The sequence below is a fragment of the Streptomyces sp. NPDC031379 genome, from assembly GCF_055569615.1.
The window spans coordinates 55,430-169,004 of record NZ_JBVIIT010000013.1; the positions used below are offsets into that span (position 1 = coordinate 55,430).

Annotated in this window: 102 protein-coding genes and 1 tRNA gene (2 of these 103 cut by a window edge); 43 read left to right on the forward strand and 60 right to left on the reverse strand. The window is 71.8% G+C overall.

Annotated elements, in window-relative coordinates:
- Positions 1–2,418, reverse strand: partial view of a DNA polymerase I gene (gene polA / locus ACZ5CW_RS20025; RefSeq protein ID WP_468603071.1) — the 5' portion only. It extends 309 nt beyond the left edge of the window; 2,418 of the gene's 2,727 nt are visible here — the first part of the coding sequence; it begins with the start codon at positions 2,416–2,418; its stop codon lies off the left edge, out of view.
- Positions 2,419–2,666: 248 nt separating this feature from the next.
- Here polA and ACZ5CW_RS20030 point away from each other — a divergent pair, with 248 nt between their 5' ends.
- The 9 genes from ACZ5CW_RS20030 to ACZ5CW_RS20070 all read left to right on the forward strand — a co-directional run bounded on the left by ACZ5CW_RS20030 (position 2,667) and on the right by ACZ5CW_RS20070 (position 12,831).
- Positions 2,667–5,018, forward strand: a complete 2,352-nt coding sequence (locus tag ACZ5CW_RS20030; protein WP_468603073.1) for an FdhF/YdeP family oxidoreductase — start codon at positions 2,667–2,669, stop codon at positions 5,016–5,018.
- Positions 5,019–5,067: 49 nt separating this feature from the next.
- Positions 5,068–5,559 carry a hotdog fold thioesterase gene (locus ACZ5CW_RS20035; RefSeq protein WP_468603075.1) on the forward strand — a complete coding sequence of 164 codons (492 nt, stop codon included), beginning with the start codon at positions 5,068–5,070 and terminating at the stop codon, positions 5,557–5,559.
- Between the two features lie 121 nt (positions 5,560–5,680).
- On the forward strand, positions 5,681–6,139 hold the full coding sequence (locus ACZ5CW_RS20040; RefSeq protein WP_468603077.1) for a tumor necrosis factor receptor family protein: 459 nt from the start codon (positions 5,681–5,683) through the stop codon (positions 6,137–6,139).
- Positions 6,136–6,771 carry a Tat pathway signal sequence domain protein gene (locus ACZ5CW_RS20045; protein ID WP_468603079.1) on the forward strand — a complete coding sequence of 212 codons (636 nt, stop codon included), beginning with the start codon at positions 6,136–6,138 and terminating at the stop codon, positions 6,769–6,771. Before ACZ5CW_RS20040 ends, ACZ5CW_RS20045 begins: the two co-directional genes overlap by 4 nt.
- A 303-nt stretch (positions 6,772–7,074) precedes the next feature.
- A complete protein-coding gene (locus tag ACZ5CW_RS20050) occupies positions 7,075–8,310 on the forward strand; it encodes a branched-chain amino acid ABC transporter substrate-binding protein (protein WP_468603081.1) in 1,236 nt (411 codons plus the stop codon).
- Between the two features lie 111 nt (positions 8,311–8,421).
- The gene (locus tag ACZ5CW_RS20055; RefSeq protein WP_468603083.1) at positions 8,422–9,354 is read left to right on the forward strand and encodes a branched-chain amino acid ABC transporter permease; all 933 of its coding nucleotides are present in this window, start codon (positions 8,422–8,424) and stop codon (positions 9,352–9,354) included.
- Positions 9,355–9,359: 5 nt separating this feature from the next.
- Complete coding sequence (locus ACZ5CW_RS20060) at positions 9,360–11,183, forward strand: branched-chain amino acid ABC transporter permease (RefSeq protein ID WP_468603085.1); 1,824 nt, start codon at positions 9,360–9,362, stop codon at positions 11,181–11,183.
- A gap of 5 nt (positions 11,184–11,188) precedes the next feature.
- A complete protein-coding gene (locus ACZ5CW_RS20065; protein ID WP_468603087.1) occupies positions 11,189–12,118 on the forward strand; it encodes an ABC transporter ATP-binding protein in 930 nt (309 codons plus the stop codon).
- Positions 12,115–12,831: an ABC transporter ATP-binding protein gene (locus tag ACZ5CW_RS20070; protein ID WP_468603089.1), complete on the forward strand. Its 717-nt coding sequence runs from the start codon at positions 12,115–12,117 to the stop codon at positions 12,829–12,831. The genes ACZ5CW_RS20065 and ACZ5CW_RS20070 overlap by 4 nt, the downstream gene beginning before the upstream one ends.
- A gap of 108 nt (positions 12,832–12,939) precedes the next feature.
- Here the strand turns inward: ACZ5CW_RS20070 and ACZ5CW_RS20075 are convergent, their stop codons facing one another.
- On the reverse strand, positions 12,940–13,596 hold the full coding sequence (locus ACZ5CW_RS20075; RefSeq protein WP_468603091.1) for an ANTAR domain-containing response regulator: 657 nt from the start codon (positions 13,594–13,596) through the stop codon (positions 12,940–12,942).
- A gap of 100 nt (positions 13,597–13,696) precedes the next feature.
- Between ACZ5CW_RS20075 and ACZ5CW_RS20080 the strand changes: the two genes are divergently transcribed.
- Both ACZ5CW_RS20080 and ACZ5CW_RS20085 read left to right on the forward strand, forming a co-directional pair.
- Positions 13,697–13,771 (forward strand) — tRNA-Leu (locus ACZ5CW_RS20080).
- Between the two features lie 105 nt (positions 13,772–13,876).
- Complete coding sequence (locus ACZ5CW_RS20085; RefSeq protein WP_468603093.1) at positions 13,877–14,635, forward strand: helix-turn-helix domain-containing protein; 759 nt, start codon at positions 13,877–13,879, stop codon at positions 14,633–14,635.
- 31 nt (positions 14,636–14,666) lie between these two features.
- On the opposite strand, the gene pyk is transcribed toward ACZ5CW_RS20085, so the two are convergent.
- Positions 14,667–16,103: a pyruvate kinase gene (gene pyk, locus ACZ5CW_RS20090; RefSeq protein ID WP_468603095.1), complete on the reverse strand. Its 1,437-nt coding sequence runs from the start codon at positions 16,101–16,103 to the stop codon at positions 14,667–14,669.
- A gap of 227 nt (positions 16,104–16,330) precedes the next feature.
- On the opposite strand from pyk, the gene ACZ5CW_RS20095 reads away from it, so the two are divergent.
- On the forward strand, positions 16,331–18,136 hold the full coding sequence (locus tag ACZ5CW_RS20095; protein ID WP_468603097.1) for a bifunctional metallophosphatase/5'-nucleotidase: 1,806 nt from the start codon (positions 16,331–16,333) through the stop codon (positions 18,134–18,136).
- Positions 18,137–18,221: 85 nt separating this feature from the next.
- Here the strand turns inward: ACZ5CW_RS20095 and ACZ5CW_RS20100 are convergent, their stop codons facing one another.
- On the reverse strand, positions 18,222–19,634 hold the full coding sequence (locus ACZ5CW_RS20100) for a lysine N(6)-hydroxylase/L-ornithine N(5)-oxygenase family protein (RefSeq protein ID WP_468603099.1): 1,413 nt from the start codon (positions 19,632–19,634) through the stop codon (positions 18,222–18,224).
- On the reverse strand, positions 19,631–20,992 hold the full coding sequence (locus tag ACZ5CW_RS20105) for a pyridoxal phosphate-dependent decarboxylase family protein (RefSeq protein ID WP_468603101.1): 1,362 nt from the start codon (positions 20,990–20,992) through the stop codon (positions 19,631–19,633). Before ACZ5CW_RS20105 ends, ACZ5CW_RS20100 begins: the two co-directional genes overlap by 4 nt.
- Positions 20,993–21,180: 188 nt before the next feature.
- On the opposite strand from ACZ5CW_RS20105, the gene ACZ5CW_RS20110 reads away from it, so the two are divergent.
- A complete protein-coding gene (locus ACZ5CW_RS20110; RefSeq protein ID WP_468603103.1) occupies positions 21,181–21,729 on the forward strand; it encodes a GNAT family N-acetyltransferase in 549 nt (182 codons plus the stop codon).
- 588 nt (positions 21,730–22,317) lie between these two features.
- Here ACZ5CW_RS20110 and pepN read toward each other — a convergent pair.
- The 3 genes from pepN to ACZ5CW_RS20125 form a co-directional block, all read right to left on the reverse strand.
- Positions 22,318–24,846: an aminopeptidase N gene (gene pepN, locus ACZ5CW_RS20115; protein WP_468603105.1), complete on the reverse strand. Its 2,529-nt coding sequence runs from the start codon at positions 24,844–24,846 to the stop codon at positions 22,318–22,320.
- A 101-nt stretch (positions 24,847–24,947) separates the two neighbouring features.
- On the reverse strand, positions 24,948–25,280 hold the full coding sequence (locus ACZ5CW_RS20120) for a chorismate mutase (RefSeq protein ID WP_468603107.1): 333 nt from the start codon (positions 25,278–25,280) through the stop codon (positions 24,948–24,950).
- A 33-nt stretch (positions 25,281–25,313) separates the two neighbouring features.
- The gene (locus ACZ5CW_RS20125; RefSeq protein WP_468603109.1) at positions 25,314–26,204 is read right to left on the reverse strand and encodes a helix-turn-helix domain-containing protein; all 891 of its coding nucleotides are present in this window, start codon (positions 26,202–26,204) and stop codon (positions 25,314–25,316) included.
- A gap of 187 nt (positions 26,205–26,391) precedes the next feature.
- Here ACZ5CW_RS20125 and ACZ5CW_RS20130 point away from each other — a divergent pair, with 187 nt between their 5' ends.
- Together ACZ5CW_RS20130 and ACZ5CW_RS20135 are read left to right on the forward strand one after the other, a co-directional pair.
- The gene (locus ACZ5CW_RS20130; protein ID WP_468603111.1) at positions 26,392–28,155 is read left to right on the forward strand and encodes a glycoside hydrolase family 35 protein; all 1,764 of its coding nucleotides are present in this window, start codon (positions 26,392–26,394) and stop codon (positions 28,153–28,155) included.
- Positions 28,156–28,221: 66 nt separating this feature from the next.
- On the forward strand, positions 28,222–29,103 hold the full coding sequence (locus ACZ5CW_RS20135) for a hypothetical protein (protein ID WP_468603403.1): 882 nt from the start codon (positions 28,222–28,224) through the stop codon (positions 29,101–29,103).
- A 115-nt stretch (positions 29,104–29,218) separates the two neighbouring features.
- On the opposite strand, the gene ACZ5CW_RS20140 is transcribed toward ACZ5CW_RS20135, so the two are convergent.
- The gene (locus tag ACZ5CW_RS20140) at positions 29,219–30,658 is read right to left on the reverse strand and encodes an MFS transporter (protein ID WP_468603113.1); all 1,440 of its coding nucleotides are present in this window, start codon (positions 30,656–30,658) and stop codon (positions 29,219–29,221) included.
- A 116-nt stretch (positions 30,659–30,774) separates the two neighbouring features.
- Between ACZ5CW_RS20140 and ACZ5CW_RS20145 the strand changes: the two genes are divergently transcribed.
- On the forward strand, positions 30,775–31,257 hold the full coding sequence (locus tag ACZ5CW_RS20145) for a MarR family winged helix-turn-helix transcriptional regulator (protein ID WP_468603115.1): 483 nt from the start codon (positions 30,775–30,777) through the stop codon (positions 31,255–31,257).
- A 93-nt stretch (positions 31,258–31,350) separates the two neighbouring features.
- Here the strand turns inward: ACZ5CW_RS20145 and ACZ5CW_RS20150 are convergent, their stop codons facing one another.
- The 3 genes from ACZ5CW_RS20150 to ACZ5CW_RS20160 form a co-directional block, all read right to left on the reverse strand.
- Positions 31,351–31,554: a hypothetical protein gene (locus ACZ5CW_RS20150; protein ID WP_468603117.1), complete on the reverse strand. Its 204-nt coding sequence runs from the start codon at positions 31,552–31,554 to the stop codon at positions 31,351–31,353.
- A gap of 174 nt (positions 31,555–31,728) precedes the next feature.
- Positions 31,729–32,643, reverse strand: a complete 915-nt coding sequence (locus ACZ5CW_RS20155; protein ID WP_468603119.1) for an SDR family oxidoreductase — start codon at positions 32,641–32,643, stop codon at positions 31,729–31,731.
- A 1-nt stretch (position 32,644) separates the two neighbouring features.
- Positions 32,645–33,445 (reverse strand): SDR family oxidoreductase, encoded by an 801-nt coding sequence (locus tag ACZ5CW_RS20160; RefSeq protein WP_468603121.1) that lies wholly within the window; start codon positions 33,443–33,445, stop codon positions 32,645–32,647.
- Between the two features lie 100 nt (positions 33,446–33,545).
- Here ACZ5CW_RS20160 and ACZ5CW_RS20165 point away from each other — a divergent pair, with 100 nt between their 5' ends.
- The 4 genes from ACZ5CW_RS20165 to ACZ5CW_RS20180 are packed head-to-tail and all read left to right on the forward strand — an operon-like array spanning position 33,546 to position 36,936.
- The gene (locus tag ACZ5CW_RS20165; RefSeq protein ID WP_468603123.1) at positions 33,546–34,289 is read left to right on the forward strand and encodes an enoyl-CoA hydratase family protein; all 744 of its coding nucleotides are present in this window, start codon (positions 33,546–33,548) and stop codon (positions 34,287–34,289) included.
- Positions 34,290–35,141: a CoA transferase subunit A gene (locus ACZ5CW_RS20170; protein ID WP_468603125.1), complete on the forward strand. Its 852-nt coding sequence runs from the start codon at positions 34,290–34,292 to the stop codon at positions 35,139–35,141.
- On the forward strand, positions 35,138–35,878 hold the full coding sequence (locus ACZ5CW_RS20175; RefSeq protein WP_468603127.1) for a CoA-transferase subunit beta: 741 nt from the start codon (positions 35,138–35,140) through the stop codon (positions 35,876–35,878). The genes ACZ5CW_RS20170 and ACZ5CW_RS20175 overlap by 4 nt, the downstream gene beginning before the upstream one ends.
- Positions 35,878–36,936, forward strand: a complete 1,059-nt coding sequence (locus tag ACZ5CW_RS20180) for an NAD(P)H-dependent flavin oxidoreductase (RefSeq protein WP_468603128.1) — start codon at positions 35,878–35,880, stop codon at positions 36,934–36,936. Before ACZ5CW_RS20175 ends, ACZ5CW_RS20180 begins: the two co-directional genes overlap by 1 nt.
- Here ACZ5CW_RS20180 and ACZ5CW_RS20185 read toward each other — a convergent pair.
- Genes ACZ5CW_RS20185 through ACZ5CW_RS20195 form a run of 3 tightly spaced genes read right to left on the reverse strand, consistent with a single transcriptional unit; the run spans position 36,920 to position 39,527 of the window.
- A complete protein-coding gene (locus ACZ5CW_RS20185; RefSeq protein WP_468603130.1) occupies positions 36,920–38,077 on the reverse strand; it encodes an acetyl-CoA C-acetyltransferase in 1,158 nt (385 codons plus the stop codon). The two genes, ACZ5CW_RS20180 and ACZ5CW_RS20185, sit on opposite strands and share 17 nt — an antisense overlap.
- A gap of 26 nt (positions 38,078–38,103) precedes the next feature.
- Positions 38,104–38,715 (reverse strand): TetR/AcrR family transcriptional regulator, encoded by a 612-nt coding sequence (locus ACZ5CW_RS20190; protein ID WP_468603132.1) that lies wholly within the window; start codon positions 38,713–38,715, stop codon positions 38,104–38,106.
- 26 nt (positions 38,716–38,741) lie between these two features.
- Positions 38,742–39,527 carry an SDR family oxidoreductase gene (locus ACZ5CW_RS20195; RefSeq protein ID WP_468603134.1) on the reverse strand — a complete coding sequence of 262 codons (786 nt, stop codon included), beginning with the start codon at positions 39,525–39,527 and terminating at the stop codon, positions 38,742–38,744.
- Between the two features lie 53 nt (positions 39,528–39,580).
- On the opposite strand from ACZ5CW_RS20195, the gene ACZ5CW_RS20200 reads away from it, so the two are divergent.
- Both ACZ5CW_RS20200 and ACZ5CW_RS20205 read left to right on the forward strand, forming a co-directional pair.
- The gene (locus tag ACZ5CW_RS20200) at positions 39,581–40,720 is read left to right on the forward strand and encodes an acyl-CoA dehydrogenase family protein (protein ID WP_468603405.1); all 1,140 of its coding nucleotides are present in this window, start codon (positions 39,581–39,583) and stop codon (positions 40,718–40,720) included.
- Complete coding sequence (locus ACZ5CW_RS20205; protein ID WP_468603136.1) at positions 40,720–41,784, forward strand: acyl-CoA dehydrogenase family protein; 1,065 nt, start codon at positions 40,720–40,722, stop codon at positions 41,782–41,784. The genes ACZ5CW_RS20200 and ACZ5CW_RS20205 overlap by 1 nt, the downstream gene beginning before the upstream one ends.
- Here ACZ5CW_RS20205 and ACZ5CW_RS20210 read toward each other — a convergent pair.
- Positions 41,771–42,496 (reverse strand): VWA domain-containing protein, encoded by a 726-nt coding sequence (locus ACZ5CW_RS20210; RefSeq protein WP_468603138.1) that lies wholly within the window; start codon positions 42,494–42,496, stop codon positions 41,771–41,773. The genes ACZ5CW_RS20205 and ACZ5CW_RS20210 overlap by 14 nt on opposite strands.
- 321 nt (positions 42,497–42,817) lie before the next feature.
- On the opposite strand from ACZ5CW_RS20210, the gene ACZ5CW_RS20215 reads away from it, so the two are divergent.
- Positions 42,818–43,690, forward strand: coding sequence for a chitosanase (locus ACZ5CW_RS20215; protein ID WP_468603140.1), 873 nt, complete (start codon positions 42,818–42,820; stop codon positions 43,688–43,690).
- 120 nt (positions 43,691–43,810) lie between these two features.
- Here the strand turns inward: ACZ5CW_RS20215 and ACZ5CW_RS20220 are convergent, their stop codons facing one another.
- The 3 genes from ACZ5CW_RS20220 to ACZ5CW_RS20230 all read right to left on the reverse strand — a co-directional run bounded on the left by ACZ5CW_RS20220 (position 43,811) and on the right by ACZ5CW_RS20230 (position 51,012).
- Positions 43,811–45,274, reverse strand: coding sequence for a glutamate synthase subunit beta (locus tag ACZ5CW_RS20220; RefSeq protein ID WP_468603142.1), 1,464 nt, complete (start codon positions 45,272–45,274; stop codon positions 43,811–43,813).
- Positions 45,267–49,874 (reverse strand): glutamate synthase large subunit, encoded by a 4,608-nt coding sequence (gene gltB / locus ACZ5CW_RS20225; RefSeq protein ID WP_468603144.1) that lies wholly within the window; start codon positions 49,872–49,874, stop codon positions 45,267–45,269. The genes ACZ5CW_RS20220 and gltB overlap by 8 nt, the downstream gene beginning before the upstream one ends.
- A gap of 406 nt (positions 49,875–50,280) precedes the next feature.
- A complete protein-coding gene (locus tag ACZ5CW_RS20230) occupies positions 50,281–51,012 on the reverse strand; it encodes a VIT1/CCC1 transporter family protein (RefSeq protein WP_468603146.1) in 732 nt (243 codons plus the stop codon).
- A gap of 262 nt (positions 51,013–51,274) precedes the next feature.
- On the opposite strand from ACZ5CW_RS20230, the gene ACZ5CW_RS20235 reads away from it, so the two are divergent.
- Genes ACZ5CW_RS20235 through ACZ5CW_RS20265 form a run of 7 tightly spaced genes read left to right on the forward strand, consistent with a single transcriptional unit; the run spans position 51,275 to position 59,179 of the window.
- Positions 51,275–52,573: an ADP-ribosylglycohydrolase family protein gene (locus tag ACZ5CW_RS20235; protein WP_468603148.1), complete on the forward strand. Its 1,299-nt coding sequence runs from the start codon at positions 51,275–51,277 to the stop codon at positions 52,571–52,573.
- The gene (locus ACZ5CW_RS20240; RefSeq protein ID WP_468603150.1) at positions 52,570–53,700 is read left to right on the forward strand and encodes an ADP-ribosylglycohydrolase family protein; all 1,131 of its coding nucleotides are present in this window, start codon (positions 52,570–52,572) and stop codon (positions 53,698–53,700) included. The genes ACZ5CW_RS20235 and ACZ5CW_RS20240 overlap by 4 nt, the downstream gene beginning before the upstream one ends.
- Before the next feature lie 8 nt (positions 53,701–53,708).
- Complete coding sequence (locus ACZ5CW_RS20245) at positions 53,709–54,929, forward strand: ADP-ribosylglycohydrolase family protein (RefSeq protein ID WP_468603152.1); 1,221 nt, start codon at positions 53,709–53,711, stop codon at positions 54,927–54,929.
- Positions 54,917–56,278, forward strand: coding sequence for an ADP-ribosylglycohydrolase family protein (locus ACZ5CW_RS20250; RefSeq protein ID WP_468603154.1), 1,362 nt, complete (start codon positions 54,917–54,919; stop codon positions 56,276–56,278). The genes ACZ5CW_RS20245 and ACZ5CW_RS20250 overlap by 13 nt, the downstream gene beginning before the upstream one ends.
- Positions 56,275–57,168: a ribokinase gene (gene rbsK, locus ACZ5CW_RS20255; RefSeq protein ID WP_468603156.1), complete on the forward strand. Its 894-nt coding sequence runs from the start codon at positions 56,275–56,277 to the stop codon at positions 57,166–57,168. The genes ACZ5CW_RS20250 and rbsK overlap by 4 nt, the downstream gene beginning before the upstream one ends.
- Complete coding sequence (locus ACZ5CW_RS20260; RefSeq protein WP_468603158.1) at positions 57,165–58,370, forward strand: CaiB/BaiF CoA transferase family protein; 1,206 nt, start codon at positions 57,165–57,167, stop codon at positions 58,368–58,370. The genes rbsK and ACZ5CW_RS20260 overlap by 4 nt, the downstream gene beginning before the upstream one ends.
- The gene (locus ACZ5CW_RS20265) at positions 58,367–59,179 is read left to right on the forward strand and encodes an HpcH/HpaI aldolase/citrate lyase family protein (RefSeq protein WP_468603160.1); all 813 of its coding nucleotides are present in this window, start codon (positions 58,367–58,369) and stop codon (positions 59,177–59,179) included. Before ACZ5CW_RS20260 ends, ACZ5CW_RS20265 begins: the two co-directional genes overlap by 4 nt.
- A gap of 58 nt (positions 59,180–59,237) precedes the next feature.
- Here the strand turns inward: ACZ5CW_RS20265 and lgt are convergent, their stop codons facing one another.
- The 11 genes from lgt to hisI form a co-directional block, all read right to left on the reverse strand.
- Positions 59,238–60,230 (reverse strand): prolipoprotein diacylglyceryl transferase, encoded by a 993-nt coding sequence (gene lgt, locus ACZ5CW_RS20270; RefSeq protein ID WP_468603162.1) that lies wholly within the window; start codon positions 60,228–60,230, stop codon positions 59,238–59,240.
- Positions 60,231–60,312: 82 nt separating this feature from the next.
- Complete coding sequence (locus ACZ5CW_RS20275; protein WP_468603164.1) at positions 60,313–61,089, reverse strand: DsbA family protein; 777 nt, start codon at positions 61,087–61,089, stop codon at positions 60,313–60,315.
- Positions 61,090–61,196: 107 nt separating this feature from the next.
- The gene (gene trpA / locus ACZ5CW_RS20280; RefSeq protein WP_468603166.1) at positions 61,197–62,015 is read right to left on the reverse strand and encodes a tryptophan synthase subunit alpha; all 819 of its coding nucleotides are present in this window, start codon (positions 62,013–62,015) and stop codon (positions 61,197–61,199) included.
- Complete coding sequence (trpB, locus tag ACZ5CW_RS20285; RefSeq protein ID WP_468603168.1) at positions 62,012–63,295, reverse strand: tryptophan synthase subunit beta; 1,284 nt, start codon at positions 63,293–63,295, stop codon at positions 62,012–62,014. The genes trpA and trpB overlap by 4 nt, the downstream gene beginning before the upstream one ends.
- A 60-nt stretch (positions 63,296–63,355) precedes the next feature.
- On the reverse strand, positions 63,356–63,580 hold the full coding sequence (gene trpM / locus ACZ5CW_RS20290) for a tryptophan biosynthesis modulator TrpM (protein WP_468603170.1): 225 nt from the start codon (positions 63,578–63,580) through the stop codon (positions 63,356–63,358).
- A 22-nt stretch (positions 63,581–63,602) separates the two neighbouring features.
- Entirely contained in the window at positions 63,603–64,412 is an 810-nt protein-coding gene (gene trpC / locus ACZ5CW_RS20295; protein WP_468603172.1) for an indole-3-glycerol phosphate synthase TrpC, read from the reverse strand.
- Between the two features lie 134 nt (positions 64,413–64,546).
- On the reverse strand, positions 64,547–64,999 hold the full coding sequence (locus ACZ5CW_RS20300) for a DUF2752 domain-containing protein (RefSeq protein ID WP_468603174.1): 453 nt from the start codon (positions 64,997–64,999) through the stop codon (positions 64,547–64,549).
- Between the two features lie 125 nt (positions 65,000–65,124).
- Positions 65,125–65,382, reverse strand: a complete 258-nt coding sequence (locus tag ACZ5CW_RS20305; protein ID WP_468603176.1) for an HGxxPAAW family protein — start codon at positions 65,380–65,382, stop codon at positions 65,125–65,127.
- Between the two features lie 177 nt (positions 65,383–65,559).
- Positions 65,560–66,198, reverse strand: coding sequence for a TIGR02234 family membrane protein (locus ACZ5CW_RS20310; protein WP_468603178.1), 639 nt, complete (start codon positions 66,196–66,198; stop codon positions 65,560–65,562).
- Between the two features lie 52 nt (positions 66,199–66,250).
- A complete protein-coding gene (locus tag ACZ5CW_RS20315; protein WP_468603180.1) occupies positions 66,251–67,729 on the reverse strand; it encodes an anthranilate synthase component I in 1,479 nt (492 codons plus the stop codon).
- A gap of 11 nt (positions 67,730–67,740) precedes the next feature.
- Complete coding sequence (gene hisI / locus ACZ5CW_RS20320) at positions 67,741–68,142, reverse strand: phosphoribosyl-AMP cyclohydrolase (RefSeq protein ID WP_468603182.1); 402 nt, start codon at positions 68,140–68,142, stop codon at positions 67,741–67,743.
- Between the two features lie 138 nt (positions 68,143–68,280).
- Here hisI and ACZ5CW_RS20325 point away from each other — a divergent pair, with 138 nt between their 5' ends.
- Positions 68,281–68,916, forward strand: coding sequence for a TIGR03085 family metal-binding protein (locus ACZ5CW_RS20325; protein ID WP_468603184.1), 636 nt, complete (start codon positions 68,281–68,283; stop codon positions 68,914–68,916).
- A gap of 12 nt (positions 68,917–68,928) precedes the next feature.
- Entirely contained in the window at positions 68,929–69,324 is a 396-nt protein-coding gene (locus ACZ5CW_RS20330; protein ID WP_468603186.1) for a VOC family protein, read from the forward strand.
- A 7-nt stretch (positions 69,325–69,331) separates the two neighbouring features.
- On the opposite strand, the gene ACZ5CW_RS20335 is transcribed toward ACZ5CW_RS20330, so the two are convergent.
- The 10 genes from ACZ5CW_RS20335 to hisD form a co-directional block, all read right to left on the reverse strand.
- Positions 69,332–70,573, reverse strand: a complete 1,242-nt coding sequence (locus ACZ5CW_RS20335) for an MFS transporter (protein WP_468603188.1) — start codon at positions 70,571–70,573, stop codon at positions 69,332–69,334.
- Between the two features lie 29 nt (positions 70,574–70,602).
- Complete coding sequence (locus ACZ5CW_RS20340) at positions 70,603–71,190, reverse strand: ArsR/SmtB family transcription factor (protein ID WP_468603190.1); 588 nt, start codon at positions 71,188–71,190, stop codon at positions 70,603–70,605.
- 119 nt (positions 71,191–71,309) lie between these two features.
- Positions 71,310–72,065 carry an imidazole glycerol phosphate synthase subunit HisF gene (gene hisF / locus ACZ5CW_RS20345; RefSeq protein WP_468603192.1) on the reverse strand — a complete coding sequence of 252 codons (756 nt, stop codon included), beginning with the start codon at positions 72,063–72,065 and terminating at the stop codon, positions 71,310–71,312.
- Entirely contained in the window at positions 72,062–72,457 is a 396-nt protein-coding gene (locus tag ACZ5CW_RS20350) for a RidA family protein (RefSeq protein WP_468603194.1), read from the reverse strand. Before ACZ5CW_RS20350 ends, hisF begins: the two co-directional genes overlap by 4 nt.
- Entirely contained in the window at positions 72,454–73,179 is a 726-nt protein-coding gene (gene priA, locus ACZ5CW_RS20355; protein WP_468603196.1) for a bifunctional 1-(5-phosphoribosyl)-5-((5-phosphoribosylamino)methylideneamino)imidazole-4-carboxamide isomerase/phosphoribosylanthranilate isomerase PriA, read from the reverse strand. The genes ACZ5CW_RS20350 and priA overlap by 4 nt, the downstream gene beginning before the upstream one ends.
- A 3-nt stretch (positions 73,180–73,182) precedes the next feature.
- Positions 73,183–73,827 carry an imidazole glycerol phosphate synthase subunit HisH gene (hisH, locus tag ACZ5CW_RS20360; RefSeq protein ID WP_468603198.1) on the reverse strand — a complete coding sequence of 215 codons (645 nt, stop codon included), beginning with the start codon at positions 73,825–73,827 and terminating at the stop codon, positions 73,183–73,185.
- Entirely contained in the window at positions 73,818–73,982 is a 165-nt protein-coding gene (locus ACZ5CW_RS20365) for a hypothetical protein (RefSeq protein ID WP_468603200.1), read from the reverse strand. Before ACZ5CW_RS20365 ends, hisH begins: the two co-directional genes overlap by 10 nt.
- A 3-nt stretch (positions 73,983–73,985) precedes the next feature.
- On the reverse strand, positions 73,986–74,588 hold the full coding sequence (gene hisB, locus ACZ5CW_RS20370; protein WP_468603202.1) for an imidazoleglycerol-phosphate dehydratase HisB: 603 nt from the start codon (positions 74,586–74,588) through the stop codon (positions 73,986–73,988).
- Positions 74,585–75,697, reverse strand: a complete 1,113-nt coding sequence (locus ACZ5CW_RS20375; protein WP_468603204.1) for a histidinol-phosphate transaminase — start codon at positions 75,695–75,697, stop codon at positions 74,585–74,587. The genes hisB and ACZ5CW_RS20375 overlap by 4 nt, the downstream gene beginning before the upstream one ends.
- Complete coding sequence (hisD, locus tag ACZ5CW_RS20380) at positions 75,694–77,019, reverse strand: histidinol dehydrogenase (RefSeq protein WP_468603206.1); 1,326 nt, start codon at positions 77,017–77,019, stop codon at positions 75,694–75,696. The genes ACZ5CW_RS20375 and hisD overlap by 4 nt, the downstream gene beginning before the upstream one ends.
- Before the next feature lie 169 nt (positions 77,020–77,188).
- Here hisD and ACZ5CW_RS20385 point away from each other — a divergent pair, with 169 nt between their 5' ends.
- The 4 genes from ACZ5CW_RS20385 to ybaK all read left to right on the forward strand — a co-directional run bounded on the left by ACZ5CW_RS20385 (position 77,189) and on the right by ybaK (position 81,310).
- Positions 77,189–78,766: an oxidoreductase gene (locus ACZ5CW_RS20385; RefSeq protein ID WP_468603208.1), complete on the forward strand. Its 1,578-nt coding sequence runs from the start codon at positions 77,189–77,191 to the stop codon at positions 78,764–78,766.
- 201 nt (positions 78,767–78,967) lie between these two features.
- Positions 78,968–80,020, forward strand: a complete 1,053-nt coding sequence (locus tag ACZ5CW_RS20390) for a hypothetical protein (protein ID WP_468603210.1) — start codon at positions 78,968–78,970, stop codon at positions 80,018–80,020.
- A gap of 11 nt (positions 80,021–80,031) precedes the next feature.
- On the forward strand, positions 80,032–80,772 hold the full coding sequence (locus ACZ5CW_RS20395) for an LON peptidase substrate-binding domain-containing protein (RefSeq protein ID WP_468603212.1): 741 nt from the start codon (positions 80,032–80,034) through the stop codon (positions 80,770–80,772).
- A 34-nt stretch (positions 80,773–80,806) separates the two neighbouring features.
- Positions 80,807–81,310, forward strand: coding sequence for a Cys-tRNA(Pro) deacylase (gene ybaK / locus ACZ5CW_RS20400; protein WP_468603214.1), 504 nt, complete (start codon positions 80,807–80,809; stop codon positions 81,308–81,310).
- 106 nt (positions 81,311–81,416) lie between these two features.
- On the opposite strand, the gene ACZ5CW_RS20405 is transcribed toward ybaK, so the two are convergent.
- From ACZ5CW_RS20405 to ACZ5CW_RS20420, 4 genes are all read right to left on the reverse strand, one after another.
- Positions 81,417–82,055: an AAA family ATPase gene (locus tag ACZ5CW_RS20405; RefSeq protein WP_468603216.1), complete on the reverse strand. Its 639-nt coding sequence runs from the start codon at positions 82,053–82,055 to the stop codon at positions 81,417–81,419.
- A gap of 34 nt (positions 82,056–82,089) precedes the next feature.
- Positions 82,090–82,911: an ABC transporter permease gene (locus ACZ5CW_RS20410; RefSeq protein ID WP_468603218.1), complete on the reverse strand. Its 822-nt coding sequence runs from the start codon at positions 82,909–82,911 to the stop codon at positions 82,090–82,092.
- A 64-nt stretch (positions 82,912–82,975) separates the two neighbouring features.
- Positions 82,976–83,989: an ABC transporter ATP-binding protein gene (locus ACZ5CW_RS20415; protein ID WP_468603220.1), complete on the reverse strand. Its 1,014-nt coding sequence runs from the start codon at positions 83,987–83,989 to the stop codon at positions 82,976–82,978.
- A 94-nt stretch (positions 83,990–84,083) separates the two neighbouring features.
- Positions 84,084–85,304, reverse strand: coding sequence for an NYN domain-containing protein (locus ACZ5CW_RS20420; protein WP_468603222.1), 1,221 nt, complete (start codon positions 85,302–85,304; stop codon positions 84,084–84,086).
- Between the two features lie 225 nt (positions 85,305–85,529).
- On the opposite strand from ACZ5CW_RS20420, the gene ACZ5CW_RS20425 reads away from it, so the two are divergent.
- Positions 85,530–85,709 (forward strand): hypothetical protein, encoded by a 180-nt coding sequence (locus ACZ5CW_RS20425; protein WP_468603223.1) that lies wholly within the window; start codon positions 85,530–85,532, stop codon positions 85,707–85,709.
- A gap of 72 nt (positions 85,710–85,781) precedes the next feature.
- On the opposite strand, the gene dnaE is transcribed toward ACZ5CW_RS20425, so the two are convergent.
- Positions 85,782–89,321, reverse strand: a complete 3,540-nt coding sequence (gene dnaE / locus ACZ5CW_RS20430) for a DNA polymerase III subunit alpha (protein WP_468603225.1) — start codon at positions 89,319–89,321, stop codon at positions 85,782–85,784.
- 248 nt (positions 89,322–89,569) lie between these two features.
- On the opposite strand from dnaE, the gene ACZ5CW_RS20435 reads away from it, so the two are divergent.
- The 4 genes from ACZ5CW_RS20435 (at position 89,570) to ACZ5CW_RS20450 (ending at position 94,335) form a co-directional block, all read left to right on the forward strand.
- Complete coding sequence (locus tag ACZ5CW_RS20435) at positions 89,570–90,910, forward strand: DUF2252 domain-containing protein (RefSeq protein ID WP_468603227.1); 1,341 nt, start codon at positions 89,570–89,572, stop codon at positions 90,908–90,910.
- 68 nt (positions 90,911–90,978) lie between these two features.
- Positions 90,979–91,665, forward strand: coding sequence for a hypothetical protein (locus tag ACZ5CW_RS20440; protein WP_468603229.1), 687 nt, complete (start codon positions 90,979–90,981; stop codon positions 91,663–91,665).
- 81 nt (positions 91,666–91,746) lie between these two features.
- Complete coding sequence (locus tag ACZ5CW_RS20445; protein WP_468603231.1) at positions 91,747–92,562, forward strand: thioredoxin domain-containing protein; 816 nt, start codon at positions 91,747–91,749, stop codon at positions 92,560–92,562.
- 102 nt (positions 92,563–92,664) lie between these two features.
- Positions 92,665–94,335, forward strand: coding sequence for an alkaline phosphatase D family protein (locus ACZ5CW_RS20450; protein ID WP_468603233.1), 1,671 nt, complete (start codon positions 92,665–92,667; stop codon positions 94,333–94,335).
- 7 nt (positions 94,336–94,342) lie between these two features.
- Here the strand turns inward: ACZ5CW_RS20450 and ACZ5CW_RS20455 are convergent, their stop codons facing one another.
- Entirely contained in the window at positions 94,343–94,912 is a 570-nt protein-coding gene (locus tag ACZ5CW_RS20455; protein WP_468603235.1) for a dienelactone hydrolase family protein, read from the reverse strand.
- Positions 94,913–95,017: 105 nt separating this feature from the next.
- On the opposite strand from ACZ5CW_RS20455, the gene ACZ5CW_RS20460 reads away from it, so the two are divergent.
- A complete protein-coding gene (locus tag ACZ5CW_RS20460) occupies positions 95,018–96,124 on the forward strand; it encodes a mechanosensitive ion channel family protein (RefSeq protein ID WP_468603237.1) in 1,107 nt (368 codons plus the stop codon).
- A gap of 27 nt (positions 96,125–96,151) precedes the next feature.
- Here the strand turns inward: ACZ5CW_RS20460 and ACZ5CW_RS20465 are convergent, their stop codons facing one another.
- From ACZ5CW_RS20465 to ACZ5CW_RS20485, 5 genes are all read right to left on the reverse strand, one after another.
- Positions 96,152–97,738, reverse strand: coding sequence for a Na+/H+ antiporter (locus tag ACZ5CW_RS20465; RefSeq protein ID WP_468603239.1), 1,587 nt, complete (start codon positions 97,736–97,738; stop codon positions 96,152–96,154).
- A 74-nt stretch (positions 97,739–97,812) separates the two neighbouring features.
- Positions 97,813–98,280, reverse strand: coding sequence for a GNAT family N-acetyltransferase (locus ACZ5CW_RS20470; RefSeq protein WP_468603241.1), 468 nt, complete (start codon positions 98,278–98,280; stop codon positions 97,813–97,815).
- Entirely contained in the window at positions 98,277–99,221 is a 945-nt protein-coding gene (locus ACZ5CW_RS20475) for an RluA family pseudouridine synthase (RefSeq protein ID WP_468603243.1), read from the reverse strand. Before ACZ5CW_RS20475 ends, ACZ5CW_RS20470 begins: the two co-directional genes overlap by 4 nt.
- 72 nt (positions 99,222–99,293) lie before the next feature.
- A complete protein-coding gene (gene lspA / locus ACZ5CW_RS20480; protein WP_468603245.1) occupies positions 99,294–99,932 on the reverse strand; it encodes a signal peptidase II in 639 nt (212 codons plus the stop codon).
- Positions 99,933–99,999: 67 nt separating this feature from the next.
- Positions 100,000–101,406: a TraR/DksA family transcriptional regulator gene (locus ACZ5CW_RS20485; protein WP_468603247.1), complete on the reverse strand. Its 1,407-nt coding sequence runs from the start codon at positions 101,404–101,406 to the stop codon at positions 100,000–100,002.
- Positions 101,407–102,011: 605 nt separating this feature from the next.
- Between ACZ5CW_RS20485 and ileS the strand changes: the two genes are divergently transcribed.
- Positions 102,012–105,155, forward strand: a complete 3,144-nt coding sequence (ileS, locus tag ACZ5CW_RS20490; RefSeq protein WP_468603249.1) for an isoleucine--tRNA ligase — start codon at positions 102,012–102,014, stop codon at positions 105,153–105,155.
- Positions 105,156–105,392: 237 nt separating this feature from the next.
- On the opposite strand, the gene ACZ5CW_RS20495 is transcribed toward ileS, so the two are convergent.
- The 9 genes from ACZ5CW_RS20495 to ftsW form a co-directional block, all read right to left on the reverse strand.
- The gene (locus ACZ5CW_RS20495) at positions 105,393–106,547 is read right to left on the reverse strand and encodes a DivIVA domain-containing protein (protein WP_468603251.1); all 1,155 of its coding nucleotides are present in this window, start codon (positions 106,545–106,547) and stop codon (positions 105,393–105,395) included.
- 52 nt (positions 106,548–106,599) lie between these two features.
- Complete coding sequence (locus ACZ5CW_RS20500; RefSeq protein WP_353600731.1) at positions 106,600–106,887, reverse strand: YggT family protein; 288 nt, start codon at positions 106,885–106,887, stop codon at positions 106,600–106,602.
- 60 nt (positions 106,888–106,947) lie between these two features.
- Positions 106,948–107,589, reverse strand: coding sequence for a cell division protein SepF (locus ACZ5CW_RS20505; RefSeq protein WP_468603253.1), 642 nt, complete (start codon positions 107,587–107,589; stop codon positions 106,948–106,950).
- 128 nt (positions 107,590–107,717) lie between these two features.
- Positions 107,718–108,437: a YggS family pyridoxal phosphate-dependent enzyme gene (locus ACZ5CW_RS20510; RefSeq protein ID WP_468603255.1), complete on the reverse strand. Its 720-nt coding sequence runs from the start codon at positions 108,435–108,437 to the stop codon at positions 107,718–107,720.
- 6 nt (positions 108,438–108,443) lie between these two features.
- A complete protein-coding gene (gene pgeF, locus ACZ5CW_RS20515; RefSeq protein WP_468603257.1) occupies positions 108,444–109,172 on the reverse strand; it encodes a peptidoglycan editing factor PgeF in 729 nt (242 codons plus the stop codon).
- Positions 109,169–110,377, reverse strand: a complete 1,209-nt coding sequence (gene ftsZ, locus ACZ5CW_RS20520; RefSeq protein ID WP_468603259.1) for a cell division protein FtsZ — start codon at positions 110,375–110,377, stop codon at positions 109,169–109,171. The genes pgeF and ftsZ overlap by 4 nt, the downstream gene beginning before the upstream one ends.
- A gap of 279 nt (positions 110,378–110,656) precedes the next feature.
- Positions 110,657–111,451 (reverse strand): cell division protein FtsQ/DivIB, encoded by a 795-nt coding sequence (locus ACZ5CW_RS20525; RefSeq protein WP_468603261.1) that lies wholly within the window; start codon positions 111,449–111,451, stop codon positions 110,657–110,659.
- Positions 111,452–111,477: 26 nt separating this feature from the next.
- On the reverse strand, positions 111,478–112,566 hold the full coding sequence (murG, locus tag ACZ5CW_RS20530) for an undecaprenyldiphospho-muramoylpentapeptide beta-N-acetylglucosaminyltransferase (protein ID WP_468603263.1): 1,089 nt from the start codon (positions 112,564–112,566) through the stop codon (positions 111,478–111,480).
- A gap of 6 nt (positions 112,567–112,572) precedes the next feature.
- On the reverse strand, positions 112,573–113,575 hold the 3' portion of the coding sequence (gene ftsW, locus ACZ5CW_RS20535) for a putative lipid II flippase FtsW (protein ID WP_468603265.1). Its footprint extends 359 nt past the window's final position; 1,003 of the gene's 1,362 nt are visible here — the last part of the coding sequence; the start codon falls outside the window, past its right edge; the stop codon is at positions 112,573–112,575.

Genomic DNA, 113,575 nt, shown 5'->3' on the forward strand with positions numbered 1-113,575 from the left:
GTCGGGGAGGTAGCGGCGGCGCCCGAAGAGCGTCGCCGTGTAGCCCGTCGCCCGCGCCTCGTCGACCGCTCGGCGCAGGTAGTCCCGGACACCGCCGAAGCGCTCGAAGTACGCGTCCATCAGGGCGCGGGCCTCCGCCGCCTCGATGTTCAGCTGCTGGGACAGGCCGAACGCCGACAGTCCGTACGCCAGGCCGTACGACATCGCCTTGATCTTGCGGCGCATCTCCGCGTCCACCGCCGAGGGGTCGACGGAGAACACCTGCGCGGCGGCGGTGGTGTGCAGGTCCTCGCCCGAGGTGAACGCCTGGATCAGGCCCTCGTCCTCGGAGAGGTGGGCCATCACGCGCAGCTCGATCTGGCTGTAGTCCGCGGTCATCAGGGACTCGAAGCCCTCGCCGACGACGAAGCCGCGGCGGATCGCCCGGCCCTCGTCCGTGCGGACCGGGATGTTCTGCAGGTTCGGGTCCGTGGAGGAGAGGCGGCCGGTCGCGGCCACCGTCTGGTTGAAGGTGGTGTGGATCCGGCCGTCGCCCGCGATGGTCTTGATCAGGCCCTCGACGGTGACGCGCAGCTTCGCCTGCTCACGGTGCCGGAGCATGATCACCGGCAGTTCGTTGTCGGTCTGGGTGGCGAGCCAGGCCAGGGCGTCGGCGTCGGTGGTGTAGCCGGTCTTGGTCTTCTTGGTCTTGGGCAGCGCCAGCTCGCCGAAGAGGACCTCCTGGAGCTGCTTGGGCGAGCCCAGGTTGAACTCACGGCCCGCGGCCGCGTGCGCCTCCTTCACGGCCTGCTGCACGGCGCCCGCGAACATCTGCTCCATCGCCTCCAGGTGCGCGCGGTCGGCGGCGATGCCGTGGCGCTCCATGCGGGCGAGCAGGGCGGAGGTGGGCAGCTCCATGTCCTGGAGCAGGTCGGCCGCGCCGACCTCCTGCAGGCGGCCCTCGAAGGCCTCGCCCAGGTCCAGGACGGCACGGGCCTGGACCATCAGGGACTCGGCCTCGGCGCCGTCGTCCGCGCCGAAGGCCAGCTGGCCGTCGGCCGCGGCGGCGGGGGCCAGCTCGCGGTGCAGGTACTCCAGGGACAGGGCGTCCAGGTCGAAGGAGCGGCGGCCCGGCTTGACCAGGTAGGCGGCGAGCGCGGTGTCCATGCGCACGCCCTCGACGCTCCAGCCGTGCTCGGCGAAGACGCGCATGGCGCCCTTGGCGTTGTGGAACACCTTGGGGCGGGCGGCGTCGGCCAGCCAGGCCGTGAACGCGTTCTCGTCGGCCTCGTCCAGCTCGGCCGGATCGAACCAGGCGGCCGCGCCCCCGGCCGCGGCGAGGGCCACCTCGGCGACCGAGCCGGCGCCCAGCGCCCAGGTGTCGACGGTGGCGACGCCCAGGGTGTCCGTGCCGTGCTCGGCCAGCCAGGGGGCCAGCTCGCCGGTGCCGAGGACCGTGCCGTCCAGTTCCACGCCCTCGGTAGCGATCGGAGTGGCCTCGGCCTCCTCACCGCCGGGGTCGACGGCGTAGAGGCGCTCGCGCAGGGACGGGTTGCGGATCTCCAGGGTGTCCAGGATCATCGCGACGGCCTTGCGGTCGTACGGGGCCCGCTCCAGGTCGGTGACCGTCCTCGGCAGCTCGACCTCGCGCTCCAGCTCGGTGAGGACGCGGTTGAGCTTGACCGACTCCAGGTGGTCGCGGAGGTTCTGCCCGGCCTTGCCCTTGACCTCCTCGACGCGGTCGACCAGCTCCGCGAACGAGCCGAACTGGTTGATCCACTTCGCGGCGGTCTTCTCGCCGACACCGGGGATGCCGGGGAGGTTGTCGGACGGGTCGCCGCGCAGGGCGGCGAAGTCCGGGTACTGCGCGGGCGTCAATCCGTACTTCTCGAAGACCTTCTCCGGGGTGAACCGGGTCAGCTCCGAGACGCCCTTCGTCGGGTAGAGCACGGTGGTGTTATCGGTGACCAGCTGGAAGGAGTCGCGGTCGCCGGTGACGATCAGCACCTCGAAGCCCTCGGCCTCGGCCTGGGTGGCGAGCGTGGCGATGACGTCGTCCGCCTCGAAGCCGTCCACGGCGAAGCGCGGCGCGTGCATCGCGTCGAGCAGCTCGCCGATCAGCTCGACCTGGCCCTTGAACTCGTCCGGGGTCTTGGAGCGGTTCGCCTTGTACTCCGTGAACCGCTCGGAGCGCCAGGTCTTGCGGGACACGTCGAAGGCCACCGCGAAGTGCGTGGGGGCCTCGTCACGCAGGGTGTTGGCCAGCATCGACGCGAAGCCGTAGATCGCGTTCGTCGGCTGCCCGGTCGCGGTCGTGAAGTTCTCCGCGGGCAGCGCGAAGAACGCGCGGTAGGCCAGTGAGTGCCCGTCCATGAGCATCAGCCGGGGACGGGTGCCGCCGGGGGTCTTGTCGGTCTGCTTCGATGCTGTCTCTGCCACGCCCCCGATCCTGCCACGCCGCACTGACAGTCCGGGCGGGGCGGCTCCCCCCGGGCCGCCGAGGGTCGCCGCTCGGTCACTCGATGTGTCGGCGGTCGCCGAGCGGTGGGGCGCGCGGACAGGGCGGCCGGGAAGGGGGACCGGCCGGGGAAGGGAGACCGGCCGGGGAAGGGCGGCGGCGTCGCTGTCGGTGGCCCGTGGGAGGATCGTCGGCATACTTCTCACACGCAGTCGAAGGAGAGCGTGCGATGGCGACGAAGCCGCCCAAGGGTGATCCGGTCCAGGACGCACCGCAGGTCGCGGAGCCGAAGCACGCGGCCGCGGGACTGCCGGCCATCGGGCACACGCTGCGTATCGCCCAGCAGCAGATGGGTGTGAAGCGCACCGCGCTGACCCTGCTGCGGGTCAACCAGAAGGACGGCTTCGACTGCCCGGGCTGCGCCTGGCCCGAGCCGGAGCACCGGCACACGGCGGAGTTCTGCGAGAACGGCGCGAAGGCGGTGGCCGAGGAGGCCACGCTGCGCCGGGTCACGCCCGAGTTCTTCGCCGCGCACTCCGTCGCGGACCTGGCCACCAGGAGCGGCTACTGGCTGGGCCAGCAGGGGCGGCTCACGCACCCCATGTACCTCCCCGAGGGAGGAGAGCACTACGAGCCGGTCGGCTGGGAGCGCGCCTTCGACATCATCGCCGAGGAGATCGCCGCCCTCGGCTCCCCCGACGAGGCCGTCTTCTACACCTCGGGCCGTACCAGCAACGAGGCGGCGTTCCTGTACCAGTTGTTCGCGCGCGAGCTGGGCACGAACAATCTGCCGGACTGCTCGAACATGTGCCACGAGTCGTCGGGCTCGGCGCTGTCCGAGACCATCGGCATCGGGAAGGGCAGCGTCCTGCTGGAGGACCTGTACCGGGCCGACCTGATCATCGTCGCCGGGCAGAACCCGGGGACGAACCACCCGCGCATGCTGTCCGCGCTGGAGAAGGCCAAGGCGAACGGCGCGCGGATCATCAGCGTCAACCCGCTGCCGGAGGCGGGCCTGGAGCGCTTCAAGAACCCGCAGACGCCGCAGGGTCTCCTCAAGGGCTCCTCCCTCACCGACCTGTTCCTGCAGATCCGCATCGGCGGTGACCAGGCGCTCTTCCGGCTCCTCAACAGGCTGATCCTGGAGACGGACGGCGCGGTCGACGAGGACTTCGTGCGCGAACACACCCATGGCTTCGAGGAGTTCGCCACGGCCGCGCGTGCCGCCGACTGGGACGAGACGCTGCCGGCGACCGGCCTCTCCCAGGAGGAGATCGAGAAAGCCCTGCGGATGGTGCTCGCCTCGGAGCGGACCATCGTCTGCTGGGCCATGGGCCTCACCCAGCACAAACACTCGGTGCCGACCATCCGCGAAGTGGTCAACTTCCTTCTGCTGCGCGGCAACATCGGCCGTCCGGGCGCGGGCGTCTGCCCGGTGCGCGGCCATTCCAACGTGCAGGGCGACCGCACGATGGGCATCTTCGAGCGGCCCGCGCCGGCCTTCCTGGACGCGCTGCAGGAGGAGTTCGGGTTCGCGCCACCGCGCGAGCACGGCTTCGACGTCGTGCGGGCCATCCGCGCGCTGCGCGACGGCGAGGCGAAGGTGTTCTTCGCGATGGGCGGCAACTTCGTCTCCGCCTCCCCCGACACCGCGGTGACGGAGGCGGCGATGCGGCGCGCGCGGCTGACCGTGCACGTGTCGACCAAGCTCAACCGCTCCCACGTCGTCACGGGCGCGCGTGCGCTGATCCTGCCCACGCTGGGGCGCACGGAACGCGATCTGCAGAGCAGCGGCGAGCAGTTCGTGACGGTCGAGGACTCGATGGGCATGGTGCACGCCTCGCGTGGGCGGCTCGCTCCGGCGAGCCGCCGGCTGAAGTCCGAGCCGGCCATCGTCTGCGGCCTGGCGCGCCGGGTGCTCGGCGGGAACAGCGTCGTGCCGTGGGAGGAGTTCGAGAAGGACTACGCGACGATCCGTGACCGCATCGCACGCGTGATCCCCGGTTTCGAGGACTTCAACGCGCGCGTGGCCCGGCCCGGCGGCTTCGCGCTGCCGCACGCCCCGCGCGACGAGCGCCGCTTCCCGACCAGCACAGGCAAGGCGAACTTCACGTCGGCACCGGTGGAGTTCCCCGACCTGCCCGAGGGCCGGCTGCTGCTGCAGACGCTGCGCTCGCACGACCAGTACAACACCACGATCTACGGGCTCGACGACCGGTACCGGGGCATCACGGGCGGGCGCCGGGTGGTGCTGGTCAACCCCGAGGACGCGCGCGGGCTCGGGGTCGCCGAGGGGTCGTACGTGGACCTGGTGAGCGAGTGGAAGGACGGGACGGAGCGGCGCGCGCCCGGTTTCCGGGTGGTGCTGTATCCGACGGCCCGGGGCTGCGCGGCGGCGTACTACCCCGAGACGAACGTCCTCGTCCCGCTGGACGCCACCGCCGACACCAGCAACACCCCGGCCAGCAAGTCCGTCGTCGTACGCCTCGAGAACCACCCGGAGAACCGCACGGAGGACCGCGTGGAGGGCCAGGCCCCGAACCGGGCGGAGAGCCGTCTGGAACAATCGGCGACCGACTGAGCGTTTGCTCAGCCGAGAAGACAGGCGTACGACGAACGGAGCCGGGCCGATGGGCGAGCAGCAGCGAGTGAAGTTCCCGCAGGAGATCATCGACGAGTACGCGGCGCTCGGCGTCGACCTGCCCGCCCTGTTCTCGGCCGGCCACCTCGGCACGCGGATGGGCGTGCAGATCCTCGAGGCCTCACCGGAGAAGGTCGTGGGCACCATGCCGGTGGAGGGCAACACCCAGCCGTACGGCCTGCTGCACGGCGGCGCGTCCGCGGTGCTGGCGGAGACCCTCGGCTCGGTCGGCTCCATGCTGCACGGCGGCAGCTCGAAGATCGCGGTCGGCGTGGACCTGAACTGCACCCACCACCGCGGGGTCCGCTCGGGCCTGGTGACCGGCGTGGCCTCGCCCGTGCACCGGGGCCGGTCGACGGCGACGTACGAGATCGTGATCAGCGACGAGGAGGGCCGCCGGGTGTGCACCGCCCGGCTGACCTGCCTGCTGCGGGACGTGCGGCCGGGCGACGAGGCGCACGCTCGCCCCGCGGGCGGCTGAGCGGCTCGGGCCGGCCCGTGGGGCGACGGCAGGGCGACGGCACGCCACGGCAGCCGAACGGCGCCCGAGCGGTGCCCGCCGGGCCGTTGCCCCTCGCCGCTCCTCCCCTTAGCTTCGGCACATGGGACGGCGAGGAGGCCCCCGGCCGGGGGTGAGGTTCCTGGTGCTCGGGCTGGCGCTCCCGGCCCTGCTGTGCGCGACAGCCTGTGACCGGCACGGCGGCTCCCCGCGCGCCACGCCCTCACCCGCCCCCGCCTCCGCCTCCGGGACGTCGGCCCCCACCCCGCCGGCCTTCCCTCGCTCGGCCTCCGCACCGCCGGCCTCCGACGCGGATCTGTGCACCGCGCTCGTCGCCCACTGGTCGCGCGAGGCGCTCGACAGCGGCGCGTACGGCGATTACCAGTCGATGGGCCTGTCCAATGGGCAATACGAGATCCTCAGGGACGTCGTGGCCGCGGCGCGGGCCGTGAAGCGACGCCAAGGGGGCCGTGCCGCAGAGAAGTTGATCGACCGTCAGGCCCGCAGGGCGTGTACCGAGCGCTACCGTCACGGCGCGCCGAGCGGAGGCCCTTGGCAATGAGCGGCATCGGCCCCCTGGAACCCGGCGAAGGCACCCACGCCCGGGACGACCGCGACGCGCAGACGGCTCGTCCGGTCGGCGCGAGGCGCGCCGCGGCGGCCGGACGGTACGCCCGCCACCGGCGGATCACCCTCACCCTCGCCGCACTGGCCGGCCTTGTCGCGGCCGGCGGCTACGCCTGTGCCACCCGGCCGCACCAGCCGCCGCGGCACGCCACTCCCCAGCCGACACAAGTCCCGTACCCCGCACAGGTGGTGGAGGTGTCCTACCTCGAGGGCCGGACCACGCCGGCGGACGCCCCGCCGCGCAGCTTCAGCTTCGCCGTGCTGCTGAGCGTGGAGTCGGGACCGCCGGTCGCCGTGACCGGAGTGTCCCAGCCGTACGCGGGGCTGTCGCTGACGACGGATCCTCCGGCGCCCTTCCGGACAAAGGCAGGTTCGGCCCGCAAGATCACGATAACCATGCACGTGACGGAATGCGGAAAAGTTCCTATGGACGCCGGACTCCCTTTCCTGGATGTAACTCTGCGTAATACCCGCGCAATACAGAATCACAGTTTCATCCTCGGCTCACGCTACGCACAGCACCTCTCCCAGGCCCTGAAAGTCGCCTGCAGCAACAGAGGTGCGTAATCACCAAAACCCTCGAGACGCCTGAACGGATCGTGGTGGGTCCTGCGGATTCTCACTATGCGGACAGGGCGAAACGGCTGGAATTCCGCCGTTCCCCCCACGGCGTACCGCTCTGCATTACCTCGTGTCATAACAAGAGCGTCACAGCCTGGGTCTACCTCTCCTCCACGTTCCCCACACCCGCTTAGAGTCACGGCCAGTCACCGCGCCGCCGGATTCTCACAACGGCCCGACGCTCTTCGGACAGGCGCGCGACTCGACCGTTTCCATGGGGAGGCGGTCGTCCAGGGGAAAGGACTGATCGTGCGTCAACGTTCGCTCATCGCCATCACCGCCGCGCTGGCAGCGGGAGCACTCACCCTCACGGCCTGCGGCTCGCGCGACAGCGGCGACAAGGGCTCGGACTCCGACAACGGCGGCACCACTGTCGTCATCGGCGTCGACGCTCCGCTGACCGGCGACCTGTCCGCGCTCGGCCTGGGCATCAGGAACTCGGTGGACCTCGCGGCCAAGCAGGCCAACAAGAAGAACTACGTCAAGGGCGTCACCTTCAAGATCGAGGCCCTCGACGACCAGGCGCAGCCCTCCTCGGGCCAGGCGAACGCCACCAAGTTCGTCGGCAACGACGACGTCCTCGGCGTCGTCGGCCCGCTCAACTCCTCCGTCGCGCAGTCGATGCAGAAGGTCTTCGACGACGCCAAGCTGGTCGAGGTCTCGCCGGCCAACACCAACCCGGCGCTGACCCAGGGCGACAACTGGCAGAAGTCGAAGACGCGGGCGTACAAGTCGTACTTCCGTACCGCGACCACGGACGCCATCCAGGGCCCGTTCGCCGCCCAGTACGTCTTCAACAAGGCCAAGAAGACCAAGGCCTTCATCATCGACGACAAGAAGACCTACGGCGCCGGCCTCGCCGCGACCTTCTCCGACGAGTTCAAGAAGCTCGGCGGCAAGATCGTCGGCACCGAGCACATCAACCCCGACACCAAGGACTTCTCCGCGGTCGCCACCAAGGTGAAGAACTCCGGTGCCCAGGTGGTCTACTACGGCGGCGAGTACCCGCAGGCCGGCCCCCTGAGCAAGCAGATCAAGGCCGCCGGCGCCAAGATCCCGCTGGTCGGCGGCGACGGCATCTACGCCGACGACTTCATCAAGCTGGCCGGCGCCTCGGGCGCCGGTGACCTCGCCACCTCGGTCGGCGCGCCGGTCGAGACGCTGCCCTCCGCCAAGGAGTTCGTCGCCAACTACAAGGAGGCGGGCTACAAGGAGGCGTACGCGGCGTACGGCGGTTACTCCTACGACTCCGCCTGGTCGATCATCGAGGCCGTCAAGAAGGTCGTCGACGACAACGGCGGCAAGCTGCCGGACGACGCCCGCGAGAAGGTCACCGCCGCCATGCAGAACGTCTCCTTCGACGGTGTGACCGGCAAGGTCTCCTTCGACGAGTACGGTGACGCGACCAACAAGCAGCTCACCGTCTACTCCGTGACGGGCACGGCCTGGAAGGCCGTGGAGTCCGGCACCTACAACGGCAGCTGACCCACCCCCCGCACCAACCGAGCCGCGCGGGGCGCTGTTCCACTGGCGCCCCGCGCGGACTCGCATCCGGTCACATCCGTCGAACTTTCCGAACGTCTCGGAGGACATGCGGTGAACGAACTGCCGCAGCAGCTGGTCAACGGCCTGCTACTAGGATCCATGTACGGGCTGGTCGCCATCGGCTACACAATGGTCTACGGCATTGTCCAGCTCATCAACTTCGCCCACGGCGAGATATTCATGACCGGTGCGTTCGGCGCGCTCACGGTCTACGCGTACGTACTTCCCGACGGCACCTCGATGTGGGTGGCCCTGCCGCTGATGCTCATCGGCGCCATCCTGGTGGCCGTCACCGTCGCCGTCGGAGCGGAACGGTTCGCCTACCGTCCCCTGCGCACCGCCCCCCGCCTCGCGCCCCTCATCACCGCCATCGGCCTCTCCCTGGCCCTGCAGCAGGCGGTGTGGGCCTGGTACCCGGGCGCCAAGTCCGCCCGCACCTTCCCGAGCATCCCGGGCGGCCCCTTCGAGATCGGCAACGTCACGATCCAGACCGGTGACGTCTTCCTGGTCGCCGCGGCCCCCCTCAGCATGGCGGTCCTCGCCTACTTCGTGATGCGCACCCGCACCGGGCGCGGCATGCAGGCCACCGCCCAGGACCCGGACACCGCCAAGCTGATGGGCGTCAACACCGACCGCATCATCGTGATCGCGTTCGCCCTCGGCGCCACCTTCGCCGCCGTCGGATCGGTGGCCTACGGCCTGAAGTACGGTCAGATCGACTTCCGCATGGGCTTCATCCTCGGCCTGAAGGCGTTCACCGCGGCCGTCCTCGGCGGCATCGGCAACATCTACGGCGCCATGCTCGGCGGTCTCGTCCTCGGTGTCGCCGAGGCACTGTCCACCGCCTACATCGCGGACATCCCCGGCATGGACAAGTTCGGCAGCCAGTCCTGGGCAGACGTCTGGGCGTTCGTACTCCTCATCCTCGTGCTGCTGTTCAGGCCACAGGGCCTGCTCGGTGAGCGCGTGGCGGACAGGGCGTGACACAGATGACCACACAGACCACCGCAGCAGAGACCCCGAGCACGCCCGAGGCCGCCCGGACCGGCCTGATCGGCCTGCCCGCGCCGCTCGGACGGGCCCTCGCCACCGGTGGCGGCGCCCTGACGATCGTCTCCACCTTCCTCGCCTGGACCTGGACCGCGGACTTCCCCGGTGACCTGACGGTCTACGGCTACCCCGGCGGCCTTCAGGTCCTCGTCCTGATCGGCGGCATCCTCACCACGCTCTTCGGCCTCGCCTCCTACGGCGTCAAAGGCCTCGGGTGGCTCACCCCCGGCAGCGCCGACAGCGCCCTGAAGACCGCCGCGCTCGGCACCTTCGCCACCGCCTGGTACACCGTCATCGCCATCAGCGCCAAGCTGGGCGGCGTGGTGAACCTGGAGCCCGGCGGATTCGTGGTCGCCGTCGCCACCCTGGCCGCCCTGGCCGGCGCGCTCGCCCTGCCGTTCGAGCGTCCGCAGCCCGAACTCACCGACCCGGACGACACCGGCTGGGAGAAGTTCCGCCACCAGAGCCGGCAGAACTGGAACACCGTCAAGGCGGCCTTCGCCTCCGAGGCACCGGCGCCGGGACGCAAACTGCCCGCCTTCGCCGAGATCCTCGTCATCGTGGCGGCGATGGCCGTAGGCCTGATCGTCTTCACGTACGGCATCGGCACCGAGTACGACCAGCTGTTCATCGGCTTCCTCCTCACCGCGGGCTTCGGCTTCGCCGCACTCGCCAAGGCCGGGCTCGTGGCCCGGGTCTCGGCGATCACCGCACGCCACCGCAACATCACGATGGCCGGCGCGTTCGTCGCCGCGGCCGCCTTCCCGCTCACCCAGTCCAACGACCAGTACGCGACGATCGGCGTCTACATCCTGATCTTCGCCACCGTCGCACTCGGCCTGAACATCGTCGTCGGCCTCGCCGGCCTCCTCGACCTCGGTTACGTCGCCTTCCTCGGTGTCGGCGCCTACACCGCGGCCCTGGTCTCCGGCTCCCCGTCCTCGCCGCTGCACGTGCAGTGGCCGTTCTGGGCCTCGGCGCTGCTCGGCGCGGCCGTCGCCATGGTCTTCGGCGTCCTCATCGGCGCCCCGACCCTGCGACTGCGCGGCGACTACCTCGCGATCGTGACCCTCGGCTTCGGTGAGATCTTCCGCATCACCGTCCTCAACATGGACGGCACCTCCGGCCCGGACGTCACCAACGGCTCCAACGGCATCTCCTCGATCCCGAACCTGGACATCCTCGGCTTCGACTTCGGCCAGGAGCACCAGCTTCTCGGCGCCACCGTGGGCCGGTTCGCGAACTACTTCCTGCTGATGCTGATCGTCACGCTCATCGTGGTCGTGGTCTTCCGGCGCAGCAGCGACTCCCGCATCGGCCGCGCCTGGATCGCCATCCGCGAGGACGAGACCGCCGCGCTCGCCATGGGCATCAACGGCTTCCGCGTCAAGCTCATCGCCTTCGCCCTCGGCGCCTGCCTGGCCGGCCTCGCCGGCTCCGTCCAGGCCCACGTCACCTACACCGTCACCCCGGAGCAGTACCAGTTCGCCCACGTCGTACCGCCCAACTCGGCCTTCCTGCTGGCCGCGGTGGTCCTCGGCGGCATGGGCACCATCGCCGGTCCGCTGGTCGGCGCCGCGCTGCTGTACCTGATCCCGGCCAAGCTCCAGTTCCTGGGCGACTACCAGCTCTTCGCCTTCGGCGTCGCGCTCGTACTGCTGATGCGCTTCCGTCCGGAGGGCCTCATCCCCAACCGGCGCCGGCAGCTCGAGTTCCACGAGGAGACCGAAGCGCCCGCCGTCCTCAGCAAGGCAGGGGCCTGACCACGATGACTACCGACACCACCACCAAGGACGCCGCCCCCGGCGCCTCCGCCCCCGGCCAGGTCGTGCTCGACGCCCGCGGCGTCACCATGCGCTTCGGCGGACTGACGGCCGTGCGGAACGTCGACCTCACCGTCAACAGCGGGGAGATCGTCGGCCTGATCGGCCCCAACGGCGCCGGCAAGACGACCTTCTTCAACTGCCTGACCGGCCTGTACGTCCCCACCGAGGGCGAGGTCCGCTACAAGGACACCGTCCTGCCGCCGAAGTCCTTCAAGGTCACCGCGGCCGGCATCGCCCGCACCTTCCAGAACATCCGGCTGTTCGCCAACATGACGGTCCTGGAGAACGTGCTCGTCGGCCGGCACACCCGCACCAAGGAGGGCCTGTGGTCGGCGCTGCTGCGCGGCCCGGGCTTCCACCGCGCCGAGAAGGCCTCCCGGGACCGGGCCATGGAACTGCTGCGGTTCGTGGGCCTGGACAACAAGTCCGAGCACCTCGCCCGCAACCTCCCCTACGGCGAGCAGCGCAAGCTGGAGATCGCCCGCGCCCTGGCCAGCGAGCCCGGACTGCTGCTGCTCGACGAGCCGACCGCCGGCATGAACCCGCAGGAGACCCGGGCCACCGAGGAACTGGTCTTCGCCATCCGGGACATGGGCATCGCCGTCCTCGTCATCGAGCACGACATGCGCTTCATCTTCAACCTGTGCGACCGGGTGGCCGTGCTCGTACAGGGCGAGAAGCTGATCGAAGGCGACAGCGCGACCGTCCAGGGCGATGAGCGTGTGGTCGCGGCCTACCTCGGCGAACCCTTCGAGAACGCGCCCGGCGACGAGGAGGTGGCCGAAGTGGAGGCCGCCGAGGCACACGCCGGGACCGAGGCACACGCCGACACCACGACGGACGCCGCGCCCGGCAAGGAGAACGACCGATGACCGCACTGCTCGAAGTCGAGGACCTGCGGGTCGCCTACGGCAAGATCGAGGCCGTCAAGGGCATCTCCTTCAAGGTCGAGGCCGGTCAGGTGGTCACGCTCATCGGCACCAACGGCGCCGGCAAGACCACCACCCTGCGCACGCTCTCCGGCCTGCTGAAGCCGGTCGGCGGACAGATCAAGTTCAACGGCAAGTCGCTGAAGAAGGTCCCGGCGCACCAGGTGGTCTCGCTGGGTCTCGCCCACTCCCCCGAGGGGCGGCACATCTTCCCGCGCATGACCATCGAGGACAACCTGCGCCTCGGCGCGTTCCTGCGCAACGACAAGCCGGGCATCGAGAAGGACATCCAGCGCGCCTACGACCTCTTCCCCATCCTCGGGGAGCGCAGGAAGCAGGCCGCGGGCACCCTCTCGGGCGGTGAGCAGCAGATGCTGGCGATGGGCAGGGCACTGATGTCCCAGCCCAAGCTGCTGATGCTGGACGAGCCGTCGATGGGTCTGTCGCCGATCATGATGCAGAAGATCATGGCGACGATCGCCGAGCTGAAGTCCCAGGGCACCACGATCCTGCTGGTCGAGCAGAACGCCCAGGCGGCGCTCTCGCTGGCCGACCAGGGCCATGTCATGGAGGTCGGCAACATCGTCCTGTCGGGGACGGGACAGGACCTGCTGCACGACGAATCGGTGCGCAAGGCCTACCTCGGCGAGGACTAGGCGCTCCACCGGTTCGGCCGGTTCGTCGCCGCGGGACGTCGGCGGCCGGCCACGCGGTTCCCCGCGCCCCTCACGGGTGCGGGGAACTCGTCGGTGACACGGCGGGCGTCAGCCCTTCTTCGCGGACTTCTTCTCCTCGTTGTCCGCGATGACCGCCTCGGCGACCTGCTGCATCGACAGGCGGCGGTCCATGGAGGTCTTCTGGATCCAGCGGAAGGCGGCCGGCTCGGTGAGGCCGTACTCGGTCTGCAGGATGGACTTCGCCCGGTCGACCAGCTTGCGGGTCTCCAGCCGCTGGGTGAGGTCGGCGACCTCCTGCTCCAGCTGCTTCAGCTCGGTGAAGCGGGAGACGGCCATCTCGATGGCCGGGACGACGTCGCTCTTGCTGAACGGCTTCACCAGGTAGGCCATGGCGCCCGCGTCCCGGGCCCGCTCGACGAGGTCGCGCTGCGAGAAGGCGGTGAGCATCAGGACCGGCGCGATGGACTCCTCGGCGATCTTCTCGGCCGCGGAGATGCCGTCGAGCTTGGGCATCTTCACGTCCAGGATGACCAGGTCCGGCCTGTGCTCGCGGGCCAGCTCGACGGCCTGCTCACCGTCCCCGGCCTCGCCGACGACGGTGTACCCCTCCTCCTCCAGCATCTCTTTCAGGTCGAGCCGGATCAGGGCCTCGTCCTCGGCGATGACGACACGGGTCGTCAGCGGAGGCACGTGCGACTTGTCGTCGTCGGGCGCGTCTACGGGCTGGGGCGACTCGGCGGTCACGGGGGCTCCTCGTTCAGGGCAGGGGTACTGCTGACAAGAGCCTACCTAGCTACGATAAGGTGGACGCGCGGAGGGTCGGGGGAAACCTTGGATTCTGCGAGCCCCGGTAGCCCAATTGGCAGCAGGCAACGGATTCAAAACCCGTACAGTGTCGGTTCGAGTCCGACCCGGGGCACTTTTCCTGGGATTTCAAGGTCGCTATGCGCAAGCAGAGGATCACGTTCGCGTGGTTCTCCGCTTTTTCTGCACCCAGCGGGAGTCGGCGGCTCACAGTGGTCACATGTACGACATCGGCACACGTGAGCGAGCCCTCGCGCTGGTGGCCCAGGGTCGCAGTCTCCATTCCGTGAGCAAGGAGACGGGCATATCCCGGGCCGCGATCCGCTCCTGGCAGCATCGCCTGGAGCCGCTGCCTCACACGCGGGCGCCCGCCCCCGGGCCGCCCGCCGACGACCGCGCGTACGCCTACCTGCTCGGCCTCTACCTCGGCGACGGCTGCCTCAGCCCTCATCCGCGCGGCACCGGGTACTTCCTCAGGATCGCGTGCGCCGACGCCTGGCCCGGCCTGATGCAACAGTGCGGCGAGGCCATCACGAAGGTGCGCCCCGGCATCGGCGTCTACGTCCTGCGGAAGCAGGGCTGCTCGATGGTGACCAGCTACTGGCGGCACTGGCCGCGGCTCTTCCCCCAGCACGGCCCCGGCAAGAAGCACGAGCGGGACATCGTCCTCGAGCCCTGGCAGCAAGCCGTCGTCGATGCCCATCCCTGGGAGTTCGTCCGCGGTCTGATCCACTCCGACGGGTGCCGCGTCACCAACTGGACGGCGCGTGTGGTCGCCGGTGAGCGGAAGCGGTACGAGTACCCGCGCTACTTCTTCACCAACAAGTCGGACGACATCCGGGGCCTGTACACCGGCACCCTCGACAAGCTCGGCGTCGAGTGGACGCACTGTACGCGTGACGGCGCCCCGTACAACGTCTCCGTCGCCAAGAGGGCCTCCGTGGCTCTCCTCGACGCCCACGTCGGCCCCAAGCACTGAGAAGGGTGCGCCCGAGAGGGGCCCCGTGGCGTTACTTCGGGCTGTCGTCCTCGCCGATGTGGTGGACGCGGACCATGTTGGTCGAGCCGGAGACCCCGGGCGGGGAGCCGGCGGTGATCACCACGATGTCACCCTTGCGGCAGCGGCCGTACTTCAGCAGCAGCTCGTCCACCTGGTCGACCATGGCGTCCGTGGAGTCCACGTGCGGGCCGAGGAAGGTCTCGGCACCCCAGGTGAGGCTGAGCTGGGAGCGGGTGGCCGGCTCGGGGGTGAAGGCGAGCAGCGGGATCGGTGAGCGGTAGCGGGAGAGCCGGCGGGCCGTGTCTCCCGACTGGGTGAAGGCCACCAGGAACTTCGCGCCGAGGAAGTCGCCCATCTCGGCGGCGGCCCGGGCGACCGCGCCGCCCTGGGTGCGCGGCTTGTTCCGCTCGGTCAGCGGCGGCAGACCCCCCGCCAGCATGTCCTCCTCGGCCGCCGCGACGATCTTCGCCATGGTGCGCACGGTCTCGATCGGGTACTTGCCGACGCTGGTCTCGCCGGAGAGCATCACCGCGTCCGCGCCGTCGAGGACGGCGTTGGCGACGTCGGAGGCCTCGGCACGGGTCGGGCGGGAGTTGTCGATCATCGAGTCCAGCATCTGGGTGGCGACGATGACCGGCTTGGCGTTGCGTTTGGCGAGCTTGACGGCGCGCTTCTGGACGATCGGGACCTGTTCCAGGGGCATCTCCACGCCCAGGTCGCCGCGCGCGACCATGACGCCGTCGAAGGCGGCGACGATGTCGTCGATGCTCTGGACCGCCTGCGGCTTCTCGACCTTGGCGATCACCGGGAGGCGGCGGCCCTCGTCGTCCATGATGCGGTGGACGTCCTGGATGTCCCTGCCGCTGCGGACGAAGGAGAGGGCGATGACGTCGAAGCCGGTGCGCAGTGCCCAGCGCAGGTCGTCCTCGTCCTTCTTGGAGAGGGCGGGGACGGAGACGGCGACGCCGGGGAGGTTCAGGCCCTTGTGGTCGGAGATCACGCCGCCCTCGACCACCCGGGTGCGGACCCGGGGGCCGTCGACGGCGGTGACCTCCAGGCACACCTTGCCGTCGTCCACGAGGACGCGTTCGCCGGGGGCGACGTCGGCGGCGAGACCGGCGTAGGTGGTGCCGCACCGGTGGCGGTCTCCTTCGACGCCCTCTTCCACGGTGATGGTGAAGGTGTCGCCGCGTTCAAGGAGTACCGGTCCTTCGGCGAAGCGGCCGAGCCTGATCTTCGGGCCTTGAAGGTCGGCGAGGATTCCGACACTGCGGCCGGTTTCGTCGGCCGCCTTACGCACGCGCTGATAACGCTCCTCGTGTTCGGCGTGAGTGCCGTGGCTGAGGTTGAAGCGGGCGACGTCCATTCCGGCCTCGACCAGTGCCTTGATCTGGTCGTACGAGTCGGTGGCGGGCCCCAATGTACAGACGATCTTCGCTCGGCGCATGAGTCGAGCCTATGCCTTACCCGCGGGTAGACAATCGGCGCTGTATGACTACTCAACACACTCTGGGTAAAGGGTTTTTGACAACTGTTGAATTGTGCGGCGACCCGCTCCTATGAGCGATTTCCCGGCACGGTCACCAGATCGCAACCTTCCGGACCTGTTGCAGTAGGTCATGCTCAGGTCAGAATCTACGCGCGTCGTTGACCATGCGCCAAGGAGACCGAGAGATGCCGCTGAACCGCCGGAAGTTCCTGAAGAAGTCCGCCGCCACCGGGGCGGGAGTGGCGATCGCCGGTGCGGCGACGACTCCGGCGGCCGAGGCGGCGGAGCAGAAGAAGCCCGGACACCCCGTGAAGCGGTACTCCCTGACGGTCATGGGCACCACCGACCTGCACGGCCACGTCTTCAACTGGGACTACTTCAAGGACGCGGAGTACGCCGACAAGGCCGGCAACGCGATGGGCCTCGCCCGGATCTCCACCCTGGTCGACCAGGTGCGCGAGGAGAAGGGCCACTGCAACACGCTGCTGCTGGACGCCGGTGACACCATCCAGGGCACCCCGCTGACCTACTACTACGCCAAGGTCGACCCGATCACCGCCAAGGGCGGCCCGGTGCACCCGATGGCGCAGGCGATGAACGCGATCGGGTACGACGCGGCGGCGCTCGGCAACCACGAGTTCAACTACGGAATCGAGACCCTGCGCCGGTTCGAGGACCAGCTGGACTTCCCGCTGCTCGGCGCCAACGCGGTCGACGCCAAGACGCTCAAGCCGGCCTTCCCGCCCTACTTCGTCAAGACGTTTCACGTGCCGGGCGCCAAGCCGGTCAAGGTCGCCGTCCTCGGTCTGACCAACCCGGGCATCGCCATCTGGGACAAGGCCTACGTGCAGGGCAAGCTGAAGTTCGAGGGCCTGGAGGAGCAGGCCGCGAAGTGGGTGCCGAAGCTGAAGGCGCTGGGCGCGGACGTGGTCGTGGTCTCCGCCCACTCGGGCACGTCGGGCACGTCGTCGTACGGCGACCAGGTGCCGTACGTGGAGAACGCGGCCGCCAACGTGGCCAAGCAGGTGCCGGGCATCGACGCGATCCTGGTCGGCCACGCGCACCTGGAGATCCCGGAGCTGAAGGTCGTCAACGAGCAGACCGGCAGGACCGTCGTCCTGTCCGAACCGCTGTGCTACGCCGAGCGGCTCACCCTCTTCGACATCGAGCTGGTGTTCAGCAAGGGCAGGTGGGAGGTCGAGTCGGTCTCCGCCTCGCTGCGCAACTCCAACTCCGTCGCCGACGACCCGAAGATCACCAAGCTGCTCGAGGACGAGCACAAGAAGGTCGTCGCGTACGTCAACCAGGTCGTGGGCCGGGCGACCGAGACGCTGACCACGGTCGACGCCCGCTACAAGGACGCCCCGATCATCGACCTGATCACCAAGGTCCAGGAGGACGTGGTCAAGGCGGCGCTCGCGGGCACCGAGTACGCCTCGCTGCCGGTGATCGCGCAGGCCTCGCCGTTCTCCCGGACCTCCGAGATCCCGGCCGGCGACGTGACCATCCGGGATCTGTCGAGCCTGTACGTGTACGACAACACGCTGGTCGCGAAGCTGATGACGGGCGCCCAGGTGCGCGCCTACCTGGAGTACTCGGCGGAGTACTACGTCCAGACCGCCGCCGACGCCGCCGTCGACGTCGAGAAGCTGACCAACGCCGGCGGCCGCCCGGACTACAACTACGACTACGTCTCGGGCCTGTCGTACGACATCGACATCGCGCAGCCGGCCGGGTCGCGGATCAAGAACCTGACCTTCGGCGGGGCCGCGCTGGACGACACCCGGCAGTTCGTGCTCGCGGTGAACAACTACCGGGCCAACGGCGGCGGTGCCTTCCCGCATGTCGCCACGGCCAAGGAGCTGTGGTCGGAGTCGACGGAGATCCGCACCAGGATCGCGGAGTGGGTCACCGCGAAGGGCGTCCTGGACCCGAAGGACTTCGCGTCCGTGGACTGGAAGCTCACGCGGAACGGCACGCCGGTCTTCTAGAGGTTCTGCAGGGTCACGTCGACGGCGTCGGCGCTCGGGCGAGCGCCGGCGCCGTCGGCATGCCCGCTCGTTCCGGCCGGACCCCTCACCTGCCGTCGACGAGCGGGATCAGCCGCTTCGCCTGCCGGGCCTGCGGCATCCGGCGCTGGGCCTCTTCGAGTCCGAAGGTGGTGAAGGCCGTTCGGGCCGGCAGCGGATACGGTTCCTTGCCGGTGAGCGTGTTGAGGATGGTGGCGCTGCGCCAGGCGGCGAGGCCGAGGTCGGGAGCGCCGACGCCGTGGGTGTGCAGTTCGGCGTTCTGGACGTACACCGCGCCGGTGACCGAGGGGTCGAGGACGAGCCGGAACTCCTCGTCGATGCGGGGGCGTTCGCTGCTGTCACGGCGCAGATAGGGGTCGAGTCCGGCGAGGATGCGGCCGAGGGGGCGTTCGCGGTAGCCGGTGGCGAGGACGACCGCGTCGGTGGTGAGCCGGGAGCGGCTGCCCTGCTGGAGGTGCTCCAGATGGAGTTCGACCTTGGTCGTGGCGATCCGGCCGGCCGTGCGGACCCGGACGCCGGGGGTGAGGACGGCGTCGGGCCAGCCGCCGTGCAGGGCGCGCCGGTACAGCTCGTCGTGGATGGCGCCGAGCGTCCCGGTGTCGATGCCCTTGTGCAGCTGCCATTGGGCGGCGACCAGCCGGTCACGGACCGGTTCGGCGAGGGCGTGGAAGTAGCGGGTGTAGTCGGGCGTGAAGTGCTCCAGGCCGAGCTTGGAGTACTCCATCGGCGCGAACGCCTCGGTACGGCCGATCCAGTGCAGTTTCTCGGCGCCGACGGGGCGGTGGCGCAGCAGGTCGAGGAAGATCTCGGCGCCGGACTGTCCGGAGCCGACGACGGTGACGTGCTCGGCGGCGAGGACGGTGTCGCGGTGGTCGAGGTAGTCGGCGGCGTGGACGACGGGCACCGCCGGCGTGTCCACCAGGGGCTTGAGGGGGTCGGGCACATACGGGACGGTCCCCACCCCGAGGACGATGTTGCGGGTGTAGGTGCGGCCCAGGGCCGCCGCCTCGCCGTCGGGGTCGAGCTGCGTGAAGTCGACCTCGAACACGTCCCGTTCGGGGTTCCAGCGGACGGCGTCGACCTGGTGGCGGAAGCGCAGCCCGGACAGGCTCTGCGCGACCCAGCGGCAGTAGGCGTCGTACTCGGCGCGGTGGATGTGGAAGCGCTCGGCGAAGTAGAAGGGGAAGAGCCGGTCGCGGGCCTTGAGGTAGTTCAGGAAGGTCCAGGGGCTGGCGGGGTCGGCGAGGGTCACCAGGTCGGCGAGGAAGGGCACTTGGACGGTGGCGCCGTCGATGAGCAGGCCGGGGTGCCAGTCGAAGCCGGGGCGCTGCTCGTAGAAGACGGCGTCGAGTTCGGCGAGCGGGTGGGCGAGGGCGGCGAGCGAGAGGTTGCACGGTCCGATGCCGATGCCGACCAGGTCGCGTGGGGAGGTGGGCTCGTGGCGTGGGGGGATGGTCATCTGGGGGTGGTTCCTTCTACGAGTTTCAGAAGCTGGGCCAGTTCGTCGGGCCGGCTGTGAGGGTTGAGGAGGGTGGCCTTGAGCCAGAGGCGGCCGTCGAGCCGGGCGCGGCCGAGGACGGCCCGGCCCTCGTGGAGCAGCCTGCGGCGGACGGCGGCCACGGCGTCGTCGTCGGCCTCGGCGGGCCGGAACAGGACCGTGCTGATGACCGGCCGGTCGTACAGCTCGAAGCCCGGGTGCTCCTGGACGAGCGCGGCGAACTCGCGGGCGCGGGCGCACACCTGGTCGACCAGGGCGCCGAGCCCGGCGCGTCCGAGGGTCTTCAGTGTGGCCGCGATCTTGAGGATGTCGGGGCGGCGGGTGGTGCGCAGGGAACGGCCGAGCAGATCGGGGAGGCCGGCCTCGGTGTCGTCTTCGGCGTTCAGGTAGTCGGCGCGGTGGTGGAGTGCGGCGAGTTCACGGGGCCGGGCGACGGCGAGGAGGCCTGCGGCGGCCTGCTGCCAGCCGAGTTTGTGCAGGTCGAGGGTGACGGTGTGGGCGGTTTCGAGCCCGGCGAGCTTGTCGCGGTGCCGGTCGCTGAAGAGGAGGCCTCCGCCGTAGGCGGCGTCGATGTGCAGGCGGGCGCCGTGTGCGGTGCACAGCCCGGCGATCTCGGGCAGCGGGTCGATGAGGCCGGCGTCGGTGGTGCCGGCGGTGGCGGCGACCAGCAGCGGGCCGGACAGCGTGGTGAGGGCCTCATGCAGGGCGGCCGGGTCGAGGGTGCCGCGCGGCGCCGGGACGACGACCGGGTCGGGCAGGCCGAGCAGCCAGGCGGCGCGCGGCAGGGAGTGGTGGGCGTTGGCACCGCAGACCAGCTGGATGTCGCCGTCGTGCGCCTCGCGGGCGAGCAGCAGGGCGAGCTGGTTGGACTCGGTGCCGCCGGTGGTGACGAGCGCGTCGGCGAGACCGGCCGCGTGGGCGAGGGCACGGGTGACCGCGGCTTCCAGGGCGGAGGCGGCCGGGGCCTGGTCCCAGGAGTCCAGGGAGGGGTTGAGGGCGCTCGCGGCCAGGTCGGCGGCGACGGCTACGGCGAGCGGCGGGCCGTGCAGGTGGCCCGCGCACAGCGGGTCGGCGGGGTCGGCGGCGCCCTCGGCGAGGATGTGCACGAGGGTCCGCAGGGCGTCGGGGTCGCCGTCGTCCGGCAGGACGTCCCCGACGGCGTCTGCGACCCGTGCGGCGACCGCCTCCGGCCCGCCGGCGGGCAGCGGGCCGCCGCGCGCCCGGCCACCGGCCGCGAGCGCGTCGAGGACGGTGCCGAGGAGGGGCCGCAGGGCGTCGGGGCCGTCGGGACCTGAGGCGAGGGGCGGCGGCGTGCTCATGGCTTTCCTCCGGGGCGCGAGGACGGTGTTCGGAGGTTTCCGCGCGGACGTTTCCGTCCGGGGTCTTCCAGCTTGTACGGGAGGAGGGCCGCGCGTCCCGAAAGGCTGACGATCAGTACCCGAAAGTGGGTACTGCCGTGCGAGGAAAACGTGTTGGGGAGGTGGCCGCGCGCGCTACCGTCGGTCGGATGGTTGACGCGTGGATGATCGATGTGCCCGGTGAGCGGGTGCTGGTGCGCGACCTCGGTCCGGCGGACGAGGGGCCGCTGCTCACGCTGTTCGAGGAGTGCGAGGACTGGTTCGTGGCGGCGACGGGGCTGCCGTCGGGGCCGGGTGACGTGCAGAGCCTGTTCTACGCGTTGCCGGAGGGTGCGGACCCGGACGACAAGGTGCTGCTGGTGCTGGAGCGGGACGGGGTGGTGGCGGGTGTGGTGGACGCCGTGCGCGACCATCCGGAGCCCGGGGCGGTGGCGGTGGGGCTGTTCCTGCTGGCGCCCTGGGCGCGCGGGCGGGGCCTCGGCCGGGCCCTGGCCACCTCTCTGCTGGCCCGTGCCGAGGGCGCCTCGGTGGTGACGGCCACGGTCCCGCCCGGCTGGCCCCCCGGCGAACGCTTCCTGCGCCGGCTCGGTTTCGCTCTGGACACCGAAGCACCGCCCCGACCCGCCGGCACCGACCGACGACCGGGCCCACGCGAGGAATCCCTACGCCGGGCGACCCTGCGCCCCGCCACAACCTAGCCGCGCCACCTGCGGCCACTACCGGCCCACCGAAGACCGGCCCGGTCGACGGCCAGGACTGAGGCCTGCCGGAGGCCGGTTCGGGCGGCGGCCAGGGCTGAGGCCCGCCGAAGACCGGTCCGGGCAGCGGCCAAGGCGGAGGCCCGCGGATGGCCGGTTCGGGCGGCGGGAGATGCCACAGCCCGCCAGGGGACGGACCCGGCCGGCAGCACCGGCACATCCCCGGACCGGGCAGCGGCCAGGACGCGCGCCCGGCGAAAGCCGGCCCGGGTGGCGGTCGAAACCCCGCCGAAGCCGGCCAGGCGCCACGCGGTACCGCAGCCCGCCAGGCGAACGACCAGCCGGCACCGCCGGACACCGGCCCGGGGCGTCGGGCGGTGACGGCCCGCCGCAGGACGGACCTGTCGACAGCACCGGCACACCGAAGGACGACCCAGGCGGCGGCCAGGACTCGCGCCCGGCGAAAGCCGGCCCGGGCTGCGGTCAGGACTCGCGCCCGCCGGAGGCCGGGCGGCTGGGGGCTCGAGTCGGCCGTGGGCGGACGGCCCCGGGCCGCCGCCGGTCCGTGCCTCTGGCGCCGGGGTCGGTCTATGCCTCTTGGGTGGCCTTCTCCTTGCTGCTCTCTCCCTGCTGCTCCTGTTCGCCCCGCACGCGGAGGGCGCGGGCGAGGTCGTCGAGGCGGTCGGCGAGGGTGCGGCGCAGGGCCGGGGTGAGGTCGGCGTCGCGCAGGCAGGCCTCGCCGAGGCGCAGGTTCTCGGTGTCCACGGCGTGCGCCGGGAAGGCCCAGCGGCCGGCGGCGACGGCGATGGCGGGGCCGCGGCGGGCGGCGACGGTGACGGCGTCCTCGTAGAAGCGCGACACGTACTCCCGTACCAGTTCGGCCTGTTCGGGCTGCCAGAAGCCCTGCGCGGTGGCCGTGAAGAGGTAGTTGGACAGGTCGTCGCCGGCGAACATCGCCGCCCAGGCGGCCCGCTTGGCCTCCGGTTCGGGCAGGGCGGCACGGCAGCGGGCGGCGCCCTCCTGGCCGGTGGCGCTCGGGTCGCGCTCCAGCTCGGCGGCGATGGCGGCCTCGTCGGTGGCGCCGAGCACGGCGAGCCGGCCGAGGATGCGCCAGCGCAGTTCGGGGTCGAGTTCCGGCCCGCCGGGGACCGTGCCGTCGGCGAGCCAGGCGGCGATGGTGTCCGGGTGGGCGGCCACGCCGATCAGGTGGCGTACGGCGATCAGGCGCAGGCCGGGATGGTCGCCGTCCTCGGTGCGCCGCAGCAGGTCGCGGCAGAGGGAGGTCAGCGTGGCCAGGGCGGCCGGGCGGTCCTCGGCCTTCAGGTACTGGTCGGCGATCTGCCCGGAGGCGAAGGCGAGGACGCCCTGGACGACGGCCAGGTCGGTCTCGCGCGGCAGGTGGGCGCGGGCCGTCTCCAGGTAGGCGGCGGGCGGGAGTTCGCCGTCGCGCACGGCGTCCCTGAGGGCGTTCCAGACGACCGCGCGGGTGAGCGGGTCGGGCAGGCCGGACAGGCCGGTGCGCAGCGCCTCGAAGGAGCCGTCGTCGAAGCGGACCTTGGCGTAGGTGAGGTCGCCGTCGTTGAGCAGGAGCAGCGCGGGCCGCTTGCCGATGGGCTGCGGGGCGGTCTGCGGGACGTCGAGGTCGAGGCGCTCGCGCAGCACGAGCCGGCCCTCGTCGGCGAGGTCGTGGTCGTACAGGCCGGCGGTGAGGCGGTGCGGGCGGCTGCCCGCGCGGTCGACGGTCAGCGTGCGGGTGCCGTCGGCGGAGGCGATCACGGGCGTGAGCGTGTCGACGCCGATGGTGCGCAGCCAGTTGTCGGCCCAGGCGTGCACGTCGCGGTCGGTGGCCGAGGCGAGTGAGTCGATGAAGTCGGCGAGGGTGGCGTTGCCGAACTTGTGCCGGGCGAAGTGGGTGTTGATGCCGGCGAGGAAGTCCTTCTCGCCGAGCCAGGCGGCCAGCTGGCGCAGCGCGGAGGCGCCCTTGGCGTAGGAGATGCCGTCGAAGTTGAGCAGCGCGGAGGCGGTGTCCTCGACGGCCTCGGGGGCGACGGGGTGGGTGGTGGGCCGCTGGTCGGCGTCGTAGCCCCAGGCCTTGCGGGTGACGCCGAACTCGGTCCAGGGGTCGGTGAACCGGGTGGCCTCGGCGGTGGTCTGGTAGCCCATGTACTCGGCGAAGGACTCGTTCAGCCAGATGTCGTCCCACCACTTGAGGGTGACGAGGTCGCCGAACCACATGTGGGCCATCTCGTGCGCGATGACCATGGCGCGGGTCTGCCGCTCGGTTTCGGTGACGGCGGAGCGGTAGACGAAGTCGTCGCGGAAGGTGACCAGGCCCGGGTTCTCCATGGCGCCCGCGTTGAACTCGGGGACGAACGCCTGGTCGTAGGAGTCGAAGGGGTACGGCTCCTCGAACTTCTCGTGGTAGCGGTCGAAGCACGCGCGCGTGACGTCGAGGATCTCGTCGGCGTCGGCGTCGAGGTACGGCGCGAGGGAGCGGCGGCAGTGGATGCCGAAGGGCAGTCCGCGGTGCTCGGTGCGCACCGTGTGCCAGGGGCCCGCGGCGACGGCGGCGAGGTAGGTGGAGATCAGGGGGGTGGGCGCGGCCTGCCAGACGCCGTCGCCGCGCCGCTCGGTGATGCCGTTGGCGAGGACGGTCCAGCCCTCGGGTGCCTTCACGGAGATCTGGAAGACGGCCTTGAGGTCGGGCTGGTCGAAGGCGGCGAAGACCCGCTGGACGTCGTCCATGAACAGCTGCGTGTAGACGTACGTCTCGCCGTCGCTGGGGTCGGTGAAGCGGTGCATGCCCTCGCCGGTGCGGGAGTAGCGCATGACCGTGTCGATGTGGAGTTCGTGCTCGCCCGCGGTGAGGTTCTTCAGCGGCAGCCGGTCCCCGTGCAGCGTCTTCGGGTCCAGGGGCTGCCCGTCGAGCGTGACCCCGCGCAGCTCGGCGGGCTTCAGCTCGACGAACGTGTCCCCGTCGGACCGAGCGGTGAACCGGATCGCGGTGCGGGAGCCGAAGGTCTCCTCACCGGTGGTGAGGTCCAGTTCGACCGTGTAGCGGTGGACATCGAGGAACTGTGCTCGGAGCTGCGCCTCATCGCGCGTGAGTACGGACATGCAGGCCATGCTGCCTGATGGGACCGGCAGCGCACAGGGGCGGACCGGTACACGGCTTATGTCCGGTCCGCGCCCCCCGCCCCCGCGGGGGCGTCCGTGGCTCAGCGCCCGTTGGTGTCCTCGGCGATGCGCTCGTGGTGGCGGATGACCTCGGCGATGATGAAGTTCAGGAACTTCTCGGCGAACGCCGGGTCGAGCTTGGCGTTCTCGGCGAGGCTGCGCAGCCGCTCGATCTGGCGGGCCTCTCGCGCAGGGTCGGCGGGCGGCAGCTGGTGCACGGCCTTGAGCCTGCCGACCTGCTGGGTGGCCTTGAAACGCTCGGCGAGCATGTGGACGACGGCCGCGTCGATGTTGTCGATGCTGTCGCGCAGCCGCTCCAGTTCCTGGCGGATCTCGGGGTCCACGTCACCGCTACCGGTGTTGCTGGTGGTCATGGGCGTCCACCCTATGCGGTCGGCGAGCCCCGCCTACGGGGTGTCCGGAGAGTGGATCATCGGTGGATCGCCGGGGTCGGGGACACGGTCGCTCCAGCCGCCGGGGACGCTGCGGCCCTGCTGGGCGCGGAAGCGGACGGGGGCGAGGCCCACGCGGCGGGTGAAGAGCCGGGAGAAGTAGGCGGGGTCGTCGTAGCCGACGCGACGGGCCACGGCCGCGACGGGCAGGTCGGTGGCGGCGAGGAGTTCCTTGGCGCGGCCGAGGCGGATGCCGAGGAGGTAGTCCTTGGGACTGCATCCGGCGGCCCGGCGGACCGCGCCGCGCAGCTCCGCGGTGGTCATCCCGTGCCGGGCGGCGTGGTCGGCGACGCTCATCCGGGTGCAGGCGTCCCGGGCGAGGGCCTCGAGCACCTGGTCGCCGTCGGGGGCGAGGTCGGCGCGGGCGCGGCGCAGGGCGACGAGGAGTTCGTGCACGGCGGCGCCGGTCTCCACCTCCAGCAGGGGGTTGCCGCGGCGGGCGGCGCGGGCGATACGGGCGACGACCGCGCGCGGGGCGGAGGCGTCGGAGAGCGGGACGACGGGCCGCTCCGGTTCGATGTAGCCGAGGTCGGTGTACGTGGGGGTGGCGGGCCCGGCGAAGTCGACGAAGCCCTCGTCCCAGCCGGTGTCCGGATCGGGCGCGTAGTGGTGGAGCACGCCGGGGGTGAGCCACAGCAGGGCGGGTGCGGTGACGGTCGTGCGGCGGCCGTCGGCGCCCCGGTACCAGCCGCCGCCGGAGCTGATCACGACGGCCACGTGGTGGTCGAGGGTGCGCGGGCCGACCGTGGGGAGCGCGCCGTGCTGGAGGCCGACGCCGAGGCAGACCAGACCGAGGCGGTGGTGGGCGGGGCCGGGGCTGAAGAACCGCATCCAGGTCTGGTACATCGGTGCTCCTCCCGGCGTCGGCGGTGGCGGATTTTTGTCCAAGCAGCGCCGATCTTCGTCCATGGCGCGGGGGCGCCGCCAGGGGTGAGGCTGGTGCGCATGAGCGAGGTCGGGGCCGGGGGCGGACGCATGAGCGAGGTCCGGGCCGGGGGCGGACGCGTGGGCGAGGTCGGGGTGGGGCGGGCGCATGAGTGAGTTCACGGTGGGGGAATCGGAGTTCCTGCTGGACGGGCGGCCGGTACGGCTGCTGTCCGGGGCGCTGCACTACTTCCGGGTGCACGAGGCGCAGTGGCGGCACCGGCTGGCGATGCTGCGGGCGATGGGCCTGAACTGCGTGGAGACGTACGTGCCCTGGAATCTGCACCAGCCGGGGCCGGGGCGCTGCCGGGACGTGCAGGCGGTCGGCCGGTTCCTGGACGCGGTCCGCGAGGCGGGCCTGTGGGCGATCGTGCGGCCGGGTCCCTACATCTGTGCCGAGTGGGAGAACGGCGGGCTGCCGGCGTGGCTGACGGGTGAGCTGGGCCCCCGCGCACGTACCCGTGACGAACGCTATCTGTTCCATGTGCGGAACTGGTTCCGCGCTCTGCTGCCCGAGATCGTGCCCCGGCAGATCGGCCGCGGCGGTCCGGTCCTCATGGTGCAGGTCGAGAACGAGTACGGCAGCTACGGCAGCGACACCGGCTATCTGGCGGAGCTGGCCGGCCTGCTGCGGGCCGAGGGGGTCTCGGTCCCGCTGTTCACCTCGGACGGCCCCGAGGACCACATGCTGACCGGCGGCTCGCTGCCGGGTGTGCTCGCCACGGTGAACTTCGGCTCCCACGCGCGCGTGGCCTTCGAGACCCTGCGCCGCCACCGCCCCGGGGGTCCGCTGATGTGCATGGAGTTCTGGTGCGGCTGGTTCGACCACTGGGCCGGCGAGCACGTCGTACGGGACCCCGGCGAGGCCGCCGAGGCGCTGCGGGAGATCCTGGAGTGCGGGGCGTCGGTGAACCTCTACATGGCGCACGGCGGCACGAGCTTCGCGGGCTGGGCGGGCGCCAACCGGGGCGGCGGCGAGCTGCACGAGGGCACGCTGGAGCCGGACGTGACGTCGTACGACTACGACGCGCCGGTGGACGAGTACGGCCGCCCGACGGAGAAGTTCTGGCGCTTCCGCGAGGTGCTGGCCCAGTACCGCACCGGCTCCGGCCCGCTGCCCGGACTGCCGCCGCGGCCTGCCCTCCTGCGTGCTCCGGCCGAGGCCGCGCTCACCGGATGGGCGCCCTTGGGCGACGTGCTGGAGGCACTGGGCGGCGCGGAGACCGTGACCCCGGTGCCGCCGGCCTTCGAGGATCTCGGGATCACCCGGGGCCTCGTGCGCTACGTGGTGGACGTGCCGGGACCGCGGCAGCCGTACCCGCTGAGCGTGCGCGGGCTGCGGGACCTCGCGACGGTGTACGTGGACGGCGTGCGGGCCGGCGTGCTGACCGAGGAGGAGCCGGGGCTGAAGGAGCCCGTCGCGGGCCCCGCGCGCGTGGAGCTGTGGGTGGAGTCCCTGGGGAGGGTGAACTACGGGCCCCGATCGGGCGAGGCGAAGGGTGTCACGGGCGGCATCCTGCACGAGCGGCAGTACCTGCACGGGGTACGCGCGCGTGGGCTGGATCTGGACGCGTTCGCCGACGGTGTCGGGCCGGTGCCCTTCCGTGCGCTGCCCGGGGAGGGCGCTGCGGGGCTGTACCGGGGCACGCTCACCGTCCGCGGGGCCGGGGACGCCCGGCTGGAGCTGCCCGGCCGGACGCGCGGCTTCGCCTGGATCAACGGCTTCGGCCTGGGCCGCTACTGGTCGGTCGGCCCCCAGCGGTCCCTGTACGTCCCCGGGCCGGTGTTGCGGGACGGCGAGAACGAGCTGTGGCTGCTGGAGCTGCAGGGGGCCGACGCGGCCCTGCCGGCGCCCCGCCTGCTGCCCGTGTGACCGGCCGTCCGCCCGCGTACCCCGCCTACAGTGGAGGGGGGTTCCGGCGTCATTGGGGGTGTGGACGTGGCGAACGGCGGGCCGGTCGAGCACGGTTACCCGCATCTGGAGACGGTGCGGGCCGCCGTCACGGCGCTCTACAAGAGGCTGTCCTACGACACCGTCCAGACGTTCTCGGCCAGCGTGGCCCCCGCCGACGTGGCGTTCTGCGACACGGACGACCTGCATCTGCGCGCGCAGCGCGTGGCCCGCGAGATCGTGCGGCACTACCGGTTGCCGGACGCGCGCCTGATCGTCTGCTTCCGGGAGATGACGCACGCGGCGAACGTCGAACTGACGGCGGGTCCCGAGTACTTCGTGGAACTGAACGACCGCTTCCGCACCCATCGCCGGGACATCGGCGCGGCGCTGGCCCATGAGGTCGCCCACGTGTATCTGCACCGCTTGGACCTCGTCTTCCCCACCACGGCGGAGAACGAGATCCTCACGGACACGGTGGCGGCCTATCTGGGCGCGGGCTGGCTGCTGCTGGACGCGTTCCGTGAGGACGCGGTCTCCTCCCAGAAGCTCGGCTACCTCACCCCGGAGGAGTTCGGCTACGTCCTGGCCAAGCGGGCGCTGCTCTTCCACGAGGACCCCTCCGTGTGGTTCACCAGCCCGCAGGCCTACACCGCCTACGCCAAGGGCATGGCGCGGGCCCGCCGGGACGAGCAGCAGCCGCCGCTGACCGGGGCCGGCTGGGCGGGGCGCCGCCGGTACGCCCACGACCGCCGGAACACCTCCGGCGTCCAGCCGACAGCCCCGTACGCCTTCGCCCCCGACCCCACCGGTCACCTCCGCGTCTCCTTCCCCTGCCCGACCTGCCACCAGCGGATCAGGGTGCCGGTACGGGGGCGCGTCCGCGCACGTTGCGGACTGTGCCGGACGGTCCTGGAGTGCGACACGTAGCCCCGGCCTCACGGCACCTCGCCGGGGCCGCGCCGCCGGACCCCAGGGGGCCGGTACGACCCCGGTGGGCCGGTAGGACCCCGGTGGCCCGGTACGACCCCGGTGGGCCGGCAGGTCAGCCGAGGTGGTCAGACACCGCCCGCCGAGGAAGCGCCGCACAGAGCACCGCGCACACCACGAACGACCCCACCACCCACGGCATCGCATCGGCCAGCGCCCCGCTCAGGCCCTTCCCGACGGCCCCGAAGAACACCGTGCCGACCACCGCCGCCCCCAGCGCTCCCCCGAACTGCTGGGCCGTGGAGAAGATCCCGGACGCGCCGCCCGCCGACTCCCCCGGTACGGCCGACAGCACCACGTTCACCAGCGGCACCACCAGGAACCCGAGTCCCGCCCCGGCGATCAGCAGCCCCGGCACCATCGGCCACGCCCCCGTGTGTACCGCGGGCGCACCGTCGACCACGGCCCACACCCAGCCGAAGCCGCCCGCCATCATCAGCGCTCCGGTACCGAGCACCAGCCGCCCGTACCTGACGGCGAGCCCGTCCGCGGCGGGCGCGGTGAGGAAGCCGCCGGCCGAGAACGCCACCGTGACCAGCCCGGCCTGCATCGGCGTGTACCCCTCGCCGCCCTGCAGCCAGATCGCGAAGACCAGGAAGAAGCCCTGCATACCGACGGAGAACAACAGCTGGACCAGCACACCCACCGAGAACGCCGGCAGCCGGAAGGCGCGCGCCGGCAGCAGCGGTACCGTTCCGGGCCGGTGCCGCCGGGCCTCGTACACCCCGAGGCCGACCACGGCCACCGCGCCCGCCGCGAGACACGCCCAGCCCCATACCGGCCAGCCGTTCTGCCGTCCCTGCACCAGCGGCAGGACGATGGCGACCAGTCCGCCGGCCAGGACCAGGCTGCCCAGCACGTCGGGGCGGCCCGCCGACCTCTCCCGCGTGGCCGGCACCAGCAGCAGTCCGCCCACGAACGTCGCGACCGCGACCGGCACGTTCACGAGGAAGACCGAACGCCAGCCCCAGCCGAACAGATCGGCGTCGGTCAGCACTCCGCCGAGCAGGAGCCCGATCGCGGAGGCGAACCCGGCGACGGCGCCGTACATCCCGAAGGCGGCCCCGCGCTCCTTGCCCTGGAAGAGGGTGCGGAAGGAGCCGATCACCTGCGGCACCAGCACCGCCGCCAGGATGCCCTGGACCGCGCGGGCGGCTGTCAGCTGCCCCGGGGACTGCGCGATGCCGCACGCCAGACTGGCCAGCCCGAAGCCGGCGGTGCCGGCGAGGAAGAGGGGGCGGCGGCCGATGCGGTCGCCGAGGTGGCCGGAGACGATCAGCGCGGCGGCGAAGCCGAGCAGGTAGGCGGAGACGACCCACTGCAGGTCGCTCGTCGAGGCGTGCAGGTCGCGGCTGATGGACGGGACCGCCACATTGACGATGGTGCTGTCCAGGAGATCCATCAGCGCCGCGATCATCATCACGACGGCGGCGGCCCAGCGGCGCGGATGGGGTTCCGCGAGGGTGGGCGGGCTCGCGGGGGCGGTCGTGGTCATGGGGGTCTCCCTCAGCTCGAATTTATTTCGTTCGACCTAACGAAAGACTTGCATCCCCACGCCGCCGGACGCAAGTCGTTAGTTCGAGCGAACGAAATATTTGTTAGCCTGGGCTCATGACCAAGGGAGACGAGAAGCGGGACGAAGCGGCGCGCGCCGAGGTCCTCGGGCAGCTCATGGAGGTGGGGCGGGCCCACAGCGCCGTGACGGTGATGTTCCACTCGGCCGTGGCCGCCCAGCAGGGGCTGAACGCGACGGAGGAGAAGACCCTCGACTACCTCCAGCGCAAGGGTCCGCTCACCGCCAAGGACCTCGCCGAGCTGACCGGGCTCGCCCCCGCCTCCGTCACCGGCCTGCTCGACCGGCTGGAGACCAAGGGCTTCGCCCGCAGGGTCAAGCACCCGACGGACAAGCGCCGGGTGGTGGTCGAGCTGAACGAGGACAAGCTCGCCGAACTGGCCGGGTTCTTCGAGGACTGGGCGCGGGACATCGTCGAGGCGTGCGAGGAGTTCAGCACGGAGGAGCTGCGGACCGTGATCCGGTTCCTGTCGGTGATGAGCGAGCGCCAGCACGCGGCAGCGGCCCGCCTCACCGGCTGACCTCCCGCTCCCGGGCGCTCACCCCCGGGAGGGGGAAGCCCGCGGCGGGCCGCGCGGTCCAGGCGTACCGACGCCCGGCCCTGCGGCCCGTTCCTAGCCGAGCAGGTGGCTGATGCCGCCGTGGCCATCCGTTCCGTTCCAGAGCACGGCCGCCAGCCAGAAGGGGAACCAGCCCACTCGCTCCGGCAGGAAGAGGCAGGCGATGGGCCAGACGACGGGGAGGGCGGCGAACAGCAGACAGCAGCACCAGCCGCTCCTGCGGCCGACGGCGGACCGCCGTGTCGAACTCGTGGGCACCCGGCGAAGGTAAGCGGCGCCCACGGCTCGCGCATGAGTACCCGTACCTACGAGGTTCTCGGCGGTCGGCCGACCCGCTGCCCGCCGACCCCCGGCCGGCAGATCCGCTGATCGGCCGGCGAGTGCCGGGTGCCGACTCCGGACGGCCAACTGACCGGCTGACCGGCCGTGCGGCTAGGCCCCGTAGACCGCCCCCGGCGGCTCCGCGGCGGCCAGCAGTCCGCGTGCCGCCTCCCCCGCCTCGGCCGGTGTCCAACGCGCTCCCCTGTCGGTGGTGGGGCCGGGCCGCCAGCCCTCCATGACGGTGATCCGTCCGCCCTCCGCCTCGAAGACCCGGCCGGTCACGCCCGCGCCGGCGGCCGAGCCGAGCCAGACCACCAGCGGGGAGACGTTCTCGGGTGCCATCGCGTCGAAGCCGGCGTCCGGTGCCGCCATGGTCTCGGCGAAGGCGCGTTCCGTCATGCGGGTGCGGGCGGCGGGGGCCACGGCGTTGACCTGGACGCCGTAGCGGGCCAGTTCGGCCGCCGCGACCAGGGTGAGACCGACGATCCCGGCCTTGGCCGCGCTGTAGTTGACCTGCCCGACCGAGCCCAGCAGACCGGCCCCGCTGCTGGTGTGGACGACCCGGGCAGCCGGGGTGCGCCCCGCCTTGCTCTCGGCACGCCAGTGCGCGGCGGCGTGCTTCAGGGGCAGGAAATGGCCCTTGAGATGGACCCGGATCACGGCGTCCCAGTCGTCCTCGTCGAGGTTGACCAGCATCCGGTCGCGCAGGAACCCGGCGTTGCTGACGAGGGTGTCGAGCCGGCCGTACGTCTCCACGGCGGTCCGGATCAGCGCGGCGGCACCCGCACCGGTGGCGATGTCACCGCCGTGTGCGACCGCCTCACCGCCCGCGGCACGGATCTCGGCGACGACGGCGTCCGCCGGGTTCTCCGCGTTCTCCGCGCCCGGTGCCCCGTCCAATCCGACACCGAGATCGTTGACCACGACCCGCGCTCCCTCGGCCGCGAAGGCGAGGGCGTGGGCGCGGCCGAGCCCGCGGCCGGCTCCGGTGACGACGACGACCCGGCCGTCGCAGATTCCGCTCATCTCAGTTCTCCTCAGGGACGGTGGAGGCGCCCGGCGACGTGCCGCCGGCGGTCGCGGCGTCCAGGAACGCCGGCCGCTCCCCGCCCCCGTGCACCCGCAGGCTCGCCCCGCTGATGTAGCCGGCCGCGTCGGAGGCGAGGAAGACGGCGGCGGCGCCGACGTCGGCGGGGGCGGCCAGCCGGCCGAGCGGAACGGTGCGGGCGACGGCGGCGAGTCCGTGGGGGCCGCCGTAGTGCAGGTGGGCCAGTTCGGTGCGGACCATGCCGACCACGAGCGTGTTGACGCGGATGTGCGGCGCCCACTCCACGGCCATGGAGGCGGCCAGGTTCTCGAGGCCCGCCTTGGCCGCGCCGTAGGCGGCCGAACCGGGCGAGGGACGGCCGCCGCTGACGCTGCCGACCATCACGATGGAGCCGCGGCTGCGCCGCAGGTGCTCGTACGCGGCGAGGGACGCGGTCAGCGGGGTGATCAGGTTCAGCTCGACGACCTTCGCATGCCGTTCGGCATCCGCGTCGGCCAGCAGCCGGTGCGGCGTGCCGCCGGCGTTGTTGACGAGCACGTCGAGGCGGGGCAGCGCGCCGAAGAAGGCGCGGACGGCGGGCGGGTCACGCAGGTCGAGCGGGGTGAACTCGACGCCCTTCAGCGGTTGTTCGGGAGGCCTGCGGGCGCAGGCCAGGACCCGCGCGCCGGCCGCGGCGAAGGCCCGCGCGATCCCGGCGCCGACCCCCCGGGTGCCGCCGGTGACGACGACGGTCCGGCCGTGCGGCGAGTTGTCCACAGGGTGCGCGGCCGAGTTGTCCACAGGCTCTCCCGCTCGTCTTCGCCGACTGCTAGCTTCGAAGCCTCACACCTAACAAATGTTTGGTGGAAAGGCGTTGAGTGCGAAGGTAGCTGATGCGTCCATGGGTGTCTCCACCTCGTCCCCGGAAAAGGGGATTTCGCTCGTCACGGTCGACTTCCCGCCGGTGAACGCGCTGCCGGTGGCCGGATGGTTCGCGCTGGCCGGGGCCGTGCGCGCGGCGGGCCGGGACCCGGAGGTCCGGTGCGTGGTGCTGGCCGCGGAGGGGCGCGGGTTCAACGCGGGCGTGGACATCAAGGAGATACAGGCGGACGGGCAGCGCGCCCTGATCGGCGCCAACCAGGGCTGTGCCGAGGCGTTCGCCGCGGTCTACGAGTGCGAGACGCCCGTCGTCGCGGCGGTGCAGGGCTTCTGCCTGGGCGGCGGGATAGGCCTGGCGGGCAACGCGGACGCGGTGGTGGCGAGCGAGGACGCCACCTTCGGACTGCCCGAGCTGGACCGGGGCGCGCTGGGAGCCGCCACCCATCTGGCGCGGCTGGTCCCGCAGCACCTGATGCGGGCGCTGTACTACACGGGGCGCACGGCGAACGCGGCCGAGCTGCACCGGCACGGCTCGGTCTGGCGCGTGGTGCCGCGTGCGGGTCTGCGGAGGGCGGCGCTGGAGCTGGCCCGGGAGATCGCCGCCAAGGACGGCCGGCTGCTGCGCATGGCCAAGGCCGCCATCAACGGGATCGATCCGGTCGACGTGCGCCGCAGCTACCGCTTCGAGCAGGGCTTCACGTTCGAGGCCAATCTCAGCGGGCTGGCCGACCGGGTCCGCGACACGTTCGGGAGGGAGGGCGCGTAGGTGGGCGACAAGACGATGACCGCCGAGGAGGTGGTCGCGCGGCTGGAGAGCGGCATGACGCTCGGCATCGGCGGCTGGGGGTCCCGCCGCAAGCCGATGGCCCTGGTCCGGGCGCTGCTGCGATCCGGGATCGGGGATCTCACGGTCGTCTCGTACGGCGGCCCCGATGTCGGCATGCTGGCCGCGGCCGGCCGGATCCGCAAGCTGGTCACGGCCTTCGTCACGCTCGACTCGATCCCGCTGGAGCCGCACTACCGGGCGGCGCGCGAGCGCGGCGGCCTGGAGCTGACGGAGGTCGACGAGGGCATGTTCCTGTGGGGTCTGCAGGCGGCGGCGCACCGGCTGCCCTTCCTGCCGGTGCGTGCGGGAGTGGGCTCGGACGTCATGCGGGTCAACCCGGACCTCAGGACGGTGACGTCGCCGTACGCGGACGGGGAGACGTTCGTGGCCATGCCGGCCCTGCGGATGGACGCGGCCCTGGTGCACGTCAACCGTGCCGACCGGCTGGGCAACGGCCAGTGCCTGGGCCCCGACCCGTACTTCGACGACCTGTTCTGCGAGGCGGCGGACGCGGCCTACGTGTCCTGCGAACGGATCGTGGACACGGCGGAGTTGACCAAGGAGGCGGTCCCGCGGTCGCTGCTCCTCAAGCGGCTCGCCGTGACCGGTGTGGTGGAGGCACCGGGCGGCGCGCACTTCACGTCCTGCGCGCCGGACCACGGCAGGGACGAGGAGTTCCAGCGGTACTACGCGTCCACGCCGTGGCCCGAGTTCGCCGGGCGGTTTCTCGGCCGGGACGAGGGCGCGTACCGGGCGGCGGTGCGGGAGTGGCGGAAGGAGCAGGGGCGATGAATGTCACCCGGGCCGAGTACTGCGTCGTCGCGTGCGCCGAGGCCTGGCGGGGTGCCGGGGAGATCCTGGCGAGCCCGATGGGCCTGGTCCCCTCGCTGGGGGCGCGGCTGGCCCGGCTCACCTTCGCGCCGGACCTGCTGCTGACCGACGGCGAGGCACTGCTGGTCCGCCCGGACGGGACACCCGAGGGCTGGCTGCCGTACCGGCAGCATCTGGCGCTGGTGGCGGGTGGGCGCCGGCACGTGATGATGGGCGCGAGCCAGATCGACCGGTTCGGCAACCAGAACATCTCCTGCGTCGGCGACTGGGCGCATCCCCGCCGGCAGCTGCTCGGGGTGCGCGGGGCACCGCTCAACACGCTGAACAATCCGACGAGTTACTGGATCCCCCGGCACTCGCGGCGGGTGTTCGTGGAGCGGGTGGACCTGGTGTGCGGGGTGGGGTACGACCGCGCGGCGGGACTCGGCGGCACGGCCCGCTTCCATCGCCTCGTCCGGGTCGTCTCCGACCTCGGCGTGTTCGACTTCGCGACGCCGGACCGGTCGATGCGGCTGGCCTCGCTGCATCCGGGGGTGAGCGTGGAGCAGGTGCGGGAGGCGACGGGATTCGCGCTCGCGGTGCCGGACGCGGTGCCGTACACCCGGGAGCCCGAGGCGGCGGAGCTGCGGCTGATCCGTGAGGTGCTGGACCCGGGCGGGGCACGCGCGCGTGAGGTGCCGGAGGGGGTGAGGGGCTGATGGAGACCGCGCTCACCCGGCTGGTCGGGGTCCGCCATCCGATCGTGCAGACGGGGATGGGCTGGGTGGCCGGACCGCGGCTGGTCTCGGCGGCGGCGAACGCGGGCGCCCTCGGCATCCTGGCCTCCGCGACGATGACGCCGGACCAGCTGCGCGAGGCGATACGGGAGGTCCGGTCCCGGACGGACGCGCCGTTCGGGGTGAACCTCCGGGCCGATGCGGGTGATGCGGGCGAGCGGGTGCGGATCATGCTGGAGGAGGGCGTCCGGGTGGCCTCCTTCGCCCTGGCCCCCTCGCGCGAGCTGATCACCCGGCTCAAGGAGGCGGGTGTGGTGGTCGTCCCGTCCGTGGGGGCGCGGCGGCACGCCGAGAAGGTGGCGGCGTGGGGTGCGGACGCGGTGATCGTGCAGGGCGGCGAGGGCGGCGGGCACACCGGCGAGGTGGCGACGTCCGTGCTGCTGCCGCAGGTGGTGGACGCGGTGCGGATACCGGTGGTGGCGGCGGGCGGCTTCTTCGACGGGCGTGGCCTGGTGGCGGCACTGGCGTACGGGGCGGCCGGGGTGGCGATGGGGACGCGGTTCCTGCTCACCTCCGACTCGACGGTGCCGGACGCGGTGCGGGCCAGGTATCTGGCGGCGACGGTCCGGGACGTCACGGTGACCCGGGCGGTGGACGGGCTGCCGCACCGGATGCTGCGCACGGAGCTGGTGGACGCGCTGGAGCGGTCGGGCCGCGTACGGGCGTTCGCCCGCGCGGTCCGGGAGGCGGCGGGTTTCCGGCGGCTGTCGGGGCTCACCTGGCGGCAGCTGGTCCGTGACGGGCTGGCGCTCAGGCACGGCAGGGAGCTGTCCTGGAGCCAGGTGCTGCTGGCCGCGAACACACCGATGCTGCTGAAGTCGGCGATGGTGGACGGCCGTACGGACCTCGGGGTGATGGCGGCCGGGCAGGTCGCCGGTGTGATCGACGACCTGCCGTCGTGCGCGGAGCTGGTGGGGCGGATCGTGACGGAGGCGGAGGAGGTGCTGGAGACGCTGAGCGGGCTCAGAGCCGTTCGATGATCGTCACGTTGGCCTGGCCGCCGCCCTCGCACATCGTCTGCAGGCCATAGCGGCCGCCGGTGCGCTCCAGTTCGTGCAGCAGGGTCGTCATCAGGCGGACGCCGGTGGCGCCGAGCGGGTGGCCGAGGGCGATCGCTCCGCCGTTGACGTTGACCTTGTCGGGGTCGGCGCCGGTCTCCTTGAGCCAGGCGAGGACGACCGGCGCGAAGGCCTCGTTGATCTCCACCAGGTCGATGGCGTCGATGGTCAGGCCGGTCCGGCGCAGCGCGTGTGCGGTGGCCGGGATGGGGGCGGAGAGCATGCGGATGGGGTCCTCGCCGCGTACGGAGAGGTGGTGGACGCGGGCGCGGGGGCGCAGCCCGTGGTCCCGTACCGCCCGCTCCGAGGCGAGCAGCAGGGCGGCGGCCCCGTCGGAGACCTGGGAGGAGCAGGCGGCGGTGACGGTGCCGCCGTCGAGGACGGGCCTGAGCGCGGCCATCTTCTCCAGGGAGGTGTCCCGGCGCGGGCCCTCGTCCACGGTGACCTCGCCGTAGGGGACGGTCTCGCGCTCGAAGCGGCCCGTGTCGATCGCCCAGATCGCCCGCCGGTGCGAGCGCAGGGCGAACTCCTCCTGGTCCTCCCGGCCGATGCCCCACCGGGCGGCGATCATCTCGGCGCCGGCGAACTGGTTGACGGGCTGGTCGCCGTAGCGGGCGCGCCAGCCGGTGCTGCCGTGGAAGGGGCCGTCGGTCAGGCCGAGGGGGGCGGCGGCCTGCCGGGAGGCGAAGGCGATGGGGATCTGCGACATGTTCTGGACCCCGCCCGCGACCACCAGGTCCTGGGTGCCGGAGAGCACGGCCTGCGCGGCGAAGTGCACGGCCTGCTGGGAGGAGCCGCACTGCCGGTCGACGGTGACGCCCGGCACCTCCTCGGGGAGTCCGGCGGCCAGCCAGCAGGTGCGGGCGATGTCCCCGGCCTGCGGCCCCACCGCGTCCAGACAGCCGAAGACGACGTCCTCGACGGCGGCGGGGTCGATTCCGGTCCGCCGCACCAGCGCGGTGAGCACATGCGCGCCCAGGTCGGCCGGGTGGACGGCGCCGAGCCCTCCTCCGCGCCGCCCGACGGGCGTACGGACCGCTTCGACTATGTAGGCCTCGGCCATGGCGACTCCCTCGGCTGGAACGGGTGTTATGCGCGTACGGCGATCCCGTCCAGCACCATCGACAGGTACTGGCGGGCGATCTCCTCCGGGCTGTGCTGTCCGCCGGGCCGGTACCAGGAGGCGGCGACCCACACGGTGTCCCGCACGAACCGGTAGGTGAGCCGCACGTCCAGGTCGGCGCGGAAGACCCGCTCGGCCACGCCGCGTTCCAGCGTGGACAGCCATGCCTTCTCGAACCGGCGCTGTGACTCGGCGAGGAAGGCGAACCGGTCCTGGTCGACGAGCTGTCTGCTCTCCTTCTGGTAGATCGCGACGGCGGCGCGGTGCCGGTCGATCTCCCGGAAGGACTCGGTGACCAGGGCCTGCAGCGTCTCGCGGGGGCCGAGTCCGGAGGCGAGGACGGTGTCGTAGCCGTCCCACAGCTCGTCGAGGAAGGTGCGCAGGATCTCCTCGAGCATCGACTCCTTGGAGTCGAAGTGGTAGTAGAGGCTGCCCGCGAGCATCCCGGCGTGATCGGCGATCTTGCGGACGGTGGTGGCGTTGTAGCCGTGCTCGGCGAAGACCTCGGCAGCGGTGCTGAGGAGTTCGCCGCGCCGGGCCGCCGCCGCGGTCACCTGGGGCTTCTTCTTGGTCGGCACGCACCCATTGTGGTCTGCCCCGGCCGTCAGGGATGCCGGCTGCTGACGGCGACGACCTCGCCGGTCATGTAGGAGGAGTAGCCGGAGGCGAGGAACACGATCACGTTGGCCACCTCCCAGGGCTCCGCGTACCGCCCGAAGGCCTCCCGCGCGGTGAGTTCCTCGAGCAGTTCGGCGGAGGTGACCTTCACCAAGTGCGGGTGCATGGCGAGGCTGGGGGCGACCGCGTTGACCCGCACGCCGTACGCGGCGGCCTCGATCGCCGCGCACCGGGTCAGTGCCATCACCCCGGCCTTGGCGGCGGCGTAGTGCGCCTGGCCTGCCTGGGCGCGCCAGCCGACGACGGATGCGTTGTTGACGATCACCCCGCCGCCGGTCTCGCGCAGGGCGCGCAGGGCCGCGCGCGTGCACCGGAAGGTGCCGTTCAGGGTGACGTCCAGGACGCGGGTCCACTGCTCGTCGGTCATGTCGACGAGATCCGACGTGCCGCCGAGGCCCGCGTTGTTGACGACGACGTCGAGCCGTCCGTGCTCGGCCACGGCCGCGTCGAACAGCGCCCGGACCTGCGCTTCGTCGGTGACGTCGCACGGCACGGCGGCCACCGCGCCCGGGAACTCGCGGCCCAGTTCGGCCGCGTGCTCCTTCAGCCGGCGCGGGTGGGCATCGCTGACGATCACGCGCGCGCCCTCCTCCAGGAACCGGCGCGCGGTCGCCCCGCCGATACCGGCACCGGCCGCGGCGGTGATGACGGCGGTACGTCCCCGCAGCAGTCCGTGCCCGGGTACGTAGGCCGGGCTCTCGACTCCTGTCATGGGGCCACGCTAACCTACCAAACACTTGTTAGGGAAGGACGGTGACAGCGACCGTGGACCTGACCCACTGCGAGGCCGACGAGGAGTTCCGCGCCGAGGCCCGGGCCTGGCTCGAGGCGCACGTGCCGCGCACCCCGCTGCCGTCCCTGGAGACGGCGGAGGGCTTCGCGGCACACCGCGCCTGGGAGGCCGAACTGGCCGCGGACCGCTGGTCGGTGGTGTCGTGGCCGGAGCGGTACGGCGGCCGGGACGCGGGGCTGCTGCGGTGGCTGGTGTTCGAGGAGGAGTACTGGGCGGCGGGCGCGCCGGGCCGGGTCGGCCAGAACGGCGTCAGCCTGCTCGCACCGACGCTCTTCGACCACGGCACGGAGGAGCAACGCGCGCGCGTGCTGCCGCCGATGGCCTCCGGCGAGGTGGTCTGGGCGCAGGCCTGGTCGGAGCCGGAGGCGGGTTCGGACCTGGCCTCGCTCACCTCCAGGGCGGTACGGACGGGCGGCGGCTGGCGGGTGAGCGGGCAGAAGACGTGGTCCTCGCGGGCGGCCTTCGCGGACCGGGCCTTCGGGCTGTTCCGCAGCGACCCGGCGGCGGGAAAGCCCCATCAGGGGCTGACCTACCTGATGTTCGATCTGCGCGCACCCGGCGTCACCGTCCGCCCGATCGCCCGCCTCGACGGCAGACCCGCCTTCGCGGAGCTGTTCCTGGACGAGGTGTTCGTGCCGGACGAGGACGTGATCGGCGAGCCCGGGCAGGGCTGGCGGATCGCGATGGCCACGGCGGGCAACGAACGCGGGCTCACCCTGCGCTCCCCGGGCCGCTTCCTCGCCTCCGCGGACCGGCTGCTGGGCCTGTGGCGGGCCGAGGGCTGTCCGGCGCACGAGCGGGAGAGGGTGGCCGAGGCGCTGATCGGCGCGCGCGCCTACCAGCTCTTCACCTACGCGGCCGCCTCCCGTTTCCTCGACGGTGCCCGGCTCGGCCCGGAGTCCAGCATGAACAAGGTCTTCTGGTCCGAGCTGGACCTCGCGCTGCACGAGACGGCGCTGGATCTGCTGGGAGCGGAGGGCGAGGCGGCGGACTCCGCCTGGTCCGAGGGGTATGTCTTCGCGCTCGCCGGCCCGATCTACGCGGGGACGAACGAGATCCAGCGCGACATCATCGCCGAGCGGCTGCTCGGCCTGCCGAAGGGACGCCGCTGATGCGCTTCCTCCCCGACGCCGGGCAGCGCGCGTTCGCCGACTCGCTGCACGCGATGCTGAGCGCGGCGCGGACCCCGTCGGTGGCACGGGACTGGAGTCGCGGTGACCTCACGAGCGGCCGTGCGTTGTGGTGCCGTCTCGCGGAGGCAGGGGTGTTCGAGCTCGCGGTCCCGGAGAAGTACGGCGGGGTGGGGCGGCACCCGGTGGAACTCGCCCTGGCGTGCGTGGAGCTGGGCCGGCACGCGGTGCCCGGTCCGGTCGCCGAGACGGTGGGCGCGGCGGTCCTGCTCGCCGCGCTGGACGATCCGGCTCCCGCCGAACGGCTCCTGCCCCGCCTGGTCTCCGGCGAGTCGCCCGCGACCCTGTCCCTGGACACGCCGTACATCCTGGACGCGGACGCGGCCGGCACACGGCTGACCGTGCGGGGCGGCCCCGACGGCGCGCGGCACTCCGCCGGCGGCAGCCGGCGACCCGTCGGCGGCGGCTCCGCGCAGGGCGGTGGCGGGCCCGCCGAACTGCTCCTCGCTCCTGCGCCCTCCGCCCCGGGGAGCCCCTGTCTCGACCCGGCACGCCGGCTCTTTCCCACCGCGACCGCCGGAGAACTCCTCGCCGCCGGTGCGCAGGTGGCCACCGCCGCCGGTCAGGCCCTCGACTGGGCCCGCCTGGCCACCGCCGCCCAGGCCCTCGGCATCGGCTTCGCCCTGCTCGACCAAACGGTCGGCCACGTCCGCCGGCGCACCCAGTTCGGCGTCCCCATCGGCTCCTTCCAGGCGGTCAAGCACCGCCTGGCCGACGCGAAGACCGCGCTCGAGTTCGCCCGCCCCCTGCTCTTCGGCGCGGCCCTGTCGATGCGCCCGGCGGACGTGGCCGCCGCCAAGCTCACGTGCTGCGAGGCGGCCCGCACCACCGCCCGCACGGCGCTGCAGCTGCACGGCGCGATCGGGTACACGGCGGAGTGCGACCTGTCCCTGTGGCTGACCAAGGCCCGCGCGCTGCGCACGGCGTGGGGCACGCCCGAGGAATGCCGGGACCTGGTCCTCACCGAGGCCCTCAGCCCCGGCTGATGAGGCCCGCGGCGCGTGCGGCCGTCAGCCAGCTGGGGAACTCGCCGACGAGACGGTCGTACAGCTCGTCGTCGGTGACCCGCCGCGGGTCCTGGCCGGCGTGGAAGAAGCCGGCGTTGTCCACGATCCGCTTGCCGGGCACCGCCAGCTCGTCCAGTCGGCGCAGGAACTCGAACTGCCGGCTGCCCGGGTCGCCGAAGCCGACGAACTGCCAGAACAGCGGGAGTCTCGCCGCCTTGCACAGGTAGCGTTCGGCGGCGAGCTTGTTGATCGGGCCGCCGTCGGTCTGGAAGACGACCAGGGCGGGGTCGGTGGCGCCGCTGTCGAGGTAGTGGTCGATGACGGCGTCCATCGCCAGGTGGTAGCTGGTCCTGCCCATGTGCCCGAGTCCGGCGGCGATCCGCCCGATGCGGCCCTCGTGTCCGTCGAGGGCGATGTCGGTGACCGCGTCGACGTCGGTGGAGAAGAACACCACCGGCACCCGTCCGTCGTCGTCCAGGTGGGCCGACAGGCCAAGTACCCGGTCGGCGAGGGCCTGCACGCTGCCGTCGGCGTAGTACGGCTTCATCGAGCCGGAGTAGTCGACCACGAGGTAGACGGCGGCCCGCAGCCCGTCCAGGCCGTGCTTGCGCAGGGACACCCCGGCCGAGCGGTAGGCGCCGGCGAGCGCGGGCGCGGTCTCCTCCACCTTGCGCAGACTGATCGCCGCCATGGTCCCCCCTCGGCCTTCCGGGGGCCGAGCCTACGTGATCACGGGCCCCGGGGGTCGCCGCTGTCACCATGGTTGGATATTTTGTTCGCCGCCGCCCCCACCGGCTCATCCCGTCCCATTTCTTCCTTCCGAGGAGCCGGCCGTGGCCGCCGAGTCCGTCGTGACCCCCTGCTTCCGCCATCCACAGGTGGAGCCCTACGTCCGCTGCACCCGCCCTGTCTGCCCGTCCTGCACGCCGGGCCGGGTCCGCGGGGCCCTGCCGGCTGCGCCGCCGGTCCTCGCCTGGGCCGAGGTCTCGGGTCTCCGGGAAGGCGCGGTCGCATGAGAAAGGCCGGAATCCTGCTGTTCGCGGCCGTGCCGGTGCTGGTCACGGCCGTGGTGTACGCCGTCGGTCCCGGCCAGTCCGGTTCCTCGGACGAGGGCAAGGACGTCTCGGCGAGCCAGGGGACGCGGGACGCGGACGAGGAGGTCATCGCCGACGCCCCGCCGGGGCTGGCCGCGCCCGCGAAGAAGGAACTGGCGCAACGGCTCGTGGCGAGCGCCGAGAACTCCACGCTGGACTGGCGGTCCGCGTACGGCTACATCGAGGACATCGGCGACGGGCAGGGCTACACCGCCGGCATCATCGGTTTCTGCACCGGCACCCATGACCTGCGCACCCTGGTCGAGCGCTACACCAAGGCCCACCCGGGCAACGGTCTGGCGAGGTATCTGCCCGCGCTGCGCAAGGTCGACGGCACGGACTCCCACGAGGGCCTGGACCCGGGGTTCACCGCGGCCTGGAAGGCGGAGGCGAAGGTCCCGGCGTTCCGCGCGGCGCAGGACGAGGAGCGCGACCGCGTCTACTTCGACCCGGCCGTCCGGCTCGCCAAGCTGGACGGACTGGGCACGCTGGGCCAGTTCGTGTACTACGACGCGATGGTCTTCCACGGCCCCGGCACCGGCCCCAACAGCTTCTACGGCCTGCGCGAACGCGCCATGAAGGAGGCCGACACCCCCTCCGACGGCGGCAGCGAGAAGAGCTACCTCGACATCTTCCTGGACATCCGCCGCAAGGCCATGAAGGCCAAGAAGGCCGGCCTGGACACGTCTCGCATCGACACGGCCCAGCGCCGGTTCCTCTACGACGGCAATCTGGACCTGCACACGCCGCTGGAGTGGCGGGTGTACGGGGAGACGTACAAGGTGCCGTAGCCGCGGGGGGTGGCGTGCGGACATGCAACGACGCCTGCCCAGGCGTCCGGTCGGGGACAGATGGGCAGGCGCCGTCTGGTGTTCCGTACGCCTTTGTACGGGACGTGTGTGGGTGAGCCGTCAGACCGCCAGGGAGCGGTCGGTCGGGCGGATCGGGGCCGGCAGGTCGCTGGCCCCGGTCAGGTGGCGGTCGACTCCGCGGGCCGCCGAGCGGCCCTCGGCGATCGCCCAGACGATGAGGGACTGCCCGCGGCCGGCGTCACCGGCGACGAACACACCCGGCACGTTGGTCTGGAAGTCGGCGTCGCGGGCGATGTTACCGCGCTCGTCGAGGTCCAGGCCGAACTGCTCCACCAGGCCGTTCTCCCGGTCGGTGCCGGTGAAGCCCATGGCCAGGGTGACCAGCTGGGCCGGGATCTTGCGCTCGGTGCCCGGCTTCTGGGTGAGCTTGCCGTCGACGAACTCGACCTCGGCCAGGTGCAGCCACTGGACGTTGCCGTCCTCGTCGCCCTCGAAGTGGGTGGTGGAGGCGGAGTAGATCCGCTCGCCGCCCTCCTCGTGGGCCGAGGTGACCTTGTAGAGGATCGGGAAGGTCGGCCAGGGCTGGCCGATCGCGTGCCGCTCCTCGTTCGGGCGGGGCATGATCTCCAGCTGGGTGACGGAGGCCGCGCCCTGACGGTGGGCGGTGCCCACGCAGTCCGCGCCGGTGTCACCGCCGCCGATGACGACGACGTGCTTGCCCTCGGCCGAGATCGGGGTGGTGACGTAGTCACCCTCCTGGACCTTGTTGGCGAGCGGCAGGTACTCCATCGCCTGGTAGATGCCCTGGAGTTCGCGGCCGGGGACCGGCAGGTCACGGGCGGTCGTGGCGCCGACGGCCAGGACGACGGCGTCGTACCGCTTCTTCAGGTCCGTCGCCTTCAGGTCGCGGCCGACCTCGACGCCGGTCCGGAAGCGGGTGCCCTCCGCGCGCATCTGCTCGATACGGCGGTTGATGTGCCGCTTCTCCATCTTGAACTCGGGGATGCCGTACCGGAGGAGGCCTCCGACGCGGTCCGCGCGCTCGTAGACGGCGACCGTGTGGCCGGCCCGGGTCAGCTGCTGGGCGGCGGCGAGGCCCGCCGGGCCCGAGCCGACGACCGCGACCGTCTTGCCGGACAGGCGCTCGGGGGCCTGCGGGGCGACGTCCCCGGTCTCCCACGCCTTGTCGATGATCGAGACCTCGACGTTCTTGATGGTGACCGGCTGCTGGTTGATGCCGAGCACGCACGCCGACTCGCAGGGGGCCGGGCAGAGGCGACCGGTGAACTCCGGGAAGTTGTTGGTCGCGTGCAGGCGCTCCTGGGCGGCGGCCCAGTCCTCGCGGTAGGCGTAGTCGTTCCACTCGGGGATCAGGTTCCCCAGCGGACAGCCGTTGTGGCAGAACGGGATGCCGCAGTCCATGCACCGGCTGGCCTGCTTGCTGATGATCGGCAGCAGGGAGCCGGGGACGTAGACCTCGTTCCAGTCCTTGACGCGCTCACCGACGGGACGGGACTTGGCGACCTCGCGGCCGTGGTTCAGGAAGCCCTTCGGGTCAGCCATTGATCGCCGCCTCCATCATCTTCTCGGTGATCTCGGTCTCGGAGAGACCGGCTCGCTCGGCGGCGTCCTTGGCGGCGAGCACTGCCTTGTACGTGCTGGGGATGATCTTGCTGAACCGCTGCACGGTCGCGTCCCAGTCGGCGAGCAGCTTCCCGGCGACCGTCGAGCCGGTCTCCTCGGCGTGGCGGCGCACCACGTCGTGCAGCCACTGCTTGTCCGTGTCGTCCAGCGCCTCGACCGACTCGACGTTGCCGACGTTGACGTTGTCGCGGTCGAGGTCGATGACGTAGGCGACACCGCCGGACATGCCCGCCGCGAAGTTGCGGCCGGTCGGGCCGAGGACGACCGCGTGACCGCCGGTCATGTACTCGCAGCCGTGGTCGCCCACGCCCTCGGATACGACCAGCGCGCCGGAGTTGCGGACACAGAACCGCTCACCGGTGCGGCCGCGCAGGAACAGCTCGCCGCCGGTGGCGCCGTAGCCGATGGTGTTGCCCGCGATGGTCGAGTACTCGGCGAGGTGGTCGGCCGCGCGGTCCGGGCGGACGACGATCCGGCCGCCGGACAGGCCCTTGCCGACGTAGTCGTTGGCGTCGCCCTCCAGGCGGAGCGTGACACCGCGCGGCAGGAACGCGCCGAAGGACTGGCCGGCGGAACCCGTGAAGGTGATGTCGATGGTGTCGTCGGGCAGGCCCGCGCCACCGAACTTCTTCGTCACCTCGTGGCCGAGCATGGTGCCGACCGTGCGGTTGATGTTGCGGATGGCGACCTGGGCGCGCACCGGCTGCGCCTCGGTCGCGTCGTTCCCGGCGAGGGCGTCGGCGGCGAGCTTGATCAGCTCGTTGTCCAGCGCCTTCTCCAGGCCGTGGTCCTGCTCGACGAGCTGGTGGCGGACCGCGCCCTCGGGCAGCGACGGCACGTGGAACAGCGGCTCCAGGTCCAGGCCCTGGGCCTTCCAGTGGTCGACCGCGCGCTCGACGTCCAGCACCTCGGCGTGGCCGACGGCCTCCTCGATGGACCGGAAGCCCAGCTCGGCGAGGATCTCGCGGACCTCCTCGGCGATGAACCGGAAGAAGTTCACCACGTACTCGGCCTTGCCGGCGAAGCGGTCGCGCAGGATCGGGTTCTGGGTGGCGATGCCGACCGGGCAGGTGTCCAGGTGGCAGACGCGCATCATGATGCAGCCGGAGACGACGAGCGGCGCGGTCGCGAAACCGAACTCCTCGGCGCCGAGCAGCGCGGCGATGACCACGTCACGGCCGGTCTTCAGCTGGCCGTCCGTCTGGACCACGATCCGGTCGCGCAGGCCGTTGAGCAGCAGGGTCTGCTGGGTCTCGGCGAGGCCCAGCTCCCAGGGGCCGCCCGCGTGCTTCAGCGAGGTCAGCGGGGAGGCACCCGTACCGCCGTCGTGGCCGGAGATGAGGACGACGTCCGCGTGTGCCTTGGACACACCGGCCGCGACCGTGCCGACGCCGACCTCGGAGACCAGCTTGACGTGAATCCGCGCCTGCGGGTTCGCGTTCTTCAGGTCGTGGATCAGCTGGGCCAGGTCCTCGATGGAGTAGATGTCGTGGTGCGGCGGCGGGGAGATGAGGCCGACACCCGGCGTCGAGTGACGCGTCTTGGCGACCCACGGGTAGACCTTGTGGCCGGGCAGCTGGCCGCCCTCGCCGGGCTTGGCGCCCTGGGCCATCTTGATCTGGATGTCGTCCGCGTTGACCAGGTACTCGGAGGTCACGCCGAAGCGGCCGGAGGCGACCTGCTTGATGGCGGACCGGCGGGCCGGGTCGTACAGGCGGTCCGGGTCCTCGCCGCCCTCGCCGGTGTTGGACTTGCCGCCCAGCTGGTTCATGGCGATGGCGAGGGTCTCGTGCGCCTCCTTGGAGATGGAGCCGTACGACATGGCGCCGGTGGAGAAGCGCTTGACGATCTCGCTCGCCGGCTCGACCTCGTCGATGGAGATCGGCTGACGCCCGCCGTCACCGGACTTGAAGCCGAACAGGCCGCGCAGCGTCATCAGGCGCTCGGACTGCTCGTTCACCCGGTCGGTGTACTTCTTGAAGATGTCGTAGCGGCCGGTGCGCGTGGAGTGCTGGAGGCGGAAGACCGTGTCCGGGTCGAACAGGTGCGGCTCGCCCTCGCGGCGCCACTGGTACTCGCCGCCGATCTCCAGCGCGCGGTGCGCGGGAGCGATGCCGGAGGCCGGGTAGGCCTTGGCGTGGCGGGCGGCGACCTCCCCGGCGATGACGTCGATGCCGACGCCGCCGATCTTGGTGGCGGTGCCGTTGAAGTACTTCTCCACGAAGGCCTCGTCCAGGCCGACGGCCTCGAAGACCTGGGCGCCGCGGTAGGAGGCGACGGTGGAGATGCCCATCTTGGACATGACCTTCAGCACGCCCTTGCCGAGGGCGTAGATCAGGTTGCGGATGGCCTGCTCGGGCTCGAGGCCGCTCAGGAAGGTGCCCGCGCGCAGCAGGTCCTCGACGGACTCCATCGCCAGGTACGGGTTGACGGCGGCGGCGCCGAAGCCGATGAGCAGGGCGACGTGGTGGACCTCGCGGACGTCGCCGGCCTCGACCAGCAGGCCCACGTGGGTGCGCTGCTTGGTGCGGATGAGGTGGTGGTGGACGGCCGCGGTGAGCAGCAGCGACGGGATCGGCGCGTGCTCGGCGTCGGAGTGCCGGTCCGACAGGACGATCAGGCGGGCGCCGTTCTCGATGGCCGCGTCGGCCTCGGCGCAGATCTCCTCGATGCGCGCGGCGAGCGAGTCGCCACCGCCGGAGACCCGGTACAGACCCGACAGGGTCGCGGCCTTGAAGCCGGGCATGTCGCCGTCGGCGTTGATGTGGATGAGCTTGGCCAGCTCGTCGTTGTCGATGACCGGGAAGGGCAGCACGACGGACCGGCAGGAGGCGGCGGTCGGGTCGAGCAGGTTGCCCTGCGGGCCCAGCGACGAGCGCAGGGAGGTGACCAGCTCTTCGCGGATCGCGTCCAGCGGCGGGTTGGTGACCTGCGCGAACAGCTGGGTGAAGTAGTCGAAGAGCAGCCGCGGGCGCTCGGACAGGGCGGCGATCGGCGAGTCCGTGCCCATGGAGCCGATCGGCTCGGCAGCGGTGCGGGCCATCGGCGCGAGGATGACGCGCAGCTCCTCCTCGGTGTACCCGAAGGTCTGCTGGCGGCGGGTGACCGAGGCGTGGGTGTGGACGATGTGCTCGCGCTCGGGCAGGTCGCCCAGCTCGATCTCACCGGCCTCCAGCCACTCCGCGTACGGCTTCTCGCCGGCGAGGGACGCCTTGATCTCGTCGTCCTCGATGATGCGGTGCTCGGCGGTGTCCACGAGGAACATGCGGCCGGGCTGCAGGCGGCCCTTGCGGACGACCTTGGCCGGGTCGATGTCGAGGACGCCGACCTCGGAGCCGAGGACGACGAGGCCGTCGTCGGTGACCCAGTAGCGGCCGGGGCGCAGACCGTTGCGGTCGAGGACGGCGCCGACCTGGGTGCCGTCGGTGAAGGTGACGCAGGCCGGGCCGTCCCAGGGCTCCATCATCGTGGAGTGGAACTGGTAGAAGGCGCGCCGGGCCGGGTCCATGGAGTCGTGGTTCTCCCACGCCTCCGGGATCATCATCAGCACGGAGTGCGGCAGCGAACGGCCACCGAGGTGGAGCAGCTCCAGCACCTCGTCGAAGGACGCCGAGTCGGAGGCGTCCGGCGTACACACCGGGAAGAGCCGCTCGATCGCCTTCTCGTCCGAGCCGAACAGGTCGGAGACCAGCTGGGACTCGCGGGCGCGCATCCAGTTGCGGTTGCCCTTGACGGTGTTGATCTCACCGTTGTGCGCGACGAAGCGGTACGGGTGCGCGAGCGGCCACGACGGGAAGGTGTTCGTGGAGAAGCGCGAGTGGACGAGCGCGACGGCCGAGCCGAAGCGGCGGTCGGACAGGTCCGGGAAGAAGGGCTCCAGCTGGCCGGTGGTCAGCATGCCCTTGTAGACGATGGTGCGGGCGGACAGGGACGGGAAGTAGACCCCGGCCTCCCGCTCGGCGCGCTTGCGCAGCACGAACGCCTTGCGGTCCAGCGCGATGCCCTCGCTGGCGCCGTCGGCGACGAAGATCTGACGGAAGACCGGCATGGTCGACCGGGCGGTGGCGCCGAGCAGCTCCGGCGCGACCGGAACCTCGCGCCAGCCGAGGACGGTGAGGCCCTCCTCGCCGGCGATGGTCCCGATCCGCGCGACGGCGTCCTCGGTCCCCTCCTCAGGCAGGAAGGCGATACCGACGGCGTAGGAGCCGGCGGCGGGGAGGTCGAATCCGGCCACCTCTCGGAAGAAGGCATCCGGCACCTGGGAGAGGATGCCCGCACCGTCGCCCGAGTCGGGCTCGGAGCCGGTGGCACCGCGGTGCTCCAGGTTGCGCAGCACGGTGAGTGCCTGCTCAACCAGCGTGTGGGACGCCTCGCCGGTCAGGGTGGCGACGAAACCGACACCACAGGCGTCGTGTTCGTTGCGGGGGTCGTACATACCCTGCGCAGCAGGGCGAGCATCCATGAACGACCAGTTCTGGCCATTCGCGGAATGCTGGGACGGCTGGCGCGGCGTACGCATCGGCTCTCCCGTCGTCGTCATGTGGCATGTGGCAAGTGCCGAGGGACGACGTTGGCCCTCTGCGTGGAGTGCAAAATTTCGTGCAGGTTACATGATGGAGCGGTTCTCGGGAACCGGATACTCCGTTCCAACATGCGGACACCACGGGGTCCGTGGCGGGGGTGCCGCACGGGGCGGCCCGGTGCCGCGCGAGGCGGCCGACGTATGAGGGGGACCGTCGCGGACGAGATCGGTCGGATCTTCGTCCGTCGGCCCGAAGGGGGCAGGGGGAGCGTCGTCGGCCCACCCAGCGGGGTGCGACAGGCGTCATTGCCCGCAGCGCTTACGGCTCATGCCCCGTGGTCACGCACTCGAAACCAGCGGGTAACGGCTACTTATGCGGCCCATCGCATAAGTAGCGGTCCAGCTATCCTACGGCCGTTCCGAACAGAGTGCCCAGGGCGTACGTCACACCGGCCGCCGCGCCGCCGAGCGCGAGCTGCCGCAGGCCGCTGTACCACCAGGTCCGCGCCGTCACCCTGGCCACGACGGCACCGCAGCCGAAGAGCCCGGCGAGGGCGAGCAGCACGGCGGGCCACAGCACGGTCGCGCCCAGCAGGTACGGCAGCACCGGCAGCAGGGCGCCGAGCGCGAACGAGCCGAAGGACGAGACGGCGGCGACCAGCGGCGAGGGCAGGTCACCGGGGTCGATGCCCAGCTCCTCCCGTGCGTGTATCTCCAGGGCCTGCTCGGGGTCCTTCGACAGCTGACGGGCGACCTGCCGGGCCAGCTCGGGCTCGACGCCACGCGCCACGTAGAGCGCCGCCAGCTCGTCCTCCTCGTCCTGCGGGTGCTTGCGCAGCTCACGGCGCTCGACGTCGAGTTCGGCCTCGACCAGCTCGCGCTGGGAGGCGACGGAGGTGTACTCGCCGGCCGCCATCGAGAAGGCGCCGGCGGCGAGGCCGGCGAGCCCGGTGATGACGATCGTCTGCTGGCCCACGGAGCCACCGGCCACGCCGGTCATCAGGGCGAGGTTGGAGACCAGGCCGTCCATCGCGCCGAAGACGGCCGGGCGCAGCCAGCCGCCGTTGACGTCGCGGTGCGTGTGGTTGTCGCGGTGCGCCTCGTGCAGCGCGGCCTCGGTGTCGATGATGGCCATGCGGGCCCCCCGGATAGCTTAGCCAAAGCTAACTTTGGACGAGTTCTACTTTTTGATAACCCCGAACCTACGCCGATAATTTCCCTTCCGCCAGCAAGGAAAGGCTGGGCTAACCTGCAGCTTTCGCCGCAATTGCTCATCCGTGATGATCTTTGCTCAGATGCCGAGTGGGTGACTCCGGACCCCCGGAGGCTCACCGGGGCGCCTCCCGTGGCACACATCCGCAAAGGGTCCCCGTGGTCCTGCCGAAGGAGGCCACCCCATGGCATCGACCCCCCGCACTCCCGGCGCCCCGGCGCCCGGGGACGCCCCCGGACTCCGCGAACGGGCACGCGGCGCGTTGCTCGGCCTGGCGGTCGGGGACGCGCTGGGGGCGCCGGCGGAGAACCTCAGGCCGTCCGAGATCCGCGCGCGCTGGGGCCGGATCACGGGGTACGTCGCCGAGAGGCCGTCCGGCACGGACGACACCGAGTACGCGATCTTCTCGGGTCTCCTCCTGGCCCGGCACGGATCGGCGCTGGCCCCGGCCCATGTGGAGGCGGCCTGGCACGAGTGGATCGCGGACCGGGCCGAGGGCCCCTTCCGGGGGGCGGGCTTCAGCGAACGCGGCACCCTGGAGAACCTCCGGCGGGGGCTGGCCGCGCCCATCTCGGCACAGCACCGCCACGCCTGGAGCGACGGGCTGGCGATGCGCGCGGCGCCCTTCGGGGTCTTCGCCGCCGGGCGCCCGGGGGAGGCGGCCAGGCTGGTGGCGATCGACGGCTCGATCAGTCACGAGGGCGAGGGCATCTACGGCGGCCAGGCGGTCGCGGCGGGTGTGGCGGCGGCGATGGCGGGAGCGCCGGTACCGGTGGTGGTCGCCTCCGCCCTCGCGGTCGTCCCGGAGGACTCCTGGACGGCCCGCTCCCTGCGCCGCGCGGTGGCGGTGGCGCACCGCGGTGAACGCGCGGTGCGCTCCGCGGTCGTCATCGGGGGTTATCCCTGGACCGACCTGGCCCCCGAGGCGGTCGCCCTCGCCTTCGGCGCGTACGCGGCGGCCGACGGCGACTTCCGGGAGGCGGTCCTGACGGCCGTCAACATGGGCCGCGACGCGGATACGACGGCGGCGGTGGCGGGCGCGCTGTCCGGTGCGGCGCAGGGCCTCAGCGCGATCCCGCCGGCCTGGGCCGCCGCCATCGGCCCGGCGCGCGGCCACTGTCTGCCGTCCATGGCGGGCCACCACGTCCTGGACGTGGCGGAACTACTGGTGCCGGGCGAGGGCGGCAAATGGGGAGCGGACGTGATCCTCCCGGAACTCCTGCCGGAGCCGCTGCGGGGGCTCCTGACGGCCGACGGCGGCCTGCCACCGGCCACCGGCCACGAGGCCGCCCGGGAACTGCCGCCGGCCCCCGAACGGGACCTCGCACCGGCGGCCGCGCACGCACTCCGGCCGGCCGCGGCCGACACCTCATCGCTCTCCTCGCCGGCCGAGCCGGTCCCGTCCCTGCCGGCCGCCTCGCCGTGCGGCGGGCGGAGTCCGCTGGTGGGTGCCGGGCAGCAGGACGGCGAGGGCCGGCCATGACGTCGGCTCCGACACCCCGCCGCATCGAGGGACTCCTCCTCGGGCTCGCCGCAGGAGACGCGGCCGGCTGGCCCGCCGCCCGGCACCGCGCCGCCCGTATGCCCGAGTGGACCCGCCGCCTGACCCGGGAACTGGACACGTTCGCGGAGCAGAACGCCACCACCACCCTCCCGGTGCCGATCGCCCTCAACCAACCCCCCGAGCCCCTCCGCCTGGGCCCTTCCGACGACGCCGAGTGGGCGGTCTTCGCCGCCGAGGCGGTCCTGCGCGCCGGCGACGACGGCGTACTCGGCGACCTCAGCCGGGAACGCCGTATGCGCGCCGCGATCGACCTCACCTGGACCGCCGTGGCCTCCGAGGTCGCCGCGGCGGCGGAACGCGCCCCGGAGATCGAGTCCGCGGTCCTCCCCCTGCGCGCCCGCATCTCCGTCCGCGCCGGCCTCGGCAACCTCGCCACCGGCCTGCGCCCACCCGCCACCGGCCACGACAACCCGCACTACTTCGACGACGCCGCCTGCGTCCGCGCCTGCGTCCTCGCCGTCGCCCACCCGGGCGACCCCCGACGCGCCGCCGATCTCGCCGAGTTCGACGCCCGCTACACCCAGGACGGCGACGGCGTGCACGGCGCCCGCGCGATGGCGGCGGCCCTCGCGCTGGCCCTCGCCGGCGCGGACACCGGCACCTGTGTGACCGCCGCGGTCGCCGAACTCCCCCCGGACACGGAGATCGGCCGCAACACCCGTCACGCGCTCGCCCTGACCGAGGACAGCGAGTCCGCGTTCGCCCTCGTCCCGCTGCTCGAACACCAGATCGTCGACCACGTCTACAGCTACGGCATCGCCGCCGCCGAGACCGTCCCCGTCGCCCTCGCCCTGGCCATCGCCGCCCGCGGCCGGATCGCCGAAGCCGTACCCGCCGCCGCCTGCCTGTCCCGGGTCGCGGACTCCGCCCCCGCCCTCGCGGGCGCGCTGACCGGCACCCTCGGCGGCGGCGCGGCCGTCCCGCAGACCTGGCGGGACGCCTGCCGCACCCTGTCCGGCTGCGCCCTGCCCCGCCTCACCGGCACCGACCTGGTGGAACTCGCCGGACTCCTGGAAGCCGCACAACCGGCCCACCCAGGAGGATGATTCGGGGCATGACGCCCGAAGCGCCGACAGAACCCAAACACCCCAAAGAGCCCACACCACAGGAAAGCGGCGGCCCACCCGGGCAGACGCTCGCCGACCGCATCACGGGCGCCCTCCTCGGAGCCGCCGTCGGCGACGCGCTCGGCGGCCCGGTCGAGGGCTACTCCCCCGACCAGATCGCCGAGCGCCACGGCGGCCGCGTCCACGGCATCGTCGGCCCCTGGCACGGCGACGCCTGGCGCACCGCCCGCCCCATCGCCCCGTACCACAAGGGCGACGGCCACGTCACCGACGACACCTTGATGACGCACGCGCTGATCCGGGTCTACGACCGCGTCCGCGACCACCTCGACGCGTACGCGATCGCCGACCACCTGGTCCCCGACCTGATGGCCACCCCCCGCTGGATCCCGGAACTGGAGAGCGAGACGCTGCCGCTGCACCGCGTCTTCCTCGCCGAGAAGTGGCTGGTGGCCCGGCTCGCCTACGGCCACGTCGACCCCCGGGAGGCGGGCGTCGGCAACATCGTCAACTGCGGCGCGGCGATGTACATGGCCCCCGTCGGCCTGGTCAACGCCGCCCATCCGGCCGCCGCCTACGCCGAGGCACTGGACGTCGCCGGTGCGCACCAGTCGTCGTACGGCCGGGAGGCGGCCGGTGTCTTCGCCGCGGCCGTGGCCGCCGCCACCGCGCCGGGCGCGACCCCGGACTCGGTCGTGACCGCCTGCCTGTCCCTGGCGCGGGACGGCACCCGCACGGCGATCGAGAAGGTCTGCGAAGTCGCCGCGCGGCACCGGGACTTCGAGTCGGCGCTCGGTCCGCTGCGCGCGGCGGTGGCCCCCTACGACACCGTCGGCCCGGACTACCGCGCCCCCTCCCTCGCCGCCCGCCGTCCCTCCCGTCTCCACTCCGTCGAGGAACTCCCCGTCGCCCTGGGCATGTTGCTGGTCTCCGGTGGCGACTACCGGCACGCCGTCCTCGGCTCGGTCAACTACGGCCGCGACTGCGACTCGATCGCCACGATGGCCGGTGCCCTCGCGGGCGCCCTCGGCTCACCCGTCCCCGAGGACTGGTCCAAGACGGTAGCGGAGGCGAGCCGTCTGGACCTGTGGGAGCCGGCCCGCACGCTCACCGTGGTCACCCGCGAGATCTTCGCCCGGGACGTACGCCGCCGGCGCGCACACGAGCGGGCGTTCGCGGCACTCGGAGGCCCGGCATGCTCCGACTGACCTGGGTCCAGCCCGAGGACCTGCTCGGCCATGAACTCCGCCAGGCCCGCCTGGACGGCCGGGAGCCCAAGGCGGTCGAGGCGAGATGGCGAGCGGCGGGCGGCCCGGACGCCCCGGAGCGAGCGGGAGCCTCCCCCCACCGCGCATCGCGCTACCTGCGCCTCCTGGCCGAGGACCTGCTGGACGAACTGGCCGACCTGCCCAGCAGATTCTCCGAGGACGAGCCGACGGACCTGGTCCGGATCAGGGCCGCGTGCCCGAAGTGGCCCACCGTACGGCTCTCCGCTCGCCCCGCCCCGGCCGCCCTGGAAGCCGCCTGGCTGGGCCGGGCCATCGGCTGCCTGCTCGGCAAGCCGGTCGAGAAACTCCCCCTCGACGGCATCCGCGCCCTGGCCCGGGCCACCGGCAACTGGCCGCTCACCACCTACTTCACCGCCAGGGGCGTGCCGCAGGACCTCCTCGGCCAGTACCCCTGGAACCGCCGCTCGGCCCCGACCTCCCTGGCCGAGAACATCGACGGCATGCCCGAGGACGACGACCTCAACTACCCCCTGCTCAACCTCCTTCTCCTCCAGCGCCACGGAAGGTCCTTCACCACCACGGACGTGGCCCGGCTCTGGCTGGACGAACTCCCGCCCGGCCGCACCTTCACCGCCGAACGCGTCGCCTACCGCAACCTCCTCAGCGGCATCGAGCCGCCCCGCACGGCCCGCCACCGCAACCCGTTCCGCGAGTGGATCGGCGCCCTGATCCGCGCCGACGTGCACGGCTGGACCAACCCGGGCGACCCGGCCGCCGCCGCCGAACAGGCGCACCGCGACGCGGTCCTCACCCACACGGCCAACGGCGTCTACGCGGCGATGTTCACCGCCGCCGTCATCGCCACCGCCGCCACGGGCAGCCACGACGTCCACGCCTGCCTCCGCGCCGGCCGCACGGTGATCCCGCCCCGTTCCCGCCTGGCGCGGGCGATCGACCACGCCGTCCGGCTGGCCGGGGCGAGGGAGCACTTCGACGAGGTCGTGGACGAACTCCACGCCGCCTACGCCCCCGCCCACCACTGGGTCCACGCCCTGCCCAACACCGCCCTGATCGCCGCCGCCCTCACCCACGCGGACGGCGACTTCACCGGCTCCGTCTGCCGTGCGGTGTCGGGCGGCTGGGACACCGACTCCAACGGCGCCACGGCCGGCAGCATCGCCGGTCTCCTCGCGGGCGCGCCCACCGCGCTGCCCGACCGCTGGCGGGCCCCGCTGAAGAACCGGCTCGCCACCACCGTCGCCGACTTCGACGGCACCGGCTTCGACTCCCTCGCCCACCTCACCCACCTGGAGACGACCCGCTCATGACCCACATCGTCGTCCTCGGCAGCACGAACATGGACCTCGTCACCTACGTCACCAAGGCCCCGCAGCGCGGCGAGACCGTGGCGGGGCGGGAGTTCCGTACGATCCCCGGCGGCAAGGGCGCCAACCAGGCGATCGCCGCGGCGCGCGCCGGCGCCACCGTCTCCATGATCGGCGCGGTCGGCAACGACTCCTTCGGCCTGCGCCTGCGCGACACCCTCGAACACTCCGGTGTGGACACCGACTCCCTGCGCACGGTCGAGGGCCCTTCCGGCACCGCGCACATCGTGGTGGACGACGAGGGCGGCAACTCCATCGTCGTCGTCCCCGGCGCGAACGGCACCGTCGACCACCTCTCCCCCGGCGACGAGGGCGTGATCGCCTCCGCCGACGCCCTGCTGCTCCAGCTGGAGACCCCGCTGGCCGCGGTCGTCGCGGGCGCCGAGGCGGCCCGCCGGCACGGGGTGCGTACGGTCCTCACCCCGTCCCCGGCCCAGCCGCTGCCGTCCGAACTCCTCGCCGCCACCGATCTGCTGGTGCCCAACGAGTACGAGGCGGTCACTCTCACCGGCCGAACCGACCCGCGGGAGGCGGCCGCCGCCCTGCTGGAGCTGGTCCCGGAGGTCGCCGTCACCCTGGGCGCGACCGGCAGCCTGTATCTGGCCCGGGGCACCGAGCCACTCGTGGTGCCCGCGCCCCGGGTGACCGCCGTCGACTCCACGGCCGCGGGCGACACCTTCGTCGGCGCGCTCGCGGTGGCCCTCGCCGAGGAGAAACCGGTACGGGAGGCCCTGTCCTGGGCGGCCGCCGCGGCGGCGATCTCCGTGCAGCGGGCCGGGGCGTCGGCGTCGATGCCGTACCGCCCGGAGATCGACGCGCAGTGCAGCGCATGAGCACGACGACACACGCGCCCCCGGCCCTGGACGGTCTGCGGGTGCTGGACCTCGCGACGCTGTTCGCCGGCCCGCTGGCCGCCACTGTGCTCGGCGACTTCGGCGCCGAGGTGATCAAGGTGGAGCATCCCCGCCGGCCCGACCCCTCCCGCGGACACGGCCCGGCCAAGCACGGCGTCGGCCTGTGGTGGAAGGTGCTCGGCCGCAACAAGCGGACCCTCACCCTCGACCTGTCCACGCCCGGCGGCCGCGCCACCCTCCTGCGGCTCGCCGCCGGCGCCGACGTGGTGATCGAGAACTTCCGCCCCGGCACCCTGGAGAGGTGGGGCCTCGGCTGGGAGGAACTGTCGGCGGCCAACCCGCGGCTGATCCTCACCCGGGTCACCGCCTTCGGCCAGTTCGGTCCCTACGCGCACCGCCCCGGCTTCGGCACCCTCGCCGAGGCGATGAGCGGCTTCGCCGCGATCACCGGGGAGCCGGACGCGCCCCCGACGCTCCCGCCCTTCGGGCTCGCGGACTCGATCGCGGGCCTGGCGACCGCGTGCGGCGTGCTGACGGCGCTGGCCGCGCGGGAACGCACCGGCGCGGGGCAGGTGGTCGACATGGCGATCATCGAGCCGATCCTGTCGGTCCTCGGCCCGCAGCCCACGTGGTACGACCAGCTCGGCTACGTCCAGGAACGCACCGGCAACCGGTCCGCGAACAACGCCCCACGCAACACCTACCGCACCGCCGACGGCGCCTGGGTCGCCGTCTCCACCTCCGCGCAGTCGGTCGCCGAGCGGGTGATGCGCCTGGTGGGCCGCCCGGAGCTGATCGAGGAGCCGTGGTTCGCCACGGGCGCGGACCGCGCCGCCCACGCCGACCTGCTCGACGAGGCGGTCGGCTCCTGGATCGCCACCCGCACCCGCACGGAAGTGCTGGCGGCCTTCGAGAAGGCGGAGGCGGCGGTGGCCCCGGTGCAGGACGTCCGGGACGTCCTGGCGGACCCGCAGTACCAGGCCCTGGACACGGTCACCACCGTCACCGACCCCGAGCTGGGCCCCCTGCGGATGCAGAACGTCCTCTTCCGCCTCTCCACGACGCCCGGCGCGATCCGCTGGGCCGGCCGCCCGCACGGTGCCGACACGGACGCCGTGCTCACCGAGCTGGGCCTCGACCCGGCCGAGATCGCCGCCCTGCGCGCGGAGGGCGCCCTGTGACCCGGACCCCGCTCACCTGGCTCTACGTCCCCGGTGACCGCCCGCACGTGGTGGCCAAGGCGCTGGCCGCGGGCGCCGACGTGGTCGTGATCGACCTGGAGGACGCGGTCGCCCCGGACCGCAAGGAGTACGCCCGCGCGGCCACGGCCGACCTCCTGCGGGCACCCCAGCCGGTCCCGGTGCACGTCCGCGTCAACGCCCTGGACGGCCCCTGGGCGGCCGCGGACCTCACGGCACTGGCCACGCTGCCGGGCCTGTCCGGGCTGCGGCTGCCGAAGGTGACGTCCGCGGACCAGATCAGACAGGTCGCCGTGGCCACCCCTCTGCCCCTGTACGCCCTGCTGGAGTCCGCCCTCGGGATCGAGCACGCCTTCGCGATCGCCGGCGCCCACCCGGCCCTGCGCGGCATCTCCCTCGGCGAGGCCGACCTCCGGGCCGACCTGGGCGTACGGGCCGACGCGGGCCTGGACTGGCCCCGCTCCCGGGTGGTCGTCGCCGCCCGCGCGGCGGGGCTCCCCCCGCCGCCCCAGTCCGTGCATCCCGACATCCGCGACCTGGACGGCCTCGCCGCGTCCAGCGCCCACGGACGCGCGCTCGGCTTCCTGGGCCGCGCGGCGATCCATCCACGGCAGCTTCCGGTCATCGAGCGGGCCTACCTCCCCACCCCGGCGGAGATGGAACAGGCCGAGACGATCATCAAGGCAGCGGCCGCGGACCAGGGCGCCCAGGCCCTCCCCGACGGCCGCTTCATCGACGCGGCGGTGGTGGCCATGGCCCAGCGGACGCTGTCCCTGGCACGAAGGGGCTGAACACACCGGAGGGCGCCCCGGAACCCCGGGCGCCCTCCGGTGGCGAAACCACCAGCCGTCAGCTCTTCTTCGGCACCGACTCGGCCTCGTCCTCGTCCTCGTCCTCGGCCTTCGCCTCCGCGGCACCCGGCTCGGCCTTCTCCTCCGCCTCGGCGACGGCTTCCGTACCGCCGGCCGAACCGTCGGAGTCACCCTCGGACACACCGTCGGCCGAACCGTCGGACACGCCGTCGGAGACGCCCGGCTCGACCACGGCCTCCCGTCCCGGCCGCTTCTTCGCCGACACCACGATGTACGCCACCGCCAGCAGGAACACGATCAGCGCGGTCCAGACGTTGAGGCGGACGCCCAGGATGTGGTGGGCGTCGTCCACACGCAGGTATTCGATCCAGCCTCGGCCCACGCAGTACGTGGCGACGTACAGGGCGAACGCCCGGCCATGGCCCAGCGTGAAGCGGCGGTCGGCCCAGATGACGAGAAGGCCGACGCCGACGCACCACAGGGACTCGTACAGGAAGGTCGGGTGGTAGTAGCCCGGCACCCGGCCGCCGTCGGCGGAGGTGATGTGCAGTGCCCACGGAACATGCGTCTCGCGGCCGTACAGCTCCTGGTTGAACCAGTTGCCCCAGCGGCCGATGGCCTGCGCGAACGCGATGCCCGGCGCCACGGCGTCGGCGTACGCGGGCATCGGGATGCCCCGGCGCCGCGCGCCGATCCATGCGCCCAGCGCACCGAGCGCGATCGCGCCCCAGATGCCCAGGCCGCCCTGCCATACCTTGAAGGCGTCCACCCAGTCACGGCCCTCGCTGAAGTACAGCTCGTAGTCCGTGATCACGTGGTAGAGCCGGCCGCCGACCAGGCCGAACGGCACGGCCCAGACAGCGATGTCGGCGACCGTGCCGGACCGTCCGCCGCGGGCGATCCAGCGCTTGTTGCCGAGCCAGACGGCGACGAAGACGCCGATGATGATGCAGAAGGCGTAGCCGCGCAGCGGGATGGGGCCGAGATGCAGCACCCCGTGCGACGGGCTGGGAATGTAGGCAAGTTCCATGGCAGGTCCGACGCTACCGTGCCGGGCCGTGGGGACGGCAAGCAGCCCGGCTACGGGTCCATAACAGGGGGGTGAAAAACGCTTACCCCTTGTTGGCCGCCTCCACCATCTGCTTGAGCTTGGCGGGGGTCATCGTCTGGTCCTGGTAGATGTTCTTGCCGTCGAGCAGGACCGTGGGCGTGCCGGTGAAGCCGCCGGTGCGGAAGGCCTGGTTGGCCTTGTTCACCCAGCTGTTGTGGGTGCCGTCCTTCACACACTTGCGGAAGGCGGGCGTGTCCAGGCCCTTCACCTTGCCGGCCAGCTCGATCAGCTTGTCGTCGTCGCCGAAGGCGTCGTCGGTCTCCTTGGGCTGGTTCGCGTACAGCACGTCGTGGTAGTCGCGGAACTTTCCGGCGTCCTGGGCGCAGGCCGCGGCGTTGGCCGCGCGCAGGGAGCCGCTGCCGCCGAGATTGCCGTCGATCAGCCGGACGAGGTGGTACTCGATTCTGAGCTTGCCCGCGTCGGCCAGCTCGTGGAGCGTCGGCCGGTACGCCGCCTCGAAGGCCTGGCAGGCCGGGCAGCGGAAATCCTCCCAGACGGTGAGCGTCGACCTGGCTCCGTCCTTGCCGACCGGGATCGCGAGGCTGTCCTTGCCCTGCGCGCCCGAGGGCGCCACGACCGGGCCCGCCTTGCTGCTCTCCTTGTCCTTGCCGGCGTTCGCGGCGACCACGCCGATCACCGCCGCGAGGCCGAGGACGCAGACGACGCTCGCGCCCACGATCAGCGTGCGCCGCCGCTTCTCGGCGGCCTTCTGCTTCTCGCGCTCGACCGCCAGCCGCTCCCGGGCCGTGCGCTTTCCGTCACGGTTCTTCTCGCTCACACCCCCAGAACGAACCGGGGAGGCGCAGCGCGCCTCCCCGGCCTGAGGTCCACTCGTTCGAGTGACCGAATCCTCCGTTGTGAACGGATCAGGATGATTACCTGCGGTTATGCCTGACCGCGCACGCCCTTGGCCAGCTCGCCGGCCAGCTCACGGACCGCCTCGATGCCCGAGGCGTGGTCCGGGGCGTCCAGCATCCGCTTGACGAACGCCGAGCCGACGATGACGCCGTCGGCGAAGCCGGCGACCTCGGCGGCCTGGGTCGCGTCGGAGACGCCGAGCCCGACGCAGACGGGCAGTTCGGTGCCGGTGGCGCGGGTGCGCTCGACCAGATCCTGGGCCTGCGCGCCGACGGACTCGCGGGTGCCGGTGACGCCCATGAGCGAGGCGGCGTAGACGAAGCCGCTGCCTGCCGCGGTGATCTCGGCGAGCCGCTCGTCCTTGCTGCTCGGCGCCACGACGAAGACCGTCGCGAGGCCGTGCTTCTCGGCGTGCTCGCGCCACAGGGCCGACTCCTGGACCGGGAGGTCGGGCAGGATGCAGCCCGCGCCGCCCGCCTCGGCCAGCTCGGCGGTGAAGCGCTCGACGCCGTAGCGGTCGATGGGGTTCCAGTACGTCATGACGAGCACCGGCTTCCCGGTGGCCGCGTGGGCCTCCCGGACCGTGCGCATGACGTCCGCGATCTTCACTCCGCCCCGCAGGGCGATGTCGTCGGCGGTCTGGATGACGGGGCCGTCGAGGACGGGGTCGCTGTGCGGCAGGCCCACCTCCACGACGTCCGCCCCGCCGTCGAAGACGGCCTTGATCGCCTCGATGCCGCCGTCCACGGTCGGGAAGCCGGCCGGGAGGTAGGCGATGAGCGCGGAGCGCCCTTCGGCCTTCGCGCCGGCGAGGGTGTCGCTCAGCAGCTGGATGGTGCCGCTCACTTGGCGTCCCCCTCGATCTCGGCGGTGTCGGCTTCGTTGGCGGCCACCTCGGCGTCGGTGTCGTAGAGGCCGAAGTAGCGGGCGGCGGTGTCCATGTCCTTGTCGCCGCGGCCGGACAGGTTGACGAGGATCAGGCCGTCCTTGCCCAGCTCCTTGCCGACCTCCAGGGCGCCGGCGAGGGCGTGGGCGCTCTCGATGGCCGGGATGATGCCCTCGGTGCGGGACAGCAGGCGCAGGGCCTGCATGGCCGCGTCGTCGGTGACCGCGCGGTACTCGCCGCGGCCGGAGTCCTTCAGGTAGGAGTGCTCGGGGCCGATGCCCGGGTAGTCCAGACCGGCCGAGATCGAGTACGGCTCGGTGATCTGGCCCTCCTCGTCCTGCAGGACGTAGGACCGGGAGCCGTGCAGGATGCCGGGCTCGCCCGCGGTCAGGGTGGCCGCGTGCTCCCCCGTCTCGATGCCGTGCCCGGCGGGCTCGCAGCCGATGAGGCGGACGCCCTCGTCGGGGATGAACGCGTGGAAGAGACCGATGGCGTTGGAGCCGCCGCCGACGCAGGCGACGGCCGCGTCGGGGAGGCGGCCGGCGCGCTCCAGCAGCTGGCGGCGGGCCTCGACGCCGATGACCCGGTGGAAGTCGCGCACCATGGCAGGGAAGGGGTGGGGTCCGGCCACGGTGCCGAACAGGTAGTGGGTGCGGTCGACGTTGGCGACCCAGTCGCGGAACGCCTCGTTGATGGCGTCCTTCAGGGTGCGGCTGCCGGACTTCACGGCGACGACCTCGGCGCCGAGCATGCGCATGCGGGCCACGTTGAGGGCCTGGCGCTGGGTGTCGATCTCGCCCATGTAGATGGTGCAGTCGAGGCCGAAGAGCGCGCAGGCGGTGGCGGTCGCCACGCCGTGCTGGCCGGCGCCGGTCTCGGCGATGACCCGCGTCTTGCCCATCCGCTTGGTGAGCAGGGCCTGGCCGAGCACGTTGTTGATCTTGTGGGAGCCGGTGTGGTTGAGGTCCTCGCGCTTGAGGAACACCCGGGCGCCACCGGCGTGTTCGGCGAACCGGGGCACCTCGGTGAGCGCACTCGGCCGGCCGGTGTAGTGGACGAGCAGGTCGTCGAGTTCGCGGGCGAACTCGGGGTCGGCCTTCGCCTTGTCGTACTCGACGGCCACCTCGTCCACGGCGGCGACGAGGGCCTCCGGGATGAACTTGCCGCCGAACGCGCCGAAGTAACCCTCGGCGCTGGGCACCTGGCCGCTGGGGTCAGGGATGAAGAACTCGCTGGGCATGCGGATACCTCACGGTGAATGCGGTGAAGAGAACACTGATCGCCGTGGGGGCGGGGTTTGTCAGCCGGCCTCAGGGTGCCTGTGGCTCGTCGCGCAGTTCCCCGCGCCCCTGGGGGTCGGCCGCTGCCATCGCATGCCGTTCACCTGCCCCGGTTCGTCACCGATGACGTACCGCACCCGTCGGCCGTGCACCCTGCGGGCGGGCGCGCGGCAGCCACGGGGGCGGCAGCCGCGCGCGAGGCGGGCGTACCGGTCCGTGGCCGTCGGCGGAAGGGTCGGAGTCATCGGAGCGAACCCTATCGGGAGATCAGCCGCGCCCGTGCCGCAGTGCGGGGTGCTCGCCCGCGGCGACCAGGTCAGAGACGGCGGCCTTCGGGTCGCGCCCGGTGACGAGCGACTCGCCGACCAGCACCGCGTCGGCACCGGCGTTGGCGTAGGCGATCAGGTCGTGCGGTCCGCGCACCCCGGACTCGGCCACCTTGACGACGCTGTCCGGGATCTCCGGGGCGATCCGCTCGAACGTGCCGCGGTCGACCTCCAGCGTCTTCAGGTTGCGCGCGTTGACGCCGATGATCTTGGCGCCCGCGTCCACGGCCCGCTCGATCTCGTCCTCGTCGTGCACCTCGACGAGCGGGGTGAGGCCGATGGAGACGGCCCGCTCGATCAGCGACTCCAGGGCCGGCTGGTCGAGGGCGGCCACGATCAGCAGCGCGAGGTCGGCGCCGTACGCGCGCGCCTCCCACAGCTGGTACGACGTGACGATGAAGTCCTTGCGCAGGACCGGGATGTCCACGCGCGCGCGGACGGCCTCCAGGTCGGCCAGCGAGCCGCCGAAGCGGCGCTGTTCGGTGAGCACGGAGATGACGGCCGCGCCGCCCGCCTCGTAGTCCGCGGCGAGCCCCGCCGGGTCGGCGATCGCGGCCAGCGCGCCCTTGGAGGGGCTGGAGCGCTTGACCTCGCAGATCACCTTGACGCCGTCGCCCTTGAGCGCGGCCACCCCGTCCTTGGCGGCCGGGGCCTTGGCCGCGCGCTCCTTGAGCTCGTCGAGGCTGACGCGTGCCTGCCGCTCCGCGAGGTCGGCACGGACTCCGTCGATGATCTCGTCGAGCACACTCACGCGAGCGGCCCCCTTCCTGGCGGTGGTTCCTCAGGTTTTGCGAACCTGCAGTCACTGCGATGGTATCCGCAGGAGGGCCCGGGCCTCGCATCCGGTGGACGGCGGTCCCACCACCTGGACATTTCGCCGGCCCGTCACGGACGCAGCCAGCTGCCGGAGGGAAGGTTGCGGACCACCGTGAAGACCAGCAGCAGCGCGCCGATCGTCCACAGCTGGGCCGGTCCGAGGCCGGTCCGCGCCGGCCTGCCCCGCACCGTGCGGATCACCCAGACGGTCCACAGCACCGCGAAGGCCAGACAGGCGGCCACGCCCGCCGCGTTGTCCCGCAGGGCGGTGAGGAGGTCGCCGTGGACGAAGGCGTGCGCGCTGCGCAGTCCGCCGCAGCCGGGGCAGTACAGGCCGGTGAGCCGGTACAGGGGGCAGACGGGGTAGTGGCCGGGTTCGTTCGGGTCGACGGTGCCGACGTAGGCGAAGGCTGCGGCGGCCGCCGTCAGCAGCGCGGCCGGGACGGCCAGCCGCCGCCACACGGGGGCGGGCGGGGCGGCGTGCGGAAGCGGGGACGGGGCCGTACGGCTGTCGGCGTTCACGCGGGCATTCTGCCCCGCCGGGCCGGTACGCGCGCGTGCGGAGCGGCCGGCCGGGCCCGGGCATACGACGAGGGGCGGCCCGCACCCTCCGGGTGCCGGGCCGCCCCTCGCGGGAAGCCTGGGGCTCAGCTCTCGGCGGCGGCCGGCTCGCGGGTCGCGACGGGGGCCTGCTGCGGGAGGGCGCGCTCCTGCTTCGGCTGGCCGAGGCCCATGCCGCGCATGATGACGCCGACGACGCCACCGAGGACCACGATCGCCATGCCGGCCCAGAAGCCGACCGGCTGGGCCATCACCATGAAGGCGCCCGCGACGCAGAAACCGATGAAGGCGATGGTGACGCCGGTCCAGGCGGCCGGGGTGTGACCGTGGCTGCTGCCCGCCATGACTTGCTCCTCGTTTGCTGTGTACGTGTCGTACTACGTGTCCGTACGGTTCCGAGCCCGCCCGTCACTGTCCGAGCCGGACGCTCGTCCACCATTGTCCCGTACGCGTGCGGGTGCCGGACGCGGGGGTGGAGTCTGTTTCACCACATCGCCCGGGCGGCCCGCTCGGCACTTCGCTCAGGCGCCTGTCGGGTCCTCGCCCCGGTCCAGGGCCTTCCAGATCTCCTCGGGGCGCTCCGGGTCGGCCGGGCGGGCCGTGCGGCGGGGGCGGTCGGTGCCGCGCTCGTAGCGTCCGGACATGGCGGGCCACAGGCTGCCGTAGCGCAGGGCGAGCAGGCCGGCGACCAGGATCAGGGCGCCGCCGACGGCGGCGACGTAGGGCCAGCCTGTGTGGGTGAGCGCGCCGACCGTGGCGGAGGTGTCGCCGCTGGCCTGGGCCGCCTTCTCGTCCAGCGCGGAGCTGTCGGAGGCGGCCACGACAGAGGCGGCGACGATGCCGGCCCCGGAGAGCGCGAGCAGGCCGGCGACCAGGAGGCGGCCGGCCCTGCGGACGGCGAAGACGGCGACGAGCGCGGCGAGGCCCACTATGGCGAGGGCCGCGGGGACGCCGGTGACGTCGCTGCCCTTCACGGTCAGCGGGAACGCGCCGCCGGCCACCGTCGCGGTGCCCTCCGCCCAGCGCTGCCGGGTCGCGAGCAGCGCCACGGCCGCGCCGAGGGCACCGCACAGGAGGGCCACGGCGAGGCTCCGCCGGCCGGACCGGACGGGTGCGGCGGCTTCGGAACGGGGGTGAGGTGCAGCAGTCACGTACTCCACTATCGCCTGAACCCCGGGCGAACCGTCACCCGGGGTTCGTATGAGAAGCGCCCTACTTGCCCAGCCGGTTGGCGGTGTGCACCGCGCGCAGGACCGCCGCGGCCTTGTTGCGGCACTCCTGGTCCTCCGCCACCGGGTCGGAGTCGGCGACGATGCCGGCTCCGGCCTGCACGTACGCCGTGCCGTCCCGCAGCAGGGCGGTGCGGATGGCGATCGCGGTGTCGGAGTCGCCGGCGAAGTCCAGGTAGCCGACGCAGCCGCCGTACAGCCCGCGCCGCGACGGCTCCAGTTCGTCGATGATCTGCATGGCGCGCGGCTTCGGGGCGCCGGAGAGGGTGCCGGCCGGGAAGCACGCGGTGAGCACGTCGAAGGCCGTGCGGCCCGCGGCCACCTTTCCGGTGACGGTGGAGACGATGTGCATGACGTGCGAATAGCGCTCGATGGACATGAAATCGACCACCTCGACCGAACCGGGCTCGCAGACCCGGCCGAGGTCGTTGCGGCCGAGGTCCACCAGCATCAGGTGCTCGGCGCGCTCCTTGGGGTCGGCGAGCAGTTCGTCGGCGAGGGCCTGGTCCTCCTGCGGGGTGGCCCCGCGGTGCCGGGTGCCGGCGATGGGGTGGACCATCGCGCGCCCGTCCTCGACCTTCACCAGGGCCTCGGGGGACGAGCCGACCACGTCGAAGCCGTCGAAGCGGAAGAGGTACATGTACGGCGAGGGGTTGGTCGCCCTGAGGACCCGGTAGACGTCCAGGGCGGTCGCCGTGCACGGGGTCTCGAAGCGCTGGGAGGGCACGACCTGGAAGGCCTCGCCCGCGCGGATGCGCTCCTTGACGTCCTCGACGGCCGCCTGGAAGTCCGGGCCGCCCCACAGCGCGGTGTACTCGGGCAGTTCGGAGGGCGGCAGGGCGGCCGGGGGCTGGGCCACGGCGCGCGTGAGGTCGGCCTCCATGGCGTCCAGGCGGGCCACGGCGTCGGCGTGGGCCTCGTCCACGCCGGTGTCGAGGTCGTTGTGGTTGATCGCGTTGGCGATCAGCAGGACCGAGCCCTCCCAGTGGTCCATGACCGCGAGGTCGCTGGTGAGGAGCATGGTCAGCTCGGGCAGCCGGAGGTCGTCGCGCTCGCCGGGGCCGATCTTCTCCAGGCGGCGGACGATGTCGTAGCCGAGGTAGCCGACCATGCCGCCGGTGAAGGGCGGCAGGCCCTCCTGGTGCGGGGTGTGCAGGGCCTGGATCGTGGCGCGCAGGGCCTGGAGCGGGTCGCCGTCGGTGGGGACGCCGACGGGCGGGGAGCCGAGCCAGTGGGCCTGTCCGTCCCGCGTGGTCAGCGTGGCGGCGCTGCGGACGCCCACGAAGGAGTACCGGGACCAGGAGCGGCCGTTCTCCGCGGACTCCAGCAGGAAGGTGCCGGGGCGCTCGGCGGCGAGCTTGCGGTAGAGCGCGACCGGGGTGTCGCCGTCGGCGAGGAGCTTGCGCGTGACCGGAATGACACGCCGGTCGGTGGCCAGCTTGCGGAAGGTCTCGAGGTCCATGGCGGCAGACCTTACTGACCGGAGGCCGGTACGCCGGAATCGGCGTCCTCGAGGAGGACGTCCTCGTCGAAGCAGGTGCGCGCGCCGGTGTGGCAGGCGGCGTCCACCTGGTCGACCTTGACCAGCACGGTGTCGGCGTCGCAGTCCAGGGCGACCGACTTCACCCACTGGAAGTGGCCGGAGGTGTCGCCCTTGACCCAGTACTCCTGGCGGCTGCGCGACCAGTAGGTGCAGCGGCCGGTGGTCAGGGTCCGGTGCAGCGCCTCGTCGTCCATCCAGCCGAGCATGAGCACCTCACCGGTGTCGTACTGCTGGGCGATGGCGGGGAGGAGGCCGTCCGTGCTGCGCTTGAGGCGCGCGGCGATCTCCGGGTCGAGGCTGCTGGGCCGGGGGGTGCCGGTCGTACTGGTCATGGGTGCCATTGTGCCGCGCCGCGCGGACGCCGCCGGGGCCCTGTCCATGGAGTGGTCACAGCGGCGCGAGGCGTCTCATCGGGGGTGGCGGCCGGGTGGCGGGTGGGCGGACCGATCACGGGGTCGTAGGCTGACAGCATGTCGACCTTCGCCAAGCGTGAACGGCTCCTGCTCGCCGATCTCTTGGACACCGTCGGTCCGGACGCCGAGACCCTCTGCGAGGGCTGGCGGACTCGGGACCTGGCCGCGCACGTGATCGTGCGCGAGCGCCGCCCGGACGCGGCGGGGGGCACGCTGATCAAGCAGCTCGCGCCGCGCCTCGAGAAGGTGATGGCCGAGTACACCGCGAAGCCGTACGAGGAGCTGATCCAGCTGATCCGTACCGGCCCGCCGCGCTTCTCGCCCTTCCAGCTCAAGCAGGTCGACGAGGCGGCCAACATCGTCGAGTTCTACGTGCACACCGAGGACGTCCGCCGGGCCCAGCCGGACTGGAGTCCGCGCGAGCTGGACTCGGTCTTCCAGGACGCGCTGTGGTCCCGGCTGGAGCGCACCGCGCGGCTGATGGGCCGGGGCGTGCCGACGGGGCTGGTGCTGCGCCGCCCGGACGGTCAGACGGCGGTGGCGCGCCGGGGTGCTCCGGTGGTCACGGTGACCGGTGAGCCGTCGGAGCTGCTGATGTTCGTCTTCGGCCGGCAGAACGCGGCCGAGGTGGAGCTGGAGGGGGACGCGGAGGCGATCGACAGGCTGCACGAGTCCCGGCAGCTGGGCATCTGAGAGGGCGCGCCCATGATCAAGGTGGCGATGACCGGCGTGTACGTGGACGACGTGGCGAGGGCGCATGCCTTCTACACGGAGGTCCTCGGTTTCGAGACGCGGACCCATATGGACCTCGGGGACGGCACGCTGTTCGTCACGGTCGGGGCCCAGGGGGCCCAGCCGGATCTCCAGTTGCTGCTGGAGCCCGGGCAGGGCCCCGTCGCGGAGCCGTACCGCAGGGCGCTGTTCGAGGAGGGCCTGCCGTGCATCGTCTTCTCCGTCGAGGACCTGCGGGCGGAGTACGAGCGGCTGAGCGGCCTCGGTGTCCGGTTCACGCACGAGCCGCAGGAACAGGGACCGGTGCTCGCGGCGGTGTTCGACGACACGGTCGGCAATCTGGTGCAGCTGGTTCAGCCGAAGGAGTGAGGCGCGGTCAGCCGGGGAGTTCGGCGCGCCGCAGTGCCGGCACGGCGAGGACGACGATTCCGCCCAGACCGCAGACGACCGCGCTGACCACGTACATCGGGCCGAGTCCCCACGCCCCGATCGCGCCGGCCGCGAACGGCATGCTGAGCGGGGCGAGGCCGAGGCTGACCAGGCCGGCGACGGCGGTGACCCGGCCGAGGTAGGCGGGGTCGGACCGGGTCTGCAGCAGGGCACCGCACAGGGCGCCGCTGAGGCCGGCGAACAGACCGACCAGCAGGGCCACCCCGACGGCGGCGGCGAGCGCGGGGGCGAAGGCGAGGGAGCCGATGGCCACGGAGCCCGCGACGCACGCGCACCCGGTGGCCAGCCCCGCGCGCGGCACCCGGCCGCGCACGGTCAGCAGCAGGGAGGCGGCGCCCGCGCCGACTCCGAATCCGGCGAGCACCCAGCCCACTCCGGAGGCGCCCCAGCCGCGCCGGTCGGCGAGCAGGGTCAGGCCCACGTTCAGCGGGCCGACGAAGCCGAGGTCGCCGAGGGCGATGGCCAGCATGAGCGGGGCGAGGACGCGGTGGCGGCGGATGTACCGCAGGCCTTCCAGGAGATCTCGCCAGGCGGTGGTCGCGCCGGTGCCGGTGTCGTCCTTCGGCAGGTCCCGTACGCGTACGGAGACCAGCAGCGGCACGGAGACGGCGATGAGCAGCCCCGCGAGGGCGAAGGCGGCGCTCGCGCCGCCGACCGCCACGCCGAGGCCGCCGAGCGGGGCGCCGACCACGGTGGAGAAGCGGATGGCGAGGCCGCGCAGGCCCTGGACGCGGGCGAGCTGAGCCTTGTCGGTGAGCCGGGCCGGGAGGGCGCCCACGGCGGGCATGAAGACCGCGTCGACCGTGCCGAAGACCATCGCCAGCAGGGCGAGGGGCCACAGTCCGGGGCTGGCGAGGAAGAGCAGGGCGGCCACGGCGAGGACGGCGGCGCAGCGGACGGCGTCGCTGCCGATGACGACTCTGCGCGGACCCAGCCGGTCGGCGATCACTCCCCCGCCGAGCATCAGCAGGGCCCGGGGCAGCGCGCTGGCGGACATCACGAGACCGGCCTGGGCCGGTGTACCGGCCTGGACGGCGGCCCAGGACAGGGCGAGGTAGTAGACGCCGTCGCCGAGCATGGAGGAGGTGTAGGCGGCGAGCCAGCGCAGGACGTTCGGGTCGCGGTGGGCGGGGCGTTCCGGGGTGTGCTGCGCAACGGGGGGTGTCACGGACACGGTGGTCACGGCGGTGTGGCCTTTCAGACGCGGAACGGGAATCCGTACATGTACAGCGCGACGTGCTCGCGCCCTTCGGTGTCGCCGGCGGCCTCGGCGTCCCGGCCCTGCACGTCGTACGTGCGCAGGAGGGCTTCCATCTCGCTCTTCAGCGCGGTGAGTTCGGCCGGGGTCAGCCGCATCCAGGACTCGTTGTCCAGGGACGCGGCGTTCCACTCGGCGCTCCAGGCGGGGCGCTCGTCCAGGTAGCGGCGGTAGCGGTCGGCCCGCTGGTCGTGGAAGAGACGGCTGGCCGCCAGATGGGCCGCGGCCTTGCCCGGTTCGCCGCGGAAGTCCGCGTCCCGGATGCTCACGCCGTCCGACGCGGGCTGCCACCACCGCTCCCGCCCGTCCGCGGTCTGCGGTGCGGCCTCCTCGACCAGTCCGTGCTCGGCGAGCTTGCGCAGGTGGTAGCTGACCAGGGACACGGCCTCGTCCACGTGCTCGGCGAGCCGGGAGGCGGTGGCCGTCCCCTCGACGGACAGCAGCCGGTACAGCTCCGCCCGCAAGGGGTGCGCGAGGGCCTTCAGCGTCCCGACGTCGGTGATCCGCCGGTTCTCCTTGTCTGCCATGCCCGCCAGACTAGATGCGAAAGAAAAATTGCACAACGGATTTTGCGCAACTTTCCTTTCGCATATGGTCACGAAAAAAGCCCCGGCCGTCTCCCGACGGCCGGGGCTCCTCCCGACGTCTACCTGACGGGGTGACCCGCCTCGCGCAGCGTCTGCTTCACCTCGCCGATCCGCAGGTCGCCGAAGTGGAACACCGACGCGGCCAGCACCGCGTCCGCGCCCGCCTCGACGGCCGGCGGGAAGTCGGCCAGCCTGCCCGCACCGCCCGAGGCGATCACCGGGACCGTGACGTGCTTGCGGACCGCGGCGATCATCTCCAGGTCGTAGCCGTCCTTCGTGCCGTCCGCGTCCATGGAGTTGAGCAGGATCTCCCCCGCGCCCAGCTCGGCGGCCCGGTGCGCCCACTCGACGGCGTCGATGCCGGTGCCCCGGCGGCCGCCGTGGGTGGTCACCTCGAAGGAGCCCGACTCGGTCCGGCGCGCGTCCACCGAGAGGACCAGCACCTGCCGGCCGAAGCGCTCGGCGATCTCGCGGATCAGGTCGGGACGGGCGATGGCCGCGGTGTTCACGCCCACCTTGTCGGCGCCCGCCCGCAGCAGCTTGTCCACGTCCTCGGCGGTACGGACACCGCCGCCGACCGTCAGCGGGATGAACACCTGCTCGGCGGTGCGGCGCACCACGTCGTACGTCGTCTCGCGGTTGCCCGACGAGGCGGTGATGTCCAGGAACGTCAGCTCGTCGGCGCCCTCGGCGTCGTACACCTTGGCCATCTCGACGGGGTCGCCCGCGTCGCGCAGGTTCTGGAAGTTGACGCCCTTGACGACCCGGCCGTTGTCCACGTCCAGGCAGGGGATGACTCGTACGGCCAAGGTCATGCGGATACTCCTCGGAACGCCTCCACCTCGACCTCGACGACGAGGCTGGGGTCTACGAAACCGGAGACGATGATCATGGAAGCGGCGGGCCGGACGGTGTCGAACAGCTCCTTGTGAGCACGGCCGACCTCGTCCACGTCCCGGGCATGCGTGAGGTACATGCGCGTACGCACGACGTCGTCCCGGCCGAGCCCCACCTGCTCCAGCGCCGCCAGCGCGACGTTGAAGGCGTTGAGCGCCTGCTCGTGCGGGCCGCCCCCGGCGATCTGCCCGTCCACGATGGACGTGCAGCCGGAGACCAGCACCAGTCCGTTCGGCAGCTCCACCGCGCGGGAGTAGCCGAACTGCTCCTCCCAGGGCGCGCCGGTCGTCACACGTCGTACGTCGCTCACCGGGCTACCGCCTCCAGAGCCTCTTCCAGCGTGAACGCCTTCGCGTACAGGGCCTTTCCGACGATGGAGCCCTCCACACCGAGGGGCACCAGCTCGGCGATGGCGCGCAGGTCGTCCAGGGACGACACGCCGCCCGAGGCCACGACCGGGCGGTCGGTGGCGGCGCACACATTGCGGAGCAGCTCCAGGTTGGGGCCCTGAAGCGTGCCGTCCTTGGCGATGTCGGTCACGACGTACCGCGCGCAGCCCTCCTTGTCGAGGCGCTCCAGCGTCTCGTAGAGGTCGCCGCCGTCACGGGTCCAGCCGCGGCCGCGCAGGGTGGTGCCGCGCACGTCCAGACCCACCGCGATCTTGTCGCCGTGCTCGGCGATGACCTGGGCGACCCACTCGGGGGTCTCCAGGGCGGCGGTGCCCAGGTTCACCCGGGTGCAGCCGGTGGCGAGGGCGGCGGCGAGGGTGTCGTCGTCACGGATGCCGCCGGACAGCTCCACCTTGATGTCCATCGCCCTGGTGACCTCGGCGATCAGGTCCCGGTTGTCACCCGTGCCGAACGCGGCGTCCAGATCGACCAGGTGCAGCCACTCGGCGCCGGAGCGCTGCCAGGCGAGGGCGGCCTCCAGCGGGGAGCCGTAGGAGGTCTCGGTCCCGGACTCGCCGTGCACCAGGCGTACGGCCTGACCGTCGCGGACGTCGACGGCGGGGAGGAGTTCGAGCTTGGCCATGGTCTACAGGGTTCCGATCCAGTTGGTGAGGAGCTGGGCGCCGGCGTCGCCGGACTTCTCGGGGTGGAACTGGGTGGCCCACAGGGCGCCGTTCTCCACGGCGGCCACGAAGGGCTTGCCGTGCGTCGACCAGGTGACCTTGGGAGCCTCGATCAGCGGGTTGTGCGTCTCCAGGGCCCAGTCCTGGACCGCGTAGGAGTGCACGAAGTAGAAGCGGGCGTCCGCGTCCAGGCCCGCGAACAGCTGCGAGCCGGCCGGCGCGTCGACGGTGTTCCAGCCCATGTGCGGCACGACGTCGGCCTCGAGCGGCTCGACCGTGCCGGGCCACTCGTCCAGGCCCTCGGCCTCCACGCCGTGCTCGATGCCGCGCGCGAAGAGGATCTGCATGCCGACGCAGATGCCCATGACGGGGCGCCCGCCGGACAGGCGGCGGTCGACGACCCAGTCGCCGCGGGCGGCGCGCAGGCCCCGCATACAGGCGGCGAAGGCGCCTACGCCCGGTACGAGCAGGCCGTCGGCGTTCATCGCCCTGTCGAAGTCACGGGTGATCTCGACATCGGCGCCCACGCGCGCGAGGGCGCGCTCGGCGGACCGGACGTTGCCGAAGCCGTAGTCGAAGACCACGACCTTCTTGGTGCTCAATTCCACACCTCCAGCCGCAGGACGCCCGCGACCAGGCACATGCCCGCGCCGATCGAGAGCAGCACGATGAGGCTCGCGGGCATCTTCTGCTTCACGAAGGAGACGATGCCGCCTGCCAGGAAGAGGCCGACGACGATCAGGAGGGTCGACAGACCGTTCATGGGTTACAGCGCGCCCTTCGTGGAGGGGAGGATGCCGGCCGCGCGCGGGTCGCGCTCGGAGGCGTAGCGGAGCGCCCGGGCCAGCGCCTTGAACTGGCACTCCACGATGTGGTGCGCGTTGCGCCCGTACGGCACGTGCACGTGCAGCGCGATCTGCGCCTGGGCGACGAAGGACTCCAGGATGTGCCGGGTCATCGTCGTGTCGTACTCGCCGATCATCGGCGCCATGTTCTCGGGCTCGGTGTGCACGAGGTACGGGCGGCCGGAGAGGTCGACGGTCACCTGGGCGAGGGACTCGTCCAGGGGAACCGTGCAGTTGCCGAAGCGGTAGATCCCCACCTTGTCGCCGAGGGCCTGCTTGAAGGCGGCGCCGAGCGCGAGGGCGGTGTCCTCGATGGTGTGGTGGGAGTCGATGTGCAGGTCGCCGTCGGTCTTGACGGTCAGGTCGAACAGACCGTGCCGGCCGAGCTGGTCGAGCATGTGGTCGTAGAAGCCGACGCCGGTGGCGATGTCGGTCCTCCCGGTGCCGTCGAGGTCTATCTCGACCAGGACCGAGGTCTCCTTGGTGGTGCGCTCGATTCGTCCGACGCGGACATCGCGAGTCATGCCTCAAGCTCCTTCTTCAAGTCCCGTACCGCGTCGAGGAACGCGTCGTTCTCTTCGGGGGTTCCGGCGGACACCCGCAGCCACCCCGGTACGCCGTTGTCCCGGACCAGGACGCCCCGGTCGAGGATCTTCCGCCAGGCGTCGTGGGCGTTCGCGAACCGGCCGAACTGCACGAAGTTCGCGTCGGACTCGGTGACGTCGTAGCCGATCGCCCGTAGCTCGGCGACCAGCCGGTCCCGCTCCGCCTTCAACTGCTCGACGTACTTCAGCAGCGTGTCGGTGTGCTCCAGGGCGGCCAGCGCGGTCGCCTGGGTGATCGCCGAGAGGTGGTACGGCAGCCGTACGAGCTGGACGGCGTCCACGACCGCGGGGTCCGCGGCGAGATAGCCGAGGCGCAGCCCCGCCGCGCCGAACGCCTTCGACATGGTGCGGGAGACCACCAGATGCGGGCGGCCCGCCAGCAGCGGCAGCAGCGAGTCGCCGTGGCTGAACTCGATGTAGGCCTCGTCCACGATCACCATGGACGGCTTGGCCGCCTGGGCCGCCTCGTACAGCGCGAGGACCGTCTCGGGCGGGACCGCGTTGCCGGTGGGGTTGTTGGGGGTGGTGATGAAGACCACGTCCGGGCGGTGCTCGGCGATGGCCCGCTCCGCGGCGGCGAGGTCGATCGTGAAGTCCTCGTTCCGCGGGCCCGAGATCCAGCCCGTGCCCGTCCCGCGCGCGATGAGCGCGTGCATCGAGTACGACGGCTCGAAGCCGATCGCGGTGCGGCCCGGCCCGCCGAAGGTCTGTAGCAGCTGCTGGATGACCTCGTTGGACCCGTTGGCCGCCCACACGTTCTCGATGGCGAGGGGGTACTTGCCGGTCTTCGTCAGATACGCGGCCAGCTCGGTGCGCAGCTGCACCGCGTCCCGGTCGGGGTAGCGGTTCAGGTCGCGGGCGGCCTCCCGCACCCGCTCCGCGATCCGCTCGACCAGCGGCTCGGGCAGCGGGTAGGGGTTCTCGTTGGTGTTCAGCCGTACGGGGACGTCCAACTGGGGCGCGCCGTAGGGGGACTTGCCACGCAGTTCGTCCCGTACGGGAAGATCGTCGATCCTCACGTCGCTCACTTGCTCTCGGGTACCTTCCAGCCGAACCTCGCCTTGATCGCCGCGCCGTGCGCCGGCAGGTCCTCCGCCTCCGCCAGCGTGACCACGTGGTGCGCGACCTCGGCCAGCGCGTCCTGCGTGTAGTCGACGATGTGGATGCCGCGCAGGAAGGACTGCACGGACAGGCCCGAGGAGTGGCAGGCGCAGCCACCGGTGGGCAGGACGTGGTTGGACCCGGCCGCGTAGTCGCCGAGCGAGACGGGGGCCCAGGGGCCGATGAAGATCGCGCCCGCGTTCTTCACCCGGTCGGCGACCTGAGCCGCATCGGCGGTCTGGATCTCCAGGTGCTCGGCGCCGTACGCGTCGACCACCCTGAGGCCCTCCTCGACGCCGTCCACGAGGACGATCGCGGACTGCTTGCCCCGCAGCGCGGGCACGATCCGGTCCTCGACGTGCCTGGTCGCGGCGACCTGCGGCTCCAGCTCCTTCTCGACCGCTTCCGCCAGCTCGAGGGAGTCGGTGACGAGGACGGCCGCGGCGAGCGGGTCGTGCTCGGCCTGGCTGATCAGGTCGGAGGCGACGTGCACCGGGTCGGCGGTCTCGTCCGCGAGGATCGCGATCTCGGTCGGACCGGCCTCGGCGTCGATGCCGATCTTGCCGGTGAAGTAGCGCTTGGCGGCGGCGACCCAGATGTTGCCCGGGCCGGTGACCATGTTCGCGGGCGGGCAGGACTCGGTGCCGTACGCGAACATCGCGACGGCGGTGGCCCCGCCGGCCGCGTAGACCTCGTCGACGCCCAGCAGGGCGCAGGCGGCGAGGATCGTCGGGTGCGGCAGGCCGCCGAACCCGGCCTGCGCCGGCGAGGCGAGCGCGATCGACTCGACGCCCGCCTCCTGGGCCGGTACGACGTTCATGACCACGGACGACGGGTAGACGGACCGCCCGCCCGGCGCGTACAGACCGACGCGCTCGACCGGCACCCACTTCTCGGTCACGGAGCCGCCGGGGACCACCTGGGTGGTGTGCGTCGTGCGGCGCTGCGCGCGGTGGACCAGGCGGGCGCGGCGGATGGACTCCTCCAGGGCGGCGCGCACGGCCGGGTCGAGGCCGTCGAGGGCGTCGGTGAGCGCCCGGGCCGGGACACGGACGGATTCCAGCCGTACTCCGTCGAACTTCTCGGCGAAGTCGATCAGCGCCGCGTCGCCCCGATGATGCACGGCCTCGCAGATCGGGCGCACCTTCTCCAGGGCGGCCTGAACGTCGAAGTCGGCTCGGGGCAGCAGGTCGCGCAGGGCGGGACCCTCGGGAAGGGCGTCGCCGCGCAGATCGATTCGGGAAATCACAGTCCCAATTCTCTCAGACCGGCGTCGGGAGCCGGTCGCGCGTATCAATGGCTGATACAGAACCTGGCCGGAACCCGGAAGATCGCGTTCACCTCTAGTGTTCCGGCAGTCACTCAGCGGGCATGAACGGCTGTACGAACGCTGAACGATGGAGAGAGAAGGAACAGCGGTGACCGAGGGGGCCGGCCTCCGCGCCGGGGACCTGCCAGAAGACCTGACCGCCGCGGAGGCGGGCATGTGGCAGGCCTTCCGCAACGGCAGCGTGTACGACCTGAGCAGCGGGGACGCCGCCGTGGACGATCCGCACGGCGGCCATCCGTGGGGGCCGGAGCGGACCGTACGGGCGCGCATCGTCTGCTGGCTGCTGCTGGACGGGCCGCCCGCGCTCGCGGGCCGGGTGTCCGCCCTGAAGCTCGTCGGCGTACGGATCAGCGACACGCTGGACCTGGCGGGCGGCACGGTCACGCCCTACGTGGAGCTGCAGGGCTGCCGCTTCGACGCCGAGGTGCGGCTGCCGGAGGCCCGGTTCACCACCGTGCGCCTGGTCGACTGCTCGGTACCGCGCCTGGAGGCGGCCCGGGTGCACACCGAGGGCGACCTGCATCTGCCGCGCTGCCGCTTCCAGAACGGGGTCCGGCTGACCGACGCGCACATCGGCACCGATCTGCTGCTCAACCAGGCGATCGTCTACCGCGACCGCAGCGGCCGGTCGATCGCGGCGGACGGCATGACCGTCGGCCAGGACCTGCAGGCGGAGATGCTGGAGTCGCACGGCGAGCTGAGCCTGCGCGGCGCCCAGGTCGGCGTCTCGCTCAGCCTGCGCGGCGCGCGACTGGCCAACCCGTACTCCCGCCTCGCCCTGAACGCGCCGCAGCTGACGGTCGAGCGCACCCTGTACCTGACCCCGGCCGGCGTGGGCAGCCCGCTGCTGAGCGGCACGACACCCGCGCGCGGGACACGGATCCAGCGCTTCGAGTGCCGGGGCGGGGTGCGCCTGGACGACGGGCGGTTCGGGGACGCCGTCGACCTGGAGCGGGCCCGGTTCGTCTTCACCGACGACCAGGAGCTGTCGCTGCGCCGGGCGCAGACACCCGAACTGCGCTTCCTCGGGGACAAACCGCAGCGGGGCAAGGTGGTGCTGTCCGGCGCGCGGATCGTCAATCTCGTGGACCGTGCGGGCAGCTGGCCGGACGCCGGCAACCTGCACATGGCCGGGTTCACCTACGAGAACCTGGTGCCGCAGGGCCCGTTCCCGCTGACCCGGCGCCTGGACTGGGTGGCGGCCGCCACCGCCGAGTACGCCCCGGAGCCGTACGAACGGCTGGCCTCGGTACTGCGTGCGGCCGGGGAGGACGAGGACGCGCGCGAGGTGCTGCTCGCCAAGCAGCGGCGGCGGCGCGAGACGCTCCCGCTGGCCGGGAAGTTCTGGGGCTACGTCCAGGACTGGACGGTCGCCTACGGCTATCGTCCGGGCCGGGCCGCGGTGTGGATGGCGGTGCTGTGGGCGGCGGGCACGCTCGCGTTCGCGCACGCGGACCATCCGCCGGTGAACCACGAGGGCCATCCGTCCTGGAGCCCGGCGCTGTTCACCCTGGACCTGCTGCTGCCGGTGATCGACCTCGGCCAGGCCGGCCAGTGGCGGATGCGCGGCGGCTGGCAGTGGCTGGTGGCGGTGATGATCCTGCTCGGCTGGATCCTGGCGACGACGGTGGCGGCGGGGGCGACACGGTTGCTCCGCCGCGGCTGACCGCCGGCGGCCGAGGAGGTCCCGTGCGCCGGGAATGTCCTGTGCGCCGAAAAGTTCCCGTGCACCGAAAATTTCACAATTCGCCGACAGGTTCACCACAATGGTTGAACAGTCACCTTTTACCGTTCCTTGACCATCCGCCATACAACCTTCCGTAACTTGCCCCATCCCTCTGGCGCGCCCCCGACCTGCGGACTTTCAATGGTCGACACCATGGCTCTGCTGCCCTCGTTCATCCGCCCCACCTGGATGACCAAACGCTCCGCGGGCCCGTCCGGCCGGTCACCGGCCGGCGACGAGGCCGTGCTCGACGCGCCCGACGACCGTCTCTCGCCCGCGCTGGTGGCGGCGGGCCGGGGCGAGTACACCGGCGCGGCCGAGCTGCTGGCCGCCACCCGCGCCGCGGCCGAGTGGGAGAACCACGACCGGTACGTCAGGCGCCTCGCCGGCTTCGCCCGCTCGCGCCCCGAGTGGTACGAGGAGTGGCGCACGGCCGCCCCCGACGACCCCGACGCCCTGATCCTGGGCGCCCAGCTGGCGGTGGACCGCGTCTGGCCCTCCCCGGCCCGCGCCGAGCTGCTGCGCGAGGCGAGCCCGCTCATCACGGCCGCCGCCCGTGCCGACGACCGCGACCCGGTGCCCTGGCGGATCGCGCTCGACCACGCGCGCGGCTCCCGGGCCGGGCACCGGTACTTCGAGGAGCTGTGGGAGGCGGCGGTCCGGCGCGCCCCGCACCACTACGGCTGCCATGCGGCCGCCCTGCGCTACCTCGCCGCGCTCTGGCACGGTGCGCACCACGAGTGCTTCGACTTCGCCGACCGGGCCGCGCAGGACGCCCCGGCCGACTCGCTCGTGCAGGCACTGCCGGCCCGGGCCGCCTTCGGCTACCTGACCGACGGCTGCGGCCCCGAGGTGCCGCGCGCCCGGCTGGACGCGGCGGCCGACCGCGCGATCGCCCTGTCCGCCCGGTTCCCGGCGGCCGACCCGTGGCCCGCCGAGGTCCGCAACAAGCTCCTGTACGTCCTCATGCGGCTGGACCGCCGGGAGGACGCGCGGGGTCAGCTGCGCCTGATCGGCCCGTACGCCACGTCCTTCCCCTGGGACCGTTTCTCGGACGACCCGCTCGGCCACTTCCTGCGCCTGCGTGAACACCTTCTGACTGCCGGTCCCCGGACCGTCCCGGCCGGGCTGATACCGGTGCCCCAGGACCCTCTCGGCGAGCACCGCGGACACGTCCGCGCCGGTGACCACTAGGCTGGGGCGCCGTGACCACCGTCCGTCTCCCGCTCTTTCCGCTGAACTCGGTGCTGTTCCCGGGGCTCGTGCTGCCGTTGAACGTCTTCGAGGAGCGTTATCGCGCCATGATGCGCGACCTGCTCAAGACCCCCGAGGAGGAACCACGCCGGTTCGCCGTCGTGGCCATCCGCGACGGCCACGAGGTGGCGCCCAGCTCCCCGGGCATGCCGGATCCCACGGCACAACCCGACCGGGGCCCGGCCGCCGGCTTCGGCCCCGACCCCCTGAAGGCCTTCCACGGGGTGGGCTGTGTGGCGGACGCGGCGACCGTCCGGGAACGGGCCGACGGCACGTTCGAGGTCCTGGCCACGGGCACGACCCGGGTCCGCCTGCTGTCGGTCGACGCCTCCGGCCCCTTCCTGACGGCGGAGCTGGAGGAGCTGACCGAAGAGCCCGGCGACGAGGCCGGCGCGCTGGCAGAGGGAGTCCTGCGGTCCTTCCGCCAGTACCAGAAGCGCCTGGCGGGCGCCCGCGAGCGCTCGCTGTCCACCGGTGCCGACCTGCCGGACGACCCGAGCGTGGTGTCGTACCTGGTGGCCGCGGCGATGGTGCACGACACGCCCACCAAGCAGCGGCTGCTCCAGGCTCCGGACACCGCGTCCCGGCTGCGGGACGAACTGAAACTCCTTCGCTCCGAGACCGCCATCATCCGTAATCTGCCGTCGTTGCCCGCGTTCGAGCTGACGCGGACGCCGACGAGCCAGAACTGAGGAACACCGGGAAGACCGAGGCCGAGACACTCCGATGGCGAAGAAGTCCAAGAAGCAGCAGCACTCCGGTGGTACGCCGGCGACGGTGGCCCTGACGGCGGCGGGCGTGGACTTCACCGTCCACGCCTACGACCACGACCCCTCCCACCCCTCCTACGGCGAGGAGGCGGCGCAGGCGATGGGCGTCTCCCCCGACCGCGTCTTCAAGACCCTGGTCGCCGACGTGGACGGCGCCCTGGTCGTCGGTGTGGTCCCGGTGGCCGGTTCCCTGGACCTGAAGGCCCTCGCGGCGGCGGTGGGCGGCAAGCGGGCGACCATGGCCGACCCGACCCTCGCCGAGCGCACGACCGGCTACGTCCGCGGCGGCATCTCCCCCCTCGGCCAGCGCAAGAAACTCCCGACGGTCCTCGACGACTCGGCGGGGGCCCACCCCACGATCTGCGTCTCGGCGGGACGCCGGGGCCTGGAGGTCGAACTGGCACCCGACGACCTGGCGAAGCTGACCCAGGCGGTACTGGCGCCCATCGGCCGAGGCTGACGGGATCGCCGTCGCGGTCGCCTGCCGGCCCCGGCCGAGACGGGCGGGCAGGCGGGCAGGCCGCCAGGCCGGCAGGAGAACGGGATCAGGGGGCGGAGCCCCGGGGTCAGGCCTGCGGGTACAGCGGCTCGGGATCCCGCGGCCCGAACAGCGCGGTCAGCCCGAGATGCACCAGCAACGCCCCGAGCGGCCAGGCCAGCAACGCCCCCTTCGCCCCCAGCTCCAGCGGCCCCGAGAACGTCACGCCCTTGCCCACGGCCTTCGCATGCGCGAGCACGTCGGACTCCGGGCCGAGCCACACCCCCAGCCGCCAGGCCAGCAACGACCCGAGCAGCCCGCCGAGGCCGAGGGCGACGACCAGCGGTACGCCCCCACGCCGCCGCAGCAGGAACACCACGACCGCACTGATCAGCCCGAAGCCCAGTCCCAGCAGCGTGAACGTTCCGTCCACCCCGGCCGCCTGCTCCCCCTCGGAGTCCTTCACATAGACGACCCAGCTCTTGTCGAGCTGGTCACCGACCAGCTGCACGTGCGGCGCCAGCCACCACCACAGCAGCCCCAGCAGCACCCCGCCGAGCGCCACCGCCACCGTGATCACGGCGGCCTCCCGCACTTCGGTCTTCATCCCAGGGCCGTCCTGTTCGTACGATCCCGCGCCCGGCGCCCCGGCAAGCGGCGGAGCCTGCCAGACCTGGTGCGCGGAGTTGTCGTGCGGCGGCGGAGGCGGAGTCAGCGGTGCGGTCACCTGAATATCGTGCCAGGTCCCGCTGTGCGCCGCGTCACCGGACGGCGGCCCTGCGGTACGCCCAGGTCGCCACGGCCAGCGAGACCACTCCGACACCCGCGCACACCCCCAGGTCGACAAGGACGACGGCCCAGTCCGGGTGTGCCCCGAAGGTCCGGGCGTATGCCTCCACGGCGTAGGTCGAGGGCAGCAGATCACGGGCCAGCCGTACGATCTCCGGCATCCGGTCGGCCGGCAGCACACCCAGCAGCAGCGCCGCGGACATGCCCAGCTGCCCGAGCAGCGTGGCCAGTTCGGGCCGGGGCGCGAGCAGCCCGCAGGCGGCACCGAGCCCGGCCAGCGCGGCCCCGGCGAGCGGGATCACCGCCACCAGGATCCACAGGTTGGACAGCGGCAGCCCGAACAGCGCACAGCCGAAGACGGCCGTCACCAGGGTCCCCGGCACCGTGAAGGAGGCGTACGCCGCCGCCGCGCCCAGCACCACCGCGGCCGGCGGCACCGGCAGGGTGGCGTAGTGGTCGAGCCCGCCGCTGGCCCGCAGCTGCCCGAAGTACTGGGACAGCAGGTTCAGTGCCACGTACGCGACGACCAGCACGGACGAGCCGGCCACCACGTACTGGGCCTCGCTGCCGCTGTCGACGACGCCCCGCATCATCACGGCGATGCCGACGGACTGGAAGGTCGCCACGAACAGCAGCGGGATGCGGGCCACCCGGGCCCGGGACAGCTGCGCCCGGTAGACGGCCACCAGGGAGGGCCACAGCCGCGCGGGCGGACCCAGCTCGGCCGCGCCCGGTGCCGCCTCCGGCACGGCCCGGGCGCCGCCCGGCAGAACCTCGGCGGGTACGACACTCACGACGAACTGCTCCTCTTCCCTGCGGCAGCCGCGCACATCCATACGCATCCCGCGGCCCGTGCGCTCATGCCTTCACCAGCCCCTGCCGGGCCGCGCCGCCCAGCGCCAGATAGACGTCCTCCAGACTGGGCGTGGCGAGCGTGAAGTCGTCCAGGGCGGCGAAAGCGGCCCCGCCGGTCACCGTGGCGACGACGGCGCGGGCCTCCTCGGGCGCCAGCCGCAGCGTCCAGCGCCGGCCGGATTCCACGGCCCGCTCCCGCAGGGCGGCGACCTCGGGCACCTCCAGCGGCGCCCGCTCCCGCCACACCAGCTCCACCCGCACCTCGTCGGCGACCTGTTCCTTGAGTCCCGCCGGGGTGTCGCAGGCGATGACCCGGCCCCGGTCGAGCACCGCGACCCGGTCGAGCACGGTCTCGGCCTCGATGACGTTGTGGGTGACCAGCAGCACGGTCGTACCGTGCTCGGCGCGCCGCCGGTCCACGGCGGCCCAGACCGCGCGCCGGGCCACCGGGTCCATACCGGTGGTCGGCTCGTCCAGCACGAGCAGCGGCCGCTGCCCGACGAGGGAGGCGGCGAGACAGGCGAGCCGCCGCTGTCCGCCGGACAGCTTCTTCAGCGCCCGCCCGGCGATCGGGGTGAGTCCCAGTTCGTCCAGGACCGCGTCCCGCTCGGCCCGCGCCCGCCGTACGTCCAGGCCGCGCAGGCGCCCGGTGGTCTCGGCGGCGAGGGAGACGGTCAGCTCGTCCAGGGCGGAGGACTCCTGCCCCAGGTAGGCGAGGATCCGCGCGGCCCGCTCGGGGTGCTTCACGATGTCGTGGCCGAGGATCTCGACGCGACCGGTGTCCGGCCGCAGCAGCCCGGTCAGCTGCCGCACGAGGGTGGACTTGCCGGCGCCGTTCGGACCGAGCAGTCCGAAGACCTCGCCGCGCCGCACGTCCAGCTCGATCCCGTCGGTGGCCCGCACCTCGGGCGTGCCGGGCGTCCCGCGCCGCCCTTTGACGGCCGGGTAGGTCTTGCTGAGCCCACGCACGCGCACGACCTCGTCATGCCGAGGTGCCTGTCCCGCGCGCGTATTCACAAGGGACGAGAGTACGGGGTCGGGGGCCTTTACTCGCCTTTGGGTCCACTTCTGTACGCGACCGGCGGCAATCCCGCCGGTCGCGTACGCCCGCTCACTCCCCCGTGCCCGCGTGTTCGGCGGCGGCCGGGACGTCGACCTCCCGCCAGAACCCCGCCCGGATGGCGTAACGGTCGTGCTCGTCGATCTGGTCGTCCTTGTGGGCCAGCAGCCCGAACCGGGCCGCGTAGCGCAGCAGCTCCCCGTCGATGCGGTGCGGGATGCGCGGGTACATCTGCGACAGCTTCTGCAGCTGGCCCTGGTCGCCGAGGCGGGACATCCAGCGGCGGGCGAACACCTGACCCACTTCGTACGGGTCGCCGCCGACCGTGGTGATGTCCTCCTCGCGGTCGGCCCATCTCTGTTCGGCCGTGGTGAGCTGGGCCAGCGTCGGCATGGAGGCGATCTCGGGCGGCTCGGCGACCGCGCCCGGCCGGTCCACCCAGCCCTTGTCGGAGGACCAGCGCAGGGTCGCCGTCGTGGGGTTCTGGGCGGGCTGGACGCCCGGTGCGCGCAGCGCGGCGAGATCCTTGGGGGTGGGGACGCCCTTGGGGGTGGGGACGCGCTCCTGGGCGCCGTTCTCGGCCGCGGTGCCGCCCGGGGCGTGCGCGCCCTGTTCGGCGGGGCGTTCGGCCGCCGTGGCGAGCGCGGACTCGGGCAGCGGCGCGGACAGGATCGCGGCGATCTCGGGGCGGGGCACGGGCGGCGGCGCGCAGACGCCGGTCAGCTCCTTGGCCCGGACGGCCTGGGTGATCCAGGCGCGGTCCAGTACCCGCCGCTCGTCGGCCTCGGCGACCAGGTCCTCGGACTGGTTGTAGTCGCCGTCGGCGGCCTGGACGGCCCACAGGTGGACGGCGACGCCGTGCTCCTTGGCGGCCATCATGCCGGGCAGCAGATCGCCGTCGCCGGTGACGAGGACGATGTCGGAGCAGGCGCGGTTGCGGGCCAGCTCGGTCAGTTCGGCGTGCATGGCCGCGTCCACGCCCTTCTGCGCCCAGCGTCCGTCGCTGCGGGTGAGGGCACCCAGCCGGACGGTGACCCGGGGCATCACGCGCAGCCGGCGATGCTCCGGCTGGGGGACCCGGTCGGGGGCGCCGTCGAACCAGTAGATGCGCAGCAGCGGGCGCTCGGTCTCCGACTCCGCGCGTTCGCGCAGGGCCTGGACCAGGGCGGGGTGGTCGACGGAGATCCGGGACCGCGAGGGCTCACCGGCGAGGAGGCTGGCGGCGGCGCCCAGCAGATACCCGGCGTCCACCAGGACGATGCAGCGGTCCACTCGACTCACCCTCTTCCCGGGAGGCTTTGCTTCGGACTTCCTTCGAGTCTGCCCGACCGCGCGGGGGTTAACGGCCCGAACTCGATCTTCGGCGTGGCGTTTGCGGATCCCGCTCGCCCACCTGCCCTGTAACACACGGTAATTATCCGACATGCGCTTGATGTCAGCCTATGTGAATCTGGTCCCGGCCCTGGCCCCTAGATCCCCCACAGGAGGCAGATCACCATGGCCAAGAACAAGAACCGTAAGCAGGGTGGCCCGCAGAACCGCTCCTCGCAGGCCGAGCACGCACCGGAGCGCGCACAGCGTCCGTCGGCGGAGGAGCACGAGTCGCCGATGGCGCACGTACCGGGCGATCCCTCGGATGTTGCTCGTAAGAAGCAGAAGAGCTTCGGCCACAACTAAAGGGCAGTTGACAGCCCAGGCACACAGAAGGGGCGCACCCGTGCGGGGTGCGCCCCTTCGCGCGTCTGCGACTCAGCCCGCCAGACAGGACGGTCCGAGCAGCACCTTCAGGTCGCCGAAGAGCGCCGGGTCGGGCTTGACCCGGTGCCGGTCCAGGCGCAGCACGGTGGTCTTGCGCGGGCCCTGGAGTTTGATCCGGACCTCGCTGTCGCCCTTGTGGTGGCTGAGGATCTCGCCGAGGCGGCTGACCATGGGCGGTGTGACCCTGGTGGCCGGGATGGTGAGGATCACCGGCGCGTTGGTGCCCGCGTTGGACAGGTCCGGGACCATCAGCTCCATGGCGACGAGCCGCGGCACGTCCTCGCGCTTGTCCAGGCGGCCCTTGACGAACACGACCGCGTCCTCGACGAGTTGGGTCGACACCAGCTGGTAGGTCGCCGGGAAGAACATGCACTCGATGGAGCCGGCGAGGTCCTCGACCGTGGCGATCGCCCAGGCGTTGCCCTGCTTGGTCATCTTGCGCTGGAGACCGGAGATGATGCCGCCGATGGTGACGACCGCGCCGTCCGCGTGCTCGCCGCCGGTGAGCTGGGCGATACCCGCGTCCGCCTTGTCGGACAGCACGTGCTCCAGGCCGAAGAGCGGGTGGTCGGAGACGTACAGACCGAGCATCTCCCGCTCCTGGGCGAGCAGATAGGTCTTGTCCCACTCGTCGTCGGTGAACTGGACGTCGAGGCCGAAGCCGGGCTCGCTGCTGGTCTCCTCGCCCATGCCGCCGAAGAGGTCGAACTGCCCCTCGGCCTCCTTGCGCTTGACCGCGACCACGTTGTCGATCATCGGCTCGTACTGTGCCGTGAGGCCCTTGCGGGTGTGCCCCATGGTGTCGAAGGCGCCTGCCTTGATCAGCGATTCCGTGGTGCGCTTGTTGCACGCGACCGCCTCGACCTTGTCGAGGTAGTCGGGGAAGGAGGCGTACTTGCCCTTGGCCTTGCGGCTCTTGATGATCGACTCGACCACGTTGGTGCCGACGTTGCGCACGGCTTCGAGGCCGAAGAGGATCACGTCGTCGCCCTGGGCGGCGAAGTTGTGCACCGACTCGTTGACGTTCGGGGGGAGCACCTTGATGCCCATGCGGCGGCACTCGTTGAGGTAGATCGCCGACTTGTCCTTGTCGTCCTTGACGGAGGTCAGCAGCGCGGCCATGTACTCGGCGGGGTAGTTCGCCTTGAGGTACGCGGTCCAGTACGAGACCAGGCCGTACGCGGCCGAGTGCGCCTTGTTGAACGCGTAGCCGGCGAAGGGGACCAGCACGTCCCACAGGGCCTGGATCGCCTCGTCGCTGTAGCCGTTCTTGCGGGCGCCGGCCTGGAAGATGGTGAAGTTCTTCGCCAGCTCGTCGGGCTTCTTCTTGCCCATGACGCGGCGGAGGATGTCGGCCTCGCCGAGCGAGTAGCCCGCGATGATCTGGGCGGCCTTCTGCACCTGCTCCTGGTAGACGATCAGGCCGTAGGTGACCGCGAGGACCTCTTCGAGGGGCTTCTCCAGCTCGGGGTGGATCGGGGTGATCTCCTGCTGCTTGTTCTTGCGCAGCGCGTAGTTCGTGTGGGAGTTCATGCCCATCGGGCCCGGCCGGTACAGGGCCGACACGGCGGAGATGTCCTCGAAGTTGTCGGGCTTCATCAGACGCAGCAGCGAGCGCATGGGGCCGCCGTCGAACTGGAAGACGCCGAGGGTGTCGCCGCGCTGGAGCAGCTCGAAGGTCGTGGGGTCGTCGAGCGGCAGGCCCAGGAGGTCGATGTCGATCCCCTTGTTGGCCTTCACCATCTTGACGGCGTCGTCCATGATCGTGAGGTTGCGCAGGCCGAGGAAGTCCATCTTCAGCAGGCCGAGCGACTCGCAGCTCGGGTAGTCCCACTGCGTGATGGTCACGCCGTCGGTGTGCCGCACCCAGACGGGGACGTGCTCGGTGATGGTCTCGCTGGACATGATCACGCCGGCCGCGTGCACGCCCATCTGCCGGACCAGGCCCTCCACACCGCGCGCGGTGTCGATGACCTTCTTCACATCCGGCTCGTTCTCGTACATCCCGCGGACCTCGCCGGCCTCGCTGTAGCGCGGGTGCTGCGGGTCGGTGATGCCGGACAGCGGGATGCCCTTGCCGAGGACGTCGGCGGGCATGGCCTTGGTGATGCGGTCGCCCATCGCGTACGGGTAGCCCAGCACGCGCGCGGAGTCCTTGATCGCGTTCTTGGCCTTGATGGTGCCGTAGGTACCGATCATGGCGACCTTGTCGGCGCCGTACTTCTCGGTCACGTACCGGATCACCTCGACGCGCCGGCGCTCGTCGAAGTCGATGTCGACATCGGGCATCGAGATGCGCTCGGGGTTGAGGAACCGCTCGAAGATCAGGCCGTGCGGGATGGGGTCGAGGTCGGTGATACCCATGGCGTAGGCGACGATCGAGCCGGCCGCGGATCCTCGGCCGGGGCCGACCGCGATGCCGTTGTTCTTGGCCCACATGATGAAGTCGGCGACCACGAGGAAGTAGCCGGGGAAGCCCATCGAGATGATGACGTCCATCTCGTAGTCCGCCTGCTTCTGGCGGTCCTCGGGGATGCCGCCGGGGAAGCGGCGCTCCATGCCGCGGCGCACTTCCTCCTTGAACCAGGTGACCTCGGTGTAGCCCTCGGGGATGTCGAACTTGGGCATGAGGTCGCGCTTCTCGAACATGCCGGTGGTGTCGACCATCTCGGCGACGAGGAGCGTGTTGGCGCAGCCCTCCTGCCAGGCGTCCGAGGAGTCGATGGCGTACATCTCGTCCGTGGACTTCAGGTAGTAGCCGGTGCCGTCGAACTTGAAGCGGTCCGGGTCGGAGAGGTTCTTGCCGGTCTGGATGCACAGCAGGGCGTCGTGGGCACCGGCCTCGTGCGCGTAGGTGTAGTGCGAGTCGTTGGTGACCAGCGGCGGGATGCCGAGCTTCTTGCCGATCTCCAGCAGGCCGTCACGGACCCGGCGCTCGATCTCGATGCCGTGGTCCATCAGCTCCAGGAAGTACCTGTCCTTGCCGAAGATGTCCTGGTAGTCGGCGGCCGCCTTCAGTGCCTCGTCGAAGTGGCCGAGGCGCAGCCGGGTCTGCACCTCGCCGGAGGGGCAGCCGGTGGAGGCGACGATGCCCTCGGACCACTGGGAGATGGTCTCCTTGTCCATCCGGGGCCACTTCTGCAGCCAGCCCTCGGCGTAGGCGTCGGAGGAGAGCCGGAAGATGTTGTGCAGGCCGGTCTTGTTCACCGCCCACATCGTCTTGTGGGTGTAGCCACCGGAACCGGAGATGTCGTCCCGCTTCTGGTGCGGCTGGCCCCAGAGGATCTTGCGCTTGTTCCGCCGGGACTCGGGGGCGACATATGCCTCGATCCCGATGATCGGCGTGATTCCGGCTTTCTTCGCGGTGTGGAAGAAGTCGTACGCCCCGTGGAGGTTGCCGTGGTCGGACATGGCGATGTGCGTCATGCCCATCTCGTTGCAGGCGTTGAACATGTCCTTGAGCCGCGCGGCACCGTCCAGCAGCGAGTACTGGGTGTGGACGTGCAGGTGCGTGAAGGGCGGCTTTGACACGGTTTCGGCCTCCGAGGGAAACAGGCGTCGACGATCTTCCGACCGGCTGCGGACCGACTGCGGACAGTCTGGGGGACAGCGTCGAAGTCTATGCCCCGGCACTGACACTCGCGGGCCTCGTCCGCGTACCTTCATGCGGGAACCGGGCACTCCCGCGTGGCGTCGCCCGTTGAAGACGGCGGAAGCGCTGTCGCACCCGTTCCCGCACATGCACGCACCACCCGTCCTGCACCAGGAGGCACCCCGCGATGTCGGTCCCCCAGCTCAACGACGAGCAGCGCGGCGAGGAGATCCTCACCGTCTTCGACACCGCCTTCGGCCGGCTCCTGGCCGCCGACCCGGCCGCGTTCCGGGTGAAGTTCCGGAAGATGGCGGCCTCGGCGTTCGCCTTCTACCGGGGCACGGCGGCCCTCTTCTACCACGACCTGACCGCGAACAAGGAGTTCGGGTCGAAGCGCGGCGGCCCGTACCTGGACGACCGCACCTCGCGCGTGTGGATCCACGGCGACCTGCACGCGGAGAACTTCGGCACGTACATGGACGCCACCGGCCGGCTGATCTTCAACGTCAACGACTTCGACGAGGCCTACGTCGGCCCCTTCACCTGGGACCTCAAGCGCTTCTCGGCCTCCATCGCCCTCATCGGGTACGCCAAGGCCCTCGGCGACGAGCAGATCAGCGAGCTGGTGACCGTCTACGCCGCCGCCTACCGCGAGCGCATCCACGCCCTGGCCACGGGTGCCAAGAGCGACGAGGTACCGCCCTTCACCCTGGACACCGCACAGGGTCCGCTGCTGGACGCGCTGCGTGACGCCCGCTCGCTGACCCGCTTCGGACTGCTGGACTCGATGACCGAGATCCGCGACTTCGAACGCCGGTTCGCGCCCGGCGGCGGCTCCATCGAGCTGGACGCGGCGACCCGCTACAAGGTGCTGGCCGCCTTCGACGGCTACCTGGAGACGCTCCCGGACTCCTCGCTGACCCGCCCGGACTCCTACCGGGTCAAGGACGTCGTCGGCCGCCGGGGCATCGGCATCGGCTCGGCGGGCCTGCCGTCGTACAACATCCTTCTGGAGGGCCACAGCGACGCCCTGGAGAACGATGTCGTGATCTACATCAAGCAGGCGCAGACCCCGGCCGTCTCCCGGCACATCACGGACCCCGCGATCGCGGAGTACTTCCAGCACGAGGGCCACCGCACGGTGATCTCCCAGCGCGCCCTGCAGGCGCACGCCGACCCGTGGCTGGGCTGGACCGAGCTGGACGGCGCGGGCCAGCTGGTCGCCGAGGTCTCGCCGTACGCGGTCGACCTGGACTGGGGCGACATCGACGACCCGGAGGAGATCGCGGCCGTCGTCGCCGACCTGGGCCGGGCCACCGCCACCATGCACGCGGCGGCCGACGACCAGTCCGGCGAGTCCCTGGTGCCGTTCTCCACCGAGCGGGCCATCGACGCGGCGCTCGCCGCCGACGAGGAGGGCTTCGCGCCGCTCCTGGTGGACTTCGCGCACGGTTACGGCGCACAGGCACGCGCCGACCACCAGATCTTCGTCGACCTGTTCCGCAACGGCCGGATTCCGGGGCTGTAACCTTCGCGCACTCACAGGCACCCTTTAGGGGTCCCTTACTCGCCTACGTGACACACTCTCCTTTCGCTATGGACATATCCGGGACCCAGCTCAGAGCCGTGCGCGCGGCGCTGTTCACGGCCTTCGTCGTGACGCTCAGCACCGCGTCGCACGTACTGCTGTCCCGGGCCCCGCTGCCGCCGGCGACCGTGACCGCGGTCGCCGGCGGAGTGTTCGTCACCGCGTACGCGCTGGCGGGCCGCGAGCGCGGCTTCGGCCGGATCGCGGCCCTGCTGATCCCGCTGGAGCTGGCCGCGGACACGGTGTTCACCACCGGCCAGCACGCCTGTTACGGCAGGGCGGGCGGCCCGGTGGCCGGCCCGCTGCGCGTCTTCGGCTTCGACGTGCTGTGCCAGGGCGGCGCCGTGGGCGCCCCGCTGGCCCGGATGACCGGTGCCGAGGGCTCCGGCTCCGGAGCCCACCTCGCGCACGCCGGCCCGGCCGTCGCCTGGCTGCTGCTCGCCGCGCACGTCGGCGTGGGGCTCCTCGCGGCCGCCTGTCTGCGGCGGGGCGAGCGGGCCCTGACCCAGCTGCTGCGCGCGGTCGCCGCGACCACCTTCCGGCCGCTGCTGCTCGCCGTGGCCGCCGTCTGCGTACGGCTGTCCCCGGTCCGCCGGCTGCCGCGCCCGGCCCCGCGGCCGGCCACCGCCCGCGACCGGCTCCTCGTGCACTCCCTGGGACGGCGCGGACCGCCGTGCTCACCGGCCCTCGCCTGAGGCGACGGCACCTGAGCACGACCAGTCCCCCACACGTATCCCGCGTACGACCTGTGCGCGTCCCACATGGAGATCACCAATATGAGCAAGCGGAACACCCAGGCGGCGAAGACGGCGGCCCGGGAGCGGCTGCGCCAGGAGCGCGAACGGCAGGCCAAGCGCGACAAGGCCAGGCGGCAGATCATCGTGGCCGCCTCGGTCGTGGGCGTGCTGGCCGCGGCCGGCGGCATCGGCTACGCCGTCGTCCAGGCCACCAAGCCCGGCTACTGGGAAGGGCTGAAGGACGCCAAGGTGACCGCCCCGGCCAACACCACGGGCACGAAGGGCACCACGGTCGTCATCGGCAAGGACAGCGCGAAGAAGACCCTCAAGATCTACGAGGACCCGCGCTGCCCGGTCTGCGCCCAGTTCGAGCAGACGGTCGGCTCGACCGTGAAGAAGGACATCGACGACGGCAAGTTCAAGGTCCAGTTCGTCGGTGCCACGTTCCTCGACGGGACCAGCGGCGAGGGCTCCAAGAACGCGCTGAGCGCTCTCGGCGCCGCGCTGAACGTCTCCCCCGAGGCCTTCCTCGAGTACAAGAGCGCCCTGTACTCCACGAAGTACCACCCGCAGGAGTCGGACGACAAGTTCAAGAGCGACGACTACCTGCTCGAGGTCGCCGCCACCGTCCCCGCGCTGAAGAACGACACGAAGTTCCAGAACGCGGTGAAGAACGGCACCTACGACGCCTGGGCGATGGCCATGTCGAAGACGTTCGACGACAACAAGGACGGCGTCACCGGCACTCCGGGCTTCGTCATGGACGGCAAGAAGCTCACCGCCGACAACCAGGGCACCCCGCTGCTGACCGTGGCCGACTTCAACAGGGTGGTGGGCGCGGCCCTCAAGGGCTGACCGCACCCGACGGGCCGTCGGAAACCGCCCTCCGCGTGAAGAGCGGGCGAACTTTCGGAGTTCGCCCGCTCTCGCGCATACCGATCAGTAACCTGATCGGTCGTGACCAGTCGATACAGATCATCCGAGGCATCCCAGCGCCTCAACTCCTCCTCGCCCCGCCGCCGTACGGTCGTCAAGGCCGCGGCGGCGACCGCTGTCCTGGCCGGCCCGCTGGCCGCCGCCCTGCCGGCCCGCGCCGCCACGGACGCCCCCGCCTTCCTGCACGGCGTCGCCTCCGGTGACCCGCTGCCCGACGGCATCCTGCTGTGGACCCGGGTGACCCCCGTCCCGGAGGCGATACCCGGCTCGGGGCTCGGCCCGGACACCGAGGTGAGCTGGATCGTCGCCAGGGACAAGGCGTTCACCAGCATCGTCGCCAAGGGCTCCACCACCGCGACGGCCGCCTCCGACCACACCGTGAAGGCGGACATCCGCGGTCTGCAGCCGGCCACCGACTACTGGTTCCGTTTCTCGGCCGGCGGCACCGACTCCCCGGCGGCGCGCACCCGCACCGCGCCGGCGGCGGACGCGGCCGTGTCCGGCCTGCGCTTCGGCGTGGTCTCCTGCGCCAACTGGGAGGCCGGCTACTTCTCGGCCTACCGGCACCTCGCGGCGCGCAGCGACCTCGACGCCTGGCTGCATCTCGGCGACTACATCTACGAGTACAAGTCCGGCGAGTACGCGGCCCGCGGCAAGGTGGTACGCCCGCACGCCCCGGCGAACGAGATCCTCACGCTCGCCGACTACCGGATCCGGCACGCCAAGTACAAGACGGACCCCGACCTGCAGGCCCTGCACCTGAAGGCGCCGGTCATCGCGATCTGGGACGACCACGAGTTCGCCGACAACGCCTGGTCGGGCGGCGCGGTCAACCACACCGAGGGCGCCGAGGGCAGCTGGGCGTCCCGTCAGGCGGCCGCGAAGCAGGCCTACTTCGAGTGGATGCCGGTCCGTCCGGCGGTCGCCGGCACCACCTACCGGCGGCTGCGGTTCGGCAAGCTCGCCGATCTGTCCCTGCTGGACCTGCGCTCCTTCCGCTCCCAGCAGGCCGCCACGGCCAGCGGCTCGGTGGACGACCCGGACCGCACGCTCACCGGCCGGGCCCAACTCGACTGGCTGAAGGCGGGCCTGGCGGCCTCCGACACCAAGTGGCGGCTGGTCGGCAACTCGGTGATGATCTCGCCGTTCTCCTTCGGCTCCCTCTCCGCCGACCTGTTCAAGCCGCTCGCCAAGCTGCTCGGACTGCCGCAGGAGGGCATCGCCGCCAACACCGACCAGTGGGACGGCTACACCGACGACCGCCGCGAGCTGCTGGGCCACCTGCGCTCGAACGCGATCGGCAACACCGTCTTCCTCACCGGTGACATCCACATGTCGTGGGCCAACGACGTGCCGGTCGACGCCGGGACCTACCCGCTGTCCGCCTCGGCGGCCACCGAGTTCGTGATCACCTCGGTGACGTCCGACAACCTCGACGACATCGTGAAGGTCCCCGAGGGCACGGTCTCGGCGGTCGCCGCACCGGTCATCAAGGCCGCCAACCGGCACGTCCACTGGGTGGACACCGACCGGCACGGCTACGGCGTGCTGGACATCACCGCCGACCGCGCGCAGATGGACTACTACGTCCTGTCCGACCGCACCGACGCCGACGCCACGTCCGACTGGGTGCGTTCGTACCGCACGCGCAGCGGCACGCAGAAGGTCGAGCGGACCTACGACCCGGTGTGACCGCCCGCTACAGGCTGTCGAGGAAGCCGAGTGCCACCCGCCAGGTGGCCTCGGCGGCCTCCGCGTCGTAGTCCGGCAGCTCGGGGTCGGTGTAGAGGTGCCCGGCCCCGGGGTAGCGGTAGACCTCCACGTCGGCGCCCGTCCGGCCCATCTGCAGATACCAGGCGCTCAGCCAGTCGTCCGTCTCGAACGGGTCCGGCTCGGCCACGTGCAGCTGCACCGGCAACTCGTCCGCCTGCGCGCTCGGCGCGATGTCCGAGGTGCCGTGCAGAAGCAGCAGCCCGCGCGCCTTGTCGTCGCCGAGGGCGAGGGTCTGGGCGACGGAGGCGCCGAGCGAGAACCCGGCGTACACCAGCCCCCGGTCCGAGTAGGGGGCCGCCGCCAGCACGGCCCGCTTGAGCAGCTCCTCCTTGCCCAGCTCCTCCTTGTACGCCATGCCCTCCTCGGCGGTGTCGAACGTGCGCCCCTCGAAGAGGTCCGGCGTCCACACCTCGTGGCCCGCCGCGCGCAGCCGGTCCGCGGCCTCGCGCACCGCGGGCCTGAGCCCGTAGGTCGAGTGAAAGAGCATGATGTTCATGAGGCCATGGTGCCAGCCGGGTACGACAGGGACGGCGCCGCTGTACCCAGGCGAGCCGAGAACACACATGTTCATCGGCCCCCGAGCCGGGTTAGGCGCCCAGGCATGGAGAACGTACTCCGCCCCCTGATCGTGCTCGGCAGCACGGTGCTGCTCACGCTGGCCATCGGGTGGGCCACCGACCGGCTGCTGCGCAAGGCCGACGAACGCAACCCCGACACCCCGCTGTGGGAACTGCTGCGGCGCGGCCGCATCCCCTACCAGCTCGTCCTGTGCGCCGCCATGCTCAGAGGCTCGTACGACCAGGCGAAGCTGCTCGAACGGCACCAGGTCGGCATCGGCCGGACCCTGACCCTGGTGCTGATCGGCTCCGCCGCCTGGCTGGTGATCCGGATCGCCGCGGCGGTCGTCGAGACCTCCTACAGCCGCTACGCGCGCGCCCACCGGGACGCGGCCCGCGTCCGCCGGGTGCGTACGCAGGTGGAGCTGATCATGCGGGTGGTGTCCGCGGTCGTCATCGTCGTGGCCATCGCCTCGATGCTGCTCACCTTCCCGGCGATGCGCGCCGCCGGTGCCTCGCTGCTGGCGTCCGCCGGCATCCTGGGCATCGTGGCCGGTGTCGCCGCCCAGTCGACGCTGTCGAACATGTTCGCGGGCCTGCAGATCGCTTTCGGTGACATGGTGCGCATCGGAGACACGGTCGTCGTGGACGGCGAGTGGGGCACGGTCGAGGAGATCACCCTGACGTTCCTGACGGTACGGACCTGGGACGAGCGCCGGATCACCATGCCGGTGTCGTACTTCACCTCCAAGCCGTTCGAGAACTGGTCCCGCGGCACCCCGCAGATGACCGGCATCGTCTTCTGGTACCTCGACCACAGCGCGCCCGTCGAGGCGATGCGGGAGAAGCTGCGCGACATCCTGCGCCAGTGCCCGGCCTGGGACGGCCGCGCCTGCGGGCTGCAGGTGACGGACACGACCCCGAACAGCATCCAGGTGCGCGCCCTGGTGACCGCGAAGGACGCCGACGACATCTGGACGGTGCGGGTCACGGTCCGCGAGGAGATGATCGCCTGGCTGTCGGCGGAGCACCCCTACGCGCTCCCGCGGGTCAACACCTCGGACGCGGTGCTCCCGCCCTACCAGGTGCCGTCCCCCGACCGCTCCACGCTCCGCAAGGCGTACGACTTCCCGCGCACGGGCCGGGGATGACCACGGGCGGGCGGCTGAGAAGGGAGGTCAACGCAGGCTGCGCACGTCCAGATGACGAAGCACCCGGTCCACGATCTCCGGATCCGCGCCCGGCTCGCTGCGCGCCGCCAGCACCTCGTGCCGCGCGGCGCTCAGCATCTCGCCCTGGATCCGCCGCACCCGCTTCAGCCGCCTGGCCCGCTGGTGCTGTGCCTCGCGCCGTTCCTCCTCCCCCACGTCCGGACTGATCCGGAACCCGATGTCGAAGGCACGCCGCAGCATCTGCTCGGAGAGGTCCTCGGGCAGGTCCTCCACCTGCTCGATCTCCCGCAGCCGGCGCTTCGCCGCCTTCGCGGCCCGCACCGCCAGCTCCTTCTCGAATTCCTTCTCCCGCTCGGAGTCGGCCCGCACCCCGAGCCGCCTCACCAGCCACGGCAGCGTCAGCCCCTGCAGCACGAGAGTGGCGACGATCACCCCGAAGGCGATGAAGATGATCTCGTCCCGGTCGGGGAACGGCGCCCCGTCCTCGGTCTTCAGCGGAACCGCCAGCGCCAGCGCCACGGACGCCACCCCGCGCATCCCGGACCACCACATCACGACGGTCTCCCGCCAGCTGACCGGGATCTCCTCGTCGTAGTCCCGGCGGGCGTGCAGCCGCTTGGTCAGCCAGGTGGCGGGCAGCAGCCACACCAGCCGTACGACGACGACCACGCCCACGACGGTGGCCGCCCACCCCAGCATCTCGCCCCACCGCCCCTGGGCCGTGCGGATGGCGTTGTGCAGCTCCAGGCCGATCAGCCCGAAGGCGACGCCGGTGACGAGGGTGTCGATGATGTCCCAGAAGGTGTGCCCGGCGAGCCGGGTCATCACGTCGTCGGCGTCGGTGGCGTACTCGGCCAGGAAGAGGGCGGTGGTGAGCACGGCGAGCACGCCGGAGCCGTGCAGCCTCTCCGCGAGCACGTAGGAGGCGTACGGCACCAGCAGGGTCATGCCGATCTGGAGGGTCGGGTCGCCCAGCAGGTCCATCAGCCGGTTCGCGCCCCAGCCCAGCACCAGCCCCACGGCCACCGCGACGACCGCGGACAGCACGAGGTCCAGGCCGGCCCGCCAGGGCGAGAACGTACCGCTCACGGCCGCGGCGATCGCCACGTGGTAGAGCACGATGGCGGTGACGTCGTTGAAGAGCCCCTCGCCCTCCAGGATCGACACCAGGCGGCGCGGCAGTCCGAGCTGTCCGGCGACGCTCGTCGCGGCGACCGGATCGGGCGGCGCGATCAGGGCGCCCAGGGCGACGGCGGCGGCGATCGGCAGCCCGGGCACGATCGCGCCGGCGACGAACGCCACAGACACCGTCGTCACGAACACCAGGGCGACGGCCAGCAGGAAGATCGGGCGGACGTTGGCCGCGAACTGCCGCCAGGAGGTCCGGCGCACGGCGGCGTAGAGCAGCGGCGGCAGCAGCGCGGGCAGGATCAGCTCGGGCGGGATGTCCACGTCGGGCACGAAGTCCACGACCGCCAGGACCCCGCCGAGCAGGGTCATCAGCACCGGCGCCGGCACCCCGAACCGGTCGCCCACCGGGACGCTCACCAGGGCCCCGAGCAGCAGTACGAACAACAGAGCCAACTGATCCACGGCCGGCGCTCCGGGAGTCGACGATCACACGGCAGGCCTCAAGCCTGCCATCCGGCCGGTGGGAAGGCCCGCTGCTACAGTGCGCGGCGCATCGCCCGGTGCGGTATGCCCGCGTCCGGGAACTCGGGGCCGTACGCCGCGTAGCCGAGACGCTCGTAGAAGCCCAGGGCGTGGGTCTGCGCGTGCAGGTCCACCGCCGTGAGGCCGCGCGCGTGTGCCGCGTCCTCGACGGCCCGCACCAGGGCCGCGCCGACCCCGAGTCCGCGCGCCTCCCGGGAGACCGCGAGTCGCCCGAGGGAGCCCACCGCCGGGTCCCCGCCGGTCTTCGCGGCCGCCGCCTCGCCGTACAGCAGCCGCCCGGTGCCGAGCGGCACGCCGTCCTCACGGACCGCCAGCACATGGACGGCGACGCTGTCGTAGGCGTCGTACTCGATGTCCTCGGCTACGCCCTGCTCGACGACGAAGACCTCCTTGCGGACCGCGAAGCAGGCCTCGCGGTCGGCGGGGTCCTCGGCGACCCGGACGGTGTACGGCGTGCTCACGCGTACGTCTCCTCGCGGACCTGGTCGAGGGCCTGCCGCAGGTCCTCGGGGTAGTCGCTCTCGAACTCCACCCACTGCCCGTCCCCCGGGTGCTCGAAGCCGAGCCGGACGGCGTGCAGCCACTGGCGGGTCAGGCGCAGCCGCTTGGCGAGCGTCGGGTCGGCACCGTAGGTCAGGTCGCCGACGCAGGGGTGGCGGTGGGCGGCCATGTGCACGCGGATCTGGTGGGTGCGGCCGGTCTCCAGCTTCACGTCCAGCAGGGAGGCGGCGCGGAAGGCCTCGACGAGGTCGTAGTGCGTCACCGAGGGCTTGCCGTCGGCCGTGACCGCCCACTTGTAGTCGTGGTTCGGGTGGCGGCCGATCGGGGCGTCGATCGTGCCGCTCGTCGGGTCCGGGTGGCCCTGGACCAGGGTGTGGTACCGCTTGTCGACCGTGCGCTCCTTGAACTGGCGCTTGAGCGACGTGTACGCGTACTCGGACTTGGCGACCACCATCAGGCCCGAGGTGCCGACGTCGAGGCGGTGCACGATGCCCTGGCGCTCGGCGGCGCCCGAGGTGGAGATGCGGTAGCCGGCGGCCGCGAGACCACCGATGACGGTGGGGCCGGACCAGCCCGGCGACGGGTGCGCGGCCACGCCGACCGGCTTGACGATCACGACCACGTCATCGTCGTCGTGCACGATCTCCATGCCCTCGACCGGCTCGGCGACCACCTGCACCGGGGCGGGCGCCTGCGGCATCTCGACCTCGAGCCAGGCGCCGCCGCGCACCCGCTCGGACTTGCCGACCACCGCGCCGTCGACCTGGACCTTGCCGGCCGCGGCCAGCTCCGCAGCCTTCGTGCGGGAGAAGCCGAACATGCGGGAGATGGCGGCGTCGACGCGCTCGCCCTCCAGGCCGTCGGGCACGGGCAGGGTACGGATCTCGGGAATCGTGCTCACCCGTCGAGTATGCCGGACGGGCCGGACAGCCCCGAACGGGCCTGTGGACAACCCCCGGCTAAGGGCGCCGGCTCAGTCCTTGTGGACCGTGCCGTCCGGGTCCAGGCCGCGGAAGGACAGCAGCACGATCAGGATGCCGCCGCACACGATCGCCGAGTCGGCGAGGTTGAACACCGCGAAGCCCTTGGGCGCGATGAAGTCCACGACCTCGCCCTCGAAGATCCCGGGGGTGCGGAAGATGCGGTCGGTGAGGTTGCCGAGCGCGCCGCCGAGCAGGAGGCCGAGCGCGATCGCCCAGGGGAAGCTGTAGAGCTTGCGGGCCAGCCGGATGATCACCACGATCACGGCGGCCGCGATGAGCGTGAAGATGATCGTGAAGGCCGCGCCGAAGCCGAAGGCGGCGCCCGGGTTGCGGATGGCGTGCAGCTCCAGCAGGTCCCCGACGAGCCGGATCGGCGCGCGGCCCTCCAGCCTGGCGACCACGAGCATCTTGCTGATCAGGTCGACGGCGTACGCGAACGCGGCCACCGCGAACAGCACGGCGATCCGGCGCCCGCGCCCGGTCCGCGGCCGCGCCTGCTGCTCGTCCGCGCCGGGCGCTCCGGCCTCGCGAGACGCCCCGGAACCGGCGGGCGCGCCGGCCGCCGCCATCTGCTCACCACTGTCGTCCGGGGTGTCCGGCGTACCGATGATGCGCTCCGCCTCTGCCACGTGAGTCCCTCAACCTAGGTGCCTGACTGAGGACGAGACTACGGCACGCCTCGGCGGGCCTTCACGCTCAGGAGCGACGTTCCTGCTTCTGCTTGCACTCCACGCACAGGGTGGCCCGCGGGAATGCCTGCATCCGGGCCTTGCCGATGGGGTTCCCGCAGTTCTCGCACAGGCCGTAGGTGCCCGCGTCCAGTCGTTCCAGGGCCCGCTCGGTCTGGGTCAGCATCTCGCGCGCGTTGGCGGCCAGCGCCAGCTCGTGCTCGCGGGTGATGTTCTTGGTGCCGGTGTCGGCCTGGTCGTCGCCCGCGCCGTCCCCGGAGTCCCGCATCAGGCCGACGAGGGACGCCTCCGACGAGCTGATCTCCTCGCGCAGCCGCTCCTCCTCGGACTGCAGCTCCGCGCGGGCCTCCGCCACCTCTTCCGGGGTCCAGGGGTCCTCGCCGGGACGCACCGCCAGTTCGCCGGGCTCCACCGCGCCGGCCCGTGCCTTGGGAACGCCGCTCTCCGCCGTGGCCGTACCAGGAGTCTTCTTCGCAACCACTGTCGTGGCTCCCGTCTGCTTCGCGGCCCGCGCCGCGCCCGCTTTCTTGGCCGTGCTCTTCGCGGCCGCCTCCGAGGAGACGTCCTGACCGGCGTCTTTCTTCGCCGCCGGCTCCTGCGTCACCGCCCCCTTCGCCGCCGACCCCTCCTCCGCGACCTTCTCGGCAACGGCCTTCCTGGCCGGTGTCTCCACGGAGACGTCCTCGCCGACGGCCTTCTTCGCCGCCGGCTCCTGCGCCACCGCCCCCTTCGCCGCCGACCCCTCCTCCGCGACCTTCTCGGCAACGGCCTTCCTGGCCGGTGTCTCCACGGAGACGTCCTCGCCGACGGCCTTCTTCGCCGCCGGCTCCTGCGTCACCGCCCCCTTCGCCGCCGACCCCTCCTCCGCGACCTTCTCGGCAACGGCCTTGCTGGCCGGTGTCTTCCCGGACGGCGCCTCCTTCACGGCCGCCTTCCGGGCCGGCGCCTGCTCGGCCGGTACGTGCTCGGACGCCGCCTTCCTGGACGGCGCCTTCTTCGTGGCCGCCTTCGTGCCCCGGACCTTCTCCGCCGAGGCCTTCTCCACCGGCTCCTTGTCCGCCGGTGTCTTCCTGGCGGCTGCCTTCCTGGCAGCGGTCTTCTTCGCGGCCGTCTCCTTCACCACGGCCGTGTCGACGGCTTTGCCTGCCGCCTTGTCGTTCACCGCCTTCTTCTTGCCGGCCGCCTTCGCGGCCGCCGTCGCCGTCTTCGTGGCTGACGCCTTCGTGGCCGCCACCTTCGTGGCCGCCGTCTTCACCGGCCCGGCCCGCCCGGTCGCGGCGGCACCCGCGCGCGTGCTCTTCCTCCCGGCCATTCCCTCGGCCTCGCCCTCGGGGCCGGCCGTACCTCCGGCGGCGGCCGCGCCCCTGGACCGGGCGGTCGCCGGCTGCTCTCCGGCGGTCTTGTTCGCCACCATGGCCGCGGCCCCTTCACATATTGTGATCTTGCTCGCGAATCGTGCTGGGACGATAAATCGACTTGAGTCCCGCGGCAACGGGGCGCACCGCCCGATTCGCCCGCCCGCACCCCCCGCGCAGCGGGCCTGCATCCGTTGTGCCCAGCTCCCCGCCGGGTAATCCGCCGAGCCGGGCGCGCCCGCACGCGGGCGCCCCCACCCTCGCCATTCGGGTCATCCCGGCCGGTCCCGCGGCCGCCGCCCGCACGGCAGGGAAAACCGGTCGGCCGCTGTCCGCGCGGCGCCGTACACTGGGCGGAGCGAAAAGCGTGGATGGGGACGAGTAGCGACGTACGCAGCCCAGAGCGACCCGGGGACGGTGTGAGCCCGGGGGCGAGCGCGACGTGAAGATCACCCCGGAGCCGCCGGAAGAAAACCGCCGCCGAGAGGCCGGCGCGAGTAGAACCGGCTTCGCGACCCCAATGAGGGGGCCCACCGGCGTGTACGGCGCGACGGAGGGCCAAGGAGGGTGGTACCGCGGGAGCGCGCCGCACACGGCGTAGACAGGAACGAAGGCTCTCGTCCCTCCGACGGAAGGCAGCAAGTCCGTTGGAGGATGCTCGCAGATGACAGCGCCGACGTACCGCCAGGTGCCCGCACAGGTCGACCTGCCCGCACTTGAGCACGCCGTGCTCGACTTCTGGCGCGACCAGAAGATCTTCACCAAGAGCCTGGAGCAGTCCGAGGGCCGCCCGGAGTGGGTGTTCTACGAGGGCCCGCCCACCGCCAACGGCATGCCCGGCGCCCACCACATCGAGGCGCGCGTCTTCAAGGACGTCTTCCCCCGCTTCCGCACCATGCGCGGCTACCACGTGGCCCGCAAGGCGGGCTGGGACTGCCACGGCCTGCCCGTCGAGCTGGCGGTCGAGAAGGAGCTGGGCTTCTCCGGCAAGCAGGACATCGAGGCGTACGGCATCGCCGAGTTCAACGCCAAGTGCCGCGAGTCGGTGACCCGGCACACGGACGCCTTCGCCGAGCTGACGACCCGCATGGGCTACTGGGTCGACCTGGACGACGCCTACCGGACCATGGACCCCGAGTACGTGGAGTCGGTCTGGTGGTCGCTGAAGGAGATCTTCACCAAGGACCTGCTGGTCCAGGACCACCGTGTCGCCCCCTGGTGCCCGCGCTGCGGCACCGGCCTGTCCGACCACGAGCTGGCGCAGGGCTACGAGACGGTCGTCGACCCGTCCGTGTACGTCCGTTTCCCGCTCACCTCCGGCCCGCTCGCCGGCGAGGCCGCGCTCCTGGTGTGGACGACGACCCCCTGGACCCTGGTGTCCAACACGGCGGTCGCCGCGCACCCGGAGGTCACCTACGTCGTCGCGACCGACGGCGAGGAGAAGCTCGTGGTCGCCGAGCCGCTCGTCGCCAAGGCGCTCGGCGAGGGCTGGGAGACCACCGGCCAGACCTTCACCGGCGCCGAGATGGAGCGCTGGACGTACCAGCGTCCGTTCGAGCTGGTGGAGTTCCCGGCGCCGGCCCACTTCGTGGTGAACGCCGACTACGTGACCACCGAGGACGGTACGGGTCTGGTCCACCAGTCCCCCGCCTTCGGTGAGGACGACCTCAAGGTCTGCCGCGCCTACGGCCTGCCCGTGATCAACCCGGTCCGCCCGGACGGCACCTTCGAGGCGGACGTCCCGCTCGTCGGCGGCGTCTTCTTCAAGAAGGCCGACGAGAAGCTCACCGAGGACCTCCAGCAGCGCGGCCTCCTCTTCAGGCACCTGCCGTACGAGCACAGCTACCCGCACTGCTGGCGCTGTCACACCGCGCTCCTCTACTACGCGCAGCCCTCCTGGTACATCCGCACGACGGCGGTCAAGGACCGCCTGATCCAGGAGAACGAGAAGACCAACTGGTTCCCGGAGACGGTCAAGCACGGCCGCTTCGGCGACTGGCTGAACAACAACATCGACTGGGCGCTGTCCCGCAACCGCTACTGGGGCACCCCGCTGCCGATCTGGCGCTGCGAGGACGACCACCTCACCTGTGTCGGCTCCCGCGCGGAGCTGACCGAGCTGACCGGCACCGACCAGTCCGGCCTCGACCCGCACCGCCCGTACATCGACGCGGTCACCTTCGCCTGCCGCCACGACGGCTGCGGCAAGACGGCCACGCGCGTGCCGGAGGTGATCGACGCCTGGTACGACTCGGGTTCGATGCCGTTCGCGCAGTGGGGCTACCCGCACAAGAACAAGGAGCTGTTCGAGAGCCGGTACCCGGCGCAGTTCATCTCCGAGGCCATCGACCAGACCCGCGGCTGGTTCTACACGCTGATGGCCGTCGGCACCCTCGTCTTCGACAAGTCGTCGTACGAGAACGTCGTCTGCCTGGGCCACATCCTCGCCGAGGACGGCCGCAAGATGTCCAAGCACCTGGGCAACACCCTGGACCCGATCCCGCTCATGGACCGGCACGGCGCGGACGCGGTGCGCTGGTTCATGGCGGCCGGCGGTTCCCCGTGGGCGGCCCGCCGGGTCGGCCACGGCACCATCCAGGAGGTCGTCCGCAAGACGCTGCTGACGTACTGGAACACGGTCGCCTTCCAGGCGCTGTACGCCCGCACGGCGAACTGGGCGCCCAGCGAGGCGGATCCGGCCCCCGCCGAGCGCCCCCTGCTGGACCGCTGGCTGCTGTCGGAGCTGCACGCGCTCACCGACCAGGTGACCCAGGCACTGGAGGCGTACGACACCCAGCGCGCCGGCAAGCTGCTGTCCGCGTTCGTCGACGACCTGTCGAACTGGTACGTCCGCCGCTCGCGCCGCCGCTTCTGGCAGGGCGACAAGGCCGCGCTGCGCACCCTGCACGAGGTGCTGGAGACGGTCACGAAGCTGATGGCCCCGATCACCCCGTTCATCGCCGAGCAGGTGTGGCAGGACCTCGTCGTGCCGGTGACCCCGGGCGCCGCGGAGTCGGTCCACCTGGCCTCGTGGCCGGAGGCGGACCTCGCCGCGATCGACCCGGAGCTGTCGAAGCAGATGGTCCTGGTCCGCCGGCTGGTGGAGCTGGGCCGTGCCACGCGCGCGGAGTCGGGCGTCAAGACGCGTCAGCCGCTGTCCCGGGCCCTCATCGCCGCCACCGGCTTCGAGGCCCTGGACCCCGAGCTGCACGTCCAGATCACCGAGGAGCTGAACGTCTCCTCGCTGGCGTCGCTGTCCGAGGTCGGCGGCTCGCTGGTCGACACGACCGCCAAGGCCAACTTCCGCGCCCTGGGCAAGCGGTTCGGCAAGCGGGTGCAGGACGTGGCGAAGGCGGTCGCCGCGGCCGACGCGGCCGCGCTGTCGCTGGGCCTGCGCGAGGGCACGGCGTCGGTGGAGGTCGACGGGGAGACGATCACCCTCGCCCCGGACGAGGTGATCATCACGGAGACCCCGCGCGAGGGCTGGTCGGTGGCCTCCGACTCCGGGGCCACGGTCGCGCTGGACCTGGAGATCACCGAGGAGCTGCGGCAGGCCGGTCTGGCCCGTGACGCGATCCGGCTGATCCAGGAGGCCCGCAAGAACAGCGGTCTGGACGTGGCCGACCGGATCGCGCTGCGCTGGGCATCGACCGACCCTGCGGTGGTCGCCGCGCTGACCGAGCATGCCGAACTGATCGCCGACGAGGTGTTGTCGACCGACTTCCAGCAGGGCGAGGGCGGGGACGGCTTCGGTGAGCCGTTCACCGACGAGGGGCTGTCGCTCACGTTCCGGCTGCGGAAGGTGTAGGCGCCGGCTGTTCGACGAAGGGCCCGGCCTCCGGTGCGGAGGCCGGGCCCTTCGTCATGGGTCCGGTCGGTCCGGTCACGGTGCGCCCGCGCGGCGGAGCCGCATGCCGACGCGGCCGCGCGCCTCTGAGGCACCTTGCGCAACCCGCGTAAAAAGGGCGCGGCCCCGGATCGGAATCCGGGGCCGCGCCCTGAACGCTGCCGACGCCTATGGCGTACTACTCACCGTGCCCGGTGCTCAGTTGTCGTCCTCGTCGATCAGGAACCCGCGCATCGGCGAGGGAGCCTGGCCCATCGGCGACGGACCCTGCGGACGGACCGGGGCCATGGGCTGGGTCATGGCCGGGGTCATCTGCTGCTGGCCGCCGTAGGACGGGCCGGACGGACCGGGCGAGCCGCCCATCGTCTGGTTGCCGCCGTAGGACGGGGCGCTCGCGCCGGCCGGAGCCATGGAGGGCGCCGGGGACGGCGGCAGGGACGCGGTGGCCGGGGTGCGCGGCGGGGCCAGCGAGTCGTCGGCCTGGGTCTCCAGCTGACGCAGCTGGGACTCGAGGTACGACTTCAGACGCGTGCGGTACTCGCGCTCGAAGCCGCGCAGGTCCTCGACCTTGCGCTCCAGCGTGGCGCGGGCGGACTCCAGGGAGCCCATCGCGACGCGGTGCTTCTCCTGCGCGTCCCGCTCCAGGGCGTCGGCCTTGGCCCGGGCGTCACGCTCCAGACCCTCGGCGCGGCTGCGGGCCTCGCCGACGATCTTGTTGGCCTCGGAGCGGGCCTCGGCGATCGCCTGGTCGGCGGTCTGCTGGGCCAGCGAGAGGACACGGGCGGCGCTGTCGCCACCGGGGCCCTGACCGGGGCCGCCCATCGGACCGCCCATGGGGCCGCCCATCGGGCCACCCATCTGCTGCTGCATGGGGGGCTGACCGCCCATCGGACCCTGACCCATGGGACCCTGGCCCATCGGACCCTGACCCATCGGGCCCTGGCCCATCGACCCCTGGCCCATCGGACCGGGACCCTGCGGACCACCCTGACCACCGCCGGGACCGGCGGGCAGCTGCGGGGCACCGCTCGGCAGCTGGGGCGGGCCACCCATGGGGCCACCCATCTGCTGCTGCGGCGGGCCCGATATGCCGGCGGGCACCGGCGCGCCGGGACCTCGCATGCCCTGCTGCTGGTCCTGCTCCGGAGGCTTGCGCATGTTCTGCTGGTTCTGGGCAGCAGCGCGCGTGGCCGCGGCCAGTTTGGCGCGCAGGTCCTCGTTCTCGCGGAGCAGACGGGTCAGTTCGGCTTCGACCTCGTCGAGGAAGGCATCGACCTCGTCCTCGTCATAGCCTTCTCGGAGGCGGACGGTCGTGAACTGCTTGTTCCGCACGTCCTCGGGGGTCAACGGCATCTCTTCACCTCAACGTAGTCATCGGCAGTCGGCAAGACCGTATCGTCCACATTCATCTCGCGAGGCTCGTGAGGGAGATGAGGATGTAGACAATGATCATCAGTACGAAGAAGGACAGGTCGAGCGCCACGCCCCCGAGACGCAGCGGCGGAATGAACCGCCGCAGAAGCTTCAGCGGTGGATCGGTGACAGTGTAGGTGGCCTCCAGTACGACCACCATCGCCTTGCCGGGTTGCCACGAGCGGGCGAACTGGAAGACGTAGTCCATGACCAGCCGGAAGATGAGCACGACGAGGAACACCAGTAGCGCGGTGTGGACCACCAGTGCGAACACGCTCATGGCCTGCGCTTCCCTCTCCCCTGTTCCGTGCTCTTCCGTACTTCGATCTGGTTCTGCGTCTCAGCTCTGGTTGAAGAACCCGCCCTCTGCGATGCGGGCCTTGTCCTCCGCCGTGACATCGACGTTAGCAGGAGACAACAGAAACACCTTCTGCGTCACCCGCTCGATGCTGCCGTGAAGACCAAACACCAAACCGGCCGCAAAGTCGACAAGTCGCTTTGCGTCTGTGTCATCCATCTCAGTCAGATTCATGATCACCGGGGTGCCTTCACGGAAGTGTTCCCCGATGGTACGGGCCTCGTTGTAGGTCCGCGGGTGAAGCGTGGTGATCCGGTACGGCTCTCGTTCCGATACGACCTTGGGCATGATCACCGGTGCGTTCTTCTCCAGGGACTGGCGTTCTTGTGTGATGGATGCCACGGGCGCGATCCGCGCCGGACGTCCCGATTCCGCGGCGAGCGAAGTCGAACGGGACACCGGTTCGCGCGGCGCGGGCGGTTGCACGATTCGCACCTCTTCGTCCCTTTGGGACTGGTGTGCACCATGCGACTGGTGTGACGGCTCGTGCCGTCGGTGGTCCCGCTCGGGCTCCGGGTCCAGCTCGGGCTCGAAGTCGTCGTCGGGGTCGAATCCGCGGCCGTCGTACCCATCGTCCTCCACGAGGCCGAGGTAGACCGCCATCTTGCGCATCGCGCCGGCCATGCTCTGAGTCCTCCGCTCTGTGGTGGATCGACTGACTACTGCCAAGTGCCCGCGATCCACGTGGTCGTTGTGCCCGTCTTCATGGGCACTGACCATATTTTCTGCTGTGGTCCGACTTCCTGGCGACGTTACCCGAGCCTGGGGCGGACTCCGAGTACCGCGGTGCCGACGCGCACATGTGTCGCCCCGGCCGCCACGGCCTGTTCGAGGTCCGCACTCATCCCTGCCGACACCATGGTTGCAGCCGGATGGATTCGGCGCAGGTCGGTCGACAAATCCATGAGCCGCCCGAACGCCGCCTGTTCGCGCCCCGCGTACTCCCCGGTGAGCGGAGCGACGGTCATCAGACCGTCGAGCCGCAGTCCGGGCGCCTCGGCGACGAGGGCGGCCAACTCTTCGATTCCGTCCGGGGCCACGCCGCCGCGCTCACCCCGGCCGCTCGCGTCCGCGTCGAGCGCGACCTGGACGAGGCAGCCCACCTCGCGCCCGGCCCGTACGGCTTCCTTCGACAGGGTCGTGATGAGCCGGGACCGGTCGACGGACTGCACGACATCGGCGTAACCGACCACGGAACGAACCTTGTTGGTCTGCAACTGACCGACAAAGTGCCACTTCAGGGGCAGATCCGCACAGGCGGCCGCCTTCGGTGCCGCGTCCTGGTCCCGGTTCTCGGCGACATGACGCACACCGAGTTCCGACAGGATCCGCACATCGCTCGCCGGGTAGGTCTTGGTGACCACGATCAGGGTCACCTCCTCCCGCCGGCGCCCGGCCGCCGCACACGCGGCGGTGATGCGCTCCTCCACCTTCGCCAGGTTTGCGGCGAGTTCGGTTCTACGGTCCGTCATGCCCCATCAGTCCAGCCAGACATAGCCCGCGAGCCGCCCGGTGGCGCGGTCGCGACGGTAAGAGAAGTGGTCCTTCGACTCCAGCGTGCACACCGGCGACTGCGCCCGGTCGCACACCCCGAGCCGGTCGAGCTGCGCGTGCACGCCGGCGCTCACGTCGACCGCCGGTGTGCCCCAACTGGTCACGGCGTGCGCCGCCGGCTCGACGGCGGCGACTTCGGCGCGCATCCGCTCCGGCACCTCGTAGCACCGGCCGCATACGGCCGGACCCGTGCGGGCGACGATCCGCTCCGGTGCGGCGCCGAGTTCGATCATGGCCCGTACGGCGGCGGGGACGATCCCCTCGACCATGCCGGGCCGGCCCGCGTGAGCCGCCGCGGCGATCCCGGCGACCGGGTCGGCCAGCAGGACCGGCACACAATCGGCGGTGAGGACGGCGAGGGCCAGTCCGCGACGGGTGGTGACGATCGCGTCGACCTCCGGTACCGGACGCTCGCCCCACGGCTCGTCGACCACGGCCACGTCGGCGCCGTGCACCTGGTTCATCCAGACGACCCGGCCGGCGTCCAGGCCCAGCGACTGCGCCGCCAGCTCCCGGTTGCCCCGTACCGCCGCGGGCGCGTCGCCGACCGCTCCGCCGAGGTTCAGCTCCTCATACGGAGCGGCGCTCACCCCGCCCCACCGGTCGGTGAAGGCGAAGTGCGCGCCGCTCACGCTCTCGCGCTGTCCTATCACTTGAGGAAGTCCGGGACGTCCAGTTCCTCCGCCGCGCTGTCCGAGTAGCTGCGGGGGGCCGGCGTGGCCGGCGGGGTGACGGGGATCTCGGCCACCGGCTCGGGCGCCGGCTCCGGCTCCTCCTTCGGCTTCACGCTGCCGAGCGAGCCGAAGGACGGGCGGCTGGGCTCGGCCGGCCGCGCGGGGGCGGGCTCCTCACGGCGGCTCGGGGCCGACGTGGAGGCGGAGCCGAGGACGTTGTCCCGGCGGGCCGGCGGCTGGCCGCCGTCGAAGCCGGCCGCGATCACGGTGACGCGGACCTCGTCGCCGAGGGCGTCGTCGATGACCGCGCCGAAGATGATGTTGGCCTCGGGGTGGGCGGCCTCGCTGACCAGCTGGGCCGCCTCGTTGATCTCGAACAGGCCGAGGTCGGAGCCGCCGGAGATGGAGAGCAGGACGCCCCGGGCGCCGTCGATGGACGCCTCCAGCAGCGGCGAGGAGATCGCCATCTCGGCGGCGGCCACCGCGCGGTCGTCGCCGCGGGCCGAGCCGATGCCCATCAGGGCCGAACCGGCCTCGGACATGACCGACTTGACGTCGGCGAAGTCGAGGTTGATCAGGCCGGGGGTGGTGATGAGGTCGGTGATGCCCTGGACACCGGAGAGCAGGACCTGGTCGGCGGACTTGAAGGCGTCCAGGACCGAGACCTGGCGGTCCGAGATGGACAGCAGCCGGTCGTTGGGGATCACGATGAGGGTGTCGACCTCTTCGCGCAGTTCGGCGATGCCGTCCTCGGCCTGGTTGGCGCGGCGCCGTCCCTCGAAGGTGAACGGACGCGTGACCACGCCGATGGTGAGGGCGCCCAGCGAGCGCGCGATGTTGGCGACGACGGGCGCGCCGCCGGTGCCGGTGCCGCCGCCTTCACCGGCCGTCACGAAGACCATGTCGGCCCCCTTGAGGACCTCCTCGATCTCCTCGCGGTGGTCCTCGGCGGCCTTGCGGCCGACGGCCGGGTTGGCTCCGGCGCCGAGTCCGCGGGTGAGTTCGCGGCCGACGTCGAGCTTGACGTCCGCGTCGCTCATCAACAGCGCCTGTGCGTCGGTGTTGATGGCGATGAACTCGACGCCCTTGAGACCGACCTCGATCATCCGGTTGATGGCATTGACACCACCGCCGCCGACACCGATGACCTTGATGACTGCGAGGTAGTTCTGCGGTGCTGCCACGTCGAAGGCCTCTCGCCTCGAATTACGTTGCCGTCGCCACGCGGTGCCCCGCGCCGGGACGGCAGATGCCGAATGGGACGGTCCGTAACGCCGACCCGAACCCTAACCCTGAAGTTTAGGGTTACCAGTGTGTCTGTTTCCTGGAGTCTTCTGAACAGGACACTAAGTCGACAAGCGGCGCCCGTTCAACGAACACGCCGAACCTCCCGTTTTTCTTTTCACCCTATGTGATCAGCCGTAGCAGTGCCCAACCAGGGTGCTGGCCTGCGCTGATGTGCGTCAACTCCCCGATGACGCAGGGGCGGTGGCGACGCTGACATCGAAGTGCCGCGCGCCGGGAGCTGCTTTCATGAGAGCCGTGAGGGTCCGCGCCTTGGCGCGGCCGTTCTCGCCACTGCCCCATGCGACCGTGCGGCCGCCGCCCAACTCCAGCGAGATGTCGTCGTAGGAGCGGACTTGGACGGTCCGGGTCTCCCGCGCCACGGTGTCCGGCAGGGCGCCGGCGACCTGGACGGCCGCCCGCACCAGCCGGTCGGTGCCGAAGCGCCGGAATCCGGCAGCGCCCGAACCTGTGCGAGAGACGGACAATTCCAGCATCGGAACGCCTTTCAGCGCCCGCGAAACCGTGGCGAAACGGACACCGTCGTCGTCGACTTCGACGAAGCCCCCGCCCTTTCGGACAAGCAGAACCGGAGTGCGCTCGATCACTTTCAGGCCGATTCCGCGGGGCCAGGAACGGACCACCTCAACGGTGTCAATTCGGGGCAATTTCCGGCGGAGTCGGGCTTCGATGGCATCCGTGTCGACGGAAATCATCGGCGCCCCGACGGGTGCGTCCGCCGCCTCGCGCACCTGCGCGGGGGTGAGCACGAGCGTGCCCGACACCGAGACGCGCTCCAGACGCAGCCAGGCGGAGCCGTACAACACCCAAGTGCCACCGGCCCCGAGGAGCACGACGACCACGGCCAGGATGATGATCGTACGAAGGCGTGGGTTTTTGAGCCTGCGGACGAGCGGCGGGCCGGACGACTCCTGCTGGCGTTCACCGCGCTCGGCGGTCGTCGGTCCGGCCACGCTCACTGCCCTTTCGTCATACGGTCCTATCGGCGCGAGGCGATCGCCTCGTACACCATGCCGACGAGCAGCTCGTCGGCGTCCCGGCGCCCGAACTCGCTCGCCGCGCGGGACATCTCGTACAGCCTGTGCGGGTCGCCGAGCACGGGCAGGACGTTGTGCTGCACCCACTCGGGCGTGAGTTCCGCGTCGTCCACGAGCAGTCCGCCGCCGGCCTTGACCACCGGCTGGGCGTTCAGCCGCTGCTCGCCGTTGCCGATGGGCAGCGGGACATAGGCGGCCGGGAGCCCGACGGCGGAGAGTTCGGCGACGGTCATCGCGCCCGCACGGCAGAGCATCATGTCGGCCGCGGCGTACGCGAGGTCCATCCGGTCCAGGTAACTTACCGGGATGTAGGGGGGCATTCCCGGCATCTGATGCACTTGCGGCAGTTCGTTCTTCGGGCCGACCGCGTGCAGGATCTGGATGCCGGCCTGCTGGAGCCACGGGGCGACCTGCTGGACGACCTCGTTGAGGCGGCGGGCGCCCTGGGAGCCGCCGGAGACGAGCAGCGTGGGCAGGTTCGGGTCCAGGCCGAAGCGGGCGCGGGCCTCGGGGCGGGCGGCGGCACGGTCCAGCGTGGCGATGGAGCGGCGCAGCGGGATGCCGATGTAGCGGGCGTCACGCAGCTTGCTGTCCGGGGTGGAGACGGCGACCCGGGCCGCGTACCGCGAGCCGATCTTGTTGGCCAGGCCGGGGCGGGCGTTGGCCTCGTGGATCACGATGGGCACGCCGAGCCGCTTGGCGGCCAGGTAGCCGGGCAGCGCGACGTAGCCACCGAAGCCGACCACGCAGTCGGCCTTGGTGCGCTCCAGGATCTGCTCGGCGGCCTTGATGGTGCCGCGCAGCCGGCCCGGGACGGTGATCAGCTCGGGGGTGGGCTTGCGCGGCAGCGGCACCGCCGGGATCAGCCCCAGCTCGTAGCCGCGCTCCGGGACGAGCCGGGTCTCCAGGCCGCGCTCCGTGCCCAGGGCCGTGATCCCCACGGTCGGGTCCTGCCTGCGCAGGGCGTCCGCGAGGGCGAGCGCTGGCTCGATGTGGCCGGCGGTCCCCCCACCGGCGAGTACGACATGCACCGAAATTCACCGCTCTCCGGACGAGCGTGCCACTGAGGCACGCCGTCGCATCGTGTTCCATCTCCGAGGCCCCCGCTCGGCACCGGAGCCTCCCGCCCGCTTTCTACCAAAGCGAGGTTGCCGCATCGCAAGCGCCGCCCGCGCAGCGGGCTCGTCACGCGCGAAGGCGATCAGCAACCCGATGGCGAACATGGTCGGCAGCAGGGCGGACCCTCCGTAGGAGAACAGCGGGAGGGGGACGCCGGCGATCGGCAGCAGGCCGAGCACCGCACCGATGTTGATCACCGCCTGGGCGGTGATCCAGGTGGTCACACCTCCCGCGGCGTACCTCACGAAGGGGTCCTCCGTGCATCCGGCCACGCGGATACCCGCATAGCCTAGAGCCGCGAACAGGGCGAGCACCGACAGCGTCCCCGCCAGGCCCAGTTCCTCACCGGTGACGGCGAAGATGAAGTCGGTGTGGGCTTCCGGGAGTTGGCCCCATTTTTCCACACTCGCACCCAGGCCGGAACCGAAGAGTCCGCCGGAGGCCAGAGCGTAGATGCCGTGCACGGCCTGCCAGCAGTCGGCGACGCCCGACCTGGGCTCCGTGGCGCCGATGCAGGCGAGCCGGGCCATCCGGTTGGGACTGGTCTTGATGAGGACCACACCGATCAGGCCGGCGATCGTCAGCACGCCGGCGAACATCCGGGTCGGCGCCCCCGCGAGCCACAGCAGGCCGAAGAGGATCGCTGTGAGAATGATCGCGGTGCCCATGTCGCCGCCGAGCATGATCAGACCGAGCAGCAGGAAGGCGCCCGGCACCAGCGGCACCAGCATGTGCTTCCACTGGGTCAGCAGCTTCCTCTCCTGCTTGCGGGCCATCAGGTCCGCGCCCCACAGCACCAGGGCGAGCTTGCCGAACTCGCTGGGCTGGATCTGGAAGGAGCCGCCGAGGGAGATCCAGTTCTGGTTGCCGTTGACCGCCATCCCTATCCCGGGCACCTGCACCAGGACCATCAGGAAGACC

What these genes read in the sequence shown, in the direction of transcription:
- ACZ5CW_RS20130 (WP_468603111.1), top strand. Translation starts at nt 26,392, where the DNA reads ATGAGTGAGTTCACGGTGGGGGAATCGGAGTTCCTGCTGGACGGGCGG.
- ACZ5CW_RS20305 (WP_468603176.1), bottom strand. Translation starts at nt 65,382, where the DNA reads ATGGCGGGCAGCAGCCACGGTCACACCCCGGCCGCCTGGACCGGCGTC.
- ACZ5CW_RS20330 (WP_468603186.1), top strand. Translation starts at nt 68,929, where the DNA reads ATGATCAAGGTGGCGATGACCGGCGTGTACGTGGACGACGTGGCGAGG.
- ACZ5CW_RS20065 (WP_468603087.1), top strand. Translation starts at nt 11,189, where the DNA reads ATGACTACCGACACCACCACCAAGGACGCCGCCCCCGGCGCCTCCGCC.
- ACZ5CW_RS20325 (WP_468603184.1), top strand. Translation starts at nt 68,281, where the DNA reads ATGTCGACCTTCGCCAAGCGTGAACGGCTCCTGCTCGCCGATCTCTTG.
- pepN (WP_468603105.1), bottom strand. Translation starts at nt 24,846, where the DNA reads ATGTCCGTACTCACGCGCGATGAGGCGCAGCTCCGAGCACAGTTCCTC.
- gltB (WP_468603144.1), bottom strand. Translation starts at nt 49,874, where the DNA reads ATGCGTACGCCGCGCCAGCCGTCCCAGCATTCCGCGAATGGCCAGAAC.
- ACZ5CW_RS20240 (WP_468603150.1), top strand. Translation starts at nt 52,570, where the DNA reads ATGACGTCGGCTCCGACACCCCGCCGCATCGAGGGACTCCTCCTCGGG.
- ACZ5CW_RS20460 (WP_468603237.1), top strand. Translation starts at nt 95,018, where the DNA reads ATGGAGAACGTACTCCGCCCCCTGATCGTGCTCGGCAGCACGGTGCTG.
- ACZ5CW_RS20210 (WP_468603138.1), bottom strand. Translation starts at nt 42,496, where the DNA reads ATGGCGGCGATCAGTCTGCGCAAGGTGGAGGAGACCGCGCCCGCGCTC.
- hisB (WP_468603202.1), bottom strand. Translation starts at nt 74,588, where the DNA reads ATGACTCGCGATGTCCGCGTCGGACGAATCGAGCGCACCACCAAGGAG.
- hisF (WP_468603192.1), bottom strand. Translation starts at nt 72,065, where the DNA reads ATGACCTTGGCCGTACGAGTCATCCCCTGCCTGGACGTGGACAACGGC.
- ACZ5CW_RS20235 (WP_468603148.1), top strand. Translation starts at nt 51,275, where the DNA reads ATGGCATCGACCCCCCGCACTCCCGGCGCCCCGGCGCCCGGGGACGCC.
- ACZ5CW_RS20175 (WP_468603127.1), top strand. Translation starts at nt 35,138, where the DNA reads ATGAATGTCACCCGGGCCGAGTACTGCGTCGTCGCGTGCGCCGAGGCC.
- ACZ5CW_RS20245 (WP_468603152.1), top strand. Translation starts at nt 53,709, where the DNA reads ATGACGCCCGAAGCGCCGACAGAACCCAAACACCCCAAAGAGCCCACA.
- ACZ5CW_RS20195 (WP_468603134.1), bottom strand. Translation starts at nt 39,527, where the DNA reads ATGACAGGAGTCGAGAGCCCGGCCTACGTACCCGGGCACGGACTGCTG.
- ACZ5CW_RS20165 (WP_468603123.1), top strand. Translation starts at nt 33,546, where the DNA reads ATGGGTGTCTCCACCTCGTCCCCGGAAAAGGGGATTTCGCTCGTCACG.
- ACZ5CW_RS20085 (WP_468603093.1), top strand. Translation starts at nt 13,877, where the DNA reads ATGTACGACATCGGCACACGTGAGCGAGCCCTCGCGCTGGTGGCCCAG.
- ACZ5CW_RS20120 (WP_468603107.1), bottom strand. Translation starts at nt 25,280, where the DNA reads ATGACCACCAGCAACACCGGTAGCGGTGACGTGGACCCCGAGATCCGC.
- ACZ5CW_RS20435 (WP_468603227.1), top strand. Translation starts at nt 89,570, where the DNA reads ATGTCGGTCCCCCAGCTCAACGACGAGCAGCGCGGCGAGGAGATCCTC.
- ACZ5CW_RS20365 (WP_468603200.1), bottom strand. Translation starts at nt 73,982, where the DNA reads ATGAACGGTCTGTCGACCCTCCTGATCGTCGTCGGCCTCTTCCTGGCA.
- ACZ5CW_RS20455 (WP_468603235.1), bottom strand. Translation starts at nt 94,912, where the DNA reads ATGAACATCATGCTCTTTCACTCGACCTACGGGCTCAGGCCCGCGGTG.
- ileS (WP_468603249.1), top strand. Translation starts at nt 102,012, where the DNA reads ATGACAGCGCCGACGTACCGCCAGGTGCCCGCACAGGTCGACCTGCCC.
- ACZ5CW_RS20390 (WP_468603210.1), top strand. Translation starts at nt 78,968, where the DNA reads ATGGTCGACACCATGGCTCTGCTGCCCTCGTTCATCCGCCCCACCTGG.
- ACZ5CW_RS20495 (WP_468603251.1), bottom strand. Translation starts at nt 106,547, where the DNA reads ATGCCGTTGACCCCCGAGGACGTGCGGAACAAGCAGTTCACGACCGTC.
- trpB (WP_468603168.1), bottom strand. Translation starts at nt 63,295, where the DNA reads ATGCCCAGCGAGTTCTTCATCCCTGACCCCAGCGGCCAGGTGCCCAGC.
- ybaK (WP_468603214.1), top strand. Translation starts at nt 80,807, where the DNA reads ATGGCGAAGAAGTCCAAGAAGCAGCAGCACTCCGGTGGTACGCCGGCG.
- ACZ5CW_RS20485 (WP_468603247.1), bottom strand. Translation starts at nt 101,406, where the DNA reads ATGGTGGCGAACAAGACCGCCGGAGAGCAGCCGGCGACCGCCCGGTCC.
- ACZ5CW_RS20425 (WP_468603223.1), top strand. Translation starts at nt 85,530, where the DNA reads ATGGCCAAGAACAAGAACCGTAAGCAGGGTGGCCCGCAGAACCGCTCC.
- trpM (WP_468603170.1), bottom strand. Translation starts at nt 63,580, where the DNA reads ATGACTCCGACCCTTCCGCCGACGGCCACGGACCGGTACGCCCGCCTC.
- ACZ5CW_RS20040 (WP_468603077.1), top strand. Translation starts at nt 5,681, where the DNA reads ATGGGACGGCGAGGAGGCCCCCGGCCGGGGGTGAGGTTCCTGGTGCTC.
- ACZ5CW_RS20070 (WP_468603089.1), top strand. Translation starts at nt 12,115, where the DNA reads ATGACCGCACTGCTCGAAGTCGAGGACCTGCGGGTCGCCTACGGCAAG.
- ACZ5CW_RS20220 (WP_468603142.1), bottom strand. Translation starts at nt 45,274, where the DNA reads ATGGCTGACCCGAAGGGCTTCCTGAACCACGGCCGCGAGGTCGCCAAG.
- ACZ5CW_RS20440 (WP_468603229.1), top strand. Translation starts at nt 90,979, where the DNA reads ATGGACATATCCGGGACCCAGCTCAGAGCCGTGCGCGCGGCGCTGTTC.
- pyk (WP_468603095.1), bottom strand. Translation starts at nt 16,103, where the DNA reads ATGCGCCGAGCGAAGATCGTCTGTACATTGGGGCCCGCCACCGACTCG.
- ACZ5CW_RS20060 (WP_468603085.1), top strand. Translation starts at nt 9,360, where the DNA reads ATGACCACACAGACCACCGCAGCAGAGACCCCGAGCACGCCCGAGGCC.
- hisI (WP_468603182.1), bottom strand. Translation starts at nt 68,142, where the DNA reads ATGACCAGTACGACCGGCACCCCCCGGCCCAGCAGCCTCGACCCGGAG.
- ACZ5CW_RS20315 (WP_468603180.1), bottom strand. Translation starts at nt 67,729, where the DNA reads ATGGACCTCGAGACCTTCCGCAAGCTGGCCACCGACCGGCGTGTCATT.
- ACZ5CW_RS20215 (WP_468603140.1), top strand. Translation starts at nt 42,818, where the DNA reads ATGAGAAAGGCCGGAATCCTGCTGTTCGCGGCCGTGCCGGTGCTGGTC.
- ACZ5CW_RS20185 (WP_468603130.1), bottom strand. Translation starts at nt 38,077, where the DNA reads ATGGCCGAGGCCTACATAGTCGAAGCGGTCCGTACGCCCGTCGGGCGG.
- lgt (WP_468603162.1), bottom strand. Translation starts at nt 60,230, where the DNA reads ATGGAACTTGCCTACATTCCCAGCCCGTCGCACGGGGTGCTGCATCTC.
- ACZ5CW_RS20030 (WP_468603073.1), top strand. Translation starts at nt 2,667, where the DNA reads ATGGCGACGAAGCCGCCCAAGGGTGATCCGGTCCAGGACGCACCGCAG.
- ACZ5CW_RS20505 (WP_468603253.1), bottom strand. Translation starts at nt 107,589, where the DNA reads ATGGCCGGCGCGATGCGCAAGATGGCGGTCTACCTCGGCCTCGTGGAG.
- ACZ5CW_RS20230 (WP_468603146.1), bottom strand. Translation starts at nt 51,012, where the DNA reads ATGGCCATCATCGACACCGAGGCCGCGCTGCACGAGGCGCACCGCGAC.
- ACZ5CW_RS20105 (WP_468603101.1), bottom strand. Translation starts at nt 20,992, where the DNA reads ATGAGCACGCCGCCGCCCCTCGCCTCAGGTCCCGACGGCCCCGACGCC.
- priA (WP_468603196.1), bottom strand. Translation starts at nt 73,179, where the DNA reads ATGGCCAAGCTCGAACTCCTCCCCGCCGTCGACGTCCGCGACGGTCAG.
- ACZ5CW_RS20340 (WP_468603190.1), bottom strand. Translation starts at nt 71,190, where the DNA reads ATGGCAGACAAGGAGAACCGGCGGATCACCGACGTCGGGACGCTGAAG.
- ACZ5CW_RS20180 (WP_468603128.1), top strand. Translation starts at nt 35,878, where the DNA reads ATGGAGACCGCGCTCACCCGGCTGGTCGGGGTCCGCCATCCGATCGTG.
- ACZ5CW_RS20045 (WP_468603079.1), top strand. Translation starts at nt 6,136, where the DNA reads ATGAGCGGCATCGGCCCCCTGGAACCCGGCGAAGGCACCCACGCCCGG.
- ACZ5CW_RS20205 (WP_468603136.1), top strand. Translation starts at nt 40,720, where the DNA reads ATGCGCTTCCTCCCCGACGCCGGGCAGCGCGCGTTCGCCGACTCGCTG.
- ACZ5CW_RS20510 (WP_468603255.1), bottom strand. Translation starts at nt 108,437, where the DNA reads ATGACGGACCGTAGAACCGAACTCGCCGCAAACCTGGCGAAGGTGGAG.
- ACZ5CW_RS20125 (WP_468603109.1), bottom strand. Translation starts at nt 26,204, where the DNA reads ATGTACCAGACCTGGATGCGGTTCTTCAGCCCCGGCCCCGCCCACCAC.
- rbsK (WP_468603156.1), top strand. Translation starts at nt 56,275, where the DNA reads ATGACCCACATCGTCGTCCTCGGCAGCACGAACATGGACCTCGTCACC.
- ACZ5CW_RS20110 (WP_468603103.1), top strand. Translation starts at nt 21,181, where the DNA reads ATGGTTGACGCGTGGATGATCGATGTGCCCGGTGAGCGGGTGCTGGTG.
- ACZ5CW_RS20100 (WP_468603099.1), bottom strand. Translation starts at nt 19,634, where the DNA reads ATGACCATCCCCCCACGCCACGAGCCCACCTCCCCACGCGACCTGGTC.
- ACZ5CW_RS20140 (WP_468603113.1), bottom strand. Translation starts at nt 30,658, where the DNA reads ATGACCACGACCGCCCCCGCGAGCCCGCCCACCCTCGCGGAACCCCAT.
- ACZ5CW_RS20500 (WP_353600731.1), bottom strand. Translation starts at nt 106,887, where the DNA reads ATGAGCGTGTTCGCACTGGTGGTCCACACCGCGCTACTGGTGTTCCTC.
- ACZ5CW_RS20250 (WP_468603154.1), top strand. Translation starts at nt 54,917, where the DNA reads ATGCTCCGACTGACCTGGGTCCAGCCCGAGGACCTGCTCGGCCATGAA.
- ACZ5CW_RS20035 (WP_468603075.1), top strand. Translation starts at nt 5,068, where the DNA reads ATGGGCGAGCAGCAGCGAGTGAAGTTCCCGCAGGAGATCATCGACGAG.
- ACZ5CW_RS20095 (WP_468603097.1), top strand. Translation starts at nt 16,331, where the DNA reads ATGCCGCTGAACCGCCGGAAGTTCCTGAAGAAGTCCGCCGCCACCGGG.
- ACZ5CW_RS20260 (WP_468603158.1), top strand. Translation starts at nt 57,165, where the DNA reads ATGAGCACGACGACACACGCGCCCCCGGCCCTGGACGGTCTGCGGGTG.
- ACZ5CW_RS20145 (WP_468603115.1), top strand. Translation starts at nt 30,775, where the DNA reads ATGACCAAGGGAGACGAGAAGCGGGACGAAGCGGCGCGCGCCGAGGTC.
- ACZ5CW_RS20155 (WP_468603119.1), bottom strand. Translation starts at nt 32,643, where the DNA reads ATGAGCGGAATCTGCGACGGCCGGGTCGTCGTCGTCACCGGAGCCGGC.
- ACZ5CW_RS20445 (WP_468603231.1), top strand. Translation starts at nt 91,747, where the DNA reads ATGAGCAAGCGGAACACCCAGGCGGCGAAGACGGCGGCCCGGGAGCGG.